The sequence below is a fragment of the Kiloniella spongiae genome, assembly GCF_001026905.1.
GTDB classification, from domain to species: domain Bacteria; phylum Pseudomonadota; class Alphaproteobacteria; order Kiloniellales; family Kiloniellaceae; genus Kiloniella; species Kiloniella spongiae.
The window spans coordinates 1-99,592 of record NZ_LAQL01000016.1; the positions used below are offsets into that span (position 1 = coordinate 1).

The following is a 99,592-nucleotide window of genomic DNA, read 5'->3' on the forward strand; positions in this document are numbered from 1 at the left end:
GTTAAAAACTTTCTACGATTCATTAAAATTGTCTCCCTGCTGAGATATTTCCAATTTAGGAATATTATGGATTAGTAACAAAAACGTGAGGCACAGAATAAGCAAGTTACTTCGCGAGCGCAATAAATCCTGTCATTTTACGGATAGTATTATTGCATAATGGCACTTAAATTTATGCATAACCTATATATAACAATTGGATAAGGTAAATTTATCATCAAATAGGCCCTGAAGTATCTATTCCTATACCCTCAGAAAATTAAAAAGCCACCGGTAAAAAACAAATAAAGAGTATAAAAATGGATTATCTCAGTCCTAAGTAAAGTCTCAGAGATCTGAAGAAAGAGATAACTCTGTCCAGGCACCGCCTTGGAAAGCTTCGAGCGGGGTGAATTTGGATTTGTATGCCATCTTTTGAGATTCTTTAATCCAATATCCCAAATAGAGATAATGGAGCTTTCTGCGTCTAGCTTCATCCAAAAGCCACAAGATCATGTAACTCCCAAGACCTTTGTCAGATTGGCGAATATCAAAGAAGCTATAAACGGCGGAAACTCCATCATAAACCCAGTCAACCAAACAGGCTGAAACGAGGCTGTTATCTACAGCTCTGAATTCTATAATCTCTGAATCAATAGGACTGGTTTCAATCATATCCTTATAATCATCCCAGGACATATCGCTCATATCACCATCGCTATGGCGTTGCTGTACATAGGAACGAAAGAGACCAAACTGTTCCTCTGTCGCGACGGCTTTATAGGCTTTAGCTTCTAGGGGTTGATTTTTATTCCAAATCCGTCGTTGAGATTTTGTCATCCTATAATTGTCGACACGAACACGGACAGAAAGACAATAGTCAGGATTGTTATAGATAGGACGATAGAGATAATTATGACTGCGTCTGAAGCCAGCTTTTATAAGTAAATCGTATTGCTGAATAGCTTCATGATTTGAAAATTCGGTAACCAGCTTTCGTTCTTCTTCACCTTCTTTATAAGGGCAAGGCGCAGGAGGCGTTGTGAAGAAGAGTTGCGGTTTTGTGAATACCATATATCAAACACTATAATTATCGACTTTGATCGATTAAAGAATAAAGAGGCCAAAGAATAAACAGGACCGCTGCACATGGTCAACGGTCCTGATATTAACATTTCAAAAACTTATTCCAGTTTTATCTTCTGTAAATTTAATCTCAAGCTAATTTTCGAGCCAACTTAACAAAGGGAAGTGTCAGCGCAGTTGGTAAATTCAGAACTAAAACGTCGGCCAGTGTATTCAAAAAGCTTTCCGTCCAGCGAATTGCAGGAATCGTAAAAGTTAAAGCCATAATTGGAAGAATATGAATTGCACCGCCAACAAGCAGATCAGATAACCAGTGTGCACCAGCAACGGCACGGGCAGTGCCACCCAAAATAGCAATTGGCAAAGCGAGCCAGAAATATTTACGGCCTATCGCAAAATAGAAAAAGAAACCATAAATCCCGGCCACAACAGCATGATTCCCAGGGAAACTGTCATCGGCACTTACTTTAGCTTCTAGCCATGGAACCAGCTCATTCAAATTATTGAAAGTGTCGCTGAAAATTAAAGAAGGGCTGAGAGACTCATAGGATCTGAAAGCATGTTTGGCGAAATAGACACCAACAACAATACCAATACCCATCACCAGCATATGACTTAAACGGAGGCTAAGAGGCCTGCTACGATCACCGATAACATACCAAAGGCATGGGATCGCCATGATAAGTCCATTCAATTTGTCAAATACTGGCGTATTTGTTGCTGCCCAAAAGATCTGCCAGGGCTCTCCCCAAGTCAAAGTAGCATTAACTGCCCAAAAGAAATCGACACTTACAGCGTGCCAAAGTTCACTTGTCGGTGCCCAGATATACGAAAGTCCGATAAGAACAGCCAAAGCGATTAAAATGGTCAGTTTTTTAACCTGCCACTCTGTTCCAAGAAGTTCACGCTGCATTTTTGTTTTTCTCAATAGTAATCTGATAAAAATTCCACGTCTTTATTACCGAGAAAAACCCGATAAGACCAGATGAAAAGGTGACAGATTTATTAAGCGGTAATAAGGCTAAATTATGGAGGTACAGGAACTTGGTGATCTTCGTCGATATGAGATGATAATCAAGTCAGAATTATCTTAAAATTTCATCAATCGTAGCTTCGGGAATTTCGTCGTTCACAACGATCGTATTGGTCAAAAGATCGTGTAGAGTTCTTTTTTCATCATTGAAAAAAACAACAAGCAGAACCAAAAAGCTTGTTGCCGGAACAGTCAGATAAAAAATAATTGTGGTCAATAGAGCATGAACCAGAGTTACTGGTTTTCTGTCCATGGTGATCATCTTGATCCCCATTGCATTCATGCCCGGTGTCGCCCCTTGTTGAGACAAAAAATAACTGTGATAAAGCAGGGGAAGAAAGGATAATAAAGCGAGCAGGGGCGAGAGAATTCCAAAAGAGAGGATCGTTAGCATAAAAGTAATGAAGCCAGCGATAAGTCCTAAGACAACGAGAATAATGAAATCAATGATATAGGCAAAGCAGCGATCAAAGAGAACACCCCTTGTATCTGATGGGCGAATGCCAAATCTTAGTTTTTGCGCTACTTTATTAAAGCCTACGGCTTGTGCATCTGTCATTCTATATAAATAAGAGGATCTGAGGCACAATACAAGATTTACTCGGCAAGATTAACACAACAAGACTTATTTTCTACTATGATGTAGCCCCATACGATTTATAGCAGTATCTTTCTATGTTGGGTCCGATGTGATGCTATTAACATCAATAGTTTTCCCTTGATCCATCTTTTTCTTTAAAACTTCATCGTTATCTTTCAAAAGGATAATCGAAATTCGTCTGTTGATCTCAGCCGTTGGATTCTCCTTATCAAAAGGTTCCGTTGCAGCCAAACCTTCAACAGATGAAACACGATCAGTTGCTAAGCCAGCATTGATAAGGGCACGCCGGCTGGCATTTGCCCGCTCAGAAGAAAGCTCCCAGTTTGTATAGCCGTTGGCTGTTTTATAAGGTGTTGCATCAGTATGCCCCTTAATTGCGATCTGCTGATCGATATCCTTAATCGCATCAGCAACCAACCCTAAAATCTTTTCCGTGTGATCAAGCATATTCGAAGCGCCACTCGGGAACATTGATGTACCATTTTGATCAACTAGTTGTATCCTCAGTCCGTCCGGCGTTCTATCAATAAGCAGATTCTCTTCCAACCCGGCAAGATCCGAGTTATCCGCAATTGCAGTTTTCAAAGCAACAGCCGTTTCTTCAAACTGTTTTTGTTCTTGTTCGCGTCGAAATTCTTCCAATTGTTCTTCGTCCGCTTTGCCTTCGCCTTTTAAAGGATCTTTTTCTGCATTGGGATCAACTTCATCGCTTTCTTCTTCCGGTGGCAACTGCATTTGCACACCAATGCTTGAAAAGTCAGAAACCAAGGCACCGTCTGCGGAAATTGATCGGCCGCCTAATAATCCATCTGATCCACTTGTTGCTTTTGAAATATTGGAAGAGGGGGCAAAATAATCGGCGATGCCGAGTTTTTGTTCTTCTGTCGTCGCATTCAATAACCAGAGAAGAAGAAAAAAGGCCATCATTGCAGTCACAAAGTCAGCGTAGGCAACTTTCCAGGCGCCACCATGATGTCCACCGTGTCCACCTTTCTTGACCTTTTTTATTATAACTTCGCCTTGAGCTTCCTCAGCCATTGTTCTTTTCCAGATTAACTAGCTTTAAAATTGATATATGAAAATTTAGGTGAAATTATGAACCTTGATCAAAGCTCTTAACCCGGCGCGGGAAGTTCATTGGCAGCTTCTTCTACTTCATAAAAACTTGGTCGAACGTGAGACATAAGTGTTTTCCGGGCATATTCCACGGAAACCGTCGGGGCATTACCTGCCATATGAGCAAGTAAACCCGCTTTCAAGCATTCGTAATATCTGGAATCTTCTTCTGCAACTTTTGTAAAAGCAGAAGCCATAGGTGACACAAAACCATAAGCAGCAAGGATACCCGAGAAGGTTCCCACAAGTGCAGCGCCAATAAGTTTACCCAAAACTTCAGGAGGCTCACTAATAGAACCCATTGTATGAATAACCCCAAGAACCGCAGCCACAATCCCTAGAGCCGGAAGACCGTCTCCCAATCCAGCAAGGGCGCCACCAACGTTGGCGTCTTCCAAATGGTGTACCTCTAGCTCCTGATCCATCAAACCTTCTATTTCGTGAGGGTTATCAGCCCCGAGACTCATTAAACGAAGATAATCACAGACAAAAGAAACTGCATGATGATCGCCATGAAACTTTGGAAATTGGGAAAAGAGAGCAGATTCTTCAGGGTTCTCGACATGCTGCTCAAGAGCCAACATACCTTTGGTCTTGGCCAATTTGTAAATCTGATATTGCAAGCAAAGAAGTTCTAGAAAATCTTCTTTTTTGTATGCCGGACCTTTAATCATACGACCAAAAGCAGAACCAATTCCTTTTAGTGTGGCTTTCGAGTTTGCACAAACCGTAGCCCCCATACCAGCACCAAGGATGATTACAAATTCAAAAGGTTGCCAAAGAACCCCCATGTGTCCGCCGCCGGCCATATATCCACCGACAACACACGCACATACAACGATGAGACCTACAATAACTGTCATGACAGAAGTTCGATTCCTGATTAAAACCTATATTTCACATCATCACGGAATAAGGTTAACAAGTCGTAATTATCTGTAAAAACTAGTTAAATAATCCTCAAATTTTATATGAATATTTTGATCTTAGCTAAAACGTCTGTGTTTTCGAAGAAGCATTGGTAAAATTTCAACCATTAAAATAGCACTTAAAATGAGAGAACAGCCAATCATACCGTTAATTTCCAGCCTTTCACCCAGTATCAATGCCCCTGCAATGGCTGCAAAAACGGTTTCCATACTTAAAATCAAGGCTGCATCAGCGGGTTGTGTATGAGATTGCCCTACAACTTGAAGCGTAAAGGCAATACCCACAGATAGAATACCGGCATAGGCAATAAACCAGAAGGCATCTTTGAGTATTTCGAGGGTTAAGGTTTCCATGACACCAGCAAACACGGCAGCAATTATTGCCGAAACTACAAACTGGATTGCAGCAAGGGTTAAGGGCATAGTTGTGCGCGCGGCTACCAATCCGACCAAGAGAACGTGCAGTCCCCAGAAAATGGTCGAAGTCAGAATAAGCGCATCCCCATATCCCAGCTGCAAACTTGAATCGACGCCACTTATAAGCGTTGTCCCTGAAAATGAACATGCAATAGCAATCCAGGTAATCCAGTGTGGCTTTTTGCGGAAAATAATCAGGCCAAGCAACGGAACCATCGGAACATAGAGAGCTGTTAAGAAGCCAGCATTGGTAACACTCGTATGAATAATACCATATTGCTGGATGATTGTTGCCGTGAAAAGTATGACACCAATCATAATCATCAAACATAAATCTTTTTTTGTAACAACCCAAAAAGATTTATGTTCAAGTGTTTTTTTCTTTTTTTGCCATTCTCTTATAGCCAGTGGCAAAACAACAAGAAATCCAAGAAGAAACCGTGTTGAAGTGAAACTCATTGGGCCAATAATATCCATCGATACATGCTGGACAACAAACGTTGACCCCCAGATTGCCGCAGCAACTAACAACACAAGATTGGCTTGAATACGAGACATGACCTTTGAACTCACTACTACACTTCAACAAGTAAAACTGTTCCTCTATCGGCTTTTACATAAGCTTACAAGCAAGACAATTCAGAGAAACAAACTTTGGCGAGAATTGAGAAGATGACATAAAAAAAGAGGTCGCTTTCAGAATACTTTAGCGTTTTTGTAGGTAATGTGAACGGGAATACAAAAATTCAGTTGTTTTCCGTATTACTTTGTTTGTAGGGTGCCGTTACGCCTATCAAGGCAAGAAATACAGAATAATTTAATATATAGAGTACTCGGTAATGGCTTTTAACTCTAATGAGTTTCGCAAAGTTTTAGGTAATTTTACGACTGGTGTGACTGTTGTCACAACGCGAGATAAATCAGGCATCCCCCACGGGTTGACTGCTAACTCATTTTCTTCTGTTTCACTTGAACCGCCTTTGATTTTGTTCTGTATTGATAAGCGATCAAACTGTCTGCCAGCTTTCAATGAAGCTGACGCCTTTGCCATTAATATTTTAACTGACGGGCAAAAAGATATCTCGGATCGGTTTGCTTTTTCCGAAGAACGTTGGGAAGGTGTTAAAACACGTTCATTGGAAACTGGAGTGCCCATACTGGAAGGCTGTCTGGCTAATCTGGACTGTACGGTGCACGCGCAATATGACGCAGGCGATCATATTATCATTGTCGGTAAAGTTGAAGATACGCTTATCCAAAATGAAGGTGATCCACTGCTGTATTTTCGTGGAAAATATCGCGGCGTTCATATCGAGTGAAATATTAATATTTCCTTTTAAGTTGCTATGTTTAAACAATTAAATGCATATTCCAGATCGTTAATTAAATCATCCACATCTTCAACTCCAACAGATAATCTGATAAGATTATCTGTTATACCGATTACTTGTCTGTGTTCAGGTGAGACGGCAGCATGGGTCATGGAAGCGGGATGTTCAACCAGGCTCTCTACACCGCCCAAACTAACCGCGAGGGCAAAGAGTTCAACTCGTTCCAGAAAACGTTTACTCTCTTCCAGCCCGCCTTTGAGCGTGAAACTTACGATACCACCGCCAGACTTCATTTGTTGCTTACAGAGTGTATGTTGAGGATGACTTGGTAGTCCAGGGTACCACACCGTTTCAACCTGATCCTGTTTTTCCAGAAAACTCGCAATTTCGAGCGCATTATGACAATGACGTTCCATCCGTAATGCCAATGTTTTTAAGCCTCTGAGCGCCAGAAAAGAATCAAAGGGTCCTTGAATGGCCCCCAACGCGTTTTGTAAATACTTTATCTTCTCACATAGTTCAGCATTTTCCCCGACAACAAGAATGCCCCCAATCATATCTGAGTGGCCGTTCAGATATTTGGTTGCTGAATGCATAACCATATCAATGCCCAACTCTAGCGGGCGTTGGACCCAAGGAGAGCAGAAAGTATTATCGCAAACAGTAATAATGCCATGTTGCTTTGCAATGACCGCAATAGCCTGCAGATCAACCAACTGGAGGAGTGGATTAGTTGGTGTCTCAATCCAAATCATCTTTGTTTCCGGTTTTAACGCCGTAATTAAATTATCGATTGAGGTTAAATCGACAAAATCGATATCAAGTCCTGCAGAACGAGGGCGTACATCACGAAATAATCAGTGCGTTCCCCCATAAAGATCGTGCATAGCAATAACGTGAGAACCGCTATCCAGTATATCCAGCGCTGTACTTATCGCAGCCAAGCCAGATGCAAAAGCAAGACCTAAGTGACCGCTTTCCAAATCAGCAATACAGCGCTCATATGCCTGTCGCGTCGGATTTTCTGTGCGACTGTACATATAGCCTTTGTTTGTCCCTAAACCATCCTGCACATAAGTTGACGTTGCATAAATTGGTTGCATGATAGCCCCTGTACTTGGATCAGGTTCTTGACCTGCATGAATTGTACGGGTTGCAAAAGAAAGTCGGTTTGGTCTTTTGGGGTTATCAAACATTATGAGGCTTCACTTATGATGATTTTAAGTTGCTAACAATTTGAAACACTGCCTTTTCCGGATTGTTTTGACAAGACGTTAAGGTGATCTCCAAGAGAAGTTCTATCGCTTCCTGATCAAAGATCGGCTTTTGCTGAGCACCAGTAATATAACCATCAAGCCAGAAGGCAAAAGTCATCAAATCATCTTCATCAGCAAAAGCAGAACAGGGAACCTCTTTGAAGCTTGGCTCTGAAGAAATTGCTTGATTATTAAAAACAAAAAAAGCCGACAAATATACGACGGCAATTATTTTACTCTGGTGGTTTTGGTTAGGTTGATTTTTGTTGTGGTGATATTGTCTGTGATTGTTCTTCATTACGAATATCCTTTCAAAAATTGAAAGGATACCGTTGATAACTGACAAGATACTGATTGAAAAAGGGGCTTTTTGCCCCCTTTAGTTTAGATCAACAATATGATTTAATCAGTTGATCTGGAAGATAAAATTCTTGTTGCGATACCCATTTCCTTCAGGCATTCCACAATTTCATCAACATGTTCGCTATCACGGGTCTCTATAATAAAATCAATTTCGACCATCTTTGCGGGCACATCATAAAAATGTCTCTGGTGCATTACATCGATAATGTTGCCGCGGGCTTTGCCTATTTCACTCGAAATCTTGGCGAGAAGACCAGGCTGATCAACCATTTCTGTTCTAATTCGAACCAAACGACCATCACGCATAAGACCGCGCATCAACAAACCAGACAACATACGCGCATCAATATTACCGCCACAGATAACTGTCGCAATTTTTTTACCTTTGAATTTTTCCGGGTTATTCAAAATTGCTGCAACCCCTGTTGCCCCGGCACCTTCTGAAACAACTTTTTGCTCTTCTACAAGGGTCAGGATAGCTGTTTCGATCTGACTTTCATCGACCAGAAAAATATCTTCGACCAATTTATCAATGATCTCACGAGTAATGATACCGGGTTCTTTAACCGCGATGCCATCAGCCATTGTTGATCCGCCAGAGGTCGCAGGTTGATGTTTTATGGCCTGAGACATAGAGGGAAACAAGTTTGCTTCGACACCATACAGTTTGACACCAGGATTAATTGCATTTGCAGCCAGTGAGATACCAGACAGAATACCGCCGCCGCCAATAGGAACAATAATTGCGTCCAGATCGGGTTGTTCTTCCAGCATTTCCAAACCAATCGTTCCCTGACCGGCAATCACGTGCTCATCGTCGTAAGGGTGAACAAAGGTCAATCCGTCTTTTGCAACGATTTCATCAACAACTTTGCGAGAATCGTCTAGCGTTTCTCCTGAAAGGATAACCTTGGCACCCAAAGCACGGGTACGTTCAATTTTACTAAAGGGAGCCGTTTCCGGCATAACAATTGTGGCTGGTATTCCCATACGATTGGCGTGTAAAGCAACACCTTGCGCATGATTGCCCGCAGACATGGCAATCACACCTTTTTCTTTTTGTGCATCCGTCAAATTCTTAATGCGATAAAGTGCACCACGATCTTTAAACGATCCGCTAAACTGCTGGCTTTCCAATTTAAGGTAGAGCTCGCAACCAAGTATTTTAGAGAGCCGCTTTGCATGAACAAAGGGTGTTCTAACCACTTCACCACGTATTTCATCCGCCGCTTGGCGAATATCTTCAATTGTTACTGTCACCCTATCAATCCTAATATTTTTTATTTAGTTTTCGTTTGTATTCTTTGCATTCAACGTTAAGCGTTGAACTTTGTTTTCTGTGCTTGTGCCATCCAGTTTTACATAATTTCCATCACGCCAACGTAATAGAAAATTACCATAAAACTTAGACAGTGGGTTACCCGATTGCCCCGTTGCGATTAAGAATCTTGAATTATCCAGATCATCAAGATCGTAAACAGCTCTGAAAGAGGGCCCGTGAACATTCGGAAAACGCCATAAACCGCCACTTTTCATGGAAGGACTTGCACGATTTATCGTGTCATGTCCACCGGGTGTGGCGATCTTTAGTTTTAATAGCTCACCTAAAATTGGAATTCTATCAAAAATTTGATGTTGAAAACTTGTTGAATGTAACTCTCCCCAAGAAAGATCATTTTTCTGTAGCGCATAATTAGAAGCAACTCGGCGCAGGCTTTCTGTCATCTGGGCGACACAGTTCTCTTCATTGGCGAGTTTTTCACCATATCGGCACCAGGAATCAGGTTTTGCAGACAATCGTCTTTGTAGCCTTAAGATATCTGGTGTTTGGAACGAACTGGCGTCTGTTGGAAGATTTCCAAAAGCGGCTTGATTTAGCCAATAGATCCAATGGTAGAAAATCACGGGTTCTGTTGCATTCAACGTTAACCGCCCATCCCAATCGGAAAGTTTTTGTTTTATAACCTCACTTTCTGGATCAACGGCAGGTGTCATTAATAATATGTCTAGAACCTCTAACGCGGCAATTGATAGCGTATCCATTTGAATTACCTGATTATCTTCGACGGATAGTTTATTACTTTTATCAAGCAGCTGATGTATGCGACGCGCACGATAGGAATTCGGCCAATCCTTTGCGACCAGATAGGGGTAATCGCCATCAACGAGCTTATTATTGGCTGTAACCAGTTTCTTATTTTGGGGATTTAAACTCTGCGGCAAATCCTTTTGCGGAATAATACCAATCCAGTCATTGTTTCCTGTCCAACCAGCAACGGGGTAACGGCCATCACCTTGATTACGAATAGGAACGCGTCCCGGTGCCATTAATTGGATATTGCCTTGGCGATCAGCCATAACCAATGTTTGTTGCGGAGAATGAAAATTTTGAACTGCACGCAAGAAATCATCTGAATTCTTCGCGTAATTAATATCATAAAGTGCCTGAGCCGTCAGATCGTCTTTGCGTAATGCAGTCCACGCTAGCGCCAAGAGATGACCGTCTGATTTATTACTGGAATTATTTAACGCGGATGACAGGATGGGACCATGACGTGATTTACGCACAGGAAACGCCTGAGAGGGCCGGTTTTTGATAAAAATTGTCTCGGTGTTTTCCTCAAAATTTTCATATCCTTCAGGTGTCAGATATTGATTAGGATTATCCGGATTGAGCTTTTCAATAAACAGATCCTGTGTGTCACCGTGCGTCGTTGTAAAACCCCAAGCGATATGATTGTTATGCCCAAGCACAAGAAAAGGAACACCGGGTGATGTTGCTCCGGCCCAGGTGTAATCCGGTGTTTCTATCCGTACCAAATACCAGGGCCCTGGCGCATCCAAAGCTAGATGTGGATCATTCGCCAGAATTGGTTTCCCTGTGATTGTTTTGTCGCCAGAAACAACCCATGCATTCGATGCATCTTTTGGTGCCAAAGACCAGGGTAGAGGATGTTTATCAGCAAAAATTTCTTTCTGAACAGCTTTTGACAAATCAAACTGCCGGATAATCGCCGGGTCTTTGTTATCCCCTGGCCAAAAGGCATCAATCTCTTCGACAGGAAGATGTTTTAAAAGCCTTTGGCGCAAGAGCTCAAGATTAAAATTATCGGAAAGCTGAAGTGCCATTAATCGTCCCCACAACAGGGAATCTGTCGGCTTCCATTCTTCAGGTTGATAATTTAACAAATGGAATTCTGGTGAAAGTATTGATGCGTGATTGTCGATATACTCATTAACGCCATCACTATAGGATTTAAAGGCATTTTGTACTCGGATAGGTAACGCTGCATAATTTGCTTCAACGAGTTCTCTAAACCCTAATGTCCGCATAAACCGATCAATATTAAGAGTTGCTTCTCCAACCACTTCTGATAAACGGCCAGAGCCTGCTCGCCGCATAAAATCCATCTGCCAAAGCCTGTCTTGGGCGTGAACAAAGCCAAGTGCATGATAAGCATCATTTGGATTTTGAGCTCTGATGGTTACCAGTCCGTTTGCATCGCGAATAACGTCGACCTTTTCCTGCAAGTTATCCATTTGGATGCTACCTGTTAGTTGCGGCAGAGAGCCACGCAACCAAAAGAACATTCCTGATCCCAAAAGCAACACGCAAAGAAACAAACCAGCAAGACAGAAAAAGAGGGGTTTAATTTTACTTTTAATTCTATTGGACATCATAAATCCGCACGAAAAAACAAATAAAACCAGATAGCCAAAGCTAGATAACCAAAGAAGGTGATTGAACCTTCTCATATGTTGCTTATTATGTCGCATCTTATTTGATTTTTATAACAAGAACCGAACCAAGTCATACAACCGGACCCACAACAATAACCGGCCTAGAACTTGATCATGATTAAAGGGAAAAGACATGGCCGGGAATTCATCCAAAATGGTAATTTTTGCTGCAATGGCCGGAAATGGTCTGATTGCGATAACCAAGGCGATTGCAGCGGCTTATACGGGTAGCTCTGCAATGTTCAGCGAAGCAATCCACTCTGCCGTTGATACTGGCAATCAAGGTCTTTTGCTTTACGGATTACACCGTGCAAAACGTTCCCCTGATGAGAGACATCCTTATGGATATGGCCGTGAGCTATATTTCTGGGCTTTTGTGGTTGCCTTATTGGTTTTTGCTATTGGTTCCGGCGTTTCCATATACGAAGGTATCCATAAAATTATGGAACCAGAACCCATACAAAACCCAATGATCAACTTTGTTGTCCTCGGCGCTGCTCTGATATTTGAAGGTGCAGCTTGGTATATCGCCTTTAAAGAATTCAAAACCTCCGTTAAAGGTCGAAATTATTTTGCGGCCGTTGCTGCAAGTAAGGATCCGTCAATTTTTGCCGTTTTGCTTGAAGATTCGGCTGCCATGTTGGGGCTTATGGTTGCCTTGATAGGATTAAGCTTGGGGCTGTGGTTGGATATTCCTGAACTTGATGGTGTTGCATCCGTCGTTATTGGTATTTTGCTTGCTGCCATCGCATGGGTTTTAGCATATGAAACAAAGGGGCTTTTAATCGGCGAGGGGGCAGATCCGGAAATTGAGAAATCGATCCGTCGCATTATTGCCCAGCATTCCCAAGTTCTCAGAACCAATGAAATTCTTTCGTTGCAAAATGGTCCAATGGATATTCTTGTCACTCTCTCCCTGGACTTTAAAGATGATGTAACATCGCAAGATCTGGAAAATGTTATTTCCAAAATGGAGCGACAGATCAGAACAACACATGCGGATGTCCGTAAAGTTTTTATCGAGGCACAGAGCTGGCGAGCACATAACAGAGCTGCAAACAATAATTAATGAGTGAGCAATTTAATTACGTTCTGCCCTTTGAAAGTTCTGACTTAAGCCATTTTTGAAAGATAAGGGCAGAAGATTTGATGCTTTGTGCCAAGGGATTAAACAGATAGTAGTGTTGAAGCCCCGCAACCTGAAAGTTGTCCAGGCAAGGAACTAACCCGTTACTTTCCACCAGTACGTCACTAACGGGGGACCTTGCCAAGGCAATACCATATCCGGCCCCTGACATGGCAAGGGCTGTCACCGTGTTATCTGTGAAACGGTAATCTGCGGATAAATCCCCGTCAACACGGGACCCCAATACTTGCATCCAACCACTTTGGTGAGTTGAAACTTCAATTAGGCGATGTTTGAGGAAATCTGCGGGTTCATTGATCTGTTTCGCAATGTCAGGTGTGGCGACGGGAATAATTGTTTCCCCAATCAAGCGTTCTGCATTTTCTGGAAAATCTGTGGCTGATCCAAACGCAACCTGAAGATCAGGTCGACTGCGGTGAAAGTCATCAGGTGTATTGCCACAGGTAATCTGTAAATGAATATCAGGATACAGGTCCTCAAATTCTTTCAAACGTTCTGGTAACCATCCGCAGGCAAAAAGGTATAAAACCTGCACCACTAAAGTTTCTGATTCTTTTGGCCCAAAAAGCGCCACGGCCGTTGTTTCCATTGAGGAAAGAGATTGTTGTACGATGGGTAAGAAAGCACGGCCTTCATCTGTTAAACTCACACTATGAGCACCGCGCTTAAAAAGTGCCTTTCCCAGATATCCTTCCAGCGATTTTATCTGCTGACTGACTGCGGGCGGGCTCATATTTAAAAACTTCGCGGCTTGGGCAAAGCTTTCTATTCTTGCCGCTGTTTCAAATACGCGCAGCCAATTCAGTGATGGAATTCGTCTAATTGTCATAATTTCAGAATAAGCTGAGCTTATTCTGAAATGCAATATATATAACTTTATTTATCCCTTCCAAACGAACCAAAATGAACTCTGAATTTAAGGAGAGGCAAAGATTGAATGGGAAAACACTTAACGCTTGAACAAATCATCACCTATCAAGAACAGGGATATCTTTTACCGCTTGATCTTTTTTCACTAACAGAAGCTCTTGATTACAGAAAAGAGATAGAAAATATTGAAGCTCAATATAAGGACGGCGTCGGAGAATACCCTCTTAATCAGTTCTTTCGCATTAATGGCCAAATCGTTATCCCCTTGTTGGCCCAAATAGCCCAAACACCAAAACTTTTGGATGCGGTTGAAGACATATTAGGGCCAGATCTTTTAATTTGGTCCTGTGAACTCTTTATCAAAGAAGCAGGAACGGACAAAACTGTTTCCTGGCATCAAGACTTAACCTATTGGGGAATGGGCGAAACCGACGACGAAATTACGGCCTGGATTGCCTTTTCTGATGTTTCAAAAGAAGCCGGCTGTATGCGCTTTATTCCCGGATCCCATAAACAAAGAATTGTTCCGCATTACGATACATTTAATGAGGATAATTTGCTGTCTCGTGGACAGGAAATTGCTGTTGACGTTAATGAAGATGATGCAGTTTATGATGAACTGAAGCCTGGACAAATGTCCTTGCATCACGGGCGGTTATTCCATGCATCAGGGCCTAACAAATCAAGCGACCGACGTATCGGAATGGCCATACGATTTGTCACACCGGGTATAGAACATAGTAGCGAAAACAAAGACTTTGGCATGCTTGTACGCGGAACGGACAAACAGGGAAACTGGATCAATGTTGCGCCGCCAGTTCAGCTTTTTGGAGCCAACGAACTCAAACTTTATAATGAAATACTGACACAGCAATCGTCAACTCTAACAGCAGGTGCAGAACAGACTGTTGGCCTCTATAATAAATAGATATTCATCAAGAACGGGAATCACTATGGACGTTATTAATTTCACACAGATGAAAGACGGCACCAAAGAAGAATACGAGTTTTTGGCGCAAAAAGAAAAACCCTATTTGGCTCTCACGGCTGAAAGAGTGTTGTCAGAGTTGCGTCGGCAGGGCGAAGACTCGTTAACCGGATACAAAATAAACCGTTTGCAACATGGCCTACAATCCGCGACGCGGGCTTACCGTGACGGGGCTGATATCGATTGGGTTGTTGGTACCTTATTACATGATGTCGGGGATGGATTGGCTCCGCAAAACCATGACCGCTTTTCTGCCGAAGTAATACGCCCCTTTGTCAGGGATGAAGTGACGTGGGTTGTTGAGCATCATGGTATTTTTCAAATGTATTTCTACGCCCACCACTATGGTTGGGATGAAAACGCTCGGGATGAATTTAAAGATCATATCTATTACAAATCCTGTGCGGATTTTTGCGAAAGATGGGACCAAAGCTCGTTTGATCCGGATTATTCGATGGAGAGCCTGGATTTCTTTGTGCCAATGGTCGAAGAGGTCTTTTCCAGAAAAGCCTATGACCCTGCTGTTATTCAGGAAAATGTCGTAAAGGGGATTCCTGAAAAAGTTACAACATAATTTCGTCACTGATTAGATAGTATATTATCATGATCTGGTCTTGAATTCATAGGGATCGGCATCAAGTGTGACTAAGGACATTCTGATCTTTAAGGGTAGTAATGATGACGAACCAAAACCTGGAAACTGTTAGTACTTTATCACAGCTATCTGGGGCATGGCGGGAGATAGCGCAAACGGCAGCCCGTAGTGTCGGGCTTTCACGATCTGATGCGTCCGTCAATACTAAAAACCTTAAAAAGATGATGGATGAATGTCTGAACGGTCCGGGTGGCGATGTATCTGCAAGAATGCGGACAGCGGACCTAGGACGCACATATCTGGATCTTGATACGGACGGGAAACACATCTTCCTGAAAACACTTGCAGAAGACTTTTGTGCAAATGATGACTTGATCAAAGCTTCTATCGATGAGTACGAAACGGCTAAAAGTGAATCTGAACGTATCGTCGCCGCTTATCACTTAAGGCAATCTTCATCTCCGGATAGATTGAAATTATTAACTCAATTCAATGCCTTACCTAATGGTGTTAAATTTTTAGTGGATATTCGAGATGATCTATTAAAGATAAAGGGTAAAGATCCCTATCTCAATGCCCTTGATCGTGATCTACAACAGCTCCTCAATTCATGGTTTGATACGGGATTTCTTGATCTTGTTGAAATGACCTGGAATACCTCTGCAGCACTTTTGGAAAAGTTGATAGCTTATGAAGCGGTGCATGAAATTGATTCCTGGGATGATCTGCGTAATCGTCTAGATTCAGATCGGCGTTGTTATGCACTCTTTCATCCAAGAATGCCGGATGAACCCCTTGCATTTGTCGAAGTCGCCTTGGTGAAAGGTGTCGCAAAGAGTGTTCAAGCTTTACTAGATGTCGAAGCGCCACTTGGAAATCCCCGAAATGCTGACACGGCAATTTTCTATTCTATAACCAACACGCAAACAGGATTACGCGGTATATCCTTTGGCGAACATCTTATTAAGCAGGTCGTTCACCATCTATCCCACGAAATGCCGTGGATAAAGACCTATGCAACCTTGTCTCCTGTGCCCGGTTTTAGGTCATGGTTGGCCGATCTGGATGCAAGCTTCTATGAAGACGCTGTAACAACCGATGAAATGGGACGTCTAAAAGCAAAAACAGGGGCTGATGTGGCTAAAACAGCTATTTTCCTTTGCTTTCAAGATAAGGACTGGTTTGAAAACAAAGAACTCAGCGAGTTGTTGCGCGGACCACTTAGCCGTTTATGCGTCGCCTATTTTCATGAGAAAGACCATAAAGGACGCGCATTGGATCCCGTTGCACGTTTCCACCTTAAAAATGGCGCTCAGCTTAATCAGATCAACTGGCTGGGCGATATATCAGAGAAAGGGATTTCACAAGCAAGCGGTATTATGGTCAATTATCGTTACGATCTAGCAGATATCGAAAAGAATCACGAAAGATTTATGAACGACGGCTCTGTAGTCATGAGTTCACAAGTACGAAGCTACTTAAAGCAACTCAGCGGGGAATTAGGCGAAGAAAGTACCTTTGCAAAATTAAAGCGTACAATTGCCGGATAAATATAGGGGATAGAGCTTTTAGCGAAAGAAGATTGGCAGCTATTTGAACGCAGCTTCAATGGCACGTTTTGCCCACGTTCTTAATGCATCAATATCATCCAGAACGTCAGCAGGGACCTCGTAATATTTTTTGACCTGAACACGTCCATTTTTTGTTAAGTAACTAAAAGGCTCTGACCCGTTATCAAGATAATCAGAAAGATTGTTGCGACTTACCCTAAAATACAGCCTGTTTTTCATCAGCATGCAAAATTGCTTGTTTTGGTATTTGATTGACTTACCACCAAAGAACCGACCAATCTTTAGTTCACCCAATGGAGCAAGTTGCTCAAGGATATACTGGGAAAAACTATCCTTGTGATCATTCATAGCTTCAAGCATTAAGAAAGTCTTCCCAAGATTAAATCAATTTCATCATTTACGATTTGGTCAATTTCCTTACGCCGCAACCCTGCCCGAACGAGGACAAGAATTCCCTGATAAAAAATAAGCAGCCGGGTTGCCGTTAATTGTGGTGAAGGAGGCTTGGATATTTTACCCTTTTCAGCGCAGCGAATAATCTGTCTTTTGAACGCGGCCTCTAAAAGAGAAAATCCGGTATCAAGTTCTTGGGTAATGTGTCGGCGTCTATTGTTAAACTCAACAGCAGTGTTCGTTAACAGGCATCCATTTTCCCGACCATCAGGTTCATTGAGTAGCGAATGGAAAAGATCTTTCAAACCGACAAGGGGGTCTTCCGCTTGATCCAGAAAAGTACTGATCCTGTTTCGCACGATATTGTTGTTATAAAAACTAATAGCAATATCAAAGAGGACTTCTTTACCGCCAAAAGAATTATAAAGACTTCCCGATGTTAAACCTGTCGCCTTTTCAAGATCTTTAACTGTCGTTGCTTCATAGCCTTTTTCACGAAAGATGTTTGCTACTTTCACAAGTGTCTCTTTTTCGTTAAATGAAAGATTCCGGCCCATATAATTCTCATAAAATTTTAGATTGTTTGTTTTAAAATGAATATTATAAAAATATAAATATAACAAGTGCTTCATATTTTTATTTATTTTCAATGCCTAAAAGAAGTGTCTTTTTGAGCGAATAAAATCTTTAGGCGCTAAACCAAGAAAAAGAAAAATATGCAATTTTAACTATAATTTATCCCTGCTTCATCCTTGCTCGGTAAAATAGCTCTAGAAATGAACCAAATTGAGTCAGTTTCATGATCGGAATTTTTGCAATCGTTTCTGTGGTATTTTTACTACCGACAATTATTTACGTAAGCAGTGATGAGAAAGTTCTTGGCCGCCTAACTTATGTTTTCAGGATGCTATTTCTATCTCTCTTTCTCTGGGCTTTTTTAGTCATGAGTTTTACACATGTTATCCCTGTAGAAGGAGTTTTGAAGGTACTTAAAAATCCAACAGACGATATCCAAATCGAAGGAGCATGGACTGTGCTCTCTGTTGTGCTCATCATACTTTGCACACAAATATGTTGGATGGTACATCGCCTCAATCATATCGGGTGGCCGAAATGGTTGGCTTTATTAATCACCGTACCCGCAGTTAACCTCATTTTTAGTTTTTTGCTCACTACTATGCCTGGCAGAAGAATAGAGAGAGATTACTCAGAGATTCTAGAAAGACCTATGGATGTTTCTGATTTATAAACATCAACCTATTTCACCAATTCCGCTCTTGATCGATGAAAATCAAAATAATAAAAAAGCCCGGAAAAGTCCCGGGCTCTCTCATCAAACACATAAGTTATGTGTTTACTTATTTGGCTGTGGTGTCACGCGCAGATAAGGTTTGTGTGCGACCCAACCCTTAGGGAAACGGTCCTTGGCTTCTTCGTCACTCAAGGCTGGAACGATAATCACATCATCACCGTCTTTCCAGTTAACTGGTGTTGCGACTTTGTAACCATCTGTCAGTTGCAGAGAGTCGATAACACGTAGAATTTCATCAAAGTTACGGCCAGTACTTGCCGGATAGGTAATGATCAGGCGTACTTTTCTTGCAGGATCAATGATGAAAACTGAGCGAACAGTCAATGTATCGTTCGCATTTGGGTGGATCATGTCATAAAGATCAGACACTTTGCGATCTGCATCAGCCAAAAGCGGGAAGTTAAATTGATGCCCCTGAGTTTCCTCAATATCGCCAACCCACTGTGTGTGATCGGAAAGGGGATCAACACTCAATCCCAGAACCTTTACGTTTCGCTTGTCAAACTCTGGCTTTAGCTTTCCAACGTATCCAAGTTCTGTTGTGCATACAGGGGTGAAATCTTTTGGGTGAGAAAAAAGAACAGCCCAGCTGTCACCAACAAAATCATAAAAATCGATTGTACCTTCGGTAGAATCCTGTGTGAAGTTAGGTGCTGTATCGCCGAGACGTAAAGTCATTGCAGCCTCCATTGAGGTGTCATAAGGAGCGGAAAAAAATCCGCTAACGAGAAAAATCGAAAACTTGGAAAAGTCCTCTAAAAAGAAAGAGTGATCTTACCCCTAAAAGATAGTGATTGGTAGTAAATATCCAAGCTATCATAATACAATAATTTTATTGGAAAATTACAAGGCGCAAAAACAGCAAAAGGCCTGAAAGTTCATTCAGGCCTTTCATTAAATTGATAAAATGACCAACTATTTAAGTAAGCGAGCGGCATCTAGGGCAAAATAAGAAAGAACAGCATCTGTTCCAGCCCGTTTAAATGCCATAAGGCTTTCCATCATAACCGTATCATGATCAAGCCACCCATTTGCAGAGGCCGCTTTGATCATCGCATATTCACCACTGACCTGATAAGCCATGGTCGGAACACCAAAGGTACCTTTAATACGCTGAATAATATCCAGATAGGCAATGCCAGGCTTTACCATGACCATATCAGCACCTTGTTGAAGATCGTTTTCAACAAGACGTAAAGCTTCTTCGCTGTTGGCTGGATCCATTTGATAGGTTTTTTTATCGCCTTTCAAAGCACCTTTTGCTCCTACAGCATCCCGGAAGGGACCATAAAATCCACTGGCATACTTCGCACTATATGCCATGATTTTTGTATAGGTATATCCGGCTTCATCCAGTGTATCGCGGATTGCGCCGATGCGACCGTCCATCATATCCGAAGGACCGACATAATCGCACCCGGCTTCCGCCTGTACCAAAGCTTGGCGGCACAAGATTTCAACAGATTCGTCGTTAAGAATAATACCATCCTTAACAATGCCGTCATGTCCAAGTGAATTATAGGGATCCAGGGCGACGTCACCAATCAGGGCAATTTCCTTGTAATGCTTTCGGATCGATCTTGTCGCCTGACAAATAAGATTGTCGGGATTATAAGACTCTCGACAATCTTCTGTTTTCGTTTCCGGATTGTTATAGGGAAATAGCGCAATGGCTGGAATTCCCAATTCAACTGCTTCGGCAATAGCATCAATCAAACAATCAGGGCCGTATCTTTTAACCCCCGGCATTGACGGCACTTCACTTGTACCATTGTCTTCCTGTAGAAACACAGGCCAGATAAAGTCATCAACAGACAGGCGATTTTCAGCAACCATCCGGCGCGTCCAGTCATCCGTACGGATACGGCGCGGCCTAACAACAAGATCCTGTCTAAAGGTTGTATTCAATTATTTTCTCCTGATGAGATTCGTTTTTTGCTACTTTCTACCCAAGCCCCTGAAATTGCAAGTATCGGGCAGTGAAAGTTTATGGGGCAGATCGTCGCAAAAAGATCTGCTTTTTATTGAAAACAAAAGAATTGGTATAAAAAGTGAACAGGTTTTGAAAAAATTAACTCAATCATCATGGGGTATTATTTTTATCTCTATATTTGTAACCTTATCTGTCTCCATAGATTTTTGGAGATTTATTGCCACTGGTTATGAGGGGGACAGCTTTTATACTCTTGGACTGTTAGAAGGTGTTGGATTATCTGCCATCACAATAATTTTGAGCTTTGGAATCCTGTTTATAGGATTCAAAAAATCATATTTTCTTTATGAAAAAGCAAGGCAACATAATACTAAGCCCGAGATAATCTTTCTTCTAGATGTTCTCTTAAGTCTTTTTATTTTCGGCTTCTTTGTTTGGCTCTCACCCCAAGTATATTACGCTTATTATTACGTCATTTTTGATGGGTTACCCGCTCAAATCGTCATTAAAAATTTTCCAGACATTAGAACTCTGATAAAGATTGTTACACTATCAGACCATGCAAACCTATCCTTTCACGGGCAAGGCTTGCTCGCGAGAGCACTTATTATTCAAACATTCATCTTTTATTTTATAACCGCCACAGACAGGGGACCGAGGTAAGGCCTTCGGATCTGTAAATATAGTTTAATTGAGCTGTCACTTTTATGTCCTTGGAATTATCCTGAAATCGTGAGTAAGCTAGACAGCTTAGACATACACACAGGTGACATAATGAAAAAAATCCTTTTAGCCGGGGCAGGGGTGTTGGCGCTAGGTCTTGGCACAGCGCATTCTGCTGAAGTTCAATTACGAATTCTGGAAACAACTGATATCCATGTTCATGTGGTTGATTACGACTATTATAAAGACGCCCCATCTGTCGCCGTCGGCCTCTCACGAACAGCAACATTGATTAAAGAGGCACGTCAGGAAGCCACGAATTCATTATTGATCGACAATGGTGATCTTATCCAGGGTAATCCTTTGGGCGATTACATGGCGAAAGAGCGTGGTTTGAAAGAAGGTGAAGTTCATCCCGTTTTCAAAGCGATGAATCTATTAAAGTATGATGTTGGTAATCTGGGAAATCATGAATTCAACTATGGTTTGGATTTCCTGAGCGAAACATTGAATGATGCGGCATTCCCTTACGTTTCAGCCAATGTTTTTATTGATGATGGCGATAACGATCCAGGTAATGACAAACCAGCTTATGATCCATATATCATTCTTGATCGTGAAGTTGTCGATACCGAAGGCAATCAACACAATATCAAAGTTGGCGTGATTGGTTTTCTTCCCCCACAGATAACGCAGTGGGACGAAGCCAACCTTAAGGGCAAACTTGTCACACACGATATTGTTGATACAGCCAAAAGATATGTTCCGGAAATGAAAGAGAAGGGCGCAGATGTTATTATTGCCGTTCCTCATTCCGGATTGAGTGATGTAACACCACAGGGGCGTGACGAAAACGCTACTTATCACCTATCCAAAGTAGAGGGCTTGGATGCCATTCTCTTTGGCCACGCCCATGCTGTTTTTCCGTCAGAAACCTACAAAGATATTGCTGGTGTTGATATTGAAAAAGGTACGATCAACGGTGTCGCCGCAACAATGCCCGGCTTTTGGGGCAGTCACCTCGGTCTTGTTGATCTGACATTGGATGTTGATGACAACGGCAACTGGAAAGTTGTTGATAGTATTGGATCAACCCGCGGTATTTACAAACGTGACGGACGTAAAAAACTTCCGTTGGTCGAGGCGGACCAGACAATCGTTGATGCCGTAAAGCATGAGCACGAAGAAACGATTGAATTCATGCGCAAGGCTGTGGGCACAACTTCAGCCCCTATTAATTCTTTCTTTGCTCTGGTTCAGGATGATCCTTCTATACAGATCGTGACAAACGCTCAAAAATGGTATGTTGAAAAACTTATCAAAGGCACCGAGTACGACGGTATTCCTGTTCTTTCTGCTGGTGCACCATTCAAAGCTGGTGGCCGAGGTGGCGCCGATTATTACACCAATATAGCAACAGGCGAAATTGCCCTGAAAAATGTTGCTGACCTTTATATCTACCCAAATACTCTTCGTGCCGTCTTACTGAACGGGGCACAGGTTCGTGAATGGCTGGAAATGTCCGCCGGGGCTTTTAATCAGATTGATAAAACGCAGACTGAAGAGCAAGTACTGCTGAACCCAAGCTTCCCGTCTTACAACTTCGATGTGATTGATGGTGTAGAATATAGCGTCGATCTTACCCAGCCAGCCCGCTATAACAAAGAAGGGCAAGTCGTTAACCCGGATAGTCACCGTATCATTGATATGACATATCAGGGAAAACCATTGGATATGGATGCCCAGTTTATCGTGGCCACCAATAACTACCGTGCCCATGGTGGCGGAAGCTTCCCGGCACTGGATGGTTCAACGGTAATTATTCAAGCACCTGATGAAAACAGAACAGTTCTGGCAAATTATATCTTTGACCAAAAGAAAATTGATCCAAGTGCCGATAAGAACTGGGGGTTTGCACCAATCAAAGAAGACGTAAATGTTACCTTTGAAACAACACCTTCTGCTAAAGATATCCTAGGCAACAAAGATGTCATCAGTTACATCGGTGAAGGCAAAGACGGTTTTGGAAAGTATCAGATATCTTTTGAATAAAAGCTGGTATAGAAAACAGAAAAGGGGGCATTCAATCTTGATGCTCCCTTTTCTATAATGAATAGATCTTCTCTGCCTAGCTATCAGAAGCTTCTAAAGCCTGGCTCAGATCTGCGATGATATCATCGATATGTTCAATCCCAATCGACAAACGAACATAACTTTCAGAGATACCAGTAAGTGCCTGTTCCTCAGCTGTTAACTGGGAATGTGTCGTGGTTGCCGGATGGATCGCAAGGCTACGTGCATCGCCAATGTTGGCAACGTGGAAGAACATTTTCAGGCTATCAATAAACTTACGGCCAGCCTCTTTCCCTCCCTTAAGCTCAAAGCCGAGCAGGGCACCATAACCGCCTTTTAGATATTTATCCGCCAAGTCACGTTCAGAACCTCTTGCCTGACTTGGATGGATAACTTTTTCTACTGATGGATGGTTACTCAGGTATTCCGCAACAGCGGTCGCATTTTTACAATGTTCCCGCATACGAAGAGGAAGTGTTTCCATCCCCTGGATAAACTGGAAGGCATTCATCGGTGACATGGCTGAACCAAGATCTCGTAACAATACAACACGTGCACGGATGATATAGGCAATAGGGCCAAGTGGCTTAACCGCTTCGGTCCAGATTGCACCATGGTAACTGGGGTCAGGTTGGGTTAAAAGCGGGAAACGGTTTGCATTGGCTTCCCAATCGAAATTACCACCATCGACAATCATGCCACCAATTGATGTTCCATGGCCGCCGATATATTTCGTGGTCGAATAGACAACGACATGAGCCCCGTGTTCAATTGGGCGACAAAGGATTGGTGCTGCCGTGTTATCCATAATAAGGGGAACACCAACTTCATTTCCGATATCCGCCACTTCTTTTATCGGGAAAACACGCAAGCGAGGGTTTGGTAGCGTTTCTGCATAATAAGCTTTAGTATTTTCATCTGTTGCACGTCGGAAATTTTCAGGATCAGTCGGATCAACAAATCGCACTTCAATTCCCATATTAGGCAGCGTATTTGCAAAGAGATTATAGGTACCGCCATAAAGCTCTGTCGAACTGACAATATTATCGCCTGCTTTAGCAACATTTTGAATAGCCAACGTACTCGCGGCCTGCCCAGAACTGACAGCGAGTGATGCTGCACCACCTTCCAATGCTGTGATCCGCTCTTCAAGTACAGCAGTTGTTGGGTTCATAATCCGCGTGTAGATATTCCCAAACTCTTTCAGAGCAAAAAGATTGGCAGCATGTTCTGCACTATCGAACTGATAAGACGTTGTTTGATAGATCGGAACGGCAACAGCACCTGTCTGCGGATCACTTCTATAGCCAGAATGAAGAACCAGCGTTTCCGGATTTTTCGTGTCGATTGTCATAGCTTCACCCGTTTATATTATTTCCCTTAAAAGGGATTTTCGATTTGGATGTACAAAAAGCGGTAAAATGCGTGATCTTAATTCGGATGGGTTTCCCCTCGATTTAGCTGCATTTTTTAAGCGCCCGCAAGCTGAGCTCCAAATCAGCGCTAATTATTACCTTTTACCCTACGTTTATAAAAGAACTAGAGCAAGAAGGAATCACTTCAAACCACACTAAATGAATGGAAAATATTGTTTTGTATCAATGATTTTATTTAATTTTTTAACATATTTAGATTCTCGGTTAATCCGCCGTTAACGCCTCTTGCATAAAATAACATCGAATTTTGTTAAAGCTTATTGTTATTGTGAGGACATCGTGAAGGCTGCTTATCTGCAAACAATTTCTTTGGTTGAACGCTTGCATCGTCAGTGTTTGGAAGTCGTAAAGGCAGAGTTAGATCGCCGCGGCATTCGTGACCTGAATAATATTCAGGCATTAATCCTCTATAATATCGGGGCAGAAGAACTCTCAGTAGGAGAGCTTACTCATCGTGGTTACTATCTAGGATCCAACGTTTCTTACAATGTAAAGAAAATGGTGGAAAACGGGTACCTAATTCAGGAACGTTCACCACATGATCGAAGATCATTCCATGTTCGTGCTTCCGACACCGGGTTGGAAATATTCAATTCCATTTCTACTCTCTTTGATGCCCATGCTGAACAAATAAGCGGCGGTGTTGTTTCTGACGAGGACTTAAAAGTCACGACAGCCACCCTACATCGCCTTCAGCTATTTTGGTCTTCGCCCATGCCAATGGGAGGTGGAGTCAATCCCGCAGCCTGATGCAAGAAACAGATCACCGAACTGATTTTTAAAAAATCTTCAAGAGCTTTGAAAATAAAGTGACTTCTGTTATTTTAGACCTCTGTATTTACAGAGGTCTTTTTTTATTTACGGTTTGATTGAATGCATTCACTTGACCACGGTGTTATTATTGAGTTTTCAAGAATGGGAGCCTACATAAAGGTAAGCGCGTTTCATGAAGCATCCATGACCGAAGTTTCAATTGTTGGCGATCCTAAAGAAACAGAGCAAAAACTTAAACAGACAGTTTTAAAAAAATTGAATTATGTTTTGAATAAAGAGAACAATAAAAAATTAGATCAAAATGCCCCTAAAAAAGATCGTCGAGGGGGGATTATTGTCTAGATTTTTATCAAACAACTTAACTGAGCAATCAGTATATAAGAAATCTAAAGACGGATTTGACGCGATCTAACTCAAATTTAGGACGTTCACCGCCTGCGACAAAATAGCACACAATTTTTATCAGGTTTTAAATAATTCTGAAATTTCAATCACTTATTTTTGTTTTGTATACTATATATTTACAGTGATTACGATTTAAAAGCAGCAATATCAAAGACATAGAAATGATTATCAAAACACAAATCAGCTGATTTGTTATCCTAATAAGTTGTCTTGGTACAATAATGCCGCAGATGTTCTATAAAATGTACGTAAATTGTCTAGCCTAGGGCAAAAGAATCACATTATAACCTTAACTCTGTTTAAGGCTCGATAAAGCGACGAAAGATAAGCCTTGGTTTCAGGAGACATGCACGAACTCATTTCATCAAGATTTTACCTCTTTTGGTAATCAATCAGGAAAGAGCTCTTAATCTGTCATTCTCTTTCGAGAGCAGGGCAGGTGTGTTATGTGATCTACTTGCTTTATCGGGATAACAAAAAAGTACGGACAAATGAGTAAAAACACCATTGCCTTAGCTGCAGATCATGCAGGTTATGAACTAAAGGATTTGTTGAAGGAGGACGTCAAAGCCCTTGGATTTGATGTTCTTGATCTGGGAACAAACGGCCCGGATCGTGTTGACTATCCGGATTTTGGTTCTGCATTAGCAAAAGCAATTCAAAATGGTGATGCACAAACGGGTATTCTTGTCTGTGGTTCTGGTATCGGCATTTCTATTGCCGCAAACCGACACGCAGGTATTCGTGCTGCTCTTTGTCAAGACGAAACACTGGCTCGTTTAGCGCGTGAGCACAACGATGCCAATGTCCTGGTTTTAGGGGCCAGAACAACCGGTGTTGAGGTAGCAAAAGCTTCTCTCAAGACCTTTTTGAACACTAAGTTTGCCGGTGGGCGCCATCAAGGGCGCATCGAAAAACTTGGATAATAATCACCTTTACCAGAGAGTGAAGTTGTCATGAGCTTAGATACAACCACCTTCTTTAATGCACCTTTGGCGCAAACTGATCCTGAAATTGCAGATGCAATTAACAAAGAATTGGGACGTCAACAAAATCAGATCGAATTGATTGCATCTGAAAATATCGTTTCTTTGTCTACGATGCAGGCACTGGGAACAGTTCTAACAAACAAATATGCCGAAGGTTATCCTAATCGTCGCTATTACGGTGGTTGTGAATACGTTGATATTGTCGAAGAGCTGGCAATCAATCGTGCCAAAGAACTTTTCGACTGTGCCTACGTAAACGTACAGCCACACTCTGGCGCACAGGCAAACCAGTGTGTTACCCTCGCACTGATCAAACCGGGTGATACAATCATGGGCCTTGATCTAGCTTCTGGTGGTCACCTGACGCACGGATCTCGCCCGAACCTTTCAGGTAAATGGTTCAATGCTGTATCTTACGGCGTTGATAAAGAAACGCACCAGCTGAATTACGACGAAATTCGTGATCTGGCTGTAGAGCACAAACCAAAGTTGATCATAGCCGGTGGTTCTGCATACCCACGCGTTCTTGACTTTGCCAAGTTCCGTGAAATTGCAGACGAAGTAGGGGCTTACCTACACGTTGATATGGCACACTTTGCTGGTTTGGTTGCTGCGGGTATTCACCCAAGCCCAATGACGCATGCGCATGTTGTAACAACCACAACACACAAAACTTTGCGTGCCGGTCGTGGCGGTATGGTTCTTTCCAACGATCTTGATATTGGCAAGAAAATCAATTCGGCAGCGTTCCCTGGTCTTCAGGGCGGCCCGTTGATGCATTGTATCGCCTCCAAAGCCGTTGCTTTGAAAGAAGCGCTGGATCCTGACTTTAAAGTTTATGCACAACAAGTTGTCAGCAATGCAAAAACTCTTGCCGCAACACTTGTTGAAAATGGTTTTGCCATTACAACTGGCGGCACAGATACGCATCTGATGCTGGTTGATCTGCGTCCAAAAGGCCTTACTGGTAATATCGCAGAAGAAAGCCTGGACCGTGCAGGTTTAACCTGTAATAAAAATGGTATTCCATTTGATCCTGAAAAACCAATGGTGACTTCTGGTATCCGTTTGGGTACGCCAGCAGGCACAACACGTGGCTTTAAAGATGCTGAATTCAAGAAAATTGGTGAACTAATCACTAAAGTTCTTGATGGACTTGCTGCAAACCGCGAAGATAACTCCAAAATCGAAGCGGAAGTTCGCCGCGAAGTCAAAGCACTTTGCAGTGAATTCCCAATCTATCAAGATTTGGAAATCTAAGGTTTTATCCGAGTTATGATTTCCAAATTGTCATAACTCGGATCCCCTTAGGGGGAAACTGTGAGGGAATATGCGCTGCCCGTTTTGCAGTAGTGAAGATACTCAAGTCAAAGACTCGAGACCAACAGAAGATCACACAGCGATCCGTAGACGACGCCAATGTGCAAGCTGCGGTGCCAGATTTACGACATTCGAACGCGTACAATTACGCGAACTGATTGTTGTCAAAGGAAATGGTCAGCGAGAACCCTTTGATCGGGAAAAGATAGCCCGATCAATGAATATTGCCCTTCAAAAACGCGATGTTGACAGAGACCGTGTAGAACGCGTTGTAAGCGGTATTGTGCGCCGGCTGGAATCATCCGGTGAGAGTGAAATTGCAACTGACCTTATCGGCGAGCTTGTTATGGATGCTTTGGCCACACTGGATCAAGTTGGCTACGTCCGCTTTGCGTCTGTTTACAGAGATTTCAAAGAAGTAAGAGATTTTGAAGAGTTTGTTGGTAAATTAGGTGATGATCTCGAAATCCTCGATCCGGATCAGTCCTGATTGACAAATTCCTAACTTACTTTTTTACGAATAGAGCGCCGTAAACAACTATAGAAATCTGTCATGCACACTGAACAAGATGTTGTTGACCTACAGCATATGGATGCTGCCTTATCTCTGGCTGCCCGAGGCTTAGGAACAACCAGTCCCAATCCATCCGTCGGGTGTGTAATTGTAAAAAACGAACGCGTAGTTGGTAGAGGACGAACCCAGCCCGGTGGTCGCCCACATGCTGAAACAGTTGCTCTGGAACAAGCAGGAGTATCCGCAAAAGGTGCAACTGCTTACGTAACCCTGGAGCCATGTTCCCATCATGGAAAAACACCACCGTGTTGCGAGGCCTTAATCGCAGCAGGAATAACCCGTTGCGTCGTAGCAATGGAAGACAGTGATACACGCGTCCAGGGGCGCGGACTAAAAACTCTGAAAGATGCAGGCATAGAGGTTACGATCGGGATCCGCCAGCATGAAGCAGAAGAACTTAACGCAGGATTCTTCACCCGAAACAGGCACGGACGCCCGCTTGTTACTCTAAAAGTTGCGACTTCTTTGGATGGACGCATTGCAACCAAATCTGGTCAAAGCAAATGGGTGACTGGCGAAGCCGCGCGTCGTGCAGGACACATGCTCAGGGTAAGAAACGACGCTATCCTAGTCGGGAGTGGAACAGCCGTTATAGACAATCCGCGACTTGATGTACGCCTGCCAGGGCTTGAAGATAAGTCCCCGACACGAGTTGTTATGGATGGGCGCCTAAGACTGCCTCTGACACATGACCTGGTTGCAAGAGCCAAAGAGCATAAAACAATACTGATGACGTTTAAGGAAAATGATACTTCTCGCCTCAACGCGTATAAAGACGCCGGAGTTGACGTTTGCCTTATCGATAAAGATGAAGATGGTTACATTAGTCCATTGGCTGCACTCAAAGAACTTGGCTCACAAGGTGTTACACGGCTTTTGGTCGAGGGCGGAAGCCATATTATCGGATCATTGTTTAAAGCCGATCTCATAGATCGTATTGTATGGTTTAGGGCCTCTAAAGTTATCGGTGGTGACGGACTTTCTGCGACAACAGGTTTTGGTTTGAAAAGTTTATCTCTGGCGCCAAGGTTCACTTTATTCAATGTAGCCAAACTCGGCGATGATATGATGGAAAGTTATCATCGCGATTTTTAATTTTGTTATCGAATGCGTAAGAAAAGGCATTTAGATGTTCACTGGTATAATAACGGATCTAGGATCTGTTAAATCAATCATAGATAACGGCGATAAACGTTTCGTCTTCAACACCGCTTTTGACATGGATACAGTCGATATTGGCGCTTCAATCGCATGTTCAGGAGTCTGCCTGACTGTTGTTGAAAAAGGTCAAGGCTGGTTTAGTGCTGATGTCTCGGCTGAGACATTGTCAAAAACCACTCTTGAAAAGTGGACCAAGGGCACCCCTGTCAACTTTGAACGCGCCTTGCGAATAGGTGACGAACTTGGTGGACATCTGGTTTCCGGACACGTAGATGGCATTGCATCAGTGATTAGCATTATTGCGGATGGAGATTCGAAACGCTTTACCTTTGAAGCGCCGGAAGATCTGGCTAAATTTATTGCCCCAAAAGGCTCTATCGTTCTTGATGGCGTATCTCTTACGGTCAACGAAGTTAATGGAAATCAGTTTGGCGTCAATATTATTCCACATACAGCTGAGATGACGACATTCGGTCAATGGCAAGTCGGAAGCTTTAAAACCGGGAACTGTGAAATTAATTTGGAAATTGACCTCCTTGCCCGTTACGTTGGACAGTTGCTGGAAAGGCAAAACAATGGCTAATAATGCATCTTCTAATGCTACAAAATCCTTTAGTGATATTCTTTCTCCCCCAGAGGAAATCATTGAAGAAGCGCGTAATGGCCATATGTTTATCCTGGTCGACGATGAAAATCGTGAAAATGAAGGCGATCTTGTCATTCCGGCACAAATGGCAACACCTGAAGCCATCAACTTTATGGCAAAATTCGGCAGAGGGCTTATTTGCCTAGCACTTTGCAGAGAGCGTGTCGAAGAGCTTGGCCTGACACTTATGGCGCAAAAGAACGGGACCCGGCACGAAACAGCCTTTACAGTATCCATCGAAGCAAAAGAGGGGGTTACAACGGGTATTTCTGCTCCCGATCGCGCGCGCACAATTTCCGTCGCGACTGATCCGTCTGCATCACCAGATGACATTGTAACACCCGGACACGTCTTCCCGTTGGTTGCCCGAGATGGCGGTGTTCTCGTAAGGACAGGCCACACGGAAGCTGCCGTTGATATTTCTCGCCTTGCAGGCTTAAATCCGTCTGGCGTTATTTGTGAAATTATGAATGACGACGGGACCATGGCGCGTCGAGATGATCTTATTGAATTTGCACAAACCCATAAACTTAAAATAGCGACAATTGCTGATCTTATCGCTTATCGCCGAAAGCATGATCATCTTATCGAGAAGACGCTTGAAGATAAGTTGTATTCAAAAATTGCTGGCAAATTCAATATGGCTGTCTATGTCAACAATACAACTTACGCTGAACATATCGCCTTATGGAAAGGAGATATTTCAACGGATGATCCCTTACTCGTCAGAATGCACGCACTGAATATTCTTGATGATGTGTTAATCGACAATCACAGCGGAAAAGCTGGTGATCTTCACAATTCCATGAAGATGGTAGAACAAGAAGGACGAGGTGTTATTGTTCTCATCAGAGAGCCATCCCCCAAAAGCCTCTCCGATGCCATTAAAACCCGTTTGGGAGAACCCGTCGAAATTAACCATGACCTCAGAGATTATGGGGTCGGTGCCCAAATCTTGCTCGATTTAGGGGTTCAAGAGATGATTCTACTCACAAATTCAGAGAAAAACATCGTTGGGCTTGACGGATACGGGCTTTCTGTAGTTGAACAGCGTCCAATAGTTGAAACAACATAATCCTGCCGAATTGGATTAGTGTGAGACAGCATACATTTATTAGGCATTTATTAGGTAACAAATAATGACTGACAAACCCCACGTTCTGATTGTTGAAGCACGTTTCTATAGCGCAATTGCTGGTGAGATGAAGAGTGCGGCTATTGCTGAACTGGAAAAGGATGGCTGTAGTTACGAGGTTGTTGCCGTAGCTGGTGCCTTTGAGCTTCCGGCTGCCATTAAATTTGCTTCACAGCGTAATGATGGCCGCCAGTTTGATGGTTATGTGGCACTTGGGTGTGTTATTCGCGGTGAAACAAGCCATTATGATTATGTTTGTGTAGAGAGCGCAAGAAAGCTTCAAGACCTTGCCGTTGATAGCAACATGGCAATTGGCTATGGTGTTCTGACCGTTGAAAACGAAGCACAAGCATGGGCACGGGCAAGAGCCTCTGAGAAAAACAAAGGCGGCGCTGTAACACGGGCTTGTCTTGATATGATCGCATTAAAACGCCAGTACGGTGTTGCATAAGGATTTATGACCGTGACTGAGGACAACACAAAAGCGCCGAACGCAAGCTTGAAAAAAAGCATGGCTCGCCTTGCTTTGATACAGGCGCTTTTCCAGATCGAATTTAATCAAGGTAGCTCCAAGACCGTTTTGGATGAATTTCTGAATATGCGTCGGGATGAAGAGGTCGACGGCCTTAACATTGCAGCCATGGACCAGAAACTCTTTATCGAGCTATACAAAGGTATTAATCAAGAACGTGAGTTACTTGATGATATGCTAGTATCTGTTCTGGACAAATCATGGCCTATTCACAGGCTCGACCCTTTGTTGAGGTTGGTGATGATTGCTGGTGCCTATGAAATTCAACAACGTGTAGAGACACCGGTTAAAGTTATTATTTCCGAATACGTAGATGTCGCACATGCATTCCTTGGTGATAAAGAAACCGCCATGGTGAATGGTGTATTGGATCGTTTAGCGCACAGTCTGCGCAAAGATGAGTTTTAAGACACTTTAGAATAGGGCTCTTGTTAAGTGGACAAAACAGAATTTGATCTAATCAAAAGCTATTTTGCGCCACTGACCAGCAATTATCCCGAGGCTTACAGCCTAACAAACGATGCTGCACTTATTAGTGAAGATCCTGATAGGTCCACAGTTGTTACAATGGATACTCTTGTCGAGGGTATCCATTTTTTTTCAACTGACCCAGCTGAAGATATTGCGCGGAAATCCCTGAGAGTTAATCTTTCCGATCTTGCTGCAATGGGGGCCAAGCCCAAAGGCTATACGCTTTCGATTTCCTACAATGCATCTATTACAAGTGAATGGGTAAAGGCATTTACAAAAAGCCTGGCCGTTGATCAGGAAGCGTTTGAATGCCACCTACTCGGTGGAGATACGGTTTCAACCCCAGGCCCCTTAACCATAGCGATTACCTGTTTTGGTTCTGTACCTCGTGGAAAGTGTTTACATCGCACAACAGGACAAGAAGGGGATGATGTCTGGGTAAGTGGAACAATCGGAGATTCTGCTGTTGGATTAAAGTTGCTTAAAAAGGAAATCAAAACCGATAATTCAAGAGCAGAAACCTTTTTGATTGATCGATTTAGAATCCCCCAGCCCAGAACTTTACTCGGTATCGCCTTATTAGAACGAGATATCAGCCAAACAGCACTAGATGTATCCGATGGGCTTCTCGCAGATGTAAATCACATTGCCGAAGGATCTAATCTTCAGGCGAGAATAATCTCATCTAGAATACCTTTATCAAAGAGTTTTCAAAATGTTTTGAAGAATACACTGGATCAAGGTATTCAACTTGCTGCCACAGGTGGTGATGATTATGAAATTTTATTCACAACAAAACCGAAGAACAAAGAAAAAGTTATTGAATTATCAGAAGAATTAAACATTCCAATCACTCGTATTGGTGCTTTAACTCAGGGAAAAGGAACTCTTTTACTTGATAAAAACAACAATGAAATTCCTATTACCAGAAGTGGTTGGAAACATTTTTGACGATAAGTTCAATCATTTGATTTTACTTTGTTTAACTTAAACTAAACCTTATTATCTCTACTACATCTAAAAGTTTATTTCGCTGGTGACTTAATGAAAAAAATTATCATATTGATTGCAATACTATTGCTACTTGGCGGTGGCGGTTTTGCTGGATGGTGGTTTTTTCTAAAAGCGCCTGATAGCGAAGAAGAAATTATCGAAGAAATTCCAGAAATACCTTCTGCTTTCCTAGAGTTTCCCCCGACTGTTATTCATTTAATTAAAGAAGGGATTGTTACCCATCACGTCACGGTAAAAATTACAATCGAAGTTGCCGAAGGCCCTGATCTGATCAATGCCGAACGGTGGCAAATTCGTTTACAGAACGATTTCATGACAGAGCTTCACTCACTTTATTACTATCGATATTTTACTCAAAACGGCTATACGAGTGAAAAAATCACCAAACGCCTAATCGATGTTGCCGACAAAGTCATGGGAAAGGGGGTTGTCCGTAATGTAGAGCTCCTTGTCGAAGGAATTACAAAACCTTCTAACAGTTAGATTTAAAAGCAGCTTAATCATACGAATAGCTAGATCTCGTTGATTACAATAATTTTCTTTTCAACAAAATAATTCCTTCTTGGAATTATCTGATTTCCTTGTGTATTGTTGCTTTCAATCAAGTGAGATACTAGGCAATGCCCGACCGTGATCCAACCAAGTCCAACGTAATTTTTCTCGCCATCTGTCAAGCTTTGGGGATGAGCTGCGGCTCTATGCTCATTTCCATGAGTTCGTTGGTTGGCACTACTCTTGCCGAAGACAAATCATTCGGCACTTTGCCTTTATCGCTACAGTTTTTTGGCATGATGGTTTGCGCATTACCAATTTCATATTTTATGAAGCATTATGGGCGTCGAGCCGGATTCAGTCTTGGTTCAATTTGTGGTGCTCTATCGGGTTTTTTCTCTGCTCAAGCTGTACTTGATAGTAACTTTGAACTCTTTTGTCTTAGCTCGTTTCTTTTTGGTGCCTTTATGTCAACGGTTGCCTATTACCGCTTTGCCGCAGCGGATACCGCCACAGAAATTTTTAAAAGCAAAGCTATTTCACTTGTCATGGCTGGTGGTGTGGTATCGGCGTTTGCCGGCCCAGAGCTGGCTAAATGGTCAAAAGATTTAGAGTTTTTTGGGCCGGTTCTTTTTGTGGGAAGCTTTTATGCAATCACAGCACTTTGTCTCGCAACATTATTAATCATCCAGTTTTTGAACATTCCCAAGCTAGCCGTTCACGAGAGAAAATCTGGTGGACGGTCGATGTTAGAGATTGCCAAACAACCTGTTTTCTTCGTTGCGGTGCTTAGTGGTATCGTAAGTTACGCCTGTATGAATCTTATCATGAGTATTACGCCAGCTGCCATGATTGCCTGCGCACACCCATTTGATGCCGCAGCTTTCGTCATTCAATGGCATGTTTTTGGTATGTACGCCCCATCTTTTTTTACAGGCTCCTTAATCAATCGATTTGGTTTGATTAAGATTCAAATTGCAGGCGTTATATTAATAGCCTTGGCCGCATTGATAAATTTAACAGGTATTGAGATCGAAAATTTCTGGCTTGGACTGGTAACATTGGGGCTAGGGTGGAATTTTCTTTATGTTGGCGGCAGTGCGATGCTTACCGAATCATATCGACCAGAAGAAAAAGCAAAAGTTCAGGCCTTTAATGAACTATTGGTTTTTGGTGTCGTCGCTACAACAGCCTTTAGTTCAGGCTTTGTATTTGAAAAGTTCGGCTGGGCAGCAGTCAATACATTGGCGTTTATACCAGTTGCTATCTTCATCGCCGTCCACCTGATTTATCGCGGGCAATTACGTAAAGAAGCGATTGCCTAACACCAAAAAGCTCACAATTTAAAAAGGGGATGTATTCTTTTTTACTTTGTACCCGGTGGTGTAAAGCGCCCCAAGTTTCCTAACAACTGCTGAAGGATAGTAAGATCTTGGCCTTCGGTTGGTGTCTCACGTGTTACCGGATCAATTACGCGTCCATCTTCCAGCGCAAATTGTTGTGATTCTTCCAGTTTTCCATCTTCAGAGAATTTGACAACAAGAATGCTTCGATCAAGAACAACAGGGTCATAAAAGGCTGTCTTTTCCACTCTCTCACCAACGTAATACCAAACCTGGTCTTTAAAAGTAGAAAGAGTTGAGGGAGATCCTAGCAATTCAGCTACATCACGGCGACTGGACACACCCGTTTCCAGTTTACTGACCTCTTCCGGATCTGGATAGTTCCCCCGAACATTAACGTAACTTTCACAAGCGCTTAATGCGACGGGGAAAAGCATTGCTGCCAAAAGAGTTTTGGCTTTTGAGGAAACTTTATAAGACATAACGATATTCTGACCCTATTGATCTAACTAAAAACGTTTGGTTCTTTAACATAAAACATGTTTTTGCTAAACCATACGCGTTACACAGGCACTATACTCGTCTATATACTTTTTTCGAGTCATAAATCCAAGCTGATAATATCAAGGGGATCAATAGTTGTTCAGGAAACTTTTTCGTCGCGATAACGAATCTGACGCAGTACATGATCTATACGCTGGTCTTATAGAGCAAGCACGGCAAAAAGAGTTTTACGAGAACCATTCCGTTCCTGATAGCCTGGACGGTCGTTTCGATATGATCACCCTTCATATGTTTTTGATCTTACATAGATTAAAAACAGACAAAGGGACAACAGAAGCATTCTCCCAAAAACTATTTGACCTTATGTTTTACGATATGGACCTTAGTTTGAGGGAAATGGGAGTCGGCGATGTCGGCGTTGGTAAACGCGTCAAAGCAATGTTACAAGGGTTTTATGGTCGTGTTGCTGCTTATGAAGAAGCCCTGCAGCAAGGAGAGAAGTCTCTCGAAGAGGCTTTGGGCCGCAACCTCTACGGAACAACAGAAGCAGATCAAGCCTCAATACAATATATGAGAGACTATCTCGTTCGGCAGATAGAGCATCTTGAAGAGCAAGATATTGTTCAGATAATGTCTGGCAAGATTACTTTTTGCGCTTAAAACTTTGTATAGCAGCTTTGCAATAAAATAAATTGACCCATAATTTCACTGCCCTTATTGTGCGCGATCTTGAGTTTAAGTGTAGATTTTGATTGTTATCAGTTCATACATACGCTTAATAAAAAGCAATATCGTTTGAAATTTAATCAGGAGTTCTGCAATGGAAACGCCGTGCGAAAGTGAATTTTCGCGTCGCTATCCCGTTGATAAAGTTCAGGCACGTTCACAGGTTTTGAATTTAAAGGCAAAACCCGAAGAATGTGATGCTGTGGCAAAGAGATTTGATTTAATCGAATTAAAATCACTTTCCGCAACGCTGGAACTTGACCCGATGGGGAAGGGCTCGTTACTTGATGTCAAAGGCCGTTTAAGAGCTAAAGTCACACAATATTGCATATTATCTGCAGAACCTGTGCCTTCGGATATAGATGAAGCCTTTGAAATTATGTATAGCTTTGAGCCAATCAGGGATACCGCAGAAGAAATCTTGATTGATATTGATGTAGAAGATCCGCCTGAAATGGCTGATCCAACAGGAATTGATTTTGGTGAGGCTATTGTTCAGCAGCTAGCTGTTATGTTAGACCCATATCCGAAAGCACAAAATTCTACTTGGGATGGCGATTCTGTGGACGAAGCGCCGGATGAAGAAGAAATACAGGAAGCAGCTAAAACAAGCCCGTTTTCTGTACTAAAAGACCTACAAATTAAAAAGTAGAGTATCTTTACCTTAGTTAGGGCTTGCCGTGAGCGAAGTTATTCGTTAATAAGCGGCGAGTTTTTTATTAAAGCTGAATGCGAGAGTTAGAGCAATGGCTGTTCCAAAGAGTAAGATTAGTAATTCCCGTCGCGGTCAGCGTCGGTCACACGATGCGCTTCCTGCAAGCGTTTCACAAGAATGCCCAAGCTGTGGTGAGCTGAAACGCCCACACCATGTTTGCGCTTCATGCGGCACTTATGATGGTCGCGACGTAGCAGAAGCTGAAGCCTAAGGCTTGTCAAAATAGTCTTTTGTGATAGGCCGATCATTGCGATGGTCGGCCTTTCTTTTATGGATCAATTTGACAAACGGGAAACCAGTGAGCGCTAGCATAACCATAGCCTTAGATGCAATGGGAGGTGACGACGCACCGGATATCGTCGTGCATGGGGCAGAAATAGCTTCACAAAGATATCCTAACGTCAGATTTCTCATGTTTGGTCGAGAGCAAGAGGTTATGCCTCTGCTGGAAAAAACGACCCGATTAAAGAACGTCGTTGACTTTATTCATACAGAGGACAAAGTTCTCAGTGATGATAAACCTGCTGTTGCCTTACGCTCTGGGCGTAAGTCATCAATGCGCCTTGCCATAAACGCCGTACAGGATGGCCGTGCGGACGGTGTTGTTTCCGCCGGAAACACTGGTGCTCTTATGGCCATGTCAAAATTTGTCCTCAAAACCCTTCCTGGTGTCGACCGTCCGGCAATTGCTTCTTTCTTTCCAACATTACGTGGGGAATCCCTTATGTTGGATCTGGGCGCTAATCTTAGTTGTGATGCGGATAATCTGGTTGATTTCGCCGTGATGGGAAATGCCTTTGCCCGCTGCGTTCTTGGTGTACAAGAACCATCGGTTGGCATTCTCAATGTCGGAACCGAAGATGTTAAAGGACACGAATACCTACAAGTAGCTAGCTCGATGCTTCGCAAGGCAGATCTCCCTGGTGATTTCGTTGGTTTTGTTGAGGGGGACGATATTGGTAAAGGCACTGTAGATGTTATTGTGACAGACGGCTTTACTGGTAATGTTGCTTTAAAAACGGCTGAAGGTACTGCCAAACTCATTTCAGAGTTTTTCAGACAGACATTCAAAAGCAGTATATTAGCAAGTCTTGGCTATTTACTGGCAAGTTCTTCATTGAACAAATTAAAGAAACGTGTTGACCCCCGCTTGTATAATGGGGCTATCTTTCTGGGTTTGAACGGCATTGCCGTTAAAAGCCACGGCGGTACAGACGCAATTGGATTTGCCAATGCAATCGGTGTTGCTGTTGATATGCGTGATCAGGATATCGTCACCAAAATTCGTGAAGATTTCGATTCGTTGACTCGTGAACCGATTAATGAGCAGGCTGGGTTTGAATGATAGTGCGTGCAAATATCAAAGGCTGTGGCTCTTATTTACCAGAGCGTATCCTTACGAATGATCAATTGGCTGAACGTGTTGATACGTCTGACGAATGGATCCGCCAACGTACAGGCATTAGACACAGATATATAGCCGGCGAAAACGAACTAACTTCAGATTTAGCAACAAAAGCAGCGTTGGCCGCACTGGAACATGCTAACATTGATGTTTCTGAAATTGATTTGATCGTCTGCGCAACAGCCACACCTGATGAAACCTTCCCAGCCACAGCAACAGTCGTTCAGAAAAACCTTGGCGTAGTCAAAGGTGCAGCCTTTGACCTACAAGCCGTCTGTAGCGGCTTTGTCTATGGTTTGTCTGTCGTTGATAGTCTGATTAAAACCGGGCAGGCAAAGACAGCATTACTTATCGGTGCAGAAACCTTTTCTCGTATTCTTGATTGGGAAGACCGTTCAACTTGCGTTCTTTTCGGTGACGGAGCAGGGGCAATTGTAATCCAGGCCGAAGAAGGTAATGGGGATACTAACGACAGTGGTATTTTGAGTACGCATATTTATGCGGATGGACGATGCCATGACGCTCTCTATGTTGATGGCGGACCATCTTCTACCGGAACAACGGGCTTTCTTCGGATGGAAGGAAAAGAAGTTTTCCGCCAAGCCGTCACCAGAATGCCGGAAGCCATTGATACAGCGCTCAAGCAATCCGAATTATCACCAGAAGATATTGACTGGCTTGTTCCTCATCAAGCGAATATCCGTATCATTGAAGCTATGGGCAAAAAACTTAAGTTGCCCAAAGAACGTGTTGTTGTGACAGTTGATAAACACGCGAATACGTCCGCTGCTTCGATACCACTTGCTTTGACCGAAGCCGTTTATGATGGCCGAATCAAGCGCGGTGATATGATAATGATGGCCGCCATGGGCGGTGGTTTCACTTGGGGATCAGCTCTCATACGGTGGTAATTAGGATCTATTCGAAACAATGTTTTATGACATCTTTTCGAGATAAAACTTGTAATTTCCTGAAAAGTTTAGCAAAATTGCCTTGTATATCATATGAGTTACTGGTTTTTCCGGGGAATTCACATAACGATAACAAGGGGAGTGGAACTTCATTATGAGCACTACAGTCACTCGTGCTGATCTCAGTGAAGCCGTATATCAAGAAGTTGGCCTATCCAGAAATGAGTCTGCAGATTTAGTAGAATCTGTATTAAACGAAATTTCTGACACCTTGATCAAAGGTGATTCGGTTAAAATATCATCGTTTGGTAGTTTTGCCGTTCGTGAAAAAGGCGAACGCATTGGACGTAACCCAAAAACTGGGGAAGAAGTTCCAATTTTACCACGCAGAGTTCTCGTGTTCCGAGCATCTCACGTTTTGAAAAATAAAATTAATACATCTCTGTCTTAGAAGATCGTATTATTTTATCGGAACGCGTCGGTAAAATACTGACACAACCTAGAAAAGCAGGAGTTTAATCTGCAAATGTCTGCTGCGGAAACCTCAAGCAAATCTGCGGCTGCGTTCCGGACGATTAGCGAAGTATCTGGCGACTTGGATGTTCCTCAGCATGTGCTGCGGTTCTGGGAAACAAAATTCCCCCAAGTCAAACCATTGAAACGCGCTGGACGCAGGCGTTATTACCGCCCTGAAGATCTGAAAATACTTCGTCAGATCAGAGATCTTCTGTACAAAGACGGATACACCATTAAAGGTGTGCAAAAACTCTTTAAAGAAGGCGCTCTAAAGGCGAACAGTTCACCTGACACCGAGACATCAGAACCTCAAAATGCTGCTGTTGAAAAACCTGGAAACGATAAAAAAAATGAAAAGAACTTCGTAGATAAAGCTCTTGGTCTTTCGTTTGAGCAGCAAAAAGAAGTTTTGGGTGAATTAAAATCCATTCGATCCCTGCTAGATTAAAATTTCACTTTTTTCGCTGAAATACCATTGCCTTGAACTATGGGCGAATGTATATATTGCCCTGAAAAGCGATATGATAAAAGTACTGAGACTTTTCTCTATCGGAGTATAGCGCAGTCTGGTAGCGCACTTGGCTGGGGGCCAAGGGGTCGCAGGTTCGAATCCTGCTACTCCGACCAAAACAAAACCTCTGATCCTGTTAAGGGTCAGAGGTTTTTTGATTCTTTATCTGTTCATAAATTCAACAACTTATCAGGCTGGTATTATTGTTCCACTATGATAGTCTTTGCCCAGGATTAAGACGCTTTGGGGATTTATCGGTATAATGACCGAAAACGGTAAAATTAATACAGCTTTGGAAGTTAAAGGTCTGAGCAAAAGCTTTAATGGTCTAAAAGCACTTGATGCTGTTGACCTTAAAGTAAGTTCAGGAGAAACGCTGGTTATTATTGGTCCGTCAGGTAGCGGAAAAACACTGTTACTTAAAGTGCTGCTTGGTATTATCCCGTATGATATGGGGCATATTTTTGTTAATGGCCATCCCAAAGAAGAACTAGAAGATAATTCGCATAATTTCCTTGATTGTTTTGGCATGCTTTTTCAGCAGTCAGCACTCTTTGATTCTATGACAGTGTGGGAGAACATTGCCTTTAAAGAGTTAAAAAAACAAAACGCTAACAGAGAAGAAGTCAAAGCCTCTGTTATTGCTCTGTTAGATCAAGTCGGACTGAAACAGGATGTGGCCGATTTATTCCCAGCTGAATTATCCGGGGGTATGCAAAAAAGGGTCGGGTTAGCCAGAGCATTTGCTGGAGATCCTGAATTCTTATTCCTGGATGAACCAACAGCCGGGCTTGATCCTATAATGAGTAATTCCATTAGTCAGCTCATCAATCAGCAGGCTAAAGAGCATTTTTCAACATCAATTATTATCAGCAGTGATTTGGATTCAGCCCGTAGTATCTCGACAAATATCATGATGCTACATGAAGGGAAAGTCGTGTGGCACGGAACAACAGATGACCTGGACAAGACAAAAAACCCTTATGTTCAGCAGTTTATTCATAAGTCGGCTGAAGGTCCTATTTCCGTTCTGACTGAATAAATGTTTTATGTTGATTGCGAAAATTCTACTGAAATAGATGAGAAAAAATCTCGCTTTATCTCTTTCTTGATGCCGGCTTCATGTTTTGAAACCCGTTTGGCTGAATTACGAGGCCAACATAAAAAAGCAAATCACCATGTCTGGGCTTTCAGACGTTTAAATAAATACGATCAAATAGAAGAGGGCGCTAGTGATGATGGCGAACCCTCTGGCACATCGGGTCCTCCCACCCTAAAAGTCTTACAAGGTAACGAGTTAATCAACACTGCTGTTATTACAGTACGGTATTTTGGCGGAACAAAGTTGGGTACAGGCGGTTTGGTTCGTGCTTATAGCGAAAGTACGAAACAAGTTATTCAAGATGCAAACCTTCTTGCATACGTAAGATTATGCAAGCTGAAACTTGTTCTTCCTTTTAAATTTATTTCACATGCAGAATATCTATGTGATCAAATCGGAATCGAAATACTTCAAAAGGATTTTGGTACGACCGGGGCAACTTTTGTAGTGGAAAGCGTGGAAGAGAACCTATCTGAATTACAGGGAAAGCTTAATCTTCGTTAAGCGCATTCTCTACAGATGACACAGCTTTCAGAGATTTTGCCAAAGCAAGAAGCTCATTACGAGCAAGCATTAAAGCTTCTCGGTCACTTCCCGAAAGATTATGTTGGGTCAAACGATAATGAAAAATTCTATGGGCCTGCTTGGTTAACACTGCCCATTTACTGTTTGGATCGTGTACCAAAGACAGGTGCTTGGGCTGCTCGCGTTTAAGCATAGCCTCAATATCCGTTGTATTTTTTATAGCCCCCTGATGCATCAAGCTTGTCCCTGTACTGTAAGCTTTTTCATCTTCTGATAGTTAGTTAACAGTTTCTTACTACAATTTAACTAAAATTGCTACTATAAAGCCTCAGTTCAAAACTTGTCTTTCATATTTTGACGAAAATATAGACAAACACCCTCAAAATAGAGGGTGTTTATTAGGTTAAAATTATCAAGTTAATGTGTTTTATGATCTGGCGGCGCCGGAACTGGGTTTATATTACCAAGCTTCTTCGCCTCATCAATCACGGGGATCAAATCAGAAGTAATCGTTTCAAACAATTGTTCAAAACTATTGATCACATAATAAATAGGTTGATAGATATCAATACGGTAATTTGTCCTGAAAATATTTAAGGGATCAAATTCCATTATCGTCGGCTTCTGACTATCCATAGAATAGATCGCTTCTCCTGACGAGGATGCCAAACCCGCCCCGTAAATTCTATTTCCTTGATTTGTTTTGATTAAGCCAAATTCGACTGTGAACCAGAAAAGCCTTTGAAGAGGCCACATGTACTGCTTTTCAACTGAAAGAGCCAGTTTGCCATACTCTTGCACATAATCCGCAAAAGATTTGTTTGTCAGCATCGGACAATGTCCATAAATTTCATGAAAGACATCAGGCTCTTGAATGTAATCAAAATCTTCTCTTACCCGAATAAAGGTTGCTGCGGGAAAACGCCTGTTGGCCAGGATTGAAAAAAAATCTTTCGGGGGGATAACCGCTGGAACAGATTGAACGCCAAACCCAGTAGCTTCAAAAAGACGCTCACTGACCTCTTTTAATTGAGGAACCTGACGGTTATTTAACCCAAGAATCTCTTTGCCTCGAACAAACTCATCACAAACCCGACCTTCAAGAATTTGATTCTGGCGGGTAATTAAATCTCCCCAGATTTCATTCTCTGATCGAGTATAGTGATATAAACCGTTAGTATCCGGTATTTTTGATTCATAAGTCGAACCATGGTGTCCCATTTTTAAACCTCATCAATAAATCTCTGCTTTGGTTGTTTATTTTATCTTAAAAAATGGGGTATTATATTCTAATAAGCCTCTCTAATTAAATTTAGAAACTATTTCTATTCAATAAAGCGCAATAAATTGAAATGATTGACCTTGACCTTCTAGATATAAAAATACTTAGTCTTTTACAAAAAGATGCGTCTCTTTCCACGGCTGAGATTGCTGCCACCATTGGTCTCTCTCAGTCTCCCTGTTGGCGACGGATAAAACGTTTTAGAGACGAAGGTTTGATCCGCAAGGAAGTATGTTTACTGGACCCCAAAATTGCTGGTCTAGGTGTGACGGTCTTTGCAACAGTAACATTGGTTCAGCACAGTAAAGAACAGGTCAGACAATTCGAAGATATTGTGGATCGTCGCCCAGAGATAATGGAATGTTACACCATTACGGGAAACCGGGATTACCTCTTACGAATTGTAGCAAAAGATATTGAAGCCTATGATCGTATGCTCACAGAACAATTTCTTCACTTGCCAATTATTAATTCCGTAAACTCACGCTTTGCCCTACGAAATGTAAAATATTCTACTGAACTACCTATTTAGAGAAAAGTTATGCAAATTCGGAAGGAAGAGATCAAAGACCGCGCACAGGTATTACAGGTTGTTCACGATGCATTTGGTCGGTGGGATGAATGTGATCTCGTCAAACAACTATATCTGGATGATGATGTTCTTTTCGGATTGGTTGCTGAAGAAGAGGGAGTGATCTTCGGTCATATTCTTTTTAGCTCCATGGAAATCACCTCTCCACATTTGCAAATACAAACAGCGAGCCTGGCACCTTTATCTGTTGCCCCGGCACACCAAAGCAAGGGCATAGGAAGTCAGCTTATCGAGCAAGGTATTCAAACTTGCCAAAATATCGAAGATCTATCAGGCATCATTGTTCTTGGCCATCCGGCTTACTATTCCAAATTCGGTTTTACAAGCACCTCTACAGAAAACTTGGATGCCCCCTTTAAAGGCAATGAATTTATGGGATTGGAGTTCAGAAAAAACATTTTTCCTAAAAATGGGAAAGTTACTTATTCTCAGGCCTTTGGTCTGTAGTATTCATATTTACGCTAAAACAAAAAACAGATAATTTTCAGGATATTATATTAACAACACTTCGGAAAAGATTTGTGTAAAGTGTCTTGGCCTTTTTGCTTTGTTTCGTAATTTGTTTCATCCAGAACAACGTATGCATTTTCTGCCTTAGCTGGTTTTCTTAAGGCCATATCATCTTTTTCAATAGACTCGTCATCAAAAACAGCTCTATAAGCTGCACCTTCCAAGTCGTCGTATTGTCCAGTTCGTAAAGACCACAAGAACGCGATAAGTCCAAGTAGCCCAAGTAAGAGCGCAATCGGAATTAGAAATGTAAGAGCCGTCATTTTACGATACTCCCTTTTCAGAAAGTCTAAGCCGCAGGGCATTAAGAGTAACAACAATAGATGACGCAGACATCGCAATTGATGCGATCAAAGGTGTCACATATCCACTCATAGCCAAAGGCACAGCAATAATATTATACACAATTGCGAGCCCGAAGTTTTGGAAAATTAAATCGCGAGCTTTTTTGGCAATCGTTATTGCCTCTACCATTGGTTTAAGTTTGTTTCCCTGAAAAATAAAATCAGCTGTGGTCTGACTTATATCAGACGCTGTTGCCGGAGATGCAGATACGAAGGCACTTGCCAACGCAGGTGCATCATTTAATCCATCCCCGACCATCAAAACTTTATGCTTCTGATCAGACAGGGTATCCAAATATGAAATTTTGTCTTTTGGGTTCGCCCCTGCAGTCCATTTTTTTATAGACAATAACTCAGCCGCTTTTTTAACTGCCTTTTCTCTATCGCCAGAGAGAATTTCTACAGACTGAAGATGCTCTCTTGCATAATCAACAGCATTACACGCATCGTCCTTTAACTGATCCTCAAAGGTAAAACGTACTTTTTTACCAGCACTATCTGATAACCAGAGTTCGCTAACAGCATCATCATCAGCTCTATCATCATGAATACCACACCAGTTTCGATTACCAATACGAACCCTGTTATCACCCAGATAGCATTCCAGTCCCTGGCCAGGTTCTTCATGCACCTTATCCAGTTTAACAACAGGCGCCTCGGACGCAGCGACTAACGCCTTTGATAGCGGGTGTTTACTTGATAGGGCGAGAGAGGCCGCTAATGATAAATCATCTACAGGTAAAGTGTCTTTATTTGTCAGGACTGGTTGTCCTTTGGTCAAGGTGCCGGTCTTATCAAAAACCACAACGTCGGCATCGGCCAATCGTTCCAGCCCATCCGCAGCTTTCACTAGAATCCCCCGGCGAAGTAACAGCCCACTGGCAACGACCTGAACAGTCGGCACAGCAAGCCCTAACGCACAGGGACAGGTAATGATCAAAACCGCAATAGCATTCATAAGCGCTAAATGCCAACCACCATCGCCCAAAGCCCACCACGCGACAAATGTCAGGGCAGAGAGAATGTGAACGACAGGTGCGTAGATTTGAGCCGCGCGATCTGCAAGGCGAACATATTTAGCCCGCCCTTGTTCTGCAGTTTCCATGAGATTGACGATTTCAGAAAGCAGAGTTTGATCGTCCTGAGCTGTGACCTCGACTTCAATTGGAGTGGAAATATTGAGCGTGCCTGCGAAAACCGCATTACCAACAGACACTTTCTGTGGCAAAGACTCTCCCGTGATCAGTGAGCTATCAATTTCGGTTTTACCTTTTATAACAGTACCATCGACTGGAATTTTCTCACCCACAGCAATAGCAACCTTCATGCCCGGTTCGACAGCCTCAACAGGAAGAGAAGCGTGTGTACCATCCTCTCTGATAACCGTTGCCGCTACAGCACGAAGAGACAACAGATTTTGCGCTGCAGACTGCGCCTTGCTGCGCATCCGTCGATCAAGATAGCGACCAATCAGAAGAAAAAATAACAACATCACAGATGCATCAAAGTAAGCATGCTGAGCACTTTGCAGGGTTTCAGCAACACTCATTCCAACCGCGAGAAGAACAGCGAGTGAAATGGGCACATCCATATTCAAACTGCGGGTTTTCAGGGCTGCAATTGCCGACCTGAAAAAAGGTTGTCCTGAATAAGCAACAGTTGGCAGAGCAATAAGACCCGACACCCAATGCAACAAATCACGCGTTGCAGGCCCCATATCATCAACGCCGGACCAAACCGCAACAGATAACAACATAACGTTTGCAGCGGCAAAACCAGCCACTCCCATTGCTTTCAGCAGGACTTTATCTTCTTGTTCACTCGCCGAACTCATTAGCGCAGGGTTGTAAGGAGTTGGCGGAAAATCTAGATCGTCAAGTTTTCGTATAATTGCATTTGCGGATGTCTTTGTCTCATCCCATAGAACGTACAATCGTTTAGTTGATACGTTTACACGCGCTGTTTCAATGCCATCCATTTTGTTGAGGTTTCCCTCAATAAGGCGAATGCAGGACGGGCAGTGAATTGTATCAACGATCAAATGAAGCTGTGAAAGTCCAATCTCGTTTTTAAATACATAGGCCGTCGGATCGATACTGGCTGGTATCTCCGCAGGTGATTCAATAGGTGTTTCAACATGTGAGTTTTTGAGACTAGAACAACATTTTGACATAATAACGTTATTTCACAAAAAATCGTTTTTCCAACTGGAAAGGTGTCCCTGTCGGGGAAGTTGCAGAAAGACTGACATGCCATTGCCCTTTGAGCGGAAGGTCAACCGCAGCCTCATACTTCCCCTGGCCGCTTTCAGCAAGTACAAGAGTTTGATCATATCCTTGAAGAGTTGGACGCCCAACCTTTACTGTTACATCAAAACCAGACAAATCATGATTATTTTGATCCTGTAATTTAAAGGAAATCAGTTTCTGTGATCCCTGGGTTTCAAGCTCGAGAGAACTTTGCCAGTTAAGTTCCTTCTGCATCTTAGCCGCTTCAATAGTCTGGTTATAGTTCAGACCATCAACATAGGCATTTTCCTTGGACAAACCGGTCCAGGTGTTGGTCGCAAAGTAAACGAATGCGATGTTCATTCCGATGATCACACCAAAGAAAGACAGAATAGAAATCAGAAAATGTTTTCCCGTGAATTTCTTTTCTTTCTGGGGCGAAGGTGCCTTATTCATAACAGATACGCTTTCTACCATGCTCATTTGTTCGGACCTATAAAGACAGTATCATTAGAAACGCTATATCCAGTCTCTTTATTTGTGATTGTGATTGTAATTGGTTCAGAAGATGTTTCCAGTTCTTGGGCGTTAGCAGATAAAAACAGGTGAACACTCCGTAAGTTGTCTGATTTGACGTCAACAATTGGAGCTGGTCCAACATTCTCAATATCGTTAATTTTGATTTCTTTGAAATCAAGACCAGTAACCGTCACCAGGAATTGTTGCGGCGCACGCTCTTTGTTCAGGATTTTTACTGTATAGCCATTACGGATACTGCCGTCCGACAGCTTCACAAAAATCGGATTTCGGTCTCTCAACACATTTAGATCCAAGGGGGATCTACTGGCGAGCAAATACACCATAAAGGCACAAACGGCAAAAATAGCGACAGCGTAAAAGATTGTTCTCATACGCAACAAACTGAACTTTTGCGGGATACCTTTTAGTCTGCGAGCCATATTCGCATCAGTGTCATAACCGATTAGGCCACGCGCAGTTCCCATCTTGTCCATAATACCATCACAGGCATCGATACAAAGCGCACAGTTAATACATTCCAGCTGTGCCCCATCGCGAATATCAATTCCCATCGGACAAACAACGACACATTGCTTACAATCGATGCAATCGCCAAAAGCTTTATGATCTTCTGATTTTTTAGCACGTCCTCTTGGCTCACCACGATCTTTCCGATAGGTAACTTGCAATGAATCTTCATCCATCATTGCAGCCTGAATCCGTGGCCAGGGACACATATAGATACAGACCTGTTCCCGGGACAATCCCCCAAGAGTATAAGTTGTGAAGGTAAGTAAAGCGACAAAGCTATAAGCTGTGATATCGGCTTGTAGTGTAAATAGATCAACGAGGAGTGTTGGGGCGTCGGCGAAGTAAAAAACCCATGCACCGCCAGTTGCCATCCCAATAATCAACCAGATCGTATGTTTTAAGGTGTACTTCCAGATTTTTTCAAAATCCCATTTGTGACGATGCAGTTTAATACGAGCATTCCGATCACCTTCGATCCAACGCTCTACCGCAATAAACAAATCGGTCCAAACGGTTTGCGGACAGGCATAGCCACACCACACACGACCGAAAAGACTGGTAAAGAAAAAAAGAACCAGTCCGGCAACAATAAGAATACCGGTAATGTAGTAAACTTCCTGTGGCCAAAGTTCGATAAAAAAGAAATAAAAACGGTTGCCCGGAAAATCAATAAGAACAGCTTGGTCCGGGGCACCGGGACCACGATCCCAGCGGATAAAAGGAACTAAATAATAAATTGAGAGCGTAACGATCATAATCAACCACTTTAAACGGCGAAATTGACCAACGGCTCGTTTTGGAAATATGGGTTCGCGTTTTTTATAAAGAGGGCGATTCTCTTTTTTGTTAACGGCCTCCACTTCAACAGTGGCTTCCTTAACGATCTGTTCCAGCTTGGTGCTCATCTCTACAGACGTTCTTTTCTGACGTTAAGTTGTTTTTTTGAGTAATCCGGGAGAGACGGTTCTCTCCCGGACACAGGCCTTTTATTATTCACCACCACCGAGGGAGTGAACATAAATGCTCAAGGCTTTAATCGTCACAGGATCCAAACGGGCTTCCCATGTTGGCATTACGCCTTTACGACCATAAGAAATGGATTGAACAACGGTTTTCTTATCACCGCCGAAGAGCCAAAGCTTATCAGACAGGTTTGGTGCCCCCATTTCACGATTACCAACACCGCCTGTTTCATGACAGGCAACACAGTTATCTTCGAAGAGAGGTAAACCACGCTGGGCAGCTTCACTGTCACTGGATGTACCAGATAAAGACAAAACATATTCCGCTACATCTGAAATTTCCTGTTTCTCCAGGATTTCATCGGCAAGGAATGCTGTCATGTCATTAAATCTTGTTTCATCGTGTGTAGAACGAATACCGTAGTTAATAGTGTAGTGGATGTCCTCGAGTGATCCACCCCATAACCAATGGTCATCATTCAGGTTAGGGTAGCCTTTGGCGCCTTGCGCACCACTACCGTGACATGCGGCACAGTTATCGCCAAAAGCCGCCTGACCAGCCGCAAGCGCATACTGGTTAAGGTTAGGATTTTTTGCGATATCTTCCAAACTGGATGCCACAATCTTTGCTTCGATATCAGCGCGTCCGGCTTTGACTTCTGCCAGTTCATCCATAACAGTTTGGCGTTGAGAGTACCCCAACATACCCCTGGTATAATCACTAATGCCAGGCCAGGCAGGCATTGCTATCCAGTAACCAATGGACCAAATTACAGATGCATACAACACCCAGAGCCACCAGCGGGGAAGAGGGTTGTTGAGCTCTTCAATGCCGTCCCACTCATGACCAGTGGTATCGACACCAGAGATTTCGTCTTTTCTTGGATTTCCTGCCATAACTAGTCATCCTCTAATGGAATTTGAGCGGCGTGATCAAACTTGCTTTTGTTTTTAGGCCAAAGCGCATAAATAACGCCGCCCAAAAACATCACAACCAGATACACAAGCCCCCAAGTTTGCGAAAAAGTAGAAATTTCGTTGTATTCCATAACTATCTCCTTATCGCAGTTCCGGACCTTCAGCCTTATAGGCTGAGAAATCCACGAGGGTGCCAAGCATTTGCAGGTAAGCAATCAAAGCATCCATCTCTGTAATGACTTTGGCATTGTCATCAAAGTTACGCACCTGAGCTTTGGGATAACGGGCAAGTAATCCATCTGTATCCCCATCGGGATCCACTTGGGCACGTAAGTCTTCTTCAGCCAGATCGATCATCTCATCTGTATAGGGAACACCGACCATACGGTTTGCTTCCAGATGTTCTTTGATATCGTTAAACCGAAGTGGCGTATCCAAAAGGAAAGGATAACCCGGCATAACAGATTCAGGAACAATTCCACGTGGATTAACCATGTGTTCCTTGTGCCACTCATCAGAATATTTCCCGCCGACACGTGCCAAATCAGGACCTGTACGTTTTGATCCCCATTGGAAGGGATGATCATACATTGATTCGGCAGCAAGAGAGTAGGGGCCATAACGCTCTACTTCGTCACGTAAAGAACGAATCATTTGAGAGTGACAGTTATAACAACCTTCCCGGATGTAAATATTACGTCCGGCCAACTCCAGCGGTGAGTAAGGGCGCATACCTTTTACTTTCTCGATTGTACTTTCAAGAAAGAAGAGCGGCGCAATTTCGATAAGACCACCGATTGAGACAACAATCAGGATCCCGATCAATAGTACGATTGAGTTTTTCTCAAACACGTCATGTTTAATCATGATCTCAAAACCTCCTTATTCTGCAGCTATGGGGCTAGGAACAGCTTCGGGAGCAAGTGAACGGCTTTCCGTTCTCACATCTCCACGGGCTGTCCGCCATAGGTTGTAAGCCATAATCAGAGACCCGATCACAAAGAAGGCACCACCGATCGCACGAATCCAATAGAAAGGATTCATCGCTTCGACAGTTTCCACGAAAGAGTATTCCAGGAAGCCAAGATCATCATACGCACGCCACATTAGACCCTGAAGAATACCGGAAACCCACATGGACGTGATGTATAGCAAGATCCCGAACGTAGAGATCCAGAAATGGTAACTCACCAATTTCAAGGAATAGAGTTGCGTTCTATTCCAAAGCCATGGAACAAGACAGTAAAGAGCACCAAAGCTAACATAAGCAACCCAGCCCAACGCACCAGAATGAACGTGCCCAACAGTCCAGTCAGTATAATGGCTGAGTGAATTCACAGCTTTAATGGACATGACAGGACCTTCGAAAGTACTCATGCCGTAGAAAGCAATAGATACAACCAGCATACGCAACACCGGATCAGTACGAAGTTTGTCCCATGCACCAGACAAAGTCATAAGACCGTTAATCATGCCCCCCCATGACGGCATCCAGAGCATAATAGAGAAGGTCATTCCCAGTGTCTGTGCCCAGTCAGGTAACGCAGTGTAGTGCAAGTGGTGTGGTCCAGCCCAGATATACATAAAGATCAGTGACCAGAAGTGAACAATTGAAAGGCGATAGGAATACACCGGACGGTTCGCTCTCTTGGGAACGAAATAATACATAATCGCCAAGAAGCCAGCCGTCAGGAAGAAGCCAACAGCGTTATGGCCATACCACCATTGTGTCAGCGCATCCTGAACCCCTGCAAACAGGATATAGCTTTTTGAGCTTGTCCAGGAAACCGGAACTGTAAGGTTATTGACGATGTGCAACATAGCTACGGTTACGATAAAGGCCAGATAGAACCAGTTGGCAACATAGATATGCGGCTCACGACGCTTCCAGAGCGTTCCAAGGAACACAAGCAGATAAACAACCCAGACAATGGTCAGCCAAATATCCGTATACCACTCTGGCTCAGCATATTCTTTACCTTGTGTTGCACCCATTAAATAACCGGTCGCAGCAATAACGATGAAAAGCTGATATCCCCAAAAGACAAACCACGAGGAGAAAACGCCGGGAAGGCGGGCTTTACAGGTTCTTTGTACGACATAAAAGGACGTCGCCAAAAGAACGTTACCACCAAAAGCAAAAATAACCGCTGATGTATGAAGAGGACGCAACCGACCAAAATTGATAAAGGATGTATCAAAGTTCAAGTCTGGATACGCCAATTGAAAGGCAATTGTATCGCCAGCAAGAAAGCCAACAATTCCCCAAAAAACAGAGGCGATAACCCCCGCTTTGATAACCTTTAGGTCGTATTCAATTGGTGCGTCTGCTGATTGTGAAGTAAGGCTTTCTGAGTTGTCAAAATAAGCCTTAATAATACCGAAAATACCAAGTAAGAATGCACCTGCAAAGATATATGCATGTACAGACATCACCGGATCTTCGGTTCGCGCGGCGGTTAATGTGGCATAAAATGTGCCAATCACCAATGCCGCAGCTATTACCCATCCGTCGAGGGGCATTTTCGCTTTAGCGGTAGTTTCCCGAGTCATTCCTGAAGTCGCCTTTTATCATAAAAAACGTGATAACACCGTGAGATAGAACACCTCACAGTACCCCGTAACCTACCTTTCAAGTACAAAATAGCATTGATCTAGGTCAATGATACGGGTTGACGCACCCCAAAAGAACAATCGTGAATTCTATATGTGGCTTAGTGTTGAGTTATTGAATTGTCGTTTAATTTCTTACAAAGCCTGACTGCGTCACAAACATACCCTTTGCTGATAAGCTGGTTCGGAATGGACTTAGTATAACCATTTTCAGGAATAATTGTATTCCGAATATCTATCGTTAGGTGTATAGCCTGACATCCGCGCTCTGAAGCTTGATCTTCCAGCCATTCCAAAAGCTTTTCAGAAATATCATTACGACCAAGAATATCTGCAGTAACATAGTTAGAAACATCCATAACTATTTGATGCGTAACGTCCTCTACAATTTTATAACAGAGAACACCCATATAATACCCTGAAGAATTCTTGACTGTTATAATGCCGCATTCCCGGCTGTCCCGACCAATAAAACTATCAACATAATCCATCCACTGGTCAGTGGTGATGTCACTTTTTAATGTTTGTATTAACGGCAACACCTGAACAGTGTTTGACTGATTTAATGGTTTGATCGCAAATTGCACAGCTTTATAATCCACATATGACTTTGTTAATTTTATTGAAGTCGCGTTAGAAATATAAGTCTTTGATGTAGGTCAATATGACGCATAGAAAACAAAGCATAAGAAATAATTTGTTGCGTGTTTCTTTAACACTCTTGTAGTAATATCAATCTAATTACTAAAAAATTCTGTTATATAAAAACTTTGTCGGGAATGATAAACGAATGAGAAGTGGTTCACACTTTGCCCAAACGGCCTCTTCCAATCCTTTGGTGAACTCTCCCTGCGAAAAATGCAACATCGCAGAAATGAGCCTTTGTCACGCTCTTTCCTGTGATGATCTACGCAAATTATCCTCGATCTCAACAGGGATTGAGGTGGGCAAAGGTGTCACAATCATTAATGAAATGGATTCCGCTGATTTTCTGTTCAATGTAACAGGTGGGTCCATCAAACTTTACAAGTTACTTCCTGATGGTCGCCGTCAAATGACAGGCTTTCTGTTTCCTGGTGACTTTCTCGGCATCGCTATGAACGATTGTTATGCCTATTCGGCAGAAGCACTTGAAGATTGTAGACTCTGCAGATTTCCACGTGCCAGACTTGAAGAACTTTTAAAAGAAGTTCCTGATCTGGAAAATCGACTTCTCAACATGGTATCGAACGAATTGGTTTTGGCCCAAGATCAAATGCTATTGCTTGGCCGAAAAACGGCAATAGAAAAAGTCTGTAGCTTTCTTCTGTCTCTTGCAAAACGTACTCAACGTAAAACAGGCGCAGGACATGTAATATCCTTACCAATGGGGCGCTCAGATATTGGTGATTACTTGGGACTAACCACAGAAACCGTTAGTAGAACACTGACCAACCTTAAGAAAAAAGGAATTATCTCGATCCCAACTAACGGTCAATTGGAAATCAACGACATCGAAGAACTCACCGATCTTGCCGAAGGTATGGATTAATTAGGTTTTCCGTGTGCTTTTAAATAGCGCCCTTTAAATCAAACAACTATTCCCCATATCTATTGCAGTCGTCTTGCTGTATTAATCCGATAGTATTCTATAACACCACTATAACTGGCTTTGGGAAAAGGGGTCTGTACGCTGCCACAGAGAGCGATTTCTGGGCGCGATTAGGCGCACTTCCCAAAGCGAGCCGCTTATCACGCGATATGTAAGTCGTGATCTGGAACCTGGAAGTAGTGTTCCGGGAGGATGCATTTCATTGTGCATCCTCGGCGGGCTTGCTTATTCTTCTTAGTTTTCATTTAATTAAACTTTTCATCACCTTTTACTTCCCTTACCCTGAGTTGCGCACACATTGTATGTGATAAAATCACGGCTATTCATGTTCACGCACGAAAAACAACGGATATAAAAAATGGCAAGTCCTCAGCTAAAAAATAAACTCGGCGACCACCATCCTGTGTTTGGGTGCTGGATTGATATGTTCAGCCCAATCGCGACTGAGATTATTGCGCAGGCTGGCAACGATTGTTTAATGATTGATCTTGAACACGGCCCAGGTTCTGTGATGGATGCCATAACCCAAATGCAAGCGGCCAAAGCCTACGGCCCCAAAGTTTATGTCAGGGTTTCTAGCAACTCGAATGCAAAAATTAAACGCGTTCTTGATGCGGGTGCTGATGGCGTCATGGTGCCGTCGGTTTCCACAAAAGAAGAAGCAGAATATGCCGTTGCGGCATCCCATTACGCCCCACAAGGTAAAAGAGGAGTCGCTTCAACAATTGTCAGAGGTGCTGACTACGGGGTTAATTCCCAAAGCTATTTGAAAAATTTTAATGATCAAATGCTTTTGATCTGTCAAATTGAAGATGCTGAAGGTGTTGAAAACTCAACAGAAATAGCCAATACCGATGGTGTGGATATGATCTTCATCGGCCCGTCCGACCTTTCGGCTGATCTTGGCTATCCAGGGGAACCAGATCATCCCGCAGTTCTCGAAACCATCTTTAAGATCGAAGAGATTGTTAAAGATGCGGGCAAATTACTTGGTACTATTCCAACGCCAGAGCGAAGTGCAGAAGCACTTTTCAAGTCCGGTTATGACATGGTTTTGGATGGCAGCGATATTGGCTTTGTGGTCAAAGGTGCGAGAGAGAAGGTTGCTCAACTAAAGAAAACACTTGGTATATAAATATCGAAAATTCGTCTGATTTTACAGCTTAACAGCCATGCAATACTGCTTTTTTCGCTCGAAAGCTTCGCAAGCTTTATTTGCCTCAGTCCGATCATCAAAAGTGCCTCCCAAAACACGATAGAATGTGCCTTTTCCAGTAATTTTTACCGCCTTGAGTCGTAGTGTTAGTCCATTGGTTTCTTTAGGAAAAACATTCTTGAGTTCTACCCATTCCTTTTCAGCGCTCGCCTTGCTTTTATTGGAAGATAAATGAACAGCATATTTACCCGTAGCCTTGATAACGGGTGGTTGAGCGATTTTTTCTGAATTCTTTAAGGGGAAAAGGGTAATCTTTTGCCCCTTTGGGGCAACGCTATTGACGTCATTGGCATCAAGTGCTGTCGTTTCTATTTGATCGCCATCAACTTTTTTCGGGTTATCAGCTTCTTCAGGATCGCCGTCTTTTTCTGCAAGCGAATCAAGCGCTTCTTTTGTAGAATTCGCAGCCTTTTTGGACCCCTTTTTTATATCTTCCCACAAATCAACGCCCCAGCCCTTAGTATCGTCATATACACTGCCGCAACCGCTCAGGACCAAAGATGAACAAAGGAGAACCACAAACAAAGAGGAATAACGTCGTATTGGCATGGGCGAGCACCAAAAAAGGTTGGATATAGATTACATCCAACCTTAAATAATACATATTTATAAAAAGATAATTAATTCTATGACTTAAGAATTTAATTTAGCTTTTATCACCCTTTGCCTTGGGATGATGCTTCTCAATAAAGTTATTAATCACGACAGAAACGCTTTCGCGCCATTTACGACCATTAAAAATACCGTAATGCCCGACACCAGCCTCTACATGATTTTTATGTTTGCCCTTCACAAGGGACGAGCACATTTCGTGCGCAGCCTCGGTTTGTCCGGGGGCTGAAATATCATCCAACTCTCCTTCTACTGTCAAAAGCGCTGTCTTTTTGATCTTTGACGGATCAACTGACTGCCCTTTCCAGGTCATCGTGCCATTGGGAAGGCTTCTTTCCTGAAAGATATGATGAATTGTATCCAGATAAAATTCGGCGGTCACATCCATCACAGAAAGATATTCATCATAAAATTTGTTATGGCTTTCTGCTGAATCCCCGTCACCTTTAATCAGATTATTGAAATGCTGCATATGGGCATCTACATGGCGCATGGAATTCATAGATATAAACGCAGCCAACTGCAGAAACCCTGGGTAAACACGGCGCCCCGATCCTTCGTATTGCAGAGGGACCGTTGCAGTCAGATTATCTTTAAACCACGAAAGGGATTTACTGTCCGCCAATTTGGTCACTTCAGTTTCTGCGGCTCCCGGATCAATGGGTCCCCCCATCAAAGTCATGGTGCTTGGCTGTGCCGGATCATCATTTGCCGCCAGAATTGAAACAGCAGCAAGAACCAGCGGTGCCGGTTGACACACGGCAATGACATGCAGATCTGGTCCTAGCAATTTCATGTAGTCGACAAGATATTCTATATATTCATCCAGTCCGAATTCACCATCAGATGCAGGTACCTTACTCGCATCGGTCCAATCCGTGACATAAACTTCGTGATGCTCAACAAGAGTTTTTACCGTCCCGCGTAACAAAGTCGCAAAGTGACCTGACATCGGGGAGACGAGCAATATCTTTTTCGGGGTCTTTGCAAGATCACACTTAAAGCGAATAAGATCGCCAAAAGGCCTATGGTCAATCCTGGCGAGGTCAATGGGGTGGATACCGTCTTCACGGTGGATGGCCTGAAAACCCCATTCCGGTTTTCCTCGGTGCCGAATAACACCTTCGAGAACGTCTGCACTGGCCGCCATGATTTTTCCCATATAGGTCTGGGAAAAGGGGAATAGAGGGTTATTAAAGTAGGTTTTTGTGAGCTGTGTCATGGCGCGCATTGGTCCCAACGCAGCGCTTTGCATATCAAAGTATGTATATAACACGTCATCTACCCCTAACAAATGTAGCAGCTTTATCAAATTAGCTGTTACGTATGGCCTTCTATTCAAACGAGAAATCATCAAATAAAACTAAAATTGACTTCTACATGATGTTCGTTAATCCGGCTTAAATTAATTAAAATCACATTATTGTGCGCCGCACAATTAACTCAAAAGCTAAGCATCTTTGACCAAGTAGTCAATGATTGTCTGGCTTTTCACAGAGGTTTCATGAAAATGTCAACAAAAGAAAATCAACGCAAAGCGCCATTGAGGAGACATAAATACCAGAGAATTAACGCCCTAAATTAAGGTCGTAATTAACAGAAGAATTAATGGGAAGATTAACCCGAGACGGAAGGAGAGATTGAAACACAAAAATCTCTACCCTTTTTTGTAAGCTTGCAAACAATCCAATCAGGTTTCAGTTCATTACTGAACCACGGATCAGCCCACCCATGATCAATACAAGCCCGGATAAGCCGGGTATCATAATGTTGACCATGTTCATCAAAAAGGGGCAATTTACCACCTGCTTGAACAAGGCCGCGTATAAGCCACTTAAGCTGTTTAGGATTTGATTTTTTGGATTGTCTTTTCTTATCGGGCATAATCACAATTCTACCACAAAACGGGTAGAATTGCCAAAGGACTTACGAGCGGGGATTAAGCGCCGAGTGAAACTGATGCATTGCCTTTGGGTTGCAGAAGTCGTTTGACAATTTCTCTGTACTCGACGTCCCAAACCAGACGATCAATATCAATATCATCATTCTTGTCAACATGTGATGACATTGACATTTTGGCCCGCTTATCTGTGCGATATATTCTATTAAAGTTTCCCATGACTTTAATATAAACAGAAAAAACAAAGCCGTGGTGGGGCAAAAAAGTGGTAAGAATGTGAACAGAATGGATGATGAAGCGTCAATATGGTAAGATATTGTCTAGCTATTATTAAAAAACAACACCTTACCATAGTTAATTAACGTTAATATCTATATCACATTAAACTCTTTAACAGGCGTTTTATTGATAATTCTATCCATGCCAAAAATTGGACAAATCCAGACTCTGGTATTTTTCGTAAACAATCAGTTCTGACAAAGCACGTCCGACAGCCGGGGCCTGTTGTATCATAATGGCTCTTCATTTTACTTGTTATTAAAAGTTATGGCCCTTTCTGTACTATAAAAAAATAATGTGATCAAAGAAGTGGTTAATTTTTAACAAATGAATTCAAGAATAAAAAAACACTTATTTCCTTCCTCCCTTTAAATGATTACAATATGTAAAGAACATGACATTTTTTTTGTCCATTAACCAAATAAAAGTCGATGTTAATTTCTCTTTTACTGTTTGTCCTTAGAGTCGGTTCAATCACAACTATAGACTGTGCCTTCTTGATCGAACTAAAGTTTTTATTCTTTTCGAACAAGTGACAAAAATCGAGGAACCATATGGATCAAAATACAAGAATAACTGGGACAGAGAGGTTTTTTGATAAAGACGATATTATCGTCTCGAAAACCGATACCAGTGGTAAGCTCACTTATGTAAATGATACCTTCCTTGATATTGCTGACTATACAGAACAAGAAGTTATCGGAAAACCGCATAATGTCATCCGCCATCCAAATATGCCCCGATGCATTTTTAAAACGCTGTGGGATACAATTTCAAGTGGTGAAGAGATTTTTGCTTATGTTGTAAATAAAACAAAACATGGTGATTACTATTGGGTCTTAGCCCATGTCACCCCTTCTTTTGGTAAAAACGGAAACATTATTGGGTATCATTCCAATCGGCGTTCACCGAAACTAGAAACTATCACAAATATTATAGCCCCACTTTATGCTGAATTGATAAAAATTGAAGAAAATAACACTCGAAAAAAAGACGGCATAGAAGCTTCGTCCATTAGATTAAATCAAATAATTAATGATTCTCAGATGGACTTGAATGAATATTTTTTGAGTCTTTAAATATCAATACATAATGATCCTTTTTTACAGGAGCCAAAAATGCTTTTTAAATCATCGTCAAAAGAAAGTATTAAAAATGCGATTAATATTTGCAATCAAATTGCCAAGGGTGATTTTGAAGCGCGAATAACCAATATTGACAAAAATGATGAATTTGCAGAACTTTTTTTAGCTATAAACAGAATCATAGACAGAACAGACAGTTATATACGAGAATCTTCTGCCGCCATGAAAGCCGTTGCAGATAAAAAGTATTACAGGAAAATACTAATGGAAGGTCTTTTAGGATCATTCGGGCAAGGTGCAACAACTATTAATACCGCTATTGTTAGGATCGAAGATTTAGCCACAAAATCCGTTCAGTTAAGTAAAACAGTTAGTAATCTAATAGAAGTCGTAAATGTTAAAGTATGCGAGATTGAGGAAGCTGCTAACGATACCGTAAACAAGACCGATGTCTCATCAAATAGATCTGTTACTGTATTAGAAGACTCAAAAGAAGCAGCAAGAAATATTGCTACAGTAGCGTCAGCAACTGAGGAACTTACAGCGTCAAGTAATGAAATAGCACGACAAATCAACTATTCTGTAACGGCAACAAATGAAACCCTTGAAAAAACAGAACAAGCCAGTAAGAAAATGGAAAGTCTTACTGAAGCAGCAAAGGATATAACATCGGTTGTTAGATTAATCACAGATATTGCCGCGCAAACAAATTTACTCGCTCTTAACGCAACAATCGAAGCAGCCAGAGCAGGTGACGCTGGCAAAGGGTTTGCTGTTGTTGCCGCAGAAGTTAAAAACCTGGCAACCCAAACAGCTGAAGCAACTGAAAATATATCCACACTTGTTGATAATATACAAAGCACAACAAATAGTGCCGTTGAAGAAATAAATGCAGTCAAGAAAACAAGCCAAGAGCTAGATTCATCAAGTAGCGGAATTGCCTCTGCTGTAGAAGAACAAAATGCCGCACAATCTGAAATTTCAGAGCAAGTCAGGCGCATGGCGACGATTATCAATGACATATCAGATAACGTCGTTAATGTCGTTCAAACCACAGCTGTTTCATATTCATCATCTATACAAGTTCTATGGTCAGTAGGCGATATAAATGAACCTACACAAGAACTCGATAGCAACATGAGAGAATTCATTAAACTAATCTAACCCAGTACTTTAGGGATTTAAATATGGAATACCAATTAAATACAAGCGGTACATCTGTCGAAATATCATTAACGGGAGAACTCTCCTTTAGTGATTTAAAAACATTCCGAGAATTGTTAACCGATACTATCAATGCATCTTCTGCTGGTGCAAAACAATGGATACTTAACCTTGTAAACCTGAAATATATTGATTCAGCTGGATTAGGGTTAGTTTTACGCATGAAAGCCACAGCTGAAAAAGAGCAAAAAGAATTAACGATACGTGCTGCTGAAAGTGGTGACGTTGCCCAAGCACTAGAAATAACAAAATTCCACGAACTTATAAATCTTGAAAAAAATTAACGACTTATGGTTCCAACCGAAGAAATAGAATTATTAAGATATAAATCTAAAATACTTGTTGTCGATGATAACGAATTAATCTGCCGCTTTATCTCGACACTTTTATCCAAGGCTGGCTTTTGTGACGTTAAATTTGTCCTTAGCGGTAAGGCTGCATTGGAAATTATTGAGGATGAAAAACCAGCCTGTGTCATCAGTGACATTGAAATGCCTGAAATGAACGGTTTTCAACTTCTTGAAATCTTAAAATCCAACATTTTAACCAAAGACATACCAGTACTTGTTATTACCGCCCATGATGACAGAGAAAACAGAAACGAAGTATTGGGGCACGGGGCATCAACGGTACTCTCTAAACCGATTGATAGCCCACTATTAGTCAATTTGGTAACCAGTATTCTGGACAGAAAAAATTTACTCGACTTATTGTCACTATATCACGAAAGATTATCACTGGAACTGGAACTGGCGACAGATATGCAAGTAGATTTATTGCCAGATAAAGAACAAACAAACAAAATCAAAGAAAAATATAATGTAAACATTGAAGGTCACTTTCAACCATCATCTGAACTAGGTGGTGATTTGTGGTATGTAAAAGAACTGAATGCAACGCAATTTATGTTTTTTCTTGCCGACTTTTCAGGCCACGGTATCTCTGCTTCCATAAATACTTTCAGGCTCAATACATTACTGAATAAAATAAATGTACCGTCAAAAAAACCTTCCGATTTTCTCAGTGTTATAAATAATGAATTGTGTCAGATAATGCCAATTGGTCAGTTTTGTACTCTACTTTGTATAAAGGTCGATGTTAAAGAAAATACAATCACTTATTCCGGTGCGGCTGCACCGCCATTCATCTGTATCACAGAAGACACAATGACATTATGTGATGTATCTGGAATCCCTTTGGGCATACAGGAAAATAACACTTACAACGAACATAGTTTGAATTTTTCAAAAAATTCTGCGTTATTCGCATACAGTGATGCATTGTATGAGACAAAATTCAGAAATAATCATCCGCTAGGTATTGAGGGCGTATACCAATTGGTTGAAGAAATAAAAGAAAAAAAATCAGCTAATCTTATGCAAAATATTTTGGATCATTTTTATCTTGAGGTTGATAGGTCCAGACTAACTGATGACCTAACAACCGTTTTAATAACAAGATAATTCTAGGTAGATTAAAGCCTCTATCCGTTTTGAAGAGCTTAATTATTCCAAATCTAGATCACATTAAGTTCTTTAACAGGCGTTTTATTGATAATTCTTTCCATGCCAAAGATTGATAAATCCAGACTCCTGTATTTTCCATAGATAATCAACTCTGACAAAGCACGCCCGACTGCGGGCGCCTGTTGCAGGCCATGCCCACTGAAGCCGTTGGCAAAGTACAAATTGCCAACATCCGGGTGTGTTCCCAAGACGACGTTTTGATCCAACAGGTTGTATGCGTAATGTCCAGCCCATGCATTGATCTGTTTGATAGATTCAAAAGCGGTCACTCGATTGGCAAGGGTGGGCCAGATATGTTCGTCGAAAAGACTGTAATCCACGTGATAATCAAAACACTCGGGGTCATGACCATCCAGCGGAGAGGTGCCACAGATAAAGTGTTCGCCCTCTGGCCTGAAATAAACCCCGTTGGTATCGACCACAAGCGGGCTATTAGCTATTTCTTCGCGACAGTTAAAGACAAAGACACATCGTTTGCGGCTTTCAATGGGAATATCAATGCCAGCCATAGCGGCAATCCGCGACGCCATAGGCCCCGCAGCATTAATAAAGTGTTCGCCAGAGATTTTTTCGACAGAAGCACTTTCTGAGGTTTTCAATTCAGCAGCGACAATCTCGCCACCAGATTTTTCAAATCCTGTAACTTCGCCGTCCTTATATATAACGCCTAGTTCCTTATTCTTTGCCCTGAACAATTGCAACAGGCTATAGGCATCAAACCAGCCTTCACCAGAAAGCCCCAAAGACCCCAGTGCAACATCATCACAGTTCATCCAGGGGAAACGTTCTTTTAAAAGGGCAGGGGTTAGAAGCGAGATGTCAGCCCCGAGTTCCTTTTGTATAAGATTGTTATTTCGAAGTGTTTCCTGCCCCTTATCACTGGCAAGAAGCAAATATCCCTTTTCCTGTAGGCCTATATCCAGCGCATTAGTTGGCTGTTGTTCATTTTCCAATGCCAGGTGTTCAGAAAGGTTCCGCAGGAAATCTATACCAAAGAGGGATATATTGATATTTTCAGGTGTTGAAAATTGCTGTCGAATTGACGCGGCGGACAAGGTTGTCGACGATCCTTGATAGCTGCTGTCTTTTTCTATGACGGTAATCTTCCCATTAAATGTCGTATCACTTGCCAGAAAGAAGGCTGCGGCACTGCCAATAATGCCTCCACCGACAATAACGACATCTGATGTCTTGGTCATACATGCTCCATATTTAATATAATATACAAAGCAGCATCTTTACGCGCAGCGATCTTACAGACAACAGATTTGTTTCTTCCCCGTAAAAATTTATTTGTGGATAAAAAGTTCAAATTTATGGGGTATTATATTACCGTAATTTTAACTTATTGTTTTTATTGATAAAATAAATTTGTAGTGGAATATTTTTGTTTGACAGCTGTTCTACACTGTATTAGAACCCACCAACGCAAGAGCACTAAGGTGTGTCTTGCCCCTTATGACAACAGTATGCAATGGCTCTGTTAAATGAAAACTTATTCTGCTAAACCCGCAGATATCGAGAAAAAGTGGTTCGTGATCGATGCTGAAGGCATCGTTCTCGGTCGCTTGGCTGTCGAAGTCGCAAATATCCTGCGCGGTAAAAACAAAGTAACATTCACACCACACATGGATTGTGGTGATAATGTTATCATCATCAATGCCGAGAAAGTCGCCCTTACAGGTAACAAATTGGCTGACAAAAAGTACTACTGGCATACTGGCCACCCTGGCGGTATCAAAGAACGTACAGCTGGTCAGATCCTGGACGGTCGCTTCCCTGAGCGTGTTGTTCAAAAAGCTATCGAACGTATGGTTCCTAAAGGTCCTCTCGGTCGTCAGCAAATGCGCAATCTTCGCGTTGTTGTTGGTCCTGACCACAATCATGAAGCTCAGCAGCCAGAAGTTCTGGATTTTGCTTCTAAAAACACCAAGAACAAGAGGAGCCAGTAACAATGGCTGAAGAAACCCTCAACTCTTTGAGTGATCTTGGCGGTGCAGCACCTGCAGTCGAAGATACAACCGCAGTTGTCGCCGAGCCAAAACTAGACGCACAAGGTCGTGCTTATGCTACTGGTAAGCGTAAAGACGCCATTGCTCGCGTATGGATCAAGCCAGGTACTGGTAAAATCACCGTAAACGGTCGCGAACAGGAAGTTTACTTCGCGCGTCCAGTTCTACGCATGATGATCGCACAGCCTTTCGAGACTGTTGAGCGCGCTGGTCAGTTCGACGTAGTTTGCACAGTTAAAGGCGGTGGTCTTTCTGGCCAAGCTGGTGCTGTTCGTCACGGCATCTCAAAAGCTCTTACTTACTTCGAGCCAGGCCTTCGTCCTGCGCTTAAAGCACGCGGCTTCCTTACACGTGATGCCCGTGTTGTTGAACGTAAGAAATACGGTAAGGCGAAAGCCCGTCGTAGCTTCCAGTTCTCCAAGCGTTAAGCTTCGAAGAACAGAAGTTCAAAAATTCGAAAAGGGCTGCCATTCTGGCGGCCCTTTTTGTTGGTCTTGTTCCATCCTGAAATAAGTTTACAGACTGGAGACTTATGATGGGATTTCAATGAAATCAGTAAGAAATACGCAAACAAGCTTTTTTTGATAATAATTAGTAGCCTACACACGCAAAAGATATAATATATCTGAAATTAATCGCTATAATGGTGAATACAATAAATTGTTGCGTGGAAAATGAATACAACAAAAAAAGGTAAAGTCCTAGAAAATCGCTTATACGAATACCTTCTTGAGCAAAAGGAAAAAGGGCAACTAATCTATGGTATCTATGCTCCAAGCCTATGTAAAATTTATAAACAAAAACAATATTACTGTATGAAACGAGAAGGCAACATCACATTTGATGTTGTAGTAGAAATATGCCGAGAAGTAACAAGTGAACCACATTCAAAGCTAATATTCGAGTGCAAAAATTACACAAAAAAAACAATTCCAGAATCTGATGTGACAGATTTTTCAAACAAATTATCTCGTATTGGTATGCATGATACAAAAGGCATTATAATCACCAATACAGAGCTCCAAATAGGAGCAAAAAATCTTGCGGAAAGCTATCATATTGGTATTGCTAAATTCAACAATAATGGTCTAGAGATCGTTGCGGAAAGAAGATCAAAACAATTATATCAAGATAAACATCTAAAAAAACAACTTTTCGGTAATCAACAATACACAAAATCTCTTAAATTTTCTGCATATTATGATGGAAAATATCACGGTTCTGTTCAGAGTTTGATAAGTTGGATTATAAGCCCCAAAATTGATGATAAAAAAACGTGTAACAGTGATGATGTTCCATTTATTTCACATCAGGAAATGGAGCAAAAAGCCAATAAACTTCTTAAATGTGTCCAATACAGAGAAGGAGCGATTAATTTAGAAGAAATATGCTCATATTTATCTATTGGCCTCGAATGGGACAGTCAGCAATTTTTTGGCGATAATGGAAGTGAAATACTAGGTAAAGCTGATTTTTCCAATAAAAAGATTACTATTTATTCTCATGACAGGATAACTCGTGAAAGATTCACAATTAGTCATGAGATAGGCCACTTTTATTTAAGGCACGACAAATTTCTTCTCTCAGAATCTATCGTAAAACAAGATTTGTTTATTGGTGTTAAAAACACAAATAAATCAGATATTGATAAATTAGAATATCAAGCAAATTTGTTTGCTTCTTGCCTCTTACTTCCAAGAAATACATTTTTAAGAAAAACAGATGAATTCAGGGCGATTTTCGATATTCGCAATAAAGGTCATGGCGATATCTATGTAGATGACCAACCTTGTAATATAAGCGATTTTAATAAGCTTTTAGGTGCTCTTTCTGATTTTTTTCAAGTTTCAACTCAAGCGATTGAAATCAGATTAAAAACACTTAATAAATTAGTGGATGAAAGACAACAGCTAACACCTTGGTAAATAATGTCTCTATACAAAAAGCAAATAGAGTGCAACCGCTGCCAAGCCAGTTCCCATAAAGATGTTGAACAGGCGCAGGTGCTTTTCTGTTTGAACAAAAATTTTGGCTTGTCTTCCAACAACGGCCCAGGTGCCAACGCCAATAAAGCAAATCACAAAATAAAGACCGCAAAAGAGAAAAAGGCTCGAAGGATCACCCTTTGTCGTAAAAGCCGTTACTCCTGAAATAGAGGCAATCCACGCTTTAGGATTTAAAATGTTGAGCAACATGCCCTGATAAAACCCGGGTTCTGACTTTTCTTCAAATGAGATTGTTCCCGTGGAAAAAGCGATCTTATAGGCCAGATAGAGCATAAATGCCGCGCCCACATAACCAATTCCATTCATAGCCTGCGGGAATAACGTTATAAGCTCAGTCGCCCCCAAACCAACTGCAAAGAGTAACAGGGTAAAGCCAATCGTTGCCCCGGCGACAAAGGGGATGGTTCGGTAAATCCCATGGTTCAGCCCCGAAGTCATGGTAATAACATTCACTGGCCCCGGTGAAATCGACATAGTCAGGGCATAAGTACACATAGCAATAATAATAGACATAAGCTTAAAATACTCCTTGTTACGAGGAATATAGCAAACATCAGAATCATAAAATATTCGCCCGAATTGAAACATACTGTTCGATAATTTGACTCAATCAACTCAAGATTGATTTTTTTAAACTCAACGCGCTAAAGAGTTAACTTAATCTTAAGCGTACCTCTCTAGAGTTTTGAAAGTAAAAAATTGTTTCATTAAAAAGCAACTAAGGATGTTTTATGAAAAATATTAGTTTCATTAAGGCATTTAGTATTTTCTTTAGTTTGACTGCGATAATTGCAGCCATAGCAGTTCCGATCCTTCAAAAGGAAGTATATGAAGTTGTATTTGACCTTAATCTAGCAAAAAATCAGGAACAGGCTGAACGTCTTGCAACACTGATTTCCATTGATTTGGAACGAGGTGAGTCGTCTGAGGTTGTGTTAGCCAAAGTTCAAACTATGCTGGAAAACACCCCTCAAAATGCCGAGCATTTTGCTTGTATTATTGCCGGTGAAAATAGGGTGATCGCACATCCAAAACCTTCAAACGTAAATAAAGATGTTACTGGTTGGACTATAGCTAATGATTTAGAAACAAAAACCTACACACAATCTGCTGCTGAAGGTGTTACCTTTGGCGGCATACAGACAAGACTGGATGGTTCTCAGGATATTACATATCAGGTGCCAATTAGTACGGAACCATGGTCAGTGTGCGTTCATACCGATTTAGATCTGGTTAAATTACAAACAACTATGATTTTAAATCAGGTCGGGAAAATTGTTTTGCCAAGTCTATTGTTGATTGTCTTGATTGGTTCATTCTTTTTTTCAAGACGCGCAAAAAAACAGAATGTGACAGCTTAAGCAATAGAAGCATTGTTCATGAACACCTTAGAAAAGAAAATAACTCTTAGCTTTGGAGCAGTGTGCTGTACTTTTTTAGCAATGACAGTTTTTACACTGTTACAAGTAAATACGGTCACAGAATCTTCACGGAAAATTCAAAATATCTTTGTCCCTTCGATAGAAGCCAACGTCAGATTAACCAATGCTATTAATACGTCCAAGAATGGTTTGTTAGGTTGGATATTAACCCAAGATGAAAATTATGTTCGTCAAAGAAAAGCAGCTTGGACAACTATCGGGAAAATGCATAAGCAACTGATGAATTATGCGAAGAACTGGCCAGATACAGAACAACAAGCCAGATTGGAAAGTATCAGTAAGGATTTAGATTTATTTCGACAGTATCAAGATGAGATAGAAGGAAAAATTCATACTGATGAAAAGATCGCTGCTCTGGATCTTTTAAAAGAAAAAAGCATTCCGTTAGCTCAAACATTGGTTGCAACACTCAGACGTATTTCAGATCCTCAAAAATGGCAAATGGAACGTATTTTTGCCGCTGAAGAGGAACAGGAGAACATTCTAACAAACGCAGCTCTATTTTTTTTAAGTCTGAGCTTTCTAGGAAGTATTTTATTGGGAGCGGTATTAACTCGCGCAGTGATATTACCACTTAATCGGACAATCAAATTTGCAGAATCCATTACTCGCGGAAATTATTCACTCGACAGAAATTTATTAATAGGAGAAGAAAAACTAGATACAGCTCTGATTGAAATGACAAAGCAATTATCTGATAAGAAACAAGAAAATGAGAGACAGCAAAAAAGCCTGAGGATATACAACAAAGAATTAAAGTTTTTAAATTCTGAATTAAAGACTTCAAACAATGAGCTGACGCAGTTTTCTTACAGAACCTCTCACGATTTGAAAGCTCCCTTAATAACAGTACGCGGTTTAGCCGATATTATATGTGAAGATATCAAGGAAGGCGATTATGACGAGGTCGAACGAAATGCAAACCATATTTCCAATCACGTTAAGAAACTAGAGCGACTAATTGTCGATATATTGAATCTCGCAAAAGCAGATTTAAAGGTAACAAACGAAGAAAAGGTCGATTTTAAAGAAATAATCCATTCGATAGAAGGAAGACTGAAAAACATTTACATTGATAATAATGTAACGATTGAGACTGAACTTGATGATACAAAACCGATCTATGCGTCTAAAGTTCGGATCACACAAATCCTAGAGAACCTTATTTCAAATGGAATCAAGTATTGTAATAAAAATAAACCATATCGTTATGTGAAAATATCAACTGAATATAAAAAGAACAAAAAGCTATGTATCATAGAAGATAACGGCATAGGTATACCTAAAGAATATAGCAATCGAGTATTCGAAATGTTCCAACGCTTTCACCCAGATATTTCGTATGGAAGTGGTCTTGGCATGTACATTATCAAAAAACATATCGATAAGATGGACGCTAAAATTAGCTTTGAAAGCTCAGATAATGGAACAAAATTTATAATCGAATTACCAGAAGGGAAATGGAAAGAAGCTAATGAATAAATTCTCGGTCATGATTATTGATGATAATGAGGACGATAGATATTTGCTGAAACGTCTAATGAAAAAACTCGATATAGCAACAGAGATTTTTGAAGCAGATAATGGACAAAGCGCATTGGACTTCTTAACTGAATATCAATTTAATAAACAAAAATTTCCCGATGATTTTCCACCAATATTTATATTTCTCGACATTAATATGCCAATCATGAATGGAATAGAGTTTCTAAAAAAGTATTCGGCATTAAGGCAAACCAATAAAAAACATATGTCTTCTATTTTCACCATGTACACCTCGTCTGAAAGAGAAGAAGACATTGAAATAAAAGAGCTATACGATTTTGTAAAAGGTTACATCGTGAAGGGAAATTTAAAAGCAGAAAATTTGCAGGAAACAATTGCTAAATATCTTTAAAAGGTAGCATTTCCTGCAAATCTATTTTTAAAAAATAACACTTTCGATAAATCTAACATTTAAATCTAAAAATCATGTGGATTTCTTTCGTTACCTCACTGCAATTTAATTCACAATATAAGTCTGGCCTGTCTGCATTCCTTCGACGGACTTGCTATAGGCCAGGGCAGCTTTATCAGCATCCACGTGGGCGTACCCCCTGAAATAGGGACCATAGCTGTCCAATGCTTCTGTAATGACTGTTGGACTCACTGAATTAATGCGAACCTTGTTGCGCATTTCCATAGCGGCGGCTTTTACAAAGCTATCGATCGCGCCGTTGACCATAGCCGCCGAACTTCCCAGACGAATAGGATCGCGGTTCAATATGCCGGTACTCAAGGTAAAAGAACCGTCTGAAGCAATGTAATCACGTCCTATCAGAACAAGGTTGACCTGGCGCATCAAAGCTTCCGATAGAGGCAAAAGCGGTACGGCCACTGCAAAGAAATCACGGCAAGTGTGAAAAATGCACAAAAAGATCTTGAGGCCATAAAGGGAACCGTTTCCGGCTCTATCCGGGTATCTGCGCCGATTTCATTCGGTGAAGCTTTTTTAAGCGATATCACCCTCGGGTTCAATGCCCTTTATCCAGATGTAAGGTTTGAGCTTGAACTGGATAATAAAATCAAAGATCTGCAATCCGAAAACATCGACATTGCCTTTCACGCGACGACAACGATGGAAGACAATCTGGTGCCGATCAAGGTTGGCAATTGGACAGAATATATTTGTGCATCACCAGAGTATCTGAAAGACAAACCCGTCATCACAAAGCCACAGGATTTATTGGCGCATCAGTGTTTGTTAAATGCACGAAAACTAGAGCCAACGCTGTGGCAGTTTCACGATGAAGAGGGATCCCACAGCATTCATATAGAAGCGAAGTTGAGTGCCCATCACTTTCCCATGCTCAAAAAAGCTATCCTATCCGGTGGCGGGATTGGTAAACTTCCGTCCTATCTGGCAGAAGAAGAAATCGCCCAAGGAAACCTGATCCGGCTTTTGCCATCTTATGGAACCAAGCTTTATCCAATTTTTATTGTTTATCCCTATCAAACACATCTGCCAATCAAGGTCAGGAAGTTTATAGATTTTGTGAAAGACTGGTTTTCCAAACAGGATCATTTTTTGAAGTAGCCCAAATAAGAAAATAGCGAGAGAAGGGTATGACCACATCTCTTGCTATTTTATGTGCACGGATCAACTTTCTTTAATCTTTACCCGTGACGGAAAGACTTTCCAGCCCAGATTCACAGCCGCTGCACTAAGTAAAATAAACACAATACCTGTGAACTGAAGCGCACTCAGCTTTTGGTCATAGAAAACATAATCCACGCCCAAGGCAACGACAGGGTAGATAAAGGACAAAACAGCAATAACAGGTGTTTGTAACTTCTGAAACGCGGAATAGAGGATGATGTACATAAAACAGGTATTGATCAGGCCAAGGGCAAGTAGATACCCCCAAACCTTGGTATCAGAAAGCGTTGGTGCGGTTGAGAAATCAACCAAAGGGCTTAACATGACGATGCCCAAGGTAACCTGTATAAAGGCAATCAGGTGCGGACGCATCCCGGTTAGCCGCTTGGTGATAATCGTCGTCATTGTATAAAGAATGGCAGCGCCCAAGGCATAACCTGCGCCTTCGATCATTGACGTGTCGCCCTGAAAACTATCAGCATCCAGCTCAATAACAAAGATCAGGCCAAGGAAAGCCAGAATAATCCATGCAAACTTGTGAAAACTAAAGGCTTCCCCCAAGAACAACGCGCCAAAGAGAACAAGGAAGAAAGGCTGTGTATGATAAATGGCTGTATTGATGGAAATAGGGGACAGCTTGAAGGATGTAAAAAGCAGGATCCAGTTACAAACCAAGGCAAAACCGCTCAATAGAGCAAGGGTGATATTCTTTTTGTTCAGGGCATCTGCGGTAAAGTAACCTTTCCACCAGCAAAATAAACCAAGCCCGATCGCCCCGAAGACACATCTGAAGAAAACAACATTAAAAGGCGTCTGTCCGGATTCAAAAACAAACAGGCCGATAAAGCCGGAAAGGAACATCGCCAAAGACATTTGGGCGACGCCAATATTTAAACGAAAAGCCGAGGCCATTTTCTTACTTTCATAAACGATACATAGAAGTTTTCCCGCTTTAGCTTGCTATATGATAACAGAACAGTATGCGGCGTTGTTTTCAATATGGGTTGCTATATAATTTCTGTAAAACAAGAAGATATTAGGCTGAGTAAGTTTTTCTAATGCTAAAACAACGTAAATTGCCACCACTGAACGCGCTGAAATCTTTCGAGGCAGCCGCAAGAACGGGAAGCGTTTCCCTTGCGGCCGATGAGCTATCCGTTTCAGCGTCTGCGGTAAGTCAGCAAATTAAGGGATTGGAACAGTGGTTAGGTATCAAACTTCTTGATCGCGGCCCCAACAGCTTTTCCCTGACAGAGAAGGGAGAAGAATACCTAAAGCAGCTCACGGTCATATTAGACAACCTTGACGATGTAACGGCAAGCCTTACAGGGGAAAGTAAGAAAAAACTCCGCATTTCTACATTGCAGTCATTCGCTGCTGAATGGCTTTTTCCCAGAATAAAGAAATTCAGAAATGCGTATCCCGACATACAGCTGGAACTTCTGACATCAGATTATCTCAGTGATCTCTCACGAGAAAATATAGATCTGGCTATTCGCTATGGCCCCGGTAGCTACAAAGGTGTTGTTGAAGAAAAACTTATGGACGAGATGATCGGCCCGGCCTGTCACCCTGATTTGATATCACGGGATAAAAAGCTATCAGACTACACACTGTTAAGAGATTCCGGTGGTCCAGAAGGGATCAAGCTTTCATTGGAAAGATGGCTAAACCAGACAACAGGTAACACGGGTATGGAAGGTGACAGTATTGCCTTTAGCGATACGCACCTGTTGATTGGGGCCGCAAGACAAGGGCAGGGGATTATGCTGGGCAGATCTGTCCTGATTGCAGACGATTTTGTCGAAGGCACGCTTGTTCCCGCAATGACAGATTGGAAACAATCTCCCTTTAGTTATTATCTGGTGCACTCTGAATTACGTGAACCGTCACAATCAGCAAAGATTTTCCGTAGATGGTTACGCGCGGAAATAAAAGCCTTTGAAGCAGATCTTCCTGCTGTCTTGAAAGTAGTCTGAAGATACTATTGGCTTAATATATGCATCTAAAAATACAGCTTCTTTGCTCAAATTATGGAATATGAGCCAATAAGGAATATGGAAATGAATTACAAAGCGATCCTGTTGCTGCTTTCTTTTTCTTTAGCAAGTTGCGTCACAACACCCACTGTTGATGACACAAAAATCTACTTCAGTGATCAGGAGCTTGTCGCCGCAGGGGCAACGCAGTTAATGGGCTCTGATATTGTCGGGGCGTTTGCTGGAAACACCCTGTATGGCAGATATGTTGACCACACAAAGATAGAACAAAACCCTGACGCAAATCGGTGGGTAGAGTTTGTTTCTGGTGATGGCCGTGTCGCCTATTACGATTTCACTCAACTTGTTCAAGGCACATGGCAAATACGCACAAACCTGATTTGCTTTGACTACAAATTTGAAATTCCTCAGCCTGAAAACTGTTTTGTCGTTTATGGCTTGGGTGATCGACACTTCTTTATCTCAACACGGCAACAGACAACCGGCGATGTCGTTGCAACGATCTTGGGTCGTAAAAACGGCAACGCAGCAGGGTTAGAGCTGAAATAGTATCCCATTGGATACTTTTAATCTGCATCTGTGAAAGCTTTACACCTAGGTAGGTAAGGAAACAAAGGTGATGAATTGCCCAACCCTTTGTTTCCTGAGCACGAATATCCAAGTTTCTGTATTGAAATACAAAAAATAATGTGTAGTTATAGATCACCTATTATTACTTTTTGAGGTTAATCCAATGTCGACAGGCAAAAGAATATTTATTGATGGCGAAGCTGGCACTACTGGCCTGCAGGTCCGTCAACGCCTGGAAAACCGGCAAGACCTTGAAATACTGTCGATTGCGCCTGAATTGCGGAAAGATGCCGCGGCAAGAAAAGAGCTCTTAAACTCTGCAGACCTTGTTATCTTGTGTCTGCCGGATGCTGCCGCGATTGAAGCTGTGTCTCTTGTTGAAAATCCGGATGTGCGGATTATCGATGCCTCAACTGCTTATCGTGTTGATCCGGACTGGACTTATGGCTTCCCGGAAATGACAGAGGGGCATCGTGAGAAGGTTGCCAACTCCAAACGCGTGAGTAATCCAGGTTGTTATCCAACCGGTGCCATTGCCTTGTTGCGGCCTTTGATTGAACGCAACATTGTACCAAAAGATGCCTTGATCAACGTACAGGGTGTTTCCGGCTACAGTGGTGGCGGCAAGGCCCTGATCGAAGTTCACGAAAGTGGTGAAGTTGAACCTTTTGGCACTTATGGCATGTCACTACAGCACAAGCATGTGCCTGAAATGACCCAGCACAATGGCTTGACACATAAGCCATTGTTCATGCCATCAGTCGGTCATTATGCCCAGGGTATGCTGGTATCTATTCCGCTACATTATGCACAGATGAAAAGTGGCGTCAGCGGCACCTTGCTTCAGGAAAGCCTTGCTGAACACTATCAGGGCAGCCGCTTTGTTAAGGTCAAAGATCTGAATACTACAGACAATCTTGAACGCGCTGCATTCTTAAGACCAGATGCTTTAAATGGTAGTAATGAACTTGAACTCTTCGTGTTTGCCAACGATGCTTCCGAGCAGGCACTTTTGATCGCACGCCTTGATAATCTGGGCAAAGGTGCATCAGGCGCAGCGGTACAAAACCTCAACTTGATGCTCGGTCTGGCAGAAGATGCCGGTCTTTAGAGATTAGGGTCTTAGAAGTTCACTAAGTACTTTGGGTAATAAAAAAGGACGGGGAAACCGTCCTTTTGTTTTTTCGAATGTTATCTCTTGCCTTATCCCACAGGATACCATTGTTGGCAAAGGCGAGGACCGCGGGCTTCTTTGTTACCATTGATGCCGAACTGCAGCATTTTCAAAGTTCTGTTCGCCAATTCACGAATATGAGATTCAGGAACACCGGCGCGACTTAATTTAGAGCGCGATTTTTTTGCTCTTTCTTTATGGGTCGCAGACTTTTGAAGCTGGTTCACTTTGGTATAGGCTTTGGCAAGACAGACTTGCTGCTGATACCAACGTGGTTCGTTAAACCTTGCATAACTTGGTGTAGAAACAAAAATAGTACTAATGCCAATAGCGGCAACAAGTGCAAAAATAGCGATACATTTGGTGCCTTTAGGCATATTTTCTGCTCTCCAGCAAAGATAAAAACTTCATCACGTGATCTTATATATGGTTTCCAGATGATTTAAAAATGGTAAAGATGAGACAAAGAAATTTTTATATACCGCACTTTTTTGTTTTTGTTAACTAAATATTTTGCTCAAACAACTCTTCAGAAAGCGAAAATAACGTGTCTGGCATTATAAAATCCTACCGCGGCATAACTCCAAGAATTTCCAAAGATGCTTTTGTAGCAGAAAATGCGGTAATCATTGGCGACGTCGAAATAGGTGCAGGGACGTCGATATGGTACAATTGCGTTCTGCGTGGAGATGTCAATTCGATTACTATTGGGGAAAACACCAATATACAGGATGGTACAATCATACACGTCAATCATGATCGAACTGGTGGTGATTACCGGGAAACAGGCGGCGGCATTCCAACCCGCATCGGCAGCGACGTTACTGTCGGTCACATGGCCTTGTTACATGCCTGTGAAATCGAAGACAATGCCTTTATCGGCATGAGATCAGTCGTCATGGACAAAGCCATTGTCGAGACAAACGCCATGGTTGCTGCAGGGGCGTTGGTCACCCCGGGTAAGGTTGTCCCAACAGGAGAACTCTGGTCCGGTTCACCTGCAAAAAAATTCCGCGATTTAAAACCCGCAGAACTCGAAGAAATAAAATACTCGGCAGCAAACTATAAAAAATTGAGTGAAAGCTACTTCTGATGATTAAATCAGAAATAGCTTTCACTAGGTGTTAATCAACACGACGCCTACAAAAACTTGTATGTGTTAAAGTACCAAATATAGGCTATTGAACGATCAGGTTGTCATTATCAAGCAACGAGTTAACCAACTCCTGACTATCTGCAAAACCATTCAGAAGATCAATTCCTTCCAGCGCAATAGAAGCTGTTGTTTCCATACCTTCGCCAAACTGATCTGGATCGACTTTGATCAGGGTATCGTTACCATCATAACTGATATCCAGATAGTCATTCAAAAGCGCGGCTAGATCATCATTTTCCAATCCATTCCCCAAAGGGGCGTTTTCAAATAAGTCTGTCAGATCAATCCTGTCACCTTCATTTGGATTAAAGTCCGTGATGGTATTATCAAAGCCGAGATCATCTGCCGTAAAGACAAAAACATCACTGCCAGATCCACCGATAAAAATATCATCCCCGGCATTGCCAACAAGGGTATCATCTCCATCACCAGCAATAAGGATATCATTCTGATTTGATCCCGTTAGGTCAGAACCTTCTTGAACCATGATCTCAACGGATGCATTTTCACTCTGTTCACCGTCTGACACCTCATACTCGAAAGAAGGCAGATCACCGGAATCATCCAAAGAGAACAGAATACTTTCAGATTGATCATTGTGATCAACATCACCCCCCATCGCATTATATGCATCGGTAATTTCGTGACCTGATTTCAATCCATCGTTCTGTAACAGAACATTATCGGGAATGATGATCTCGTCAGTAATATTGGTAATGATTTTATCATCAGAAGCAATCCAGATTTTACCATCAATATTCAATACAGCCTGTGATATATCACCATCAAAATCCTGAACCGTATAAGCAAAGCTTTCCGTAAAGGCCTCTATAAATTCTTCGACATTATAGTGATATTCCCCTGTTAGTGTATTGACCTCTAGCTTTGCATCGTTCTCAGTTAGAATTGTTATGATGTGATCATCTTCCGGGCCATCATCATTATTATCTGTATAAGTCTGACCATTATAAACAACTTCAGTAATGATCAGAGGTTCATCAGCACTGATAAAGTCATTGGCAAAAAGGTTGCCGCTTGCATTACCTCCATCTTGCTGATTGTTAATCAATGCCGCATTGAGGTCATCGTAATTATTAATGATGATTGGGGCTTCGTCGTCTTCTCCAACATCAACTTTTTTAATGTGATCTAGGTCATCGCCAATCCCGACACCTACAATATCGATATTGTTGGTGATGAGATAATCATTCCAGTCATCATACTCTTGATCAGATGGCGTATTGTTTTCGCCCCAAGGCTCACCATCACTTAGGAAATAGATACGATTGACCGCGCTGGGGTCAATGTTGAAATCGCTTTGAATAACATTCAAGGCGTCAACGTAATCAGTTGATCCTGCTTCGTAAACAAGCGCATCAATGAAGCTTTCGAAGTCTGAATAGTTATCAAAAATTCCGTCAAACTCTGCATCTGAAGAGAATGTGAAGATTGATATTCTGGTCACACCATTATCGTAATACTGCTGAGCGGCATTCTTAACGGCATCTTTTTGCAAATCCCATTGCTCTTGACCAACGCTGCCGCTTTCATCCAAAACAAACGCAACATTATAATGCGTTTCTCCATCCTGAATCAGCACAAGATCGTCATCGTCAACTGCCACAGGAACATCATCAACAACTTTCAGATCAATATAACCTTCGACAGGGTCATCATCACCATCAGTTGCTGTAAAGGGAATGGAGAGAGACAGAATGTTTTCACCCGCGATATCGGCATGATCCAAAGCCTTGATCAAAGTAAACTCGAAAGTACCTTCCTCTGCATTAAAGCCAACGGTAAAGACGGTGTCCCCATTCGCGCTGGCAGTCAAGACACCTGTGTTAGCATCGAAACTGTAATCGTCGATATCAACGCCACCGGATTTCAAGCCCAGTTGAAGTAAATCGGCAAGTTGCTCGTCCGAAAGATAAACCAAACCAGCCTCATCTGTACCAAAATCCACATTCAAATCACCAGAAACAACCAAACTTTCTTTTTCCGGGTCACTGCCATTTGGTAAATCATCCTCATCAACCACATGTGCCGCCATCAGACTGACACCATCAATGTAGGCACCAAGCGTATTTTCCTGCCCTGTACCAAGAAATGTCAGGTTGGTTGGCTCGCCTGTACCAGCCACGACAATCGTTACTTTTTGCCAGCCATTATTGGCATCTGTTGAATCTTTGACAATGACCTCTTGATCACCCCAAAGGACCTTGAAGCTACTGCTATCTGCCTGGCCATCATTGGGGCGAGGGGCGTACCAGAAGGTTAGTACATAGTTTTCACCAACATTTGTACCATCGACTGTTTGCTCTAACGTCGCGTTACTGTCAGCTCCATTATGGCCGTCCAGTTCAACTTTGCTGTTGCCTTCTTTTGGGGCGATCCCACCAATGTTGCCTTTTTGAACCTCAAACTGATTACCGGATCCATTGTTCCATCCCTCAATAGCATCAAATGTGCCCCAACCGTTTCCATTCAGAGGATTGGTTTCAAAGCTGCCATTTGTAATCAGTTCTTGATTTTGCACTGGTGTAAAACGCGGCGCATCGTCCTCAATTGTAAAGGCACTGGTTTTGTCATCAAAAAGCAAAATGGATGCGCTGCTTTCTGCCGTATCATCGTCGCCATCGGTTACTTTCACGGTGAGCTTTAGAGCAACTTCAACATCGTCTTCTGTCAAAAGAGAAAGTGCTTCGTCAGTATCTGTTATATCCGGATGATCCAATGCCATGTATTGCTCGAAGATTAGATCAGCATTATCAGGATCATTGATATCATCGACAAAGATGCGGAATGCGATACCTTCAAGAATATCATCCTGATCGGCAAATTGATCAAACCGGCCAACAATCTGTCCATTTTCTAGGAAGAGGTATATTGTGGTATCCTCATAATCTGCGCCACTGGTTCCCTGAGTAACAGAAAGCGTGGTTTCGATACCTTTGGCCAAGGTTGGCTCACCAACCAGATCTTCTGTTAAACCATCTAATGTCAGCTCAAAGACATGCTCAACAGTTGCGCCGTCTTCATCTGCACCAACATCAACGTTAATATTGAACAGATTCCCTAATATCCCAGTATCTTCCAGGGATGAAATACGTCCAATAGGATGAACACCTGTCGGATCTGAAAAGATGTTAGGGACGACATTATCATCAATTGCGTTCAAATCACCGGGTACGTCGTATAAAGTTTCGTCCATGTTCGGGAACGAAACACCAAAAGAATTACCATCAGCATCGACAATATTCTCAACCTCAACAAAGGGGCCATCGTCAGCAAAATAGAGATTAAGAGTACCGGGATCACTCATATCGCCTTCGTCATCAATAACGACAAATTCTAGGTCCAAACGAATATGTTCAAAATCAATCCACGGATTGGGATGATCCAGTGAAACAAACTGTTCCAGATAAACTTCAACAGCGTTCAAACCCTTATTCAGATCGCTTGTTATATAGGCAATGAATGCCACCGTTGTCCCATCGAGACTATTGGCTGCATCATCACCAAAAACACCATAAACCACACTCGGATTTTCGCTGGAAGAATAGAGGTAAATGGGATCTCCGCCCGTTGTATGCATATGGTTCGCGGGGCCATTACTAACCGCGGGATCACCATTATAGGTAACAAACTCTATGCCTTCCTGATCATCCGTATTATTTTGCGGTCCACCCAAATCATCATTGTTAACTGGATTTACATCCGATAGGTCCAGTTCATCATCTTTTCCGTCACTATACAGGTTTACTGCTGCGTTCCTTTTGACAAAGCCCTGTGTCAGAGCATTGTCACGATCAACACTCAATCCATCTGTATTGAGAGCAGCATCCACGGCATCAATTGCACTTGCTACACCAGCTACATTATTCGTGACATGAATTTCTGCGCCGCCTTGATCACCCTCAGTTTCATCAACCCAGATTTTGACTGTTTTTTCTACTGTCGGAACGTCTTCGTGGATATGAACAACAACTGTTTCACTAGCAACAGCGACATTGTTTTCCAATGTTAATTCATCTGTTCCGAGATCGGTTTCAAGTTCGGTGGCAATTGCGCTTATTGTAATATGCAACGGACCATCATTGTTGGCTGTACCATCCGCATCACGACCATCTCCAGAACTCGCATTATGAGTTGTATAATCGTTAAATTTCACCTCTGCAGTACCGGAAATGAATGTTGGAGCAGGGCCATTACCGTTATAAACAACGGTGTAGGTAATAAAACCATCAACAGTATCACCCGGGACGAGCTCCCAGCCATTCTGTTGTACGAGCAGATTAATTTCAGCGTCTTCCGGGACACCTGATATTTCGAGCGAAAGAGCCTCTGATCCGTCTGTATCTCTTAACGAAGCTTCTAAACGGAGTGACAGGCTATCTTCTTCATTCTTAATAACAAAATCGTCTTCTGGCAGGTTTTTGATTATAAGTTCTGGTACATCGGCAACCGCATCAATAATCGCTTCTTCTGCAAATGGAATAACAGAAGCCTGATTGGTATCCGGATCAACAATCGTAGCGGAACCTGATACGAAAAAGTCCTGATCACTATCAACAGGGGGCAAAAGGAATACCTTATCAAAATCTTCCGGTGCAATAACAACAGGGAAGGGCCCCGGCACTTCGTTTGCCGGAGAAAACCCGCCAACAAAAAGCTTTACCGCAATTGGAAAGGGGTCAATCGAAACAGATTGAAGAACTTCATTATCTTGCGGGACGAAATTGAAGAGCAGCTGTAAGGGAGCCGCTTCTGTTTCGCCTGGTGTGAATGGACTGTCATCATACCCGACATCACCACCAACCAGATGTTGATTTGGCAAGGTATCTTCAAATCCCCCAACCAGCTCAAACCCGGGTGTATTAAAGCTTAATGAAAATGAACCCCGAGCAGGGTCCGTATTCTCGTCAATAGAACTGAACAATCCAAAAGATAATTCCGTGGGGTCAATAACGCCCTGTGCGATCAACAGATCAATAATGTTTCCAAGGTTATCACTATAAAGGCTGTTTCCACCGCCAGAGATATCATTATCGGCACCAGCAGCAGTTTCAAGTGTTGCTTCTTGTTCGGATAACGCAACAACTCTGGATAAAAGCTGGTCAGCGGACACTTCAATACCGCCAATAATCAATGTTGGGCTATTATCACTATTTGCCTGTGCGACAAGGTTTCTGAAAACCAGTTGGGCATCAGACGTACCATCAGCATTCGTATCAAACTCAAGAATAAAATCATTTTCCTGAACGCTTGAACTGGCAAGACCTGGATCAAATTGAAGATCAAATACATCGCCTTGATTGGTAGTAATTAATCTGACTTCACCTCGTGTGGGCTCGAGAATACTGATCGGGCTTTGAGAGGCCTGGCCAGCAAGAACATGTTGTACTGATTCACTTTGTACAATCTCTGACTGGTTAATGGTATCGGTGTGAATATTATCTGCAGTCGTTCTATCACTGTAATTTTCAGTCATATAAACCCCCTGATTAGCACATGGAAAATGTGCAAATGTTTCAAAAATGTCTCAGGGTTTAGTGATTGAATTGCCCCCAAGCGCGATTAGCTTGGAAATCAGTCGCAAGGGAAAACCAAAGGGTTCAAAGTTTTTTAAAAAAGATTGAACCCTTCGTTATAATTTATTGATGTCGAATGGTTTAATCCTCTGCACCACAGCGCAAAATTTCCTGTGAAATTTACCTGTGAACGAAAATTATTTTACTATGAAATAGTAAATTGAATATCACAAAAAAACCAAATAAAAACAGCATTTAAATCAAAAATTAAATTGGAAAAATAACATCTACTTGAACGCCGGTCATATCCTCAGGATCACTTAACAACACTTCGGCTCTGTGGATTTCTGCAACACGTTTGACAATTGACATACCTAGGCCAGAACCTGTTTCCTCTTCCCCGGCACCGCGCACAAATCGGTCAAAAATATAATCCCGCATGTAATCAGGAATCGGACGTCCGGTATTTTTAATACGCAGAGTGAGGTTAGAAGCGTTTGAAAATACTTCGATAGAGACCACACCGTCTTCAGAACAATACCGCACCGCATTATCTACCAAATTACGGCATAAGACGCTAATTGCTGACGCAAGCCCTTTAAGATTACACTGATCAGAAAGGGATATTCTGAAATCAATATTCTTTTCATTTATTTTATTACCGAGTTCTGCAGAAACATTTTGAATAATGTTACACAGATTAACGTCCTTGAGTTTCTCTTGTGCTGTTTTGGGATCAAGTCGGGCAAGGGTAACAAGCTGTTCAACAGTATGTGTCGCCCGGTCAACTCTGAGAGAAATGGCAGCAAGACCTTCTTTCTGCACAGGATCATTTGTTTGACGCTCTCTTAACTGCGCCTCTGATTTAATCGCAGCTAAAGGCGTTAAAAGTTCATGTGCCGCATTTGCGGTAAACTTTTTTTCACTTTCAAGAGATGCATTCAGTTCTGTTTCATGACGTTTAATAACCTCATTGCACACATTAATTTTATCAATTAATGCCTTGATTTCTATGGGGTTTCTTTTTAATTTTATAATAGATGTATCTTTATCTTCTCTAGTCTCAATCTTCTCTGAGATTTCAATAATGGGCGAGATAGCTTTCTTTATTCCCAAGAAGAGACCAATAAAACTCAGGGGAAGAATGACAAAAACATAGGGGAAATTTTCACTGATAAAAATAAATATGACCAATGCAAAAGGAAAGATACCTTCAAAGGCGAGTTCCATGTCCTCCGTAGCAACAGCCCAGGCATTTTTTCCCTCGATCTTTGTCGCATGAGTCAACCAGACGATATCATCGTCCTGATTCTGATCAAAGAAGGAACCTGCTCCTTCTTTTGTTGGTTCAGGCATCACAGGACTGATATAAGATTTGATGATAACCTCACCGTTATACCAAATTTGATAACTACTATCCGAATCAAATCCAGCATCAACAAAGTTTGGAGGTGTTTGAGCAATCTGTTCCAGCCAATTTGTCAAAGCAGGGTCACCTTCATCAAAATAACTTAAGGGCAGGGCGCTTGCTAAAATCTCACTTCTGATTTCAAGGGCGTCTTCGGTCAAACTGACAATGAGCCCCTTTAAACCAAAGATAACTGTTGCAAAAACAAGTGCCCAGGTCAGCGACGTTATTGAAAAGGTATAGAGATAAAGCCGTGCCTTAACGGAAAAAAACATCATACACTTTCAACCTTATACCCCACACCGCGTAGGGTAGAGATAATATCAGACCCAAGACGTTTTCTCAGCCTTGATATTTGGGCTTCTATAGCATTCGGCGTCACACAGTTATCCCACGTATAAGCATATTCTTCTAACTGGGATTTAGAAACATAACGTCCTGCGTTTTCCATTAACTTTTTTAGAATAATAAACTCGGTCTTGGATAATTGAATTTCAGTATCACCCAGTTTGACTTCGTGACGATCCGGACACAAGCTTAATTGACCGACAGTGATAATACTCGACGCACGAACTTCTCGACGTCGCCCCAAAGAACGAAGCCTTGCAAAAAGTTCATCCAGATCAAAAGGTTTGGTCAAGTAGTCATCTGCACCTCCATCCAGACCTTCTATCTTTTCCGATGTCGAGGTGCGTGCTGTTAGCATAAGCACCGGTAAGGTAATACCTTTGTTTCGGGCTTCTTTCAGAAAATCAATCCCCTGTTGATCAGGTAGCATCCAATCAAGAATAATAAGGTCAAAAACACTTACATCCAACGCAAGAGAGGCGTCTTCAGCAGATTTAACCCATTCGCACACACTTCCGTCATGATGCAGTGCTCGTTCCAATGTAGCCCCCAGTTGCGGATCATCTTCGACAAGTAAAACTTTCATACCTTAACTTTCACACCTGAGTTTGGATGATGATTTTGATTATCGTTGTGCATACTATTCCTAAAGAATGAGATTATCCGAAAGATATCAAGACCTATTTCATAAAGAGAAGGAATTAACAACAGGGTAACAAATGTTGCGAGTACAACACCGAATGCCAGGGATATGGCCATAGGAATAACAAACTGAGCCTGATAACTTGTCTCGAATAAAATCGGTAACAACCCCAAAAATGTTGTCAGCGACGTCAAAACGATTGGCCTAAATCGTGAAATACTCCCATGTAAAATAGCCACGGAATCCTTCACCCCCTTTTGCTTCAACTTATTTATCTGATCAATCAAAACCAAGTTATCGTTAATTACGACACCTGCTGCAGCAAGAACACCCATTATTGAAAATGCATTTATCTCCAAACCAAAAAGGCTATGCCCTAAAATAGCACCGACCAACCCAAATGGAACAGCCGTTAAAATAACAAAGGGCAACAGATAGGAGTTACTCCCAATCGCCAAGATGGCATAGATGACAAAGAAGAAAATAACATACAGCCGGAATGATTCTGAAAGGAACTCATCTTCTTCCTCGGCATCTCCATCCAGTTTATAGCTAAAGTTTGGGAATTCACTGCGTAGATCTGCGAGATAAAGATCATTAATCACTCCTAACAGTTCGAAACGCGTCCACTGATCTTCATCAAAATTGACATTGATTGTTGCTACTTGCTGGCCGTTAATCCGTTCTATATAACCGGGTGTTTTCGCATCGCTAAGTGTCGCAACACTTGCGAATGGAACCAGGGTTTCCTGATCCTGAATTTTCACAGGAAAATCTTCAACATTCTCTATATAAAGTCGCTCACGATCCGGAAGACGTATATTAACATCCATGGTTTCCATAATCCCGGGTAATCGATCCACACGTGTTCCGTAAAAAGCCTCAGAGAGCTGATTGCTGATACTACTTACGTTTGCGCCAAAACGCATGCCTTCGGGTAAGAGATTAATTAGAAACTCTTTTTGTTCCGTTCCTTGCGTAACTGTAAAATTAAAGACCCCATTGGTTCTGAGCAGCTTTTGTTTCAACGCATTAACGTGCAACGTTATTTGCTCAGAAGTTGCCCCAAAAACTTTCAACGAAATGCTATTGGCATCGCCATCTTCACTGGAAGAAAAATTAACTTTTTTTGCATTTGCAATTACCCCAAGCTCTTTTTGCCATCGGGCTTCAATCTCTTCGACAGGAATTGTTTTCAGCGCATCCGAATCAAGTTCCACCAACATGTAGATATCATTATCCGCAATAAATGATGCTCTGTTTTTTATAAGCGTTGATAACGAAGCATCACCATCTTGCGCACTGTCATAATCAGATATTATGGCAGGAAGAACTGCTTCAAAAGATTCTTCTAAACGCAGCATTGTATCCTGCATCTCATCCGCCGTCGTTCCACGGTTCATAGAAATAGACGTGATAATTTGTCCTTCGACCATATTGGGGAAAAGTTGCATAGGAACCTTTCCCGATATGACTAAGCCAGCTGATAAAACGGCGATCGATAGAAAAATCGACAAACTAAAATAACGCCAAACCACCGCTTTTTTAAGCAAGGGTCGATAAATCATCAAAATAACCACGCGCAATCCTTTTTGAAACTGTCGGCGCGGCATTTTGAGAATGTGAGTAAATCGACTGTCTCTGCCGGGTGTGAATGTGACCAGATGGCAAGGTAAGATCAGGAGAGATTCAACAAGTGAAAAACCAAGCACAGCAACAATGATAAAAGAAATATCAAAAAGAAAGCTGCCGATAATACTCTTGAACATTAAGCCAGGAACAGCAGCAGCAATCGTTGTTAACACACCGAGGAAAACAGGTTTCCACACATCTTTAACGCCTAAAAAGGCTGATTTTGCACCCGGTCCATTCTTCTGCTGCCTGTTGTAAACACTTTCGCCAACAACGATAGCGTCATCAACAACAACCCCCAGGATCAATAAGAAGGCAAAGGTCGAGAGATGGTTGAGAGAAATATCAAAAGCGGGGAGGAGCCAAATCCCGCCAGTAAAAGAAAGAACAATCCCGGTACAGACCCAAAATGCAAGTTTAAGATTAAGAAAAAGGATCAAAACCACAAATACCAAGCATAACCCGACCAAAGCATTATCAAGCAGCATAGTCAAACGCTGTGCAATATCTTTGCTGTCATCCAGCCAAATGGTGATACCAACATTTTGCGGTAATCTGTTTTTTATCTCCTCTATTTTACGCCCGATTTCTTCTCTTACGCCAAGAAGATCCTGTCCTTCTGAAATAAAAACCTCTAACCCGGATGCGTTTTCTCCGTTAAAACGGCTGATAAAATTTACATCTTTGCGATCAAATTTTATCACGGCTATTTCGCCCAAGAGAATTTTTTCGCCTGTATTTTTATTTACAATAGAAATGTATTCAAAATCATCCGGGTGATAAGCTCTTTCGTTTCCTCGAATAGATATTTGATTGCTGCCATGTCCAATGGAACCTGCCGCTACATTTATCGAAGCAACAGAGATCGCATTGGATATATCTTTCAGGGTGAGGCCGGTTCGTCTTAATTCATCAGAAGATATTTCGATTGATATTTCACGCTTAGGCGCAGAAAAGAGTTTTACATCGCTTGCGCTGGTTTCGCTGATAAGTCTGTTTTTCACCTCTTCGCCAATACGGGTCAGAGCCTCTAAATCAACGTTGCCATGAATAGCAATATCCAGAATGCGGTCTCGATCTTTGGTTTCTGTTATTTGGGGGCGCTCAATCCCTTGCGGTAAAGATCCAAGAGCATCAATTTTTCTTTTTATTTCAGATACTTTTTCATCAATATTGACATCAGAGTAAAAAAAGATCGTTGTTGTGCCGACCTCTTCAACTGCAAAAGAATATATGTTTTTTATACCCTCTATGCTTTTGAGTGCATTTTCTACAGGTATCGAAATATTACGGGCAATAATTTCAGGCGTCGCGCCGTCGTATTCAATTGTTACATCAACAGCATTTAACTTCGCAGGGGGAAATATTTGCGTTTTCAGATCAAAACTGGAAACGACACCACCTAGTAATATAACGACCATTAACAGGTTGCAGGTTACCGGGTTTTTGACAAACCAATGAAGTATTTTATTCATTGATCAAAACCACTTGATTGCTGCTGTTTTCAAGATTTGAATTGTTGATAGCTAAGCTTTTAATAGAATCTAATTTACCAACAGCACCATTCGAATTCGTTCTAATCTTCATTCCTTCGACAAAGATTTCTGGTGGTTGGGTTAAAACTTTTGTGGGTAGTTTTATATCTGCCGTAAAATAAACTTGCCCTGTATCTTTGTGGTGAATGTTGATTTTTAACTGGCGAACAAAATCATTATGATCAACCACGAGAACACTATCTCTCATATAAAGAGTGCTCGCAGGTACCCGATACATATTTGATATTATTTCAGACTTTATTTCGGCAAAAATAAAGGTACCGGATAATAAAGGATTCAAAGCAGAATTCGCCTTAGCGGTAACATTGGCAATCAACATGTATTGATTGGTTTGTTTTTGAACTTCTTTTTCCATGCCAATAACTTGTCCAGTCCAATGCTGATTATCTTTTCGCTGCGGATCTCGTATTGTGATCGTTTTTGATTGAATATTTTTTTCAATGAGTGAAAGACTATCCAGTTGACGGCGTGTTACAGGCAACCTGACCTCCAACAGTCTATCAGAAAAAAACTTCGCTACATTTGTACCCGCTGAAACATATTGTCCAACAGCAGCTAACTTTTCTCGTATAGCACCAGCATAGGGCGCTACAATTGTCGTTCTGGAAAGGGCGAGCAATGCTTTCTTCTGCTCGGACTTTGCCGCCCCTAAATTTGCCTTTGCTTCGTTTAACTGCGGTATTCGTAAAGTCAGGGGTGAGGGAGATCCTTTACCGTATTTTTCCCACTCTAATTTTGCGAGTTTTGATTCAGCCTGTTCCTTGATCAACTTTTGTTGTGCGCCCGCTACATTTGCCTTAGCGGTCGCGAGTGAAAGTTCATAATCACGCGCATCAATTTGAAAGAGAAAATCTCCCTTTTCGAAACGATCGCCAACCTTAAGATCATTTGCTGTTTTTGTCACAAGGCCAGAAACTTGTGCCGTTAAAGTTGTCTCAAATTTGGGATGCACGATGCCTTGTGTTTTAATGGTAAAGTGCTGTTGTTTCGCAACGATATCGTAGGTCGATAATTTTAGTAATTCTGGCTGTTTCGCGATCTCGGCAATGACCGGTTTTTCATCCTCAATCAAAACCAAGGTCATCAATACTGATGCCGTCAAAACTAGAATTGGAAAAATCAGTTTTAACAATAAAATTGTTGTCTTTCTTAGTGATAAATCAAAAGGCATCAAAAATTCCTGTTATCTTCTGATAATTCTAGATCTGACTGTATAAATTTTTGCAGCGGTGTGTTATGACCACCAAGGGCTAGGTAGAGGTTTACCCGCGATAAAAGTCTTTGTTTTTGAATGTTGACCAATCGAGATTTACTCACAAAAAACCTTTGCTGAGCCTGCAACAAATCCAAAATAGAGATCAAACCGCTATAATATTTTTGCCTTGATAGATTTTGCCCCTGTTCTGCCATCAATGCCGCACGGCTTAACTCTTCTTCTTGTTTTTTGAGGTAAATTTCATTTCCAAGATAGTTTTCAACTTCATCAAACGCCTTCAAAGCCGTGCTCACATACTCGGCAATAGTTTCATCTTCAATCGCCTTATTCTGGGCAATGACAGCGCGACGCTGACCTCCGTCATAAATCGGTTGAATAATATTGCCCGCAATAGATGCAACAAGACTGTAAGGATCAAAAAGATCACTCAGTTTTCTATTCTGATAACTCGTACTCTGTGTCAGGGATAACTTGGGTAATCGGTTGGTTTCTGCTGCATTCAGATTATGATGCGCTGCGATTACCTTCTGCTCTGCAATTAAAAGGTCAGGGCGACGAACCAATAAATCAGAAGGAATACCAGCAGAGAAGTCCGTTACTATTTGTGGAAATTCTTTAGAACCTTGAATTTTTCCAGAAGGGTATCTTCCCAAAATTAATTCAAATTTTCTAGTAGCTTGGGATCGTTCGCTAACTTTTGATGTTAATGTTGAATCTGTATTTGCAAGGTCGGTTTCCACAAGACGTAGATCCAAGATGGACCCAATTCCTTGTTGATATCTATCCTGTGTTCGCTCTACAATTTCAATTAAATTTCTCTTCTCCTGACGTGCGATATCCAGTTGCTTTTCCAAAGCAATAAGCTCAATCCATTGCACCACGATCCGTGTCGCAACTGATAATTCTGCAAACTCAACATCGCGTTGTCTTTGCAACAATGTACTATATGAGGCTTGTGATTCAGACTCTAAGCGCCCCCAAATATCGATTTCCCACGAAATCCTTGCTTCAGCCTTGAAAGAATTCTCATAACTTTTAATTCGTTCTCCGCTGGGGCCTTTTGATGAACTTTTGGTTCTGCTGGCATCCCCAAATAAATCAATCTTTGGAAAGAAAGCAGATTCAGAGACTTCGTATTGAGCAATCTGTTGTTCTAAACGTGCCTTTACCGATTTTAGTTCAGGATTATTTTTTATTCCCTCAACAATAAATTCACTGACTTTCTGATGAAAATCTGGCGTAAACCATGTTTCAGAAACTGAAATAACTGAACTTTTATCAACCTCCGCGCCCTGTTGAGATGACCATGTATCAGCAATCTCGGGTAGCGTCGCTTTATAATCAGGCAAATCTGTCGAAATGACACACCCCTGCACGGCAATGATACTCATTGCCGCAACAAATCGGGGAAAGTAGAGTTCAGATAGTTTAATCCAATACATAAAGCCCAAGATAAAATCTGAGCCTGACAAAACGCTGACGATAGAAACAAGTAATAAAAATCAGCGTTTTGTAAAAAATTGTACAGTAATATGGAGAATAAATATCTGCCTTATCGAGACTTCACATAACGCCCTGGAGCAGGTTCTATTACCTTCAAAGCTTTATCTTTAAACATTCCCTCACCAGGAGTTCGGGCAGGGACAAATTTTCCGCTTTTTTTCTGCGCCCATTTCGCCCAGTGCGGCCACCATGATCCCGGATGTTCTTTTGCTCCCTCTAACCACTGGTCCGGATCATCAGGAGTTTCAGAATTAATCCAGTGAGAATACTTTTCTGCAGCAGGCGGATTAATAATCCCGGCAATATGCCCCGACGCCGCAAGGACAAACTCTTTTTCACCTGAAAAGTGCTTCGTATTGGCATAGGTGGATTTCCATGGAGCAATGTGATCTTCTTTTGCAGAGATCATAAAGCTTGGCACATCTATCTTGCCCAAATCAATTGGCACGCCATCTAATATAATTCCACCTGGTTCAACCAATTTGTTATCCAGATACATGTTACGAAGGTAAAAAGAATGCATCTTCGCAGGCATTCTCGTTGTATCAGAATTCCAGTAAAGCAAATCAAAAGGAAAGGGGGTTTTGCCAAGCAAATAGTTGTTCACGACAAAAGACCAGATGAGATCATTCGCCCGTAACATATTGAAGGTCGTTCCCATTTCAGCCCCGTCAAGATAGCCTCGGTCAGACATTTTCTTTTCAAGAACTTCCATCTGTTCTTCATCAATGAAAACTCTAAGTTCGCCCGCCTCGGCAAAATCAGTCATTGTGACAAAGAACGTACCGCTTTTAATACGTTTATCTTTCTTTTCAGCCATATAAGCCAAAGTCGAAGCCAGTAAGGTTCCCCCCAGACAATACCCAATGACATTAACATCTTTGACGCCTGTTGCCTCTTCAATCGCATCAAGTGCGGCGAGGGGTCCACGGAGCATATAATTTTCAAACGAGTAATGCGCCAAGCTCTCATCCGGGTTCACCCAGGAAATCATGAAGACAGTAAAACCCTGTTCCACAGCCCACTTCACGAAGGAGTTTTTAGCTTTAAGATCCAGAATGTAGAATTTATTAATCCAGGGAGGTATAATCATAAGGGGACGAGAATAAACTTTCTCTGTCGTTGGCGCGTATTGAATAAGCTGCATAAGCTCATTCTCATATATAACACTGCCTTCTGACGTTGCGATGTTTTCGCCCAAAGCAAAAGCATCTTCATCCGTCATTTTAATACGACCTTTTTCCAGATCGGAAATTAAATGTTCCAACCCTTGTAGCAAATTTTTACCACCAGATTCTGCCGTTGCACGTAAAATTTGAGGGTTCGTCATCAAAAAATTACTTGGCGAAAGCGCGTCCAAGAACTGTTTCGTATAAAAATCTACCTTTCGCGCATCTTCCTCGCTAAGACCGTCAACATCCTTAACAGAGGTATGAATAGTGTTCGCCGTTAAAAGATAAGATTGTTTAAGGAAGTGAAAAAATGGATTATCTTCCCACGCTTCATCTTGAAAGCGTCGATCCCCTTTTTTCTTTTTCTGACTCTTACTTTTGGCCGTCTGATGATCAGAAGACGATTCTCTTCCGTCATTGGATTGATGTTCAGGAGATTTATGTTCTGGATTAAAGAAATTATTCGATGCTTCCAGCCACAGAGAGTTATATCCCTGCCATAAATCAGTTTGCAACTTGACCGCTTTTTCAGGATCAGACCAAAATTGTTGCGATAGCTCCCAGAATGCCTTGCCAATCCGCATGGGATCAGGCTCATTTTCTAGCGTTTGTCCGCTTTGTTGGATTAAAAAGCGTTCAATCATTGCCTGAGATTTCTCAGAAATTGCTGTCATTGTTTCAGTAATTTCTGCGGGATCAGGTAGCTTTATTCCCTCGGGGTGTTGATCGACCATCCAGCCTTCCCTATGATCTGTTTAGTCTTTTTATAGAATAGTATATCGCCTTGTAGCTCTTTCAATGTTATACACCCATTGTTACAGCTGGAAGCACAAAGAACAACAAGTGAGGTCAATTTCGTTGCTATATACATCTACTCAGTTGTAATTTTGATGTATGTGTATCGATTTATTTGACAGTTGCATGGGGGAACGGTCTCTAGATATGGCCAAGGACAATTATATGCCTGAGTTGAAAAAACGTAGTGTATACCGCTTTGGGGGTAAGGGTCGCATTTTAGGAGCACTCGTGCTTCCACTGGTACTTGCAGCCTGCTCTTCAACACCTGACTGGGCGAACCCGGTGGCTTGGTTTGATAGTGACGAACCAGAACAGCCAACACAGGTGACAAACGCTGAAAATGTTGTACCCGCCGAAGGGTTTCCGAATCTTTCAAGTGTTCCTGGCGAATCCCCGCAAACAACATCAGGTGATTACAGAACTCAGGTTACTGAAGGTTTGGTTGCAGACCGAGGTAATGCAGAATATAGCGATCAGCCATTAACAGCCAGATCAACTCTGGTTCCTGCTGCACCACCACCATCTGTACCGCAAGCGCCGTCTATTGCACAAACAACACCACAGGCTGTACCTGCTGCACCGGCACCTGTTGTTCCAAGTACAGTTCCTGCATCACCACAGGCAGTAACCGGTGCAACATCACAAACAACAGTGATCTCATCACAAGGTGCAGCTTTGCCACCCGCATTTCCAAACGGCGCACCGGCTTACGCACAAAACCAATACACCGGACCACAGTACAACACGCCAAGCTGGGGCTCACCTTATGCGCAACAAGGCTATAGTCAGTCATACACAGGCCAGGCCACATATGGTTCACCTTACGCAGCGCAAGCTGGCGGACAGCTCGTTGCAGTCATTTACTTCTCGCATGGTTCATCAAACTTAAACAACCAAGATATTCAGGTTATTCGTGATGTAGCTGCACTGTACGGTCAACGTGGTGGAACGATTACAGTGCTTGGGCATTCAAGCTCCAGAACACAGCTGACAGATGCATTACGCCATCAGCAGGTTAACTATGAAATCTCTGGACGTCGTGCCGAAGTAGTTACGCGTGCCCTACAAAACTCTGGCGTTCCCGCACGTCAGGTTATTACCGACGCGCGGTCGGACAGTAATCCTGTTTTCCACGAATTCATGCCTACGGGTGAGGCCGGAAACAGACGTGTAGAAATATATGTAAACTAGGCGAATTGCCCTGAGAAATTTTTGATAAATTTCTCAGGATAAAACGCATAAAACATTGGTCACGAAGCTGGTATTCTGCTATCTGCTTCGTGGCCTTTTTTATAGAGCTAATCATCTTGGTCAGAGTAGAAAAGAATATTCTTTTTTCTCTGGCTAAATAGAGATAACCCAACAAGTTCGAGTTGATAATGGATCAGGAATTTCACCGTATAAAACGTTTGCCGCCTTATGTATTTGCTGAAGTTAATGCATTAAAAGCAGCGGCGCGAGCGGCGAAAAGGGATATTATCGATTTTGGTATGGGAAATCCTGATCAGCCCCCGCCACAACATGTCATTGATAAACTGACCGATGTTGTTCAAAATCCCAGAGTACACGGCTATTCTACATCCCGTGGTATTCCCGGCTTAAGAAAAGCAATATCAGCCTACTACGATCGCCGTTTTGGCGTTAATATTGACCCGGAAACAGAAACCATTGTAACTCTGGGTTCTAAAGAAGGTCTTGCAAATCTGGCACAGGCAATCACCAGCCCCGGCGATATTATTCTCGCACCGAACCCAAGTTACCCAATCCATGCCTTTGGATTTATCATTGCCGGTGCGGCTATCAGATCAATGCCGATGACACAGGGCGCGAATATCATGGAACAGCTGGAAATAGCTGTTCGACATTCGGTCCCCAAGCCTTTGGCGATTATCCTGAACTATCCATCAAACCCGACAGCCGAAGTCAAGGATCTGGATTTTTATGCGGAAATCGTCGATTTTTGCCGCAAGCATGAGATATATATTATTTCTGATCTGGCCTATGCAGAAGTTTATTTTAACGACACACCACCGCCATCAATTCTAGAGGTTCCCGGTGCGAAAGATATTGCCGTAGAATTTCTGTCCATGAGTAAAACTTATTCAATGGCTGGATGGCGTGTCGGATTCTGTTCTGGCAATAAAAAGCTTGTCGCCGCGCTGACCCGGGTTAAATCCTATGTTGACTATGGTGCCTTCACACCTGTTCAGGTCGCGGCAGTGTCTGCACTTAATGGCCCACAAGAATGCATTGGTGAAATGCGCGATCGCTATCGTGGTCGCCGCGATGTCTTGATAAAAGGCTTGAGTGCAGCCGGATGGGACATACCAAGTCCGCCCGCAACAATGTTTGCCTGGGCTCCCTTACCAAAAGAGTTTGCCCACCTGGGCTCAATGGAATTTTCCAAGTTATTATTAGAACATGCTAATGTAGCGGTTGCCCCTGGTGTCGGTTTTGGCGAGTATGGCGAAGGTTATGTCAGGTTGGGACTTGTAGAAAACGAACAACGTACGCGTCAGGCTGTTAAAAACGTTAAAGCCATGATGCAGAAAAAAGACAGTATTCTTGAACAAATTAGTAAGCGGAAATAAATCGTGAGTGAACCCCTTAAGATTGCGATCGCCGGATTAGGTACCGTTGGTACTGGAACAGTCAAACTTATTCAGGATAATCTAAACGTCCTCGCCCAACGCACGGGACGTGAAATGTCTATCGTAGCAGTATCAGCGCGTAGCCGTAAAAATCGCGATTTTGACATGAGCGACATGACTTATTACGACAACGCAGTGGACATGGCTGAAAACTGTGATGCTGACGTTATGATGGAGCTTATTGGCGGGTCCGAGGGTATTGCAAAAGAAGTCGTTGAAGTTTCAATCGCCAAAGGTCGTCACGTTATTACAGCGAACAAAGCCCTGTTAGCGCACCACGGAACTGAGCTTGCCAAACTCGCAGAAGAATCCGGGGTTGCGTTGGCTTACGAAGCGGCTGTTGCAGGTGGAATTCCGGTTATCAAAGGTCTTCGCGAGGGACTCGCGGCTAATTCTTTTGATCTCGTATACGGCATTCTCAACGGTACTTGTAACTTTATCCTGACAAACATGCGTGAAACAGGTCGCGACTTCGAAGAAGTTCTGTTTGAAGCGCAGGAACTTGGCTATGCCGAAGCAGATCCTAGCTTTGACGTCGACGGTGTTGATGCCGCGCATAAGCTATCACTTTTAAGTTCTGTATCTTTTGGAACCGAAGTTGATTTTGATGCTGTGTACATTGAGGGCATAAGAAACATCTCGGCGCTTGATATTGTTAATGCTGAAGAGCTGGGGTACCGCATCAAGTTGCTTGGAATTGCGCGCAAGACAGAACATGGTATAGATCAACGTGTTCACCCTTGCATGGTTGCCAAAGATCAACCTATTGCCTCTGTAGAGGGTGTTCTGAACGCAGTCGTCTGTAACGGAAACCACGTTGGAACCACAATGTTCGAAGGTGCAGGAGCAGGCGGAGGACCCACAGCTTCAGCAGTCGTCGCTGACTTGGTTGATATTGCTCGCGGTACTATCTTGCCAACTTTCGGTGTTCCGGCAAAAGCACTTGAAAAACCTATCGCTCAGCCTGTCGAAAAGCGTGAAGGTTCTTATTACCTACGTTTACAGGTCGAAGATCGCCCAGGCGTCATTGCAGACATATCCAATATCCTCAAGGATGAAGATATTTCCGTAAAATCACTCATTCAGCATGAATCAAACCCAGGGAAGTCAGTTCCACTTGTGATTACAACACAGGCAACGGTGGAGACCGCAATGGGAAGATCACTAGAAAAGATATCGCAACTCGATTGCGTACTCGAAAAACCAAATATGATCCGGATCGTCTCTCTTTAATAGAACGATCTGAAAAGCAATAACCCGTTCACTATTGAACGATATCAAAGTCAGAGGACAAAGATATGGAACGTAACCTGGCCCTAGAGACCGTACGTGTCACAGAAGCTGCTGCATTGGCTTCTTCCCGCCTTATGGGACGCGGAGACGAAAAAGCAGCAGACCAAGCTGCTGTGAATGCAATGCGCGACGCCTTAAACGGTCTGGCGATTGATGGCACAGTTGTTATCGGCGAAGGCGAACGTGATGAAGCGCCTATGCTTTATATTGGCGAGAAAGTAGGAAAGGGCGGTCCAGGCATTGATATTGCTCTCGATCCCTTGGAAGGCACAACACTGACAGCCAAAGGCGGTCCAAACGCGATGTGCGTTATTGCGATGGCCGAATCTGGTAACTTTCTGAATGCACCAGATACCTATATGGACAAGATAGCTGTTGGCGCCGGACTTCCTGAAGGTGTTGTAGATCTTGACGAAACTGTCGTTAACAACCTGGCCAGTCTGGCAAAAGCAAAGAAAACTGACATCAGTGACCTAGTTGTTTGCATTATGGATCGTCCACGTCACGAAGAGAAAATCGCTCAGGTTCGCGAATGTGGTGCCCGTATTGTTCTCATCGGTGATGGCGATGTTGCTGGTGCACTGGCAACCAGCCGTTTTGATAGTGGTATTGATCTGTTCATGGGGGCAGGTGGTGCACCAGAAGGTGTTCTTGCTGCTGCGGCTCTTCGTTGTACAGGTGGCCAGTTCCAGGGTCGTTTACTCTTTCGGAATGATGATGAAGTTGCCCGCGCACGCCGCTGGGGTATCGAAGATCTCGACCGTAAATACGAGATCAACGAACTTGCCAAAGGCGATGTTATGTTTGTTGCTACAGGTGTGACAGACGGTAGTCTTCTTCGTGGTGTACGGCGATACCAAGGTGGCGCGACAACACAGTCTATGGTGATGCGCTCCAAAACAGGTACATCCCGTGTTGTTGATGCAACGCACAATTTTTATCGTAAAACGTGGTATGACAATCTGGGTGTTTAATACTTTACCAGATATACTAGGAATAAAAGAGGCGCCGTATTGGCGCCTCTTGTTTTTTATGGGAAGCTCGCTAGGTTATCTTTACTTCATTAATCACTTTTAATTGGTCGGTTCATTATTATGCAGGGCAAAGAACAAGATACTTTGCGAGATACCTTTCTGGGCATCCAAAGCTCTATTACAGGCAAACGCTGGGAAGAGCGATTAAAAGATCACCGCTCAGCCCTTGCCCTTAGCCAACGCCTGAGTTTACCTGAAATTATCGGCAGGTTGCTAGCTGCCCGTGGCGTCACGCTGGATACAGCCGAAGCATTCCTGAAACCTACCCTTAAAGACTGGTTACCAGACCCATCCATTCTAAAGGGAATGGACGATACAACAGCACGAATTTTCAAAGCCTTAGACAAAAAAGAAAAAATCGCTGTTTTCGGGGATTATGATGTGGATGGAGCAACTTCTTCCGCACTTCTCATACGTTACTTTAATGCAATTGGCGTCGAAATCTCTGTACATATTCCAGACAGGGTAACGGAAGGATACGGCCCCAACCTTCCTGCATTACTTAATCTGCAACAACAGGGATGCTCACTCGTCATCACAGTTGACTGTGGAACTTCTGCTTTTGAACCGCTCGAAGGAGCTAAGCAAGCAGGTCTTGATGTTCTTATCATTGATCACCACGAGGCCGAGGCATTGTTGCCGCCCGCTGTTGCCGTTGTAAATCCAAACAGACAGGACGAAAGTCGCGAATACGGTTCCCTTGCTGCCGTAGGGGTCGTATTTCTTGTTCTTGTTGCTCTCAACCGACGCCTCAGAGAAGAAGGGTGGTTCAGCAAACAAGGTATCAGAGAACCCAACCTCATGTCTCTTCTGGATCTTGTTGCATTGGGGACGGTCTGTGATGTCGTCCCGCTATCCGGATTGAACAGAGCTTACGTCAGTCAGGGCGTTAAGATTCTGGCCAAGCGGCATAATCCCGGAATTGTAGCGCTATCTGATGTAGCCAAACTCTCTGAAAAGCCTGATAGCGGACATCTCGGCTATACATTAGGCCCTCGCGTTAATGCAGGTGGACGTGTCGGTCAATCATGGTTAGGTGCCAAATTACTTTCCACAGAGAATGCAGATGAAGCTTTAAAAATTGCGTCACAGCTAGAGGAATATAATTCAGAGCGTAAAACAATCGAAACAGAAGTTCTGGATCAAGCATTAGGGACGATTGGTGACGAAACTGAACTAAAAGGCATTACCATTGCGTCAGGTGAGGGATGGCATCCCGGCGTCATTGGTATTGTCGCAAGCCGTCTAAAAGACCGATACAATATGCCAGCCCTTGTTATTGCCTTTGATGAGAAAGGAATAGGTAAAGGATCAGGACGATCAGTTCCCGGTGTAGATCTTGGTTCGGCAGTCATAGCTGCGCGTCAGGCTGGCCTACTTGAAAATGGTGGTGGTCATGCCATGGCAGCAGGCCTTACTGTTCATCAGAAAAATTACCGGGAACTGTGCACTTTCTTATCAGAACGCCTGTCAAAAGCTTTGTCCGAAGTTTCTTACACTCCCAGTATAGGTATAGACGGCGCACTTCAACCCGGTGGCGCAAGTGCTGACCTTATCGACTTGCTGGATTCATGTGGCCCCTTTGGTGTTGGTAATCCTCAGCCTAGGTTCGTGTTACCCTCTGTACGCGTTTTGCGCCCGGGTCTCGTTGGCGAAAGCCACGTGAGATGCATTTTAAGCGGGGTTGACGGACGAACCCTCAAGGGTATCGCCTTTCGTTCCCTTGATAACGAATTGGGGCAGTTGCTTTTAAATACGGGGGGCATGCCCATCCATGTCTGTGGTAAACTAAAACGTGATACCTGGTCCGGGCCAGATGGTGTACAAATAATTATAGAAGACGCCGCACCAATTAACGGGTAAGATAACAGAATGAGACAGTCGTTTTTTTCTTACAGACGCTATTCTTTTAATTATTTCAGTTCCTTAGGCAGAATAATTTCTGCCTTTTTTTTAACTGTTTTTATCACGCTTACATTCTTTCCGAAAAAACCAGCCTTTGCACAAGAAGGCATTCATGTCGACTTGGAGCTAGTTTTGGCTGTTGATGCCTCTACAAGCGTCTCCGCACAGGAATTTGATTTACAGATGCGAGGAATAGCGCAGGCTTTTCGCGATCCCTCTGTCGTGCAAGCCATTGCCGTTGCTGGGGATCGTGGCGTGGCAGTTGCCGTTATCCAATGGGCAAACAACCTACTTCAAAAAGTTGCTGTGGATTGGTTTTTAATTCGTAATGAGCAAAGTGCCGCCGAATTTGCTGACATTGTAGATGAAACCCCGAGATATATTTTTGGCGGGGGTACTTCTATTGGCGGAGCAATTACCTATTCAACGCGTCAGATGGAAATAAATCCTTTCATCGGTGTACGCAAAGTTATCGATATTTCCGGTGATGGACGATCCAATCAGGGCGCACCACCGGAACTCGTTCGTAATCAATCGACAACACAAGGTATTGTGATTAACGGTTTAACCATCAACAATGAAGACCCCTTTATTGATCGGTATTACGAAAAATTTGTTATTGGGGGCACAGGAGCCTTTGTTCAGACTGCAACAACCTATGAAGATTTTGGTGCCGCGATGAAAGAAAAGCTGATCAAAGAAATCGGTGGTGTGCCTGTTGCGCAAAAAGCTACCGAAATCAAGCTGGCGAGCCAATAATCTACACTTAATAAAAAAAAAGATTACAGAATCGAAAATACCTACTTGCCAAGGGTCTCTGAAATCGGTAAATCCTTGCTCACCGAAAGATGACCCCTTCGTCTA

General features: G+C 42.4%; 98 protein-coding genes, 1 tRNA gene, 1 pseudogene and 1 riboswitch. Of the genes and pseudogenes, 56 read left to right on the forward strand and 44 right to left on the reverse strand.

Going from position 1 to position 99,592, the window contains the following annotated elements; genetic code table 11:
• Positions 1-327: 327 nt before the first annotated feature.
• The 6 genes from WH96_RS17675 to WH96_RS17700 all read right to left on the reverse strand — a co-directional run bounded on the left by WH96_RS17675 (position 328) and on the right by WH96_RS17700 (position 5,719).
• Positions 328-1,053: an arginyltransferase gene (locus tag WH96_RS17675; protein WP_047765564.1), complete on the reverse strand. Its 726-nt coding sequence runs from the start codon at positions 1,051-1,053 to the stop codon at positions 328-330.
• A gap of 142 nt (positions 1,054-1,195) precedes the next feature.
• On the reverse strand, positions 1,196-1,978 hold the full coding sequence (locus WH96_RS17680; RefSeq protein WP_047765565.1) for a phosphatase PAP2 family protein: 783 nt from the start codon (positions 1,976-1,978) through the stop codon (positions 1,196-1,198).
• Between the two features lie 172 nt (positions 1,979-2,150).
• Positions 2,151-2,657, reverse strand: coding sequence for an RDD family protein (locus tag WH96_RS17685; protein ID WP_047765566.1), 507 nt, complete (start codon positions 2,655-2,657; stop codon positions 2,151-2,153).
• A 114-nt stretch (positions 2,658-2,771) separates the two neighbouring features.
• Complete coding sequence (gene motB / locus WH96_RS17690) at positions 2,772-3,737, reverse strand: flagellar motor protein MotB (protein WP_047765567.1); 966 nt, start codon at positions 3,735-3,737, stop codon at positions 2,772-2,774.
• Positions 3,738-3,814: 77 nt separating this feature from the next.
• Positions 3,815-4,678 (reverse strand): flagellar motor stator protein MotA, encoded by an 864-nt coding sequence (gene motA, locus WH96_RS17695; RefSeq protein WP_047765568.1) that lies wholly within the window; start codon positions 4,676-4,678, stop codon positions 3,815-3,817.
• A 123-nt stretch (positions 4,679-4,801) separates the two neighbouring features.
• Positions 4,802-5,719, reverse strand: coding sequence for a DMT family transporter (locus WH96_RS17700; RefSeq protein WP_047765569.1), 918 nt, complete (start codon positions 5,717-5,719; stop codon positions 4,802-4,804).
• Between the two features lie 281 nt (positions 5,720-6,000).
• On the opposite strand from WH96_RS17700, the gene WH96_RS17705 reads away from it, so the two are divergent.
• Positions 6,001-6,480 (forward strand): flavin reductase family protein, encoded by a 480-nt coding sequence (locus WH96_RS17705; protein ID WP_047765570.1) that lies wholly within the window; start codon positions 6,001-6,003, stop codon positions 6,478-6,480.
• A gap of 17 nt (positions 6,481-6,497) precedes the next feature.
• Here the strand turns inward: WH96_RS17705 and WH96_RS17710 are convergent.
• From WH96_RS17710 to WH96_RS17725, 4 genes and pseudogenes are all read right to left on the reverse strand, one after another.
• Positions 6,498-7,688 (reverse strand): annotated as a pseudogene (locus WH96_RS17710) (trans-sulfuration enzyme family protein).
• Between the two features lie 13 nt (positions 7,689-7,701).
• Entirely contained in the window at positions 7,702-8,094 is a 393-nt protein-coding gene (locus WH96_RS17715) for an HdeA/HdeB family chaperone (protein ID WP_162200169.1), read from the reverse strand.
• Positions 8,095-8,150: 56 nt separating this feature from the next.
• Positions 8,151-9,371: a threonine ammonia-lyase gene (locus WH96_RS17720; RefSeq protein WP_047765572.1), complete on the reverse strand. Its 1,221-nt coding sequence runs from the start codon at positions 9,369-9,371 to the stop codon at positions 8,151-8,153.
• A gap of 24 nt (positions 9,372-9,395) precedes the next feature.
• On the reverse strand, positions 9,396-11,702 hold the full coding sequence (locus WH96_RS17725) for a penicillin acylase family protein (protein ID WP_053006117.1): 2,307 nt from the start codon (positions 11,700-11,702) through the stop codon (positions 9,396-9,398).
• A gap of 283 nt (positions 11,703-11,985) precedes the next feature.
• Between WH96_RS17725 and WH96_RS17730 the strand changes: the two genes are divergently transcribed.
• Positions 11,986-12,921 carry a cation diffusion facilitator family transporter gene (locus WH96_RS17730; RefSeq protein ID WP_047765573.1) on the forward strand — a complete coding sequence of 312 codons (936 nt, stop codon included), beginning with the start codon at positions 11,986-11,988 and terminating at the stop codon, positions 12,919-12,921.
• A 16-nt stretch (positions 12,922-12,937) separates the two neighbouring features.
• Here WH96_RS17730 and WH96_RS17735 read toward each other — a convergent pair whose 3' ends face one another.
• The gene (locus WH96_RS17735; protein ID WP_047765574.1) at positions 12,938-13,828 is read right to left on the reverse strand and encodes a LysR family transcriptional regulator; all 891 of its coding nucleotides are present in this window, start codon (positions 13,826-13,828) and stop codon (positions 12,938-12,940) included.
• A gap of 108 nt (positions 13,829-13,936) precedes the next feature.
• On the opposite strand from WH96_RS17735, the gene WH96_RS17740 reads away from it, so the two are divergent.
• The 3 genes from WH96_RS17740 (at position 13,937) to WH96_RS17750 (ending at position 17,002) form a co-directional block, all read left to right on the forward strand.
• Positions 13,937-14,797 carry a phytanoyl-CoA dioxygenase family protein gene (locus tag WH96_RS17740; RefSeq protein WP_047765575.1) on the forward strand — a complete coding sequence of 287 codons (861 nt, stop codon included), beginning with the start codon at positions 13,937-13,939 and terminating at the stop codon, positions 14,795-14,797.
• A gap of 25 nt (positions 14,798-14,822) precedes the next feature.
• A complete protein-coding gene (locus WH96_RS17745; protein WP_047765576.1) occupies positions 14,823-15,431 on the forward strand; it encodes an HD domain-containing protein in 609 nt (202 codons plus the stop codon).
• A 104-nt stretch (positions 15,432-15,535) separates the two neighbouring features.
• Entirely contained in the window at positions 15,536-17,002 is a 1,467-nt protein-coding gene (locus WH96_RS17750) for a malonyl-CoA decarboxylase (RefSeq protein WP_047765577.1), read from the forward strand.
• A 39-nt stretch (positions 17,003-17,041) separates the two neighbouring features.
• Here WH96_RS17750 and WH96_RS17755 read toward each other — a convergent pair whose 3' ends face one another.
• Both WH96_RS17755 and WH96_RS17760 read right to left on the reverse strand, forming a co-directional pair.
• Positions 17,042-17,383, reverse strand: a complete 342-nt coding sequence (locus tag WH96_RS17755; protein WP_204248239.1) for a TfoX/Sxy family protein — start codon at positions 17,381-17,383, stop codon at positions 17,042-17,044.
• On the reverse strand, positions 17,383-17,973 hold the full coding sequence (locus tag WH96_RS17760; protein WP_047765652.1) for a TetR/AcrR family transcriptional regulator: 591 nt from the start codon (positions 17,971-17,973) through the stop codon (positions 17,383-17,385). Before WH96_RS17760 ends, WH96_RS17755 begins: the two co-directional genes overlap by 1 nt.
• 242 nt (positions 17,974-18,215) lie before the next feature.
• On the opposite strand from WH96_RS17760, the gene WH96_RS17765 reads away from it, so the two are divergent.
• Complete coding sequence (locus WH96_RS17765; RefSeq protein WP_047765578.1) at positions 18,216-18,665, forward strand: DUF805 domain-containing protein; 450 nt, start codon at positions 18,216-18,218, stop codon at positions 18,663-18,665.
• A 105-nt stretch (positions 18,666-18,770) separates the two neighbouring features.
• Here WH96_RS17765 and WH96_RS17770 read toward each other — a convergent pair whose 3' ends face one another.
• Together WH96_RS17770 and hemB are read right to left on the reverse strand one after the other, a co-directional pair.
• On the reverse strand, positions 18,771-19,406 hold the full coding sequence (locus WH96_RS17770; protein ID WP_047765579.1) for a peroxiredoxin: 636 nt from the start codon (positions 19,404-19,406) through the stop codon (positions 18,771-18,773).
• A gap of 237 nt (positions 19,407-19,643) precedes the next feature.
• Positions 19,644-20,636 (reverse strand): porphobilinogen synthase, encoded by a 993-nt coding sequence (hemB, locus tag WH96_RS17775; RefSeq protein ID WP_047765580.1) that lies wholly within the window; start codon positions 20,634-20,636, stop codon positions 19,644-19,646.
• 55 nt (positions 20,637-20,691) lie between these two features.
• Here hemB and WH96_RS17780 point away from each other — a divergent pair, with 55 nt between their 5' ends.
• Together WH96_RS17780 and WH96_RS17785 are read left to right on the forward strand one after the other, a co-directional pair.
• Complete coding sequence (locus tag WH96_RS17780; protein WP_156176852.1) at positions 20,692-21,324, forward strand: hypothetical protein; 633 nt, start codon at positions 20,692-20,694, stop codon at positions 21,322-21,324.
• 111 nt (positions 21,325-21,435) lie between these two features.
• Positions 21,436-23,376, forward strand: a complete 1,941-nt coding sequence (locus tag WH96_RS17785; RefSeq protein ID WP_047765582.1) for a bifunctional 2',3'-cyclic-nucleotide 2'-phosphodiesterase/3'-nucleotidase — start codon at positions 21,436-21,438, stop codon at positions 23,374-23,376.
• A gap of 76 nt (positions 23,377-23,452) precedes the next feature.
• Here WH96_RS17785 and WH96_RS17790 read toward each other — a convergent pair whose 3' ends face one another.
• On the reverse strand, positions 23,453-24,751 hold the full coding sequence (locus WH96_RS17790; protein ID WP_047765583.1) for an O-acetylhomoserine aminocarboxypropyltransferase/cysteine synthase family protein: 1,299 nt from the start codon (positions 24,749-24,751) through the stop codon (positions 23,453-23,455).
• Between the two features lie 86 nt (positions 24,752-24,837).
• Positions 24,838-24,911: riboswitch (SAM riboswitch) on the reverse strand.
• 201 nt (positions 24,912-25,112) lie between these two features.
• Here WH96_RS17790 and WH96_RS17795 point away from each other — a divergent pair.
• From WH96_RS17795 to WH96_RS17855, 13 genes are all read left to right on the forward strand, one after another.
• Positions 25,113-25,583 (forward strand): MarR family winged helix-turn-helix transcriptional regulator, encoded by a 471-nt coding sequence (locus tag WH96_RS17795; RefSeq protein WP_047765584.1) that lies wholly within the window; start codon positions 25,113-25,115, stop codon positions 25,581-25,583.
• A 123-nt stretch (positions 25,584-25,706) separates the two neighbouring features.
• Positions 25,707-25,949: a DUF6898 family protein gene (locus WH96_RS17800; protein ID WP_047765585.1), complete on the forward strand. Its 243-nt coding sequence runs from the start codon at positions 25,707-25,709 to the stop codon at positions 25,947-25,949.
• Positions 25,950-26,503: 554 nt separating this feature from the next.
• Positions 26,504-26,938: a ribose 5-phosphate isomerase B gene (rpiB, locus tag WH96_RS17805; RefSeq protein WP_047765586.1), complete on the forward strand. Its 435-nt coding sequence runs from the start codon at positions 26,504-26,506 to the stop codon at positions 26,936-26,938.
• Between the two features lie 30 nt (positions 26,939-26,968).
• Positions 26,969-28,261, forward strand: coding sequence for a serine hydroxymethyltransferase (glyA, locus tag WH96_RS17810; protein WP_047765587.1), 1,293 nt, complete (start codon positions 26,969-26,971; stop codon positions 28,259-28,261).
• 70 nt (positions 28,262-28,331) lie between these two features.
• A complete protein-coding gene (gene nrdR / locus WH96_RS17815) occupies positions 28,332-28,811 on the forward strand; it encodes a transcriptional regulator NrdR (RefSeq protein WP_047765588.1) in 480 nt (159 codons plus the stop codon).
• Positions 28,812-28,874: 63 nt separating this feature from the next.
• The gene (gene ribD / locus WH96_RS17820) at positions 28,875-29,990 is read left to right on the forward strand and encodes a bifunctional diaminohydroxyphosphoribosylaminopyrimidine deaminase/5-amino-6-(5-phosphoribosylamino)uracil reductase RibD (protein ID WP_245629508.1); all 1,116 of its coding nucleotides are present in this window, start codon (positions 28,875-28,877) and stop codon (positions 29,988-29,990) included.
• Between the two features lie 34 nt (positions 29,991-30,024).
• The gene (locus WH96_RS17825; RefSeq protein ID WP_047765589.1) at positions 30,025-30,639 is read left to right on the forward strand and encodes a riboflavin synthase; all 615 of its coding nucleotides are present in this window, start codon (positions 30,025-30,027) and stop codon (positions 30,637-30,639) included.
• Positions 30,632-31,777, forward strand: coding sequence for a 3,4-dihydroxy-2-butanone-4-phosphate synthase (gene ribB / locus WH96_RS17830; protein WP_047765590.1), 1,146 nt, complete (start codon positions 30,632-30,634; stop codon positions 31,775-31,777). The genes WH96_RS17825 and ribB overlap by 8 nt, the downstream gene beginning before the upstream one ends.
• A 64-nt stretch (positions 31,778-31,841) precedes the next feature.
• Positions 31,842-32,288, forward strand: coding sequence for a 6,7-dimethyl-8-ribityllumazine synthase (gene ribH, locus WH96_RS17835; protein ID WP_047765591.1), 447 nt, complete (start codon positions 31,842-31,844; stop codon positions 32,286-32,288).
• 12 nt (positions 32,289-32,300) lie between these two features.
• A complete protein-coding gene (gene nusB, locus WH96_RS17840) occupies positions 32,301-32,777 on the forward strand; it encodes a transcription antitermination factor NusB (protein ID WP_162200170.1) in 477 nt (158 codons plus the stop codon).
• Between the two features lie 27 nt (positions 32,778-32,804).
• Positions 32,805-33,791, forward strand: a complete 987-nt coding sequence (thiL, locus tag WH96_RS17845; protein WP_047765593.1) for a thiamine-phosphate kinase — start codon at positions 32,805-32,807, stop codon at positions 33,789-33,791.
• A gap of 93 nt (positions 33,792-33,884) precedes the next feature.
• A complete protein-coding gene (locus tag WH96_RS17850; protein ID WP_047765594.1) occupies positions 33,885-34,337 on the forward strand; it encodes a hypothetical protein in 453 nt (150 codons plus the stop codon).
• Between the two features lie 137 nt (positions 34,338-34,474).
• On the forward strand, positions 34,475-35,671 hold the full coding sequence (locus WH96_RS17855) for an MFS transporter (protein ID WP_047765595.1): 1,197 nt from the start codon (positions 34,475-34,477) through the stop codon (positions 35,669-35,671).
• Between the two features lie 41 nt (positions 35,672-35,712).
• On the opposite strand, the gene WH96_RS17860 is transcribed toward WH96_RS17855, so the two are convergent.
• Positions 35,713-36,171, reverse strand: coding sequence for an outer membrane protein assembly factor BamE (locus WH96_RS17860; protein ID WP_047765596.1), 459 nt, complete (start codon positions 36,169-36,171; stop codon positions 35,713-35,715).
• A gap of 157 nt (positions 36,172-36,328) precedes the next feature.
• Here WH96_RS17860 and WH96_RS17865 point away from each other — a divergent pair, with 157 nt between their 5' ends.
• The 10 genes from WH96_RS17865 (at position 36,329) to WH96_RS17910 (ending at position 42,583) form a co-directional block, all read left to right on the forward strand.
• Positions 36,329-36,853: a ubiquinol-cytochrome C chaperone family protein gene (locus WH96_RS17865; protein ID WP_047765597.1), complete on the forward strand. Its 525-nt coding sequence runs from the start codon at positions 36,329-36,331 to the stop codon at positions 36,851-36,853.
• A gap of 160 nt (positions 36,854-37,013) precedes the next feature.
• Complete coding sequence (locus WH96_RS17870) at positions 37,014-37,571, forward strand: DUF177 domain-containing protein (protein WP_047765598.1); 558 nt, start codon at positions 37,014-37,016, stop codon at positions 37,569-37,571.
• Positions 37,572-37,665: 94 nt separating this feature from the next.
• Complete coding sequence (gene rpmF / locus WH96_RS21795; protein ID WP_082130571.1) at positions 37,666-37,845, forward strand: 50S ribosomal protein L32; 180 nt, start codon at positions 37,666-37,668, stop codon at positions 37,843-37,845.
• 87 nt (positions 37,846-37,932) lie between these two features.
• Positions 37,933-38,979, forward strand: a complete 1,047-nt coding sequence (gene plsX / locus WH96_RS17880; RefSeq protein WP_047765600.1) for a phosphate acyltransferase PlsX — start codon at positions 37,933-37,935, stop codon at positions 38,977-38,979.
• Complete coding sequence (locus WH96_RS17885) at positions 38,976-39,950, forward strand: beta-ketoacyl-ACP synthase III (protein WP_047765601.1); 975 nt, start codon at positions 38,976-38,978, stop codon at positions 39,948-39,950. The genes plsX and WH96_RS17885 overlap by 4 nt, the downstream gene beginning before the upstream one ends.
• A gap of 154 nt (positions 39,951-40,104) precedes the next feature.
• Entirely contained in the window at positions 40,105-40,401 is a 297-nt protein-coding gene (locus WH96_RS17890; protein ID WP_046509138.1) for an integration host factor subunit alpha, read from the forward strand.
• Between the two features lie 75 nt (positions 40,402-40,476).
• Positions 40,477-40,914 carry a MerR family transcriptional regulator gene (locus tag WH96_RS17895; RefSeq protein WP_047765602.1) on the forward strand — a complete coding sequence of 146 codons (438 nt, stop codon included), beginning with the start codon at positions 40,477-40,479 and terminating at the stop codon, positions 40,912-40,914.
• A gap of 102 nt (positions 40,915-41,016) precedes the next feature.
• Positions 41,017-41,093, forward strand: a tRNA-Pro gene (locus tag WH96_RS17900).
• A gap of 146 nt (positions 41,094-41,239) precedes the next feature.
• The gene (locus WH96_RS17905; protein ID WP_047765603.1) at positions 41,240-42,019 is read left to right on the forward strand and encodes an ABC transporter ATP-binding protein; all 780 of its coding nucleotides are present in this window, start codon (positions 41,240-41,242) and stop codon (positions 42,017-42,019) included.
• Positions 42,020-42,583, forward strand: coding sequence for an IMPACT family protein (locus WH96_RS17910; protein WP_047765604.1), 564 nt, complete (start codon positions 42,020-42,022; stop codon positions 42,581-42,583).
• Here WH96_RS17910 and WH96_RS17915 read toward each other — a convergent pair.
• Positions 42,570-42,839 (reverse strand): hypothetical protein, encoded by a 270-nt coding sequence (locus WH96_RS17915; RefSeq protein WP_047765605.1) that lies wholly within the window; start codon positions 42,837-42,839, stop codon positions 42,570-42,572. The genes WH96_RS17910 and WH96_RS17915 overlap by 14 nt on opposite strands.
• Positions 42,840-43,021: 182 nt before the next feature.
• Complete coding sequence (phhA, locus tag WH96_RS17920; protein ID WP_047765606.1) at positions 43,022-43,825, reverse strand: phenylalanine 4-monooxygenase; 804 nt, start codon at positions 43,823-43,825, stop codon at positions 43,022-43,024.
• Between the two features lie 131 nt (positions 43,826-43,956).
• On the opposite strand from phhA, the gene WH96_RS17925 reads away from it, so the two are divergent.
• Entirely contained in the window at positions 43,957-44,418 is a 462-nt protein-coding gene (locus WH96_RS17925; RefSeq protein ID WP_047765607.1) for an Lrp/AsnC family transcriptional regulator, read from the forward strand.
• 9 nt (positions 44,419-44,427) lie between these two features.
• Positions 44,428-44,925, forward strand: coding sequence for a GNAT family N-acetyltransferase (locus tag WH96_RS17930; RefSeq protein WP_047765608.1), 498 nt, complete (start codon positions 44,428-44,430; stop codon positions 44,923-44,925).
• Between the two features lie 50 nt (positions 44,926-44,975).
• Here the strand turns inward: WH96_RS17930 and ccoS are convergent, their stop codons facing one another.
• The 9 genes from ccoS to WH96_RS17975 form a co-directional block, all read right to left on the reverse strand.
• Positions 44,976-45,251, reverse strand: coding sequence for a cbb3-type cytochrome oxidase assembly protein CcoS (gene ccoS, locus WH96_RS17935; protein WP_047765609.1), 276 nt, complete (start codon positions 45,249-45,251; stop codon positions 44,976-44,978).
• Position 45,252: 1 nt separating this feature from the next.
• Positions 45,253-47,505: a cation-translocating P-type ATPase gene (locus tag WH96_RS17940; RefSeq protein WP_047765610.1), complete on the reverse strand. Its 2,253-nt coding sequence runs from the start codon at positions 47,503-47,505 to the stop codon at positions 45,253-45,255.
• 7 nt (positions 47,506-47,512) lie between these two features.
• Positions 47,513-48,043 (reverse strand): FixH family protein, encoded by a 531-nt coding sequence (locus WH96_RS21560; protein ID WP_053006119.1) that lies wholly within the window; start codon positions 48,041-48,043, stop codon positions 47,513-47,515.
• On the reverse strand, positions 48,040-49,515 hold the full coding sequence (gene ccoG / locus WH96_RS17950) for a cytochrome c oxidase accessory protein CcoG (RefSeq protein ID WP_047765611.1): 1,476 nt from the start codon (positions 49,513-49,515) through the stop codon (positions 48,040-48,042). Before ccoG ends, WH96_RS21560 begins: the two co-directional genes overlap by 4 nt.
• A gap of 84 nt (positions 49,516-49,599) precedes the next feature.
• On the reverse strand, positions 49,600-50,469 hold the full coding sequence (gene ccoP / locus WH96_RS17955; protein WP_047765612.1) for a cytochrome-c oxidase, cbb3-type subunit III: 870 nt from the start codon (positions 50,467-50,469) through the stop codon (positions 49,600-49,602).
• Between the two features lie 2 nt (positions 50,470-50,471).
• Complete coding sequence (locus WH96_RS17960) at positions 50,472-50,621, reverse strand: cbb3-type cytochrome oxidase subunit 3 (protein ID WP_047765613.1); 150 nt, start codon at positions 50,619-50,621, stop codon at positions 50,472-50,474.
• Between the two features lie 10 nt (positions 50,622-50,631).
• Positions 50,632-51,357, reverse strand: coding sequence for a cytochrome-c oxidase, cbb3-type subunit II (ccoO, locus tag WH96_RS17965; RefSeq protein ID WP_047765614.1), 726 nt, complete (start codon positions 51,355-51,357; stop codon positions 50,632-50,634).
• A 15-nt stretch (positions 51,358-51,372) separates the two neighbouring features.
• Positions 51,373-53,043: a cytochrome-c oxidase, cbb3-type subunit I gene (gene ccoN, locus WH96_RS17970; RefSeq protein ID WP_156176853.1), complete on the reverse strand. Its 1,671-nt coding sequence runs from the start codon at positions 53,041-53,043 to the stop codon at positions 51,373-51,375.
• 161 nt (positions 53,044-53,204) lie between these two features.
• Positions 53,205-53,690, reverse strand: coding sequence for a hypothetical protein (locus WH96_RS17975; protein ID WP_047765616.1), 486 nt, complete (start codon positions 53,688-53,690; stop codon positions 53,205-53,207).
• 203 nt (positions 53,691-53,893) lie between these two features.
• Between WH96_RS17975 and WH96_RS17980 the strand changes: the two genes are divergently transcribed.
• Both WH96_RS17980 and WH96_RS17985 read left to right on the forward strand, forming a co-directional pair.
• Positions 53,894-54,634 carry a Crp/Fnr family transcriptional regulator gene (locus tag WH96_RS17980; RefSeq protein WP_047765617.1) on the forward strand — a complete coding sequence of 247 codons (741 nt, stop codon included), beginning with the start codon at positions 53,894-53,896 and terminating at the stop codon, positions 54,632-54,634.
• Positions 54,635-55,052: 418 nt separating this feature from the next.
• The gene (locus tag WH96_RS17985; protein WP_047765618.1) at positions 55,053-55,829 is read left to right on the forward strand and encodes an HpcH/HpaI aldolase family protein; all 777 of its coding nucleotides are present in this window, start codon (positions 55,053-55,055) and stop codon (positions 55,827-55,829) included.
• A gap of 21 nt (positions 55,830-55,850) precedes the next feature.
• Here the strand turns inward: WH96_RS17985 and WH96_RS17990 are convergent, their stop codons facing one another.
• The 4 genes from WH96_RS17990 to WH96_RS22685 form a co-directional block, all read right to left on the reverse strand.
• Entirely contained in the window at positions 55,851-56,459 is a 609-nt protein-coding gene (locus WH96_RS17990; protein ID WP_047765619.1) for an SPOR domain-containing protein, read from the reverse strand.
• 97 nt (positions 56,460-56,556) lie between these two features.
• Entirely contained in the window at positions 56,557-57,798 is a 1,242-nt protein-coding gene (locus tag WH96_RS17995) for a polyhydroxyalkanoate depolymerase (protein ID WP_047765620.1), read from the reverse strand.
• A gap of 341 nt (positions 57,799-58,139) precedes the next feature.
• Positions 58,140-58,406: a hypothetical protein gene (locus tag WH96_RS18000; RefSeq protein ID WP_047765621.1), complete on the reverse strand. Its 267-nt coding sequence runs from the start codon at positions 58,404-58,406 to the stop codon at positions 58,140-58,142.
• Positions 58,407-58,461: 55 nt separating this feature from the next.
• A complete protein-coding gene (locus WH96_RS22685) occupies positions 58,462-58,596 on the reverse strand; it encodes a hypothetical protein (protein ID WP_281175860.1) in 135 nt (44 codons plus the stop codon).
• Positions 58,597-59,255: 659 nt separating this feature from the next.
• Between WH96_RS22685 and WH96_RS18005 the strand changes: the two genes are divergently transcribed.
• Genes WH96_RS18005 through WH96_RS18020 form a run of 4 tightly spaced genes read left to right on the forward strand, consistent with a single transcriptional unit; the run spans position 59,256 to position 62,473 of the window.
• Positions 59,256-59,780 carry a PAS domain-containing protein gene (locus WH96_RS18005; protein ID WP_047765622.1) on the forward strand — a complete coding sequence of 175 codons (525 nt, stop codon included), beginning with the start codon at positions 59,256-59,258 and terminating at the stop codon, positions 59,778-59,780.
• Between the two features lie 39 nt (positions 59,781-59,819).
• Positions 59,820-60,950 (forward strand): methyl-accepting chemotaxis protein, encoded by a 1,131-nt coding sequence (locus WH96_RS18010; RefSeq protein WP_053006120.1) that lies wholly within the window; start codon positions 59,820-59,822, stop codon positions 60,948-60,950.
• A gap of 23 nt (positions 60,951-60,973) precedes the next feature.
• Entirely contained in the window at positions 60,974-61,294 is a 321-nt protein-coding gene (locus WH96_RS18015; protein WP_047765623.1) for an STAS domain-containing protein, read from the forward strand.
• A 6-nt stretch (positions 61,295-61,300) separates the two neighbouring features.
• Entirely contained in the window at positions 61,301-62,473 is a 1,173-nt protein-coding gene (locus WH96_RS18020) for a SpoIIE family protein phosphatase (RefSeq protein ID WP_047765624.1), read from the forward strand.
• Between the two features lie 53 nt (positions 62,474-62,526).
• Here WH96_RS18020 and WH96_RS18025 read toward each other — a convergent pair whose 3' ends face one another.
• Positions 62,527-63,735: an NAD(P)/FAD-dependent oxidoreductase gene (locus tag WH96_RS18025; protein WP_047765625.1), complete on the reverse strand. Its 1,209-nt coding sequence runs from the start codon at positions 63,733-63,735 to the stop codon at positions 62,527-62,529.
• A 288-nt stretch (positions 63,736-64,023) separates the two neighbouring features.
• Between WH96_RS18025 and rplM the strand changes: the two genes are divergently transcribed.
• From rplM to WH96_RS18040, 3 genes are all read left to right on the forward strand, one after another.
• The gene (gene rplM, locus WH96_RS18030) at positions 64,024-64,488 is read left to right on the forward strand and encodes a 50S ribosomal protein L13 (RefSeq protein WP_047765626.1); all 465 of its coding nucleotides are present in this window, start codon (positions 64,024-64,026) and stop codon (positions 64,486-64,488) included.
• A 2-nt stretch (positions 64,489-64,490) separates the two neighbouring features.
• Positions 64,491-64,976, forward strand: a complete 486-nt coding sequence (gene rpsI / locus WH96_RS18035) for a 30S ribosomal protein S9 (protein ID WP_047765627.1) — start codon at positions 64,491-64,493, stop codon at positions 64,974-64,976.
• A gap of 246 nt (positions 64,977-65,222) precedes the next feature.
• The gene (locus WH96_RS18040; protein WP_047765628.1) at positions 65,223-66,473 is read left to right on the forward strand and encodes an ImmA/IrrE family metallo-endopeptidase; all 1,251 of its coding nucleotides are present in this window, start codon (positions 65,223-65,225) and stop codon (positions 66,471-66,473) included.
• Between the two features lie 9 nt (positions 66,474-66,482).
• Here the strand turns inward: WH96_RS18040 and WH96_RS18045 are convergent, their stop codons facing one another.
• Positions 66,483-67,067, reverse strand: coding sequence for a LysE family translocator (locus WH96_RS18045; RefSeq protein ID WP_047765629.1), 585 nt, complete (start codon positions 67,065-67,067; stop codon positions 66,483-66,485).
• Positions 67,068-67,285: 218 nt separating this feature from the next.
• On the opposite strand from WH96_RS18045, the gene WH96_RS18050 reads away from it, so the two are divergent.
• The 3 genes from WH96_RS18050 to WH96_RS18060 are packed head-to-tail and all read left to right on the forward strand — an operon-like array spanning position 67,286 to position 69,893.
• A complete protein-coding gene (locus WH96_RS18050; RefSeq protein WP_047765630.1) occupies positions 67,286-67,915 on the forward strand; it encodes a PDC sensor domain-containing protein in 630 nt (209 codons plus the stop codon).
• An 18-nt stretch (positions 67,916-67,933) separates the two neighbouring features.
• Positions 67,934-69,478, forward strand: coding sequence for a sensor histidine kinase (locus WH96_RS21565; RefSeq protein ID WP_053006121.1), 1,545 nt, complete (start codon positions 67,934-67,936; stop codon positions 69,476-69,478).
• Entirely contained in the window at positions 69,471-69,893 is a 423-nt protein-coding gene (locus WH96_RS18060; protein WP_047765631.1) for a response regulator, read from the forward strand. Before WH96_RS21565 ends, WH96_RS18060 begins: the two co-directional genes overlap by 8 nt.
• Positions 69,894-69,998: 105 nt before the next feature.
• Here WH96_RS18060 and WH96_RS18065 read toward each other — a convergent pair whose 3' ends face one another.
• Entirely contained in the window at positions 69,999-70,373 is a 375-nt protein-coding gene (locus WH96_RS18065; RefSeq protein WP_204248240.1) for a Rossmann-fold NAD(P)-binding domain-containing protein, read from the reverse strand.
• A gap of 21 nt (positions 70,374-70,394) precedes the next feature.
• Between WH96_RS18065 and WH96_RS18070 the strand changes: the two genes are divergently transcribed.
• On the forward strand, positions 70,395-71,072 hold the full coding sequence (locus WH96_RS18070; protein WP_047765632.1) for a substrate binding domain-containing protein: 678 nt from the start codon (positions 70,395-70,397) through the stop codon (positions 71,070-71,072).
• Positions 71,073-71,135: 63 nt separating this feature from the next.
• On the opposite strand, the gene WH96_RS18075 is transcribed toward WH96_RS18070, so the two are convergent.
• A complete protein-coding gene (locus WH96_RS18075; protein ID WP_047765633.1) occupies positions 71,136-72,047 on the reverse strand; it encodes a DMT family transporter in 912 nt (303 codons plus the stop codon).
• A gap of 146 nt (positions 72,048-72,193) precedes the next feature.
• On the opposite strand from WH96_RS18075, the gene WH96_RS18080 reads away from it, so the two are divergent.
• From WH96_RS18080 to argC, 3 genes are all read left to right on the forward strand, one after another.
• Positions 72,194-73,114, forward strand: a complete 921-nt coding sequence (locus tag WH96_RS18080) for a LysR substrate-binding domain-containing protein (RefSeq protein WP_053006122.1) — start codon at positions 72,194-72,196, stop codon at positions 73,112-73,114.
• 84 nt (positions 73,115-73,198) lie between these two features.
• Positions 73,199-73,684 (forward strand): hypothetical protein, encoded by a 486-nt coding sequence (locus WH96_RS18085; protein ID WP_047765634.1) that lies wholly within the window; start codon positions 73,199-73,201, stop codon positions 73,682-73,684.
• Between the two features lie 184 nt (positions 73,685-73,868).
• A complete protein-coding gene (argC, locus tag WH96_RS18090) occupies positions 73,869-74,816 on the forward strand; it encodes an N-acetyl-gamma-glutamyl-phosphate reductase (protein ID WP_047765635.1) in 948 nt (315 codons plus the stop codon).
• 92 nt (positions 74,817-74,908) lie between these two features.
• Here argC and WH96_RS18095 read toward each other — a convergent pair whose 3' ends face one another.
• On the reverse strand, positions 74,909-75,256 hold the full coding sequence (locus WH96_RS18095) for a hypothetical protein (protein ID WP_047765636.1): 348 nt from the start codon (positions 75,254-75,256) through the stop codon (positions 74,909-74,911).
• 170 nt (positions 75,257-75,426) lie between these two features.
• Between WH96_RS18095 and WH96_RS18100 the strand changes: the two genes are divergently transcribed.
• A complete protein-coding gene (locus tag WH96_RS18100) occupies positions 75,427-75,972 on the forward strand; it encodes a gamma carbonic anhydrase family protein (RefSeq protein WP_082130574.1) in 546 nt (181 codons plus the stop codon).
• An 85-nt stretch (positions 75,973-76,057) separates the two neighbouring features.
• On the opposite strand, the gene WH96_RS18105 is transcribed toward WH96_RS18100, so the two are convergent.
• From WH96_RS18105 to WH96_RS18135, 7 genes are all read right to left on the reverse strand, one after another.
• Positions 76,058-81,529 (reverse strand): DUF5801 repeats-in-toxin domain-containing protein, encoded by a 5,472-nt coding sequence (locus tag WH96_RS18105; RefSeq protein ID WP_047765638.1) that lies wholly within the window; start codon positions 81,527-81,529, stop codon positions 76,058-76,060.
• Between the two features lie 307 nt (positions 81,530-81,836).
• Positions 81,837-83,255: an ATP-binding protein gene (locus tag WH96_RS18110; RefSeq protein WP_082130575.1), complete on the reverse strand. Its 1,419-nt coding sequence runs from the start codon at positions 83,253-83,255 to the stop codon at positions 81,837-81,839.
• Positions 83,252-83,911: a response regulator transcription factor gene (locus tag WH96_RS18115; protein WP_047765640.1), complete on the reverse strand. Its 660-nt coding sequence runs from the start codon at positions 83,909-83,911 to the stop codon at positions 83,252-83,254. Before WH96_RS18115 ends, WH96_RS18110 begins: the two co-directional genes overlap by 4 nt.
• A complete protein-coding gene (locus WH96_RS18120; RefSeq protein WP_047765641.1) occupies positions 83,908-87,075 on the reverse strand; it encodes an efflux RND transporter permease subunit in 3,168 nt (1,055 codons plus the stop codon). Before WH96_RS18120 ends, WH96_RS18115 begins: the two co-directional genes overlap by 4 nt.
• Entirely contained in the window at positions 87,068-88,327 is a 1,260-nt protein-coding gene (locus WH96_RS18125) for an efflux RND transporter periplasmic adaptor subunit (protein ID WP_047765642.1), read from the reverse strand. Before WH96_RS18125 ends, WH96_RS18120 begins: the two co-directional genes overlap by 8 nt.
• Entirely contained in the window at positions 88,327-89,814 is a 1,488-nt protein-coding gene (locus WH96_RS18130; RefSeq protein WP_047765643.1) for an efflux transporter outer membrane subunit, read from the reverse strand. The genes WH96_RS18125 and WH96_RS18130 overlap by 1 nt, the downstream gene beginning before the upstream one ends.
• A gap of 110 nt (positions 89,815-89,924) precedes the next feature.
• A complete protein-coding gene (locus WH96_RS18135) occupies positions 89,925-91,781 on the reverse strand; it encodes a PHA/PHB synthase family protein (protein WP_047765644.1) in 1,857 nt (618 codons plus the stop codon).
• Positions 91,782-92,007: 226 nt separating this feature from the next.
• On the opposite strand from WH96_RS18135, the gene WH96_RS18140 reads away from it, so the two are divergent.
• From WH96_RS18140 to WH96_RS18165, 6 genes are all read left to right on the forward strand, one after another.
• Positions 92,008-93,036: an OmpA family protein gene (locus WH96_RS18140; protein ID WP_162200172.1), complete on the forward strand. Its 1,029-nt coding sequence runs from the start codon at positions 92,008-92,010 to the stop codon at positions 93,034-93,036.
• Between the two features lie 188 nt (positions 93,037-93,224).
• A complete protein-coding gene (locus WH96_RS18145) occupies positions 93,225-94,436 on the forward strand; it encodes an LL-diaminopimelate aminotransferase (RefSeq protein WP_047765646.1) in 1,212 nt (403 codons plus the stop codon).
• A gap of 3 nt (positions 94,437-94,439) precedes the next feature.
• Positions 94,440-95,729 carry a homoserine dehydrogenase gene (locus tag WH96_RS18150; protein WP_047765647.1) on the forward strand — a complete coding sequence of 430 codons (1,290 nt, stop codon included), beginning with the start codon at positions 94,440-94,442 and terminating at the stop codon, positions 95,727-95,729.
• A 65-nt stretch (positions 95,730-95,794) separates the two neighbouring features.
• Complete coding sequence (glpX, locus tag WH96_RS18155; RefSeq protein ID WP_047765648.1) at positions 95,795-96,763, forward strand: class II fructose-bisphosphatase; 969 nt, start codon at positions 95,795-95,797, stop codon at positions 96,761-96,763.
• Between the two features lie 120 nt (positions 96,764-96,883).
• On the forward strand, positions 96,884-98,686 hold the full coding sequence (gene recJ / locus WH96_RS18160; protein WP_047765649.1) for a single-stranded-DNA-specific exonuclease RecJ: 1,803 nt from the start codon (positions 96,884-96,886) through the stop codon (positions 98,684-98,686).
• A gap of 9 nt (positions 98,687-98,695) precedes the next feature.
• Positions 98,696-99,487 (forward strand): DUF1194 domain-containing protein, encoded by a 792-nt coding sequence (locus WH96_RS18165; RefSeq protein WP_053006123.1) that lies wholly within the window; start codon positions 98,696-98,698, stop codon positions 99,485-99,487.
• Positions 99,488-99,592 lie beyond the last annotated feature (105 nt).

What these genes read in the sequence shown, in the direction of transcription:
- WH96_RS17675 (WP_047765564.1), bottom strand. Translation starts at nt 1,053, where the DNA reads ATGGTATTCACAAAACCGCAACTCTTCTTCACAACGCCTCCTGCGCCT.
- WH96_RS17680 (WP_047765565.1), bottom strand. Translation starts at nt 1,978, where the DNA reads ATGCAGCGTGAACTTCTTGGAACAGAGTGGCAGGTTAAAAAACTGACC.
- WH96_RS17685 (WP_047765566.1), bottom strand. Translation starts at nt 2,657, where the DNA reads ATGACAGATGCACAAGCCGTAGGCTTTAATAAAGTAGCGCAAAAACTA.
- motB (WP_047765567.1), bottom strand. Translation starts at nt 3,737, where the DNA reads ATGGCTGAGGAAGCTCAAGGCGAAGTTATAATAAAAAAGGTCAAGAAA.
- motA (WP_047765568.1), bottom strand. Translation starts at nt 4,678, where the DNA reads ATGACAGTTATTGTAGGTCTCATCGTTGTATGTGCGTGTGTTGTCGGT.
- WH96_RS17700 (WP_047765569.1), bottom strand. Translation starts at nt 5,719, where the DNA reads ATGTCTCGTATTCAAGCCAATCTTGTGTTGTTAGTTGCTGCGGCAATC.
- WH96_RS17705 (WP_047765570.1), top strand. Translation starts at nt 6,001, where the DNA reads ATGGCTTTTAACTCTAATGAGTTTCGCAAAGTTTTAGGTAATTTTACG.
- WH96_RS17725 (WP_053006117.1), bottom strand. Translation starts at nt 11,702, where the DNA reads ATGTTCTTTTGGTTGCGTGGCTCTCTGCCGCAACTAACAGGTAGCATC.
- WH96_RS17730 (WP_047765573.1), top strand. Translation starts at nt 11,986, where the DNA reads ATGGCCGGGAATTCATCCAAAATGGTAATTTTTGCTGCAATGGCCGGA.
- WH96_RS17735 (WP_047765574.1), bottom strand. Translation starts at nt 13,828, where the DNA reads ATGACAATTAGACGAATTCCATCACTGAATTGGCTGCGCGTATTTGAA.
- WH96_RS17740 (WP_047765575.1), top strand. Translation starts at nt 13,937, where the DNA reads ATGGGAAAACACTTAACGCTTGAACAAATCATCACCTATCAAGAACAG.
- WH96_RS17745 (WP_047765576.1), top strand. Translation starts at nt 14,823, where the DNA reads ATGGACGTTATTAATTTCACACAGATGAAAGACGGCACCAAAGAAGAA.
- WH96_RS17750 (WP_047765577.1), top strand. Translation starts at nt 15,536, where the DNA reads ATGACGAACCAAAACCTGGAAACTGTTAGTACTTTATCACAGCTATCT.
- WH96_RS17755 (WP_204248239.1), bottom strand. Translation starts at nt 17,383, where the DNA reads ATGCTTGAAGCTATGAATGATCACAAGGATAGTTTTTCCCAGTATATC.
- WH96_RS17760 (WP_047765652.1), bottom strand. Translation starts at nt 17,973, where the DNA reads ATGGGCCGGAATCTTTCATTTAACGAAAAAGAGACACTTGTGAAAGTA.
- WH96_RS17765 (WP_047765578.1), top strand. Translation starts at nt 18,216, where the DNA reads ATGATCGGAATTTTTGCAATCGTTTCTGTGGTATTTTTACTACCGACA.
- WH96_RS17770 (WP_047765579.1), bottom strand. Translation starts at nt 19,406, where the DNA reads ATGACTTTACGTCTCGGCGATACAGCACCTAACTTCACACAGGATTCT.
- WH96_RS17785 (WP_047765582.1), top strand. Translation starts at nt 21,436, where the DNA reads ATGAAAAAAATCCTTTTAGCCGGGGCAGGGGTGTTGGCGCTAGGTCTT.
- WH96_RS17790 (WP_047765583.1), bottom strand. Translation starts at nt 24,751, where the DNA reads ATGACAATCGACACGAAAAATCCGGAAACGCTGGTTCTTCATTCTGGC.
- WH96_RS17800 (WP_047765585.1), top strand. Translation starts at nt 25,707, where the DNA reads ATGCATTCACTTGACCACGGTGTTATTATTGAGTTTTCAAGAATGGGA.
- rpiB (WP_047765586.1), top strand. Translation starts at nt 26,504, where the DNA reads ATGAGTAAAAACACCATTGCCTTAGCTGCAGATCATGCAGGTTATGAA.
- glyA (WP_047765587.1), top strand. Translation starts at nt 26,969, where the DNA reads ATGAGCTTAGATACAACCACCTTCTTTAATGCACCTTTGGCGCAAACT.
- nrdR (WP_047765588.1), top strand. Translation starts at nt 28,332, where the DNA reads ATGCGCTGCCCGTTTTGCAGTAGTGAAGATACTCAAGTCAAAGACTCG.
- ribD (WP_245629508.1), top strand. Translation starts at nt 28,875, where the DNA reads ATGCACACTGAACAAGATGTTGTTGACCTACAGCATATGGATGCTGCC.
- WH96_RS17825 (WP_047765589.1), top strand. Translation starts at nt 30,025, where the DNA reads ATGTTCACTGGTATAATAACGGATCTAGGATCTGTTAAATCAATCATA.
- ribB (WP_047765590.1), top strand. Translation starts at nt 30,632, where the DNA reads ATGGCTAATAATGCATCTTCTAATGCTACAAAATCCTTTAGTGATATT.
- ribH (WP_047765591.1), top strand. Translation starts at nt 31,842, where the DNA reads ATGACTGACAAACCCCACGTTCTGATTGTTGAAGCACGTTTCTATAGC.
- WH96_RS17850 (WP_047765594.1), top strand. Translation starts at nt 33,885, where the DNA reads ATGAAAAAAATTATCATATTGATTGCAATACTATTGCTACTTGGCGGT.
- WH96_RS17855 (WP_047765595.1), top strand. Translation starts at nt 34,475, where the DNA reads ATGCCCGACCGTGATCCAACCAAGTCCAACGTAATTTTTCTCGCCATC.
- WH96_RS17860 (WP_047765596.1), bottom strand. Translation starts at nt 36,171, where the DNA reads ATGTCTTATAAAGTTTCCTCAAAAGCCAAAACTCTTTTGGCAGCAATG.
- WH96_RS17870 (WP_047765598.1), top strand. Translation starts at nt 37,014, where the DNA reads ATGGAAACGCCGTGCGAAAGTGAATTTTCGCGTCGCTATCCCGTTGAT.
- rpmF (WP_082130571.1), top strand. Translation starts at nt 37,666, where the DNA reads ATGGCTGTTCCAAAGAGTAAGATTAGTAATTCCCGTCGCGGTCAGCGT.
- WH96_RS17885 (WP_047765601.1), top strand. Translation starts at nt 38,976, where the DNA reads ATGATAGTGCGTGCAAATATCAAAGGCTGTGGCTCTTATTTACCAGAG.
- WH96_RS17890 (WP_046509138.1), top strand. Translation starts at nt 40,105, where the DNA reads ATGAGCACTACAGTCACTCGTGCTGATCTCAGTGAAGCCGTATATCAA.
- WH96_RS17895 (WP_047765602.1), top strand. Translation starts at nt 40,477, where the DNA reads ATGTCTGCTGCGGAAACCTCAAGCAAATCTGCGGCTGCGTTCCGGACG.
- WH96_RS17905 (WP_047765603.1), top strand. Translation starts at nt 41,240, where the DNA reads ATGACCGAAAACGGTAAAATTAATACAGCTTTGGAAGTTAAAGGTCTG.
- WH96_RS17910 (WP_047765604.1), top strand. Translation starts at nt 42,020, where the DNA reads ATGTTTTATGTTGATTGCGAAAATTCTACTGAAATAGATGAGAAAAAA.
- WH96_RS17915 (WP_047765605.1), bottom strand. Translation starts at nt 42,839, where the DNA reads ATGCATCAGGGGGCTATAAAAAATACAACGGATATTGAGGCTATGCTT.
- phhA (WP_047765606.1), bottom strand. Translation starts at nt 43,825, where the DNA reads ATGGGACACCATGGTTCGACTTATGAATCAAAAATACCGGATACTAAC.
- WH96_RS17925 (WP_047765607.1), top strand. Translation starts at nt 43,957, where the DNA reads ATGATTGACCTTGACCTTCTAGATATAAAAATACTTAGTCTTTTACAA.
- WH96_RS17930 (WP_047765608.1), top strand. Translation starts at nt 44,428, where the DNA reads ATGCAAATTCGGAAGGAAGAGATCAAAGACCGCGCACAGGTATTACAG.
- ccoS (WP_047765609.1), bottom strand. Translation starts at nt 45,251, where the DNA reads ATGACGGCTCTTACATTTCTAATTCCGATTGCGCTCTTACTTGGGCTA.
- WH96_RS17940 (WP_047765610.1), bottom strand. Translation starts at nt 47,505, where the DNA reads ATGTCAAAATGTTGTTCTAGTCTCAAAAACTCACATGTTGAAACACCT.
- WH96_RS21560 (WP_053006119.1), bottom strand. Translation starts at nt 48,043, where the DNA reads ATGAGCATGGTAGAAAGCGTATCTGTTATGAATAAGGCACCTTCGCCC.
- ccoG (WP_047765611.1), bottom strand. Translation starts at nt 49,515, where the DNA reads ATGAGCACCAAGCTGGAACAGATCGTTAAGGAAGCCACTGTTGAAGTG.
- ccoP (WP_047765612.1), bottom strand. Translation starts at nt 50,469, where the DNA reads ATGGCAGGAAATCCAAGAAAAGACGAAATCTCTGGTGTCGATACCACT.
- WH96_RS17960 (WP_047765613.1), bottom strand. Translation starts at nt 50,621, where the DNA reads ATGGAATACAACGAAATTTCTACTTTTTCGCAAACTTGGGGGCTTGTG.
- ccoO (WP_047765614.1), bottom strand. Translation starts at nt 51,357, where the DNA reads ATGATTAAACATGACGTGTTTGAGAAAAACTCAATCGTACTATTGATC.
- ccoN (WP_156176853.1), bottom strand. Translation starts at nt 53,043, where the DNA reads ATGACTCGGGAAACTACCGCTAAAGCGAAAATGCCCCTCGACGGATGG.
- WH96_RS17980 (WP_047765617.1), top strand. Translation starts at nt 53,894, where the DNA reads ATGAGAAGTGGTTCACACTTTGCCCAAACGGCCTCTTCCAATCCTTTG.
- WH96_RS17985 (WP_047765618.1), top strand. Translation starts at nt 55,053, where the DNA reads ATGGCAAGTCCTCAGCTAAAAAATAAACTCGGCGACCACCATCCTGTG.
- WH96_RS17990 (WP_047765619.1), bottom strand. Translation starts at nt 56,459, where the DNA reads ATGCCAATACGACGTTATTCCTCTTTGTTTGTGGTTCTCCTTTGTTCA.
- WH96_RS18000 (WP_047765621.1), bottom strand. Translation starts at nt 58,406, where the DNA reads ATGCCCGATAAGAAAAGACAATCCAAAAAATCAAATCCTAAACAGCTT.
- WH96_RS22685 (WP_281175860.1), bottom strand. Translation starts at nt 58,596, where the DNA reads ATGTCAATGTCATCACATGTTGACAAGAATGATGATATTGATATTGAT.
- WH96_RS18005 (WP_047765622.1), top strand. Translation starts at nt 59,256, where the DNA reads ATGGATCAAAATACAAGAATAACTGGGACAGAGAGGTTTTTTGATAAA.
- WH96_RS18010 (WP_053006120.1), top strand. Translation starts at nt 59,820, where the DNA reads ATGCTTTTTAAATCATCGTCAAAAGAAAGTATTAAAAATGCGATTAAT.
- WH96_RS18015 (WP_047765623.1), top strand. Translation starts at nt 60,974, where the DNA reads ATGGAATACCAATTAAATACAAGCGGTACATCTGTCGAAATATCATTA.
- WH96_RS18020 (WP_047765624.1), top strand. Translation starts at nt 61,301, where the DNA reads ATGGTTCCAACCGAAGAAATAGAATTATTAAGATATAAATCTAAAATA.
- WH96_RS18025 (WP_047765625.1), bottom strand. Translation starts at nt 63,735, where the DNA reads ATGACCAAGACATCAGATGTCGTTATTGTCGGTGGAGGCATTATTGGC.
- rplM (WP_047765626.1), top strand. Translation starts at nt 64,024, where the DNA reads ATGAAAACTTATTCTGCTAAACCCGCAGATATCGAGAAAAAGTGGTTC.
- rpsI (WP_047765627.1), top strand. Translation starts at nt 64,491, where the DNA reads ATGGCTGAAGAAACCCTCAACTCTTTGAGTGATCTTGGCGGTGCAGCA.
- WH96_RS18040 (WP_047765628.1), top strand. Translation starts at nt 65,223, where the DNA reads ATGAATACAACAAAAAAAGGTAAAGTCCTAGAAAATCGCTTATACGAA.
- WH96_RS18045 (WP_047765629.1), bottom strand. Translation starts at nt 67,067, where the DNA reads ATGTCTATTATTATTGCTATGTGTACTTATGCCCTGACTATGTCGATT.
- WH96_RS18050 (WP_047765630.1), top strand. Translation starts at nt 67,286, where the DNA reads ATGAAAAATATTAGTTTCATTAAGGCATTTAGTATTTTCTTTAGTTTG.
- WH96_RS21565 (WP_053006121.1), top strand. Translation starts at nt 67,934, where the DNA reads ATGAACACCTTAGAAAAGAAAATAACTCTTAGCTTTGGAGCAGTGTGC.
- WH96_RS18060 (WP_047765631.1), top strand. Translation starts at nt 69,471, where the DNA reads ATGAATAAATTCTCGGTCATGATTATTGATGATAATGAGGACGATAGA.
- WH96_RS18075 (WP_047765633.1), bottom strand. Translation starts at nt 72,047, where the DNA reads ATGGCCTCGGCTTTTCGTTTAAATATTGGCGTCGCCCAAATGTCTTTG.
- WH96_RS18080 (WP_053006122.1), top strand. Translation starts at nt 72,194, where the DNA reads ATGCTAAAACAACGTAAATTGCCACCACTGAACGCGCTGAAATCTTTC.
- WH96_RS18085 (WP_047765634.1), top strand. Translation starts at nt 73,199, where the DNA reads ATGAATTACAAAGCGATCCTGTTGCTGCTTTCTTTTTCTTTAGCAAGT.
- argC (WP_047765635.1), top strand. Translation starts at nt 73,869, where the DNA reads ATGTCGACAGGCAAAAGAATATTTATTGATGGCGAAGCTGGCACTACT.
- WH96_RS18095 (WP_047765636.1), bottom strand. Translation starts at nt 75,256, where the DNA reads ATGCCTAAAGGCACCAAATGTATCGCTATTTTTGCACTTGTTGCCGCT.
- WH96_RS18105 (WP_047765638.1), bottom strand. Translation starts at nt 81,529, where the DNA reads ATGACTGAAAATTACAGTGATAGAACGACTGCAGATAATATTCACACC.
- WH96_RS18110 (WP_082130575.1), bottom strand. Translation starts at nt 83,255, where the DNA reads ATGATGTTTTTTTCCGTTAAGGCACGGCTTTATCTCTATACCTTTTCA.
- WH96_RS18115 (WP_047765640.1), bottom strand. Translation starts at nt 83,911, where the DNA reads ATGAAAGTTTTACTTGTCGAAGATGATCCGCAACTGGGGGCTACATTG.
- WH96_RS18120 (WP_047765641.1), bottom strand. Translation starts at nt 87,075, where the DNA reads ATGAATAAAATACTTCATTGGTTTGTCAAAAACCCGGTAACCTGCAAC.
- WH96_RS18125 (WP_047765642.1), bottom strand. Translation starts at nt 88,327, where the DNA reads ATGCCTTTTGATTTATCACTAAGAAAGACAACAATTTTATTGTTAAAA.
- WH96_RS18130 (WP_047765643.1), bottom strand. Translation starts at nt 89,814, where the DNA reads ATGTATTGGATTAAACTATCTGAACTCTACTTTCCCCGATTTGTTGCG.
- WH96_RS18135 (WP_047765644.1), bottom strand. Translation starts at nt 91,781, where the DNA reads ATGGTCGATCAACACCCCGAGGGAATAAAGCTACCTGATCCCGCAGAA.
- WH96_RS18140 (WP_162200172.1), top strand. Translation starts at nt 92,008, where the DNA reads ATGCCTGAGTTGAAAAAACGTAGTGTATACCGCTTTGGGGGTAAGGGT.
- WH96_RS18145 (WP_047765646.1), top strand. Translation starts at nt 93,225, where the DNA reads ATGGATCAGGAATTTCACCGTATAAAACGTTTGCCGCCTTATGTATTT.
- glpX (WP_047765648.1), top strand. Translation starts at nt 95,795, where the DNA reads ATGGAACGTAACCTGGCCCTAGAGACCGTACGTGTCACAGAAGCTGCT.
- recJ (WP_047765649.1), top strand. Translation starts at nt 96,884, where the DNA reads ATGCAGGGCAAAGAACAAGATACTTTGCGAGATACCTTTCTGGGCATC.
- WH96_RS18165 (WP_053006123.1), top strand. Translation starts at nt 98,696, where the DNA reads ATGAGACAGTCGTTTTTTTCTTACAGACGCTATTCTTTTAATTATTTC.